The following is a 115,343-nucleotide window of genomic DNA, read 5'->3' on the forward strand; positions in this document are numbered from 1 at the left end:
ATGCTCCAGCACGCTGGCTGTCTGATCAGTAAAGTCAAAACCATGTTTTACGGTATAAGGTACTTCCTCATTCAGAATCGAATAATCCTTGGTGGCAATCAGATAATCACTTAGCACTTTGAGAGGCCAAACAATAATGTCACCATGGCTTTCTTCCTGCTGAACTTTGAAATAACGATCGAACATAAACCATTGCGGCCAGTTACCGTCATCCTCATACTGATGCGAATATACCGTCTTCAGAATGTCGCGAACCTGCTCATACTTTTGTGTAGCCATAAAGTATTCGACCGGACCCTGGCAGACATCCCGTGTACCCCAAGCTGCACCGCCATATTGCTCCAGTCCGTGAGGAACAGAGTAATGCACCAGCATATTGTGGGTATACCACCATGCAAGAGCATTCACTTTGAACAACTCATCTGCTCCTTGCTTCTGAGGTTGGGACAAATGGAACCCATTCATCACTTCTGCATAGAACGTACGATAAGCTGCCACTTCCTCTTCGAAGCTGCGTGTCGAGGATGCGATCTGTCCTCCTTCCAACAGCCCTTGAATGGTCAATGTCCATTCAGCGCTGCTGTCCAGCCGTAAAGTCGTCAGTGAGTCGTCGCCTGCGTTTACTCCACTAGCCAGTTCAGTCTCATCCCCAACATTCACTCCTGCTCCGCTTACCCGCATGCGGTACTCCAGATTAGGATATACTTCGGCACTGAGGGAGCTGTGATCTGCCTTGAAGATCAATTCACCATTCTGCTCCGAAACATGAACAGGAAGTTCATATTCATTCACATTCATCGTAATCTGATTGGTAATCAGGTATCGATAAGCTATTCCTTTTTCCGACTTCACATGAAGATGTACTTCAGGAGTATCCAAAGTTGTATAATTCGTGATAATCAGCGTATCCTCAGCTGTTTTGTAATACCAGCGAACATAGTTGAAGCCCATTTCAAACAGGGAAGGCATCGTGAGTAGGTGGAAGATTCCTTCAACCTCGACGTAGATCCGCTGACCGGATGATTTGGGTATGTTGAGTGCGCTACGTGCATTGCTCATCATTTTATTGAAGTTCGTATTTCCCACAACCACATGGGAATTGAAGATACCATACATATAGGAAGACGTTGTGATTACGTTCTGACCCAGCTTCACATTGTTACCACTCATCAGAATGTGTCCATGCGGACGTTCCACACGCATTTCCTTTTCCTTGAGCACAATATGCTCATACGTATCTGTAAAGAACGCCAGCAATTTACCATCCGCGCGCTCTTCTTGATGTCTCTTCGAAGCCGGGAAACGGGAATTCACTTCTTCTTCGGTCATCGATAAAGTAGGCAAGGGTTCACCCACTACCGGATGGAGAGATACTTTTGGGAATACGTTGGATACTGCTCGTACCGTGCTTGCATTCTCTTGACGCTTCGCTTCATACTCGTCCCAAGCCTGTTGGAGAACATCCTGGTATTCGAGTTCCTTCACCGCTTCAGCGTGGTTAGACTGAAAGAGTCCATAGAACACAAAGCGAGCTTCGCCACTCAACACCACTTTTTCGGACTGCAGGGCTGTATATGCAAATTCATACTGGTACACTTCATTCGCAAGTGTTGGCTTACCCAGACTTTCAGGGACATTCGTCTCCTTGTAACTCAAGCCAAAGAACTGAAATCCATCTGTGGAGTAACCTGCTGCACGGGTTAATGAACCCTGTTGAAGATAAGGAAAAGCCCCGCCCTGCGGTTGATTCTGCCGTGAAGCTACGATATATCCAAGTTTCGCATCCTCAAATACGGCATGGTCAATATATTGCGACAAGTAAGCCTCATTGCTGCGTACCGCACCTGGATCGGCATTGCCGACATCCTGGCCATAGACCACGTCGACCTCTTCTCCATTACCGTTTACGGTTACATCCCAGAACCATACACCTTGTGCTGTTGGAGCAAATACAACCTGATAACCTACGCCCTCAGCGGTACCTGTCCATACCATACGACTGCCGTCGGTGCTCACCTGGCTGTCGGAGTGAATGCCAAGCATTGGCACAAAACGAATGCCGGATTCACTGTGAAAACGCAAGTATAGATTGTTCATGGAGCCGTCCACCGGACTAGCCATCCACTGATTAATCATCGTTGTTCCACTTACAGCCTTGAACAAATCACCGCTTTCCCAGAACGTAAAGCACAGGTCGCCGGATTGTACGTTGATTTGAGATTTATTCATGGTCTTCATATATCTATTCATATCCTCCTATCCTGCCTTGCTCCCCACTGCTGAACAGAAGAGAAGAAGGCAGTGCAGTTTTGCTGCTTTTGTATGATGAGTTCAATCATTCATCGATATGAGGTGTATACCATTACACCAGCTTGAACGTGCTCTCCAATGTATCGCGGCTATTCGGCCCTACGAAAATGTGGAATGTTCCCTTATCACTGCGATGACTCAAATCGGAATGATGATAACGGAGCTGTTCTTCGTTTAATGTAAATGTAGCCGTACCACTTTCACCCGGTGCGAGTGACAGCTTGACATACCCTTTCAGCTCACGCATTGGACGTACAACTTCACCAGTGACATCACGTACGTACAACTGAACCGTCTCTACGCCAGCACGTTCGCCAGCGTTGGTTACACGCACTTGGATTGTCAGAGGTTGATCAGCAGTCATTTCATTGCTTGAAACTTCCAGGTCCCCATACTCAAACGAGGTGTATGACAAGCCGTAGCCAAACGGAAGCAGCGGATCATTCGGACTATCAATGTATTTGGAAACATAACGTTCTTCCGTCTTTTGCGGATTGAGTGGACGTCCTGTATTAAAATGATTGTAATATACCGGTATCTGACCTACAGATTGCGGGAAGGACATCGTCAGACGCGCAGATGGATTCACTACACCTGTCAATACATCGGCTATGGCCGCTCCACCCTCACTGCCCGGGAACCACGCTTCAAGCACTGCATCGGATTCTTCAAATACACCATGTAAGTCCAGAGGGCGACCGTTGAAAATAACGCTGGCGATTGGTTTGCCGGCTGCTTTGAGCTGTTTAACCAATTCCAGTTGAGCTGCTGGCAAACGAATATCCGTACGCGATCCACCTTCACCACTCATTTCGGAATCTTCACCAAGTGCAAGCACGATCAGATCGGCTTTGCTTGCTACTTCAAGCGCTTCAGCAATCTGTTCAGCGGTGATCGTGTGAACGTTGCTGCCTTGAGCCATATGAACTTTCCCGGCAGTAAGACGTTCCTGCAAAGCAGTTCCGAGTTTAACGGCATCTTCTTTGACACCTTCACAGGACCACCATCCGAGAATGTCTTCACTTTGGGCAAAAGGTCCAATTAACGCTACATTGGCTTCTGGCTTCAGCGGAAGCACGTGATTATCATTTTTCAACAATACAGCGGATTTGGTTGCAAGCTCATACGATACCTGACGATGTTCTTTCGAGAACACAATCTCGCGCTCACGCTCCGGATCCGCTGCACGCAGAGGGTTGTCGAACAATCCCAGCTTTTCTTTCAGTTGCAGAATACGTAGCACCGCTTCATCAATGAGCTTTTCTTCCACTTCTCCGTTCTTGATCAACTCTGGCAGATGATGGACATAACAAGGTGTCATCATCTCGATGTCCACTCCTGCACGAATGGCGCGGTATGCAGCTTCACGATCATCTTCAGCTGCGCCATGAGCAATCATCTCGCGAATGGAAGCCCAATCCGAGATCAATACACCATCAAAGCCCCACTCGTCACGCAAGATATCACGCATGAGCTTCTCATTTCCGCTCGCTGGAATACCCTCTACAGTATTGAATGAAGCCATAACCATTTCGACGCCTGCATCCAGTGCTGCCTTGTAAGCCGGTAAATAGTACTCACGCAAGTTGCGTTCAGACATGTCGACCGTGTTGTAATCACGACCACCTTCTGCTGCCCCATATGCTGCAAAGTGTTTTACACAAGCCGCCAGACGATCCGGCTCATCCTTCAAACTGTCGCCCTGATATCCACGTACAAATGCCGCAGAGAACAGACTGTTCAAATAAGGATCTTCGCCTGTCGTCTCCATTACTCGACCCCAGCGCGGATCACGAACAAGATCGACCATCGGTGCAAAAGTGACATGGAGGCCAGATACGGCGGATTCACGTGCTGAAATCTCAGCACTTTTCTCAGCCAGTTCGGTGTCCCATGAACAGCCAATGGCTAGCGGGATGGGGAAAATGGTTTTAAAACCATGCACGACGTCCGCCATGAACAAGAGCGGAATGCCGAGACGGCTTTTTTTCAGGTAAGCTTGCTGTACATCTATAATGGCCTGTGCACCAGACAATCCCAGAATGGAGCCACTGGCATCCACGGACTGCTCCGTGATTCCCATCTCTTCCATTGGACCTGTGATCTGACCTTCAACATTGGTTCCTTCATAAAAGTTAGCGGTCAGCTGAAGCAGCTGGGCCGTTTTTTCTTCCAGGGTCATTTGGTTTACAAGGTCTAGCAACTGCTCGTTATTCATAGACATTATCCTCCACTACATGTTGTTGAAATAAAGAACCCGGCTGCGTTCGGGGAGAGACCGCGCACCGGGTTCGATTGGATGGGACAGACAGAACACACCTGTCATATCCCATCTTGCTAATTACTGAATGATTACTTGAATTCTTTGTTCAGTTCATCCAGATAAGGTTGAACCAGGGACATTTTACTGTTTACCCATTCTTTCCAGTTCGCTTCAAGATCTCCATTTTTGAGGATCAAGTTGGCATATTCATTCTGGTAGTCGAATGAAGCCTGACTTTTAGCTTTGGAATCGTACAGGTTGATATCCCAGTCGTATGTTGCGAGTGACTGACCTTCTGTACCGAGTTTTGCTTTTTCCTCGAACAGCTTCACAGCTCTATCACGGTAATCCTTTTTAATTGCAGGGTTTACAACACTAAAGTCGTCACCCAGCAGGTACAGACCTTCGAAACGTGCTGGGTATTTGTCTTCCAGAACAGTTCCTTCTGGCAGCAAGCTAACCAGTTCTTTGTTTTCATCATATTTCCAATCTTTACCTTCGAAGCCCATGTTGATGAGCAGTTGTCCTTCTTTGGTAGTCGAGTAGTCGATCAGATCCATGATCCGTTCGAATTTCTCGTCACTGATGTTCGGATTGAAGATCAATGCAGACCAGAAGTTCGCTTGCTCCATGTTGCGGTATTTCCCATCATCGCCCAATACGATTGCTGTGTGTACCAGGTCATCACTATCTACACCCAGATTCTTTCTCATATCAGAATCCAGACCTTGTCTGTACGAAGCCAGTCCGCCCAGACTTGTTACTGCAGCTGTACCTGTTACTTTGAAGTTGTTTTGACCTTCATTGTTTTTCCATGTGTAGAACTCAGGATTGAGCAAGCCATCTTTGTAGGCTTTTTGCATCAATTTAAGTCCTGTCAGAGTTTCAGGATCTGATGGTCCCCAGTGGAACTGGCCATCTTCTCCTTTATAGAACGGAGAGTCAGTCATGGCATGCACACTGTTCGGCATAATGATATTCGTCATGGCATCTGCCGCATTGTAGGACAAAGGTACAAGTTTGTTGCCCACTTTGCCTGGATCTTTTTCTTTCACAAGCTCAGCGTATTCATTCAATTCAGTAGTTGTATATGCATCTTTCAGTTCGAAACCAACCGCTTCAGCCCAGTCTTTACGAAGCGCAATGACACCAATTTGGTTCGTCAATGGGTCAGCAGGTTTGTTCTCGAAATAGATTGGTCTTGGCAGGACGTATGTTCCACCCGTCAGTTCTTCCAGCTTGTCTCCAAGACCGGTCAACTTGTAGGCTGCTGCCACGTTAGGCCAGCGTTCTTTCCAGTCATCCGGGAATTTGTAGAACAGGCCTTGATCAATACTGTTCATGGCATCGCCATGCACGTAGTTCCATACTGCTACATCCGGCAAATCGCCAGAGTTGATCCACAGACGAAGCTTCTCGCCCCATGAATCCCAATCGATATAGTTGTAATCCCATGTTACATTGAACTTGTCTGTCCAGAACTTGTGGAACTCATTATCCAAGTTCCCGTTTTTAATTTCTGTCAGGTTAGCTACTGAGATGGTCAGGTTGTCTTTGTAATTTCCCTCTGCATCTTTTTCGTTACCACCTGAAGCTCCTTGGCTGGAACAAGCGGTCACCATCAGCATAACTACACTAAGCGTGATGGCAAAGAGAGCTCTTACTGACAACTTTTTGTTCGTTTTCATGTTTTACCCCCATGTTTTTTAGTAGAATTTTAATGCAAAATCCTATACGTATAATCAGGTCTTGATAGCCCCTGTTAATACCCCTTTGGCAAAGTGTTTTTGCAGCATTGGGAAGAAACACATAATTGGTACCATGGTGACAAATACTGCCGCCATCTTCATACCCATTGAGAAATTGCTTGCTTGGGCAGCATCCACACTGGATGCATTGGATGCGTTCGTCTGGGATGTGACGATAATGTTTCTGAGTACATTCTGGAGCGGTAACTGATCCGCTTTTCGAAGGAATATCATCGCATCGTACCAACTGTTCCAGTACGCCACACCATAGAACAATGTGATTGTAGCCATAATTGGTGTAGCCAGCGGAAGAACAACTGAGAACAGAATTCTCCACTCTCCTGCTCCATCCAATCTCGCCGATTCCATCAGCGATTCAGGCAAGGTATAGAAGTAGTTCATCATCAGAATCATGTTGAAAGCACTGAAGCTTCCCGCCAGGATAACGGACCACAGCGTACCTGTAAGGTGAAGTGATTTCATGATCAGGTACAGCGGTACAATACCACCATTAAAGATCATGGTGAACAGTACTAGGAAAAAGAGAAATTTCTTGAACGGAAATTTGTTGCGACTAAGGCCATATGCCATGCTTGTTGTCAGGAACAAGCTGAGTGGCAAACCGATGACTAGCAAAATAATTGTATTTTTGTACCCCGACAGAATCGTTCCGTCAGCGAACAACGCCTTATAGGAATCCAATGTCCATTCTTTAGGGAACATCAAAAATGGATTGTCAGCATATTCTTTTTGTGTTGCGAACGAGATCATAATGACATTCCAGAACGGAATCAGAATCATCAGAGCAAGCACAAGTAAAATGGCGAAAATAATGTAATCGAGAAATGTCATTTTTTCTGTACCAATTCTCGGTTTTTTGTTAGACTTCTTACTCATTTCATTTTTCCTCCTCTCTTATCGGAACAAACCGTCTCCGCCAAGCCACTTGGCAAATCTGTCTGCGAGAAGCAGCAAGACCATATTCACGAGGGAACGGAACAAGCTGACCGCTGTCGAGAATGAGAAGTCCGTTGAGGACTGGAACGTAATCCGATAGATATATACATCCAATACTTCCGATACATTTTTAGTTGCGGCATTTGCCAAGTTGAAGATCTGGTCGAAACCGGAAGACATCAATCCACCAACCGACAGAATGAACATGACGGTGATTGTTGGAAGAATGTTTGGCAATGTAATCTTGAACATCTGCTGCATACGGGAAGCGCCGTCAATCTGCGCCGATTCATACTGATCCTGATCAATACCGGAAATGGCTGCCAGGAAGATAATCGCACCCCATCCGCTTGATTTCCAAATATCCGTCAACAGCAGCATCGGTACAAAGTTAGACTCGGAACCAAGGAAGTTAATGGTTGGCAATCCAAGCAAACCAAGTGCGCTGTTTACCAGTCCGTCATAAGCCAGGACGTTGATGACTACCCCGGATACGATGATCCATGAAAGGAAGTGAGGGAACGTAAGAACCGTCTGGAACCACTTTTTCCCTCTGCGCATCCGCAATTCATTCAACAACAGGGCAAGAATAATCGGGAACGGGAACTGAATAATCAGTTTTAGAATGTTGATGTACAGCGTCCGCCATACCGCGTCAATAAAGGTTGGATCCCGGAAAACGTATTTGAAATTCTCAAATCCGCTCCATGGGCTTCCCCAAATCCCCAGGTTTGCCTTGTAGTCTTTAAACGCAAGAGACAGGCCACCCATTGGCATGTAGGCAAACAGGATCAGCCAGACGAGCCCTGGAATAAGCAGGGTGTACGTCATTCTGTGCTTCCAGATTTCACTCCAGAGCGAATTGCCTTTCAAGTTTCCCTTCAGCTTTTTGCTAGGTCCTTCGGCTGCAGGTTTCAAATTGCATCTCCTCACTCTACTTTGGTCTTGTCGTTATACAGAAAATCAAACATTGTTCTCAGGTGTTGCTCCCAGAATCTCCATTCATGGGTACCCGGTGTCTCCACATACCGAAACTCAAAATCCGTTTCCTGCATGTATTCCGCGAATTTGCGATTCATATCCACAAACGGATCAATGTCACCACAACAACTCAGAATATCCGGTAAATCTCCACCTTGCTTCAACAGCTTGGCAGACAGTGCGTACAGGTCCTGATCAGGTTTTACCTGTAACCGTTCTCCAAAAACCGCTTTCATTTCCTTGATCATGCCTGATGGCATCTCCGGATCGTGAAGCCGGGTCTGAATATCAGTTACACCTGATAAGGACACCGCTTTGCGGTACCTCTCGGGATATGTCAGTGCACATTTCAATGCACCGTACCCACCCATGGATAGACCGGCTACGAAAGTCTTTGCCGGGTCTGTATTGAGATTGAGCTGACGCCTGCAGAATTCAGGCAGCTCCTGAGTGATGTAATGGAAGTAATTCAGGCCGTATTCCATATCGGTGTAATAGCTTCGGTTCGCTTCCGGCATAATGATGGTACAGCCATATTGTTGCGCATACATTTCAATTGTAGTCAAACGTTGCCATGTACTTGCGTTATCGCCTGCCCCATGCAGCAAATATAGCGTACCGCCTGAAGTGTCTCCGGAGTCACTGGACACTACATGTATGCTTGTATTCATGCATAACGTAGGCGATCCGGTTTCGATCGTTATATGCGCCATATGTAACCCCTTTCATCGTCGGCTGCTGTCTGTAAACTTCTGTTTCTCTGCCTTTTTGTTGCAACTTCCAGTGATTCCCCCGTATTTCGCTCGGTTATCGAAACGATTTTCTCGAATCGTTTCAAAACATAGCCAACGTTGATTTACTTGGACTTGAATACAACACATTTTACGTGGAAGCGATTTCTTCGAATCGTTTCGAATAAATCATAATCCCGAAGTACAAACCCTGTCAATAACCTTTTTACAAATTTCGCGCTTTTTTCTTAAAAAACTGATTTTCCGTGATAAAATTTGCGTCAAAAGGCACTTTTAATTTGAAACAATTTCCTTTAAGTAACCGTTTGCACCTATTCATTGACATTGAACTTCGTTTGTACTAACATAAGTTCTAATTTTTGATCCAGATTGCGGAAACGTTTCACCAACAGTTAAAATTCTTCTTTTTTAGAAAGGATGTTAAGATGTCTAGTATTATTAATTCTTTTGTTCATCATATAGATGAGCAGCAGTTAAACGTTCATTCTGTTCGGGTATTGCAGAAAGGGGTTACAATCGGAGCGTGGGATCGCACCAGCGATATGCGCCGCTTACAGCATTCTGTCAGCAAATCGTTCACCTGCATGGCGATTGGACTGGCTTTGGATGCGGGCACACTTACACTTGAATCCAGACTAGGAGACTATTTCACATCACCAACACCTGCTTCTCATTTAACATCCTTCCCTCCTGCGGACCTCACCCTGTACGATTTGCTGCGAATGTCATCAGGGCATGACGTACCTGTGTTATGGGCAGAAGAGCGAGCCACCCTTCCTGAGAAAGATTGGGCGAAATATTACATGTCCCTTCCTTTGAACAGAGTTCCTGGTGAAACGTTTACATACAGCAGTGCAGATACGTTTATGATCTCCGCCATGTTCCAGGCTGCCTCTGGTCAAACTGTTAAGGACTATCTGATTCCCCGGCTATTCGAGCCACTGGGCATTACGAATGTAGAGTGGGAGACTTCTCCCTTGGGCATTACATTGGGCTGTGCGGGCCTGCAGCTCACCAATGAGGAATTAGGCAGGTTCGGTCAACTGTTGCTTCAGGAGGGCCACTGGAACGGCGAGCAGCTCATTCCTGCGGAATGGATCCGATTAGCGACAACACAACAGATCCCTACACCAGGAGACGGCGACTGGGGACAAGGTTATGGATATCAATTCTGGAGATGTTCCCATAACGCTTACCGTGCTGATGGCGCCAATGGTCAACTATGTGTTGTCCTACCGGAGCTGGAGTCCGTCGTTGCCATCAATAGTGATGAACAAAATATGCAAGCCATTCTTGATCATGTATGGTCAGATATATTGCCTATTCTGGAGGGGAACATTTGATTATACGAGCAGCCACTCAGGCAGATTATGCGGAGTTGAGAATCATCTATCTCGAGTCGCGACGTGCCCGGTTCCACTGGGCTAAGCCGGAAGAGCTGTCCCTACAGAATTTTGATACAGACACCGTTGAAGAATATATCCTCGTGGCTGAAAATGAAGAAGGACAGCTTCTCGGCTTCGCTTCGCTATATCTTCCCGAGAACTTTATTCACCTTCTGTTTATCCATCCCGGTTTTATCGGCGGGGGTACAGGTTCACGCTTACTTGATGCGTCAATTTCACTTATGCAGCAGCCTGTTCGATTGAAATGTGTATCTGATAATCATAAAGCAATTGGCTTTTACGAACGACAGGGTTGGAAAAAAGTCATTGAAGAAGGTATACCCGGGGAGAAATATTGGGTGATGGAGTACGACTCTAATAGCTGATTCCATTCGTTTGATCCCGATAAACAACAAGAAGTGGAAATCTTTTTTCCACACAAAAAAAGTATCATGACCTTCAGAGGCCATGATACTTTTTATTTTACCCGTGCTGTGGAAGCTGGGTCATTTCATCTAAACATTGTGCGCATATGTAACGCTCTTTGAACTCATTGACTTCTTCCATCGATCCACAAAAAATACATTTTGGACGGTATCTCTCTAGAATGATATGGTCCCCTTGTACTAAGATCTCTACAGGATCTCCCTCATTCATTTGATACCTTTTACGCAAAGATTTAGGCAATACGATCCTACCCAATTGGTCAACTTTGCGAACGACTCCAGCTGGCTTCATAGCTACGGCACACCTCTCCTATCTTACTCTAAATTTCTAGGTACATTTGTACTATGTTTATTAATTCGCCAAGATTTTGTCGAATCCTGCTGGAAATAAACATTTTTTGTCCTTTTTTTTGAAAAATGTTTTTTTAGCGAATTCTAACCGTCACTTATACGCGAATTGGATTAATCAAGACCCGGGAAATTAAGTTGACGCAATGCCTCATACACAATGATTGCTGCTGAGTTTGACAAGTTCAATGATCTGACATCACCTGTCATTGGCATCTTCATACAAGTATCTGGATTAGCAGCAATTAACTCTGGAGGAAGGCCTTTGGTCTCTTTACCGAACACCAGAAAATCTCCATCCTGAAACTTAAAATCGCTATAACGGTTCTTTGCCTTCGTGGTTGCGTAGAAAAAACGCCCATCTGGATACTGTTCCTGAACCTCGGCAAACGAATCATGATATTCAATATGAACGGCATGCCAGTAATCCAGACCCGCGCGTTTCAGTGTGGCATCATCCGTACGGAATCCGAGTGGACGCACGAGATGCAAATGTGTGCCGGTAGCCGCGCATGTACGAGAAATATTGCCCGTATTTGCTGGAATCTCCGGTTCAACCAGAACGATATGTAAAGCCATATGTGTTCAATCTCCTTTTCATTTCATGTAAACGACAATTCTCTAATCTTAAAGAAAAGCCCTCCACACGTCAATGTGGAAGGCTCTGGTGAAGCACAAGTGTGAATGCTTGAATTCACAACTCGCTGCCAGGTTATTTATCCATTTGTCTTCTGGAAGTGGCTCATGAAGTCCGTAAGTGCTTTAACACTTTCATATGGAGCAGCATTGTAAATGGAAGCACGCAGGCCGCCAACACTCCGATGCCCTTTCAGACCAACAAATCCTTCTTTCTCCGAAGCCTTGATAAACTGTTTCTCCAAGTCCTCGTTAGCTAAGCGGAAGGTCACATTCATCAGGGAACGATCTGCCGGATTTACACAGCCACGGTAGAAGTCTCCGGAGGAATCGATCGCATTATAGAGCAAATCCGCTTTCTTCACGTTCTTCTGTTCAATTCCAGCCAATCCGCCTTGTTCCTCGATCCATTTCAGAACCTCATTCACCATGTATACGGAGAAGGACGGTGGTGTATTATAGAGAGAATTGTTGTCCACATGTGTACTATAACGAAGCATCGTCGGAATCGTTTTAGGAGATTCACTAACCAGTTCTTCGCGAGCAATAACAACCGTAATCCCTGATGGGCCCAGGTTCTTCTGTGCACCCGCATAGATCATGCCGAATTGATTAAGGTCAAACGGTTTGCAGAAAATGTCACTCGACATGTCGGCAATAAGCGGAACTGAACCGGTATCCGGGAATGACTTGAATTGAGTTCCCTCAATTGTTTCGTTAGACGTCAAATGAACATAAGCTGTGCGATCCGGGAAGCTAAGATTCGACACATCCGGCAATTTCATATATTTATCCGCTTCGGAAGATGCAGCGACCTGCGTCTCCCCAATCAGTTTCGCCTCAGACAGTGCCTTCTTGGCCCAGCTGCCTGTCATGACGTAACTGGCTGTCTGCCCTTCCCTGAGCAGGTTCATCGGCAGCATGGCGAACTGAGTGCTGGCTCCGCCCTGAAGAAAGAGGACCTTGTATCCCTTGGGGTTGCCTAGCAGAGACAACAAACGCTCCTGAGCTTCATTATGTACAGATTCGTACACCGCTCCACGGTGAGACATCTCCATAATCGACATCCCTGTATTCCGAAAATCAACAAATTCTGCCTGAGCACGCTCCAGAACCTCAAGTGGCAACGCCGCAGGTCCTGCATTAAAATTATACGCTCTCTTTGTCACAAAATCCCCCGCCCTTTCCATCCGTAGCTGACATATGAAGTGAATATTATCGCTATGATATCAGTATTCCCTATCTGCTTCAAGGGCAATAAGCACCGAAGCTGCGAATCAGGGTTATCAAATTCCTTTATCACCCTGCAAAGTTAATGCACTACATCGTTCAATTCAAGGAAAAGCCTCCGAGAGCGAGTCCCGGAGGCTTTACATTGGGAACAGTTTCTGTTCCGACTGGATTAGCAGTCGAAGTAGAGGCTGTACTCATGCGGATGAATGCGAATTGCCACTGCTTTTGCTTCGTCACGTTTGAGGTTGATATAGTTTTCGATGAATTCTTTCGTGAAGACGCCACCTTCAGTCAAGAATTCGTTGTCCGCTGCCAGAGCGTCAAGCGCTTCTTCCAGGGAAGCTGGCACACTGCGGATATTTTCTTTGTCTGCATCAGACAAATCATAGATGTTTTTGTCGAGTGGACCATATCCAAGCTCAGTTGGGTTGATTTTGCGTTTGATTCCATCCAGACCCGCCATCAGCATTGCAGCGAACGCCAGATAAGGGTTAGCTGTGGAGTCCGGTGTACGGAACTCGATACGACAACCTTTTGGTGTCACAGCTGCAACAGGAATACGTACTGCTGCCGAACGGTTACCTTTGGAGTAAACCAGGTTAACCGGTGCTTCATAACCAGGTACGAGACGTTTGAATGAGTTCGTACTAGGGTTAGTCAAAGCAATCAGAGCTGGTGCGTGGTACAAAATTCCTCCGATGTAGTGCAGAGCCATTTCGCTCAGGTTTGCATATCCCGCTTTGTCATAGAACAATGGGGAATCGCCATCGAAGATGGATTGGTGAACGTGCATTCCGCTACCATTGTCACCAAACAGTGGTTTTGGCATGAATGTTGCTACTTTACCATATTGACGTGCAGTGTTATGCACGATGTATTTGTATACAAGCAGGTTATCTGCTGTTTTCTTCAACGTATCAAAACGGAAGTTGATTTCGGCTTGACCAGCTGTCGCCACTTCGTGGTGATGACGCTCGATCGACAGGCCCGCTTCTTCCAAAATGCGACACATTTCACTACGAATATCTTGTTGTGTATCCACTGGAGCTACAGGAACGTATCCGCCTTTAGTGCGAACTTTGAAGCCCAGGTTACCGCCATCTTCCTTACGGTTGGTGTTCCAAGAAGCTTCTTCGGAATCTACGAAATAGGAAGAGCTGTTCGTGCCGCTCTCATAACGTACATCGTCGAAGATGAAGAATTCGGATTCAGGTGCGAAAAATGCTGCTGTACCTACTCCACTTTCTTTCAGGAACTCTTCGGCTTTGACTGCGATACCGCGTGGGTCACGCTCATAACGCTCCCCATCCGGAGTGAAGATATCACACATAACATTCAATGTAGGGTGTGCTGTGAACGGATCGACAAAAGTCGCTTCAGGATCTGGAATCATAACCATATCGGACTCTTCAATTCCGCGGAAACCTTGAATAGAAGAACCATCAAAGGCTACTCCATTTACAAAAGTGTCTGCGTCAACTGCCGAAGCTGGTAACGAGATGTGGTGCGCACGACCAGATAAATCTACAAAACGAAAATCTACCCACTCGATGTTGTTCTCTTGAATTGATTTCAATACGTTTTCAACCGACATGTATTCGTCCTCCCAAATATTCCGAACATTAAACAACCCCGCTAAGAAAATGTCCATATTCGAATTTTTTTCTGTCGTCATTATAAAATCTCAAATGTGACATCGTCAATACTTATGTAAGGTATTTTTTGCAACTATGTGAGCTATGCTAACATTTTATAAATCTATTGATTTCACTTAACAACGTAAATACACTATAATTAACTGGTTTAATGCGGTAAAGCAGGGGTATATTTATCCTAAATTATGGAAATAACATTACATCATAAATGTTTCTTATCACCTATGATTAATAAATGCGTTCAAGGCTCCAAATAACATAAAAACCGGACATTTTGTCCTAGCCTCATTCTCATCGAACGGAGCCAGGGCAGATGCCCGGATGATATATATTACCTATACTAAGAAGATCAGTTATACGCCAACTCGTGCCGGAAAGAACTCCGCCGGTTGTTTGGCTGTGTTGAATGTTTTACCCACGATTGGTGCCAATTTCTCCAGATCCTGAAGCAGGTTGGCAAATTGATCAGGGAACAAAGATTGTACACCGTCACCCGTCATGGAGTTATCCGGGTCCGTATGCATTTCGATAATTAGGCCGTTAGCACCAGCAGCAACAGAAGCCTTCGTCATCGGTTCAACCAGCTCACGGCGACCCGTACCATGACTTGGGTCCGAAATGACTGGCAGATGACTGAGAGACTGCAGAACAGGGATGGCCGACAAGTCGAGCGTATTGCGTGTGTAGGATTCGAATGTACGAATACCACGCTCACACAACATTACATTCGGGTTGCCACCCGCAAGAATGTATTCAGCCGCATTCAACAGCTCATCATAAGTTGCACTGAAACCACGTTTCAACAGTACCGGTTTGCCACACTCACCCAATTTGCGCAGCAAATCGAAGTTCTGCATGTTCCGTGTACCTACTTGCAGAATGTCAGCGTACTCGGCACAAATATCCACATATTCAGGCGTCATGACTTCTGTAATGGTCAACAGGTCATGTTTCTTGCCTGCTTCAGCCATCATGATCAGACCTTCAACACCCGTTCCCTGGAAGCTGTACGGACCTGTACGTGGCTTAAATGCACCACCGCGCAGCACCTGTCCACCAGCAGCCTTAACCAGTCCGGCAATCTCATCAATCTGTGCAGCTGATTCAACCGCACAAGGCCCGCCCATAACGACGAGTTCTTTGCCGCCAATATCTACACCTTTGATGGAGATTACGGTATCTTGAGGATGGAAGTCACGGCTTGCCAATTTGTAGGACTTCGAAATCTTGACGACATTCTCCACACCTTTCATTTGACGGAGATGCTCAGCCATTTTCGGCTCCACTTTACCAATCAAACCAATGATGGTGCGGTCCTCTCCACGCGAGATATGAACCTGAAGCCCTTCCTTTTCAATTGTAGCGACGATATCCTGAATATGTTCCTCCGGAGTAGCTTTACCTGCAATAACGATCATTATAAATCCCATCCTTCCTTGTATGAGAGCGCCTAAGCGCGTCTGATTTAATCTCCAAAACTCTTCTTCACTTAAACGCTTGTTCGCTTTTAAGCTTTTATCCACTAAAGTAAATATAACATATTCACCCTTTTCAGTCAAGCCGACTCTTATCCCCTTCAAAAAAAAGAATCCTGCAGTCAGTCACCGGATTTCGGCTCTGTACTGCAGGATTCTTATAATAATGTTTGTTTACGTTGTACGAGTCTTTTCCCTTACAGGAGGTAATAGCTTGCTCATATTCACCGTACGCTTGATTTCCCATGTTTCCGGCTTGTCATGTTCATATTGCTCCAGATACAGGATGACTTCCTTCGTGATCGGTGTTGGTGTAGATGCGCCCGAAGTAACCGCCACCTTATTCACACCTTTCAGCCATTCCTGCTGAATCTCAGCCACATCTGATACACGATATGCCGTTACACCCGCAATTTCCTCCGATACTTGTGCAAGTCGGTTGGAGTTATTACTGCGAGGATCACCGACAACAATGACCAGATCGGCTTGCCCTGCCTGTTCAGCAACAGCTTCCTGACGAACTTGGGTAGCCAAGCATATCTCATTATGAATTTCTGCGCCTGGATACTTCTCCAGAAGACGGCTCATAATGTGTTTAATGTCCCATTGGCTCATCGTTGTCTGATTCGTAATAAGGATTTTGCCGGGAGGTACGTTCAGTCCGTCAATCTCCTCTTCCTTCTCGATCAGATGAACATGATTGGGTGCAACACCAACCGCACCTTCAGGCTCTGGATGGCTCTTTTTCCCAATATAGATAATGTCATATCCTTCAGCCGTCTTCTCTCGAATAAGGTCATGGGTTTTGGTTACATCCGGACAAGTTGCATCCACTGTAGTCAAACCTTTATCCCGTGCCATCTTGCGCACTTCCGGAGATACACCATGGGCCGTAAAGATCACTGTTCCGCTCTCTACTTGGCTCAAAATATCAATCCGGTTCGGTCCGTCCAGTGTAATAATGCCCTCATCTTCAAAAGAGTCCGTCACATGTTGGTTATGCACAATCATACCCAATATATAAATAGGCCGTGGTAGGTCCAGATTGCGTGCCGCCTGGCGCGCGAGCACCATCGCATCCACAACTCCGTAACAATATCCCCGCGGCGAAATTCGCAGTACTTCCACTTGGTTGCCACCCGCTTTCTTTCTCGGCAAAGATAGCCGATGTAATTGCAGTCCTGTCTATTATAACCTTATTCGATAGGCGGAGCAAAGACAACCGGCAACCAAATGATAAAGGTCGTTCCTTCTCCACGTCTGGTTACAACCTCGACAGACCCTTGGTGTTCCTCAATGATCCACTTGGCGATCGACAGTCCCAGACCTATACCTGGTGTGGCACCGCGAGACTCATCCGCCCGATAGAACCGGTCAAAGATAAATGGAACTTCATCCCGATCCATTCCGATGCCCGTATCACTGATGCGCAGTCCTACCTGACCTTTATAAAGTATTGCATCAAGCGTAACCGAGCCATCTGGAGTGTACTTGAAAGCATTCTCGATAAAAATAAACAACATTTGCTGCAAATAGTCCTTGCTGCCGTTCACATAAATGCCATTCAAAATCGATAGATCTCCTGGACGCCAGTCAGCCTGGTGATCAAGGAATTGCGATCTGCGAGCCACTTCCTGCACCAGAATCTGCAACGGGATCGGATTCAGTTCGATTTTCTGTCCTGTATCGGCTCTGGCCAAAGACAACATGTCACTGATCAGTCTGCTCATGCGTTTGCCTTCATCCGCCATGTCCTCTATCGCTTCAAGCGACATTTGTTTAACCGTTTCTTCGTCCAGATTCGGTCGGTCCGTGCTCTCCTGATCCCATAGCTTCTTAAGGAAGTCCACATTGCCACGGATCGTGGTCAGCGGTGTACGCAGCTCATGTGAAGCATCAGATACAAATCTGCGCTGAGCTTTATTCGTCTCCTCGAGCCCGCGGAATGACAGCTCTGTTCGTTCAAGCATATTATTAACTGTTTCAATCAGACGTCCAATCTCATCCTTTGGACCCGTGTATTGAATACGCACACTAAGGTCATCCCCGGATTGAATCTGATTGGCGGCATCAATCACATTGACGAGCGGACGCATGGATTTACGAGCCAGAATCAGACCCGAAGTAATGGCAAGTGCCATCGCTACAAGCCAGCCAAAAACCAGAATATTTCGCAGAGCTTCCAGCAATCGTTCCTGGGAACTAACATTGGCACCGACTTGCAGGAGCCCCCTTATTTCATTGGTCCCCTGAAGAGACAAGGGCTGTTGATTCACCAAGAAAGGGGTCCCATTGACATAGATCTTGGATATGCCACGCTTTTTCTGAATCTCATTGGATTTCACAACGGGAAATTGAATCTGAAGCTTCTCCATATTGCCTGAGATTTTACCAGATCTGCTCTGATAGTCCCACAACTGGATGTATATCTGCGCTTCCTGAAGCTGACTTTCTGTAAAAGGGTCCAGGTCCAGCGACTGTGAGAGCGGATTGACACCAATCTGATTCGTAATTCGTTCACTTTTATCTTTCAGTTGCTGTTCCACTTCTTGATACGTATTAAAATAAACAAAAGCGTAGATCACAACTCCCCAAAAAATGAGCACGGCTGCCAAGATGCCTGAATACCACGCGGTTAATCTTAACCGAATGGACATGTCAGGAGTCACCCCTCAAAATATAGCCGGCTCCCCGGATCGTCTGGATCAAACGTTTGCCGCCGTATTCTTCGGTTTTCTGTCTGAGCATGGCAATATACACTTCGAGCACATTGGATTCACCACTGTAATCATAACCCCAGATTTTATCCATAATCAGATCACGGGACAGCACACGTTTCGGATTTTGCATGAACAGATTCAGCAATTCGAACTCCTTGGCAGTCAGTTCCAGACGCTGACCGTCACGCAACACCTCACGAGAATCATTATCCAGAATAATATCCTCATACATAAGTCGATTATCAGGCGTGTCTGCTATATCCGCTTTACGACGCAATAAGGCACGGACACGAGCCAACAGTTCTTCAAGCGCAAACGGCTTCACGAGATAATCATCTGCACCTGTATCGAGCCCAATTACCCGGCTCTGTACTTCATCTTTGGCAGTGAGCATTAGCACGGGCACTTTGCTCCCCGCTTCTCTGAGTCTGCGGCATACTTCAAACCCGTCAATTTGCGGCATCATGACATCAAGAACCACGATATCCGGCTCTTTATCCATTAGCTTACTGAGGCCCTCCGCCCCATTCGAAGCTGTCTGTACCTCATATCCTTCAAAAGCAAGTCCCCGCCGAAGCATGGAAACGATTTTTTCATCATCATCAACAATCAGAATAGTTGAGCGCATGGTCTTTCTCCTTTATCCCTTAACGTTTTAATCTTATTGTAACAGCCAAAAGCGCAATCTGCATCTTTCCAAACACCTTGTTGCTTTGCGAGTCAGACCTTGATGGAGTACAAACGAATATAGTGCAAAAAAAGCGAAAGGGCCCTCGAACCCTTCCGCTCTTCTAAACCTTATTCTATAACCCATGTTTCGTCATTATGGTTGTTGTTGCTGTTGTTGATCCGTTGTTTGTGTAGTATCGTAATCATTTTTGTTGCCGATTTTGAGTTTCACATCCATTTTTTTGCCGTCCCGAACAACATTCAGTGTCACTTCACTGCCGATTTCCTGTTTCTTGATGAAATCAATCAAATCCTGACTTGTGCTGTATGCTGTGCCATTGGCACCTGTGATGATGTCATAAGCACGCAGGTCTGCTTGGTAAGCAGGGGATTGATAAATCGTGCTGGCTACAACAGAACCTTCAGTGATATCCGTTCCCATCTGCTTCGCCACTTCAGGCGTAAGAGCCATCAGAGATGCACCAATGAACGGTACGGGCTCTTTGGGAACTTCTTTGTTTTCTTTCAGATATTTAACCGCATCCGAGATTACACTCGAAGGAATGGCAAACCCAATACCCTGTGCATCCGCGCTAACCGCAACGTTCATACCAATGACTTCACCATTCAGGTTAAGCAACGGTCCACCGGAGTTACCAGGATTGATGGAAGCATCCGTTTGTAACAAGTGGCTGTACTCACGGGTTTTGCCTGTTTCTTCGTCCGGAATGCTGATCGTACGTTCTTTTGCACTCAATACACCTGCAGTAACTGTGTGTTCAAATCCTTCCGGGTTACCAATAGCTACAAGCCACTCACCCACTTGTGTGTTGTTGGAATCACCCAGTGGAGCGACAGGGAAAGCATCATCGCCGCTGTTTTTCTCGATTTTCAATACGGCAAGATCAAGATCAAAGCTGCTCCCCAGCAATTTCGCTTCATATGGTTTGCTGTTGTTCTCCAGCGTTACCTGAATCACATCTGCGCCCTGAACCACGTGTTGGTTCGTCAGGATGTAGCCTTCTTTGTCAAAAATAAATCCGGATCCAATGCCGAGTGGAACCAACTGATTGCTGCTTTGTTGCTGTTGCTGCTGATTTTGGCCTTGGTAGCTGTCTGTTCCGCCATTGCTTCCATTACCAAAGAAGTATTGGTACAATGGATCACTCATCGTAGACCCGCCCTGGCTGCTGCTGCGTGAAGACTGCTTCGCTAGTGTTTCGATTTTGACGACAGCCGGACTTGTACTCGTTACGACTGAGGATACATCCTCTTTGCCCGTTGGCAGGAGTGACGCTGTCACGTTATTGCTGCTGCCTGAGTTAGTAGGAGAAGATGACTGACTGGAGCTTTCATTGTCTGCACTTGTCAGCGCTTCCTGTGGTGTAAACATGTTTGTTCTGTCCGCTGTATACATCAGCACTGTAATGACCAGCATCCCGGCGATAAAAGAGAACAGGAGCGATCTTACGGAAGAACGTGGCCGACGGTTATTATAATTCCAATTCCCATTGTTCTTGCCGCCGTTCCCCTGATCTCCTCCGTTGCCTGAACCATTGCCGCCGCCCCCTCTGGAGGACGTATTAGCTTGATCAGATGATTCGTTATTGTAATTACTGTAGTAAGTAGGTACGGGCTTCACGGGTTCAGGTCTTGTAATCTCTACATTTCCTTCTTCACGTTGATTATGTTCCCCATTATGACTTGCTGTATCTTCCTGATTCACGGACTGAAAAGGTCCGTAAGAATAATAATAGGAGGAATCGTCCGTCCCTGATGAATTGCGATTCTCCGCTTGTTTAGTTTCATTTTCCTCGTCTTGACGGTTCGCTCTGTAATTACGTTCGTCCATGCCTCTCTACCTCCCAATCTCTTCTTCGCAAGAGATATTCTTTAACTGTCCTTATTTTGTACTTTAAACCTTAACCGTACCTTAAAAACAATTAAAAAGGAGATAAAAGCACACTGTTATAGAACATTTTTTCCGCCAAATCTGCATTCTAACCCTTATTCTTCACCCAGCCCTGACGATGAGCGTAGATTGCCAGCTGTGTCCGATCGTCCATTTCACATTTCATCAGCAAATTGCTCACATGAGTTTTGACGGTTTTGATACTAATATGTAGTTCTTCCCCGATGTCCTTATTGGTCTTGCCCTCTGCAATCAGCAAAAGCACTTCCTTTTCCCGTTCCGTCAGGCCGGATTCGTTCTCTCTTGCTGTGCGCTGTCTGATGCCACGGGTCAATGCCTGTGATACGTCGCCTGTCATTACAGGCATACCTCGGTATGCTCCTTGCAGAGCGTAGATCAACTCTTCAGCAGATACTGTCTTCAGCACATAACTGACCGCACCGGCTTCAATCGCTTGTACCACAAGGTCATCCTCCAGAAAACTGGTCAGCATCACAATTTTCATCCCCGGAAATTCGGTCATAATCGCTTGTGTCGCTTCCGCGCCATTCATTACCGGCATCATCAGGTCCATCAGGATCAGGTCAGGCAGTTCGTTTTCTCCCAGCTTGCGCAGCTGATTCAATGCATCCTGTCCGTTACCCGCTTCCCCCATCACATGAAATGTAGGCTCCAGCGTAAGATACGTTTTTAACCCCATCCGCACCATATCATGATCATCCACAATCATTACATTTACTATTCCGCTCATTCCGTTTCCCCCTCTGGTTCTTTCGGGAATTTCGGGATGAATACCCGCACCGTCGTCCCCGCTCCCGGCTTCGATATAATCTGAACCTGACCCCCAAGCTTCTCTGCCCGTTCACGCATCGTTGATAATCCGTATGAACCAGGCCGTTCCGCTTGCTGCAAAAACCCCTGACCGTCATCGCTAATGCTCATGCTGATCTGATGTTCACTCTCTCGTATGGACAGACTGACTAGACCCGCTTCTGCATGTTTTACTACATTAGCGACCGCTTCCTGAATAACAAGAAACAGCTGGTGCTCGATGGCATCGGAAATTCCGCCATCCAGTTCCAGCTCTTTCACTCCTTTTAAACCATTCTGCCTGCAATAATCCGGGAACCAGCTATCCAGCGCTTCGCCAAGGTTCCTTCCCTCCAACTCCACTGGGCGAAGCTGAGCGATAAGCCCACGCATCTGCCGCTGTGCGATATGCGACATCTGAATAAGTTGCTCCAACACTTTGCTACCATGCTCGGGATTCATCTCCAGCAAACGTGGTAAGGAAGAAGCCGACATATGCATGGCAAAAAGCTGCTGGCTGACCGTATCATGCAAATCTCTTGCCATCCGTTTGCGTTCTTCAATCACAGCGCGTTCGGATGCCTGTTCCTTTTCAATGACTTCCTGCTCACCAAGCCGCTGAAGCAATCTCATTTTTTTCTCAATCGAATCCATCATGACATTGAATTCCTGATATACCCGTCCGAAGGAGGCATCATCTGCCTCAGGCATACGAACAGCGAGATTGCCCTTGGACACTTTCAGCATGTTGAGATCCAGAAGATCAATCTTGCGTTGAAGCCGTAAGGCTGCAATATAGCCCGTGATTATGGTAGCCAGGAGTACAACAGCAACATAGGTCCACGCACGCTGACGCCCTGTTCCCATCAACACTTCCCCGTACAGCAAGTAAAACCCGCCCAAAGTAATGAGTCCGGTCAGCGCAAAATACATCATCAGTTCCCACTTATTTGCTTTGAGAATCGTTCGAATCATGCGTTAACCCACCTTGTTCACTTTGACATCTCCAATAAACACGCTAACGACAATCCGTACTTTTTTTCCTGCTTCCCGATAATGCGCCGTTTCAGCCTGAGCACTGCTTAGGAATCCGCCCCGTTTTTGATTTAACAGCGACATGTCTCCAATAAACGAATTCGTCGTTACAGTCACACCCAGATCCATATCTTCCGGTACAAATACCTTCACATCCCCGATAAAAGAGGAAATGTTAATTTTCGTCTCACCGTAAGGTATTTGCGCCTTCGTCAAATCAATCACCGTATCGCCAATAAATGCCGAAATATTCATCGGTTTCAGGGAGAACACTTCCTGTCCCATATACATATCGCCGATAAATGCCGATTTGTTAATCGTATTCCCATGGCCATCATAATAATTCGAATCATCATCATAGTGGTCATCATCATCAAATGTTCCATATGCCTTTTTATTTGAACCGTAACCTTTATGCTTGTGTTGATGATGTTGATGTTTATGATGGTGTTGATGTGCATGTGATTTATGGTCTTCCTTATCTGTATAAAATGAGCCATGCGAATCATTTTTTTGTTCCTGTTTCGGTTTGCCAAATGTTTTCTCAAACTGTTCGTCAAACGAAGACGGCATTTCCAGGTCCTCAGGGGACAATGGCTTATAAGGTGGCTCCGGTGGTGGAGGCGGTTGTACTTGGTCATGATGTTTCCGGTCACGACGACGAGGTCCGATCAGAACGAACAATCCCCCACCAATCAGCATTACCGGAATTAAGTAGCGAATGAACTCACCCATGGAGTAATCAATCCACCCCAGATTGCGTGCCAAGAAGTATCCACCAATCGCAAGTACAATGGCCGGTCCAATCAATGCATGACTCCCATTGCGCCGAATTTCGGTTATACCTTTTACACCCCACCAAATCAAAAATAACGGCCAATATGTTCTGAACATGTATCCGATATCTATGTCATATCCCAATTGCCTGAACAATATTATTGCGCCAATCGCAATAAGAGGAATGCCAACCCACCAGCGGTCCCGCGTAGATCGTTTCATCGCTCATGTCTCCTTTGTCTGTATTCTGTATCCAGTTTACATCAGACAAGGATTGGTTAACAGCGGCGGCAGATGGAATTGATCTCAGTCTCCAGACCGAGACGGAAGGGTATTTATGTAAAATATTAAAAACACCCTGGAGAAATTCTCCAAGGTGTCTGTGCATTGATTTACTTTTGTGATTTGCCTGTGTTCTCAGTACCGAACTCAGCATTGTATTTTTCATCAGGTGTTTGGAAGTTATCCTTCACTTTGTTTTGGTGCGATTGTTTCACTTTGCTTGCTGCATTCTCTTCTCCAAACTCTGCATTGTACTTCTCGTTTGGCGTTTGTGAACCTTGAGATTTCTTAGCCACGACGATCACCTCTCTCTTCATATTTACATTGCATGTCTGCAACGCGGGGTTCGTCCCCAGAGAGTATTATGTGAAGAGTGCGCGTGCGTTATTCATGTATTAAAATTCATCATCATTATACGGCCTTGTCCAGCCATGAATCGGGTACGGATTTGTACACATCGATGGCTTCCGATAATTCTTCCAGCATTTTTTCAGTGCATTTTCCAGCACCTTGTTTGATCACCTGTACTTCGACGTCCTTTTTGCCCCATTCTTTATACACTTGCTTTGTTGTAGGGAAATAAAGATCAATTTTATTGCCCTTGATCGCCGAGCCCGTGTCTGCAACGATGCCGTAACCGTAACCGGGAATATATAAAATGGAACCCAGTGGGAACAGCTTCGGATCAGCTGCAATCGTTGAGACCGTTTCTTTATCACGGCGCACCTTTACACCTGAATACGTGATTCCGTATTGAGGATGTTTTGGACCTTTTCCGGTTGATTCCACACCTGCAGTGTATCCGGTAGCCGTCACTTTATGCGTGTCCAACACCTGTTCTGTACGTGGAGCGAGCACCGGCATGGATGGGTCAACTCCGGTCTGCTTCTCCGGAACTTCCGGCCGTGGAATAACAATAGGCTGTGGAGACCATAAAAACCCCATATAGACCAAGGTTGTGAGTTGAGCCTGATCGCTATATTCATAAACTGCCGTTTCAGAATGTACGCCTTCAAGCTCTCCAGAAGTTTCGCTGTGCCGATTCTCCACATACATGACTTCATTTTCCTCTTCGAAGGTATATGCTTCTACCTGATTCCAGCCCAAGACTACTCCGGTGATCACCACACAGCAAGAGATGATGAACCTTATGTTTTTCTTTTGAATTAAGAATTGCTTTTTCATTATAGAACCTCCCCCTTACTGCAAAGGTTTTCCAAAATGAAAAAATTCTATACTTTTCTTGGTTAAGGCTTCTAAACCGGATGTCCAGAAAACCTGAAAACAACAAAAAAAACCGTCTGAACCATCGGATTACTCCAATATGATTCAAACGGTTTTCTATTATAGAACCACAATTCTGGATTACACCAGTCTTGTTGCAATCTCTTCTTTGAGCTGGGCTACAATTTCGTCCACAGGTTTCATGCCGAGATCGCCTTCTCCACGTTTCCGCACAGATACGCCTTCTGCATTACGTTCATTTTCACCAACGACAAACATGTAAGGCATTTTCTCAAGCTGTGCTTCACGAATTTTATAACCAAGCTTCTCGTTACGCAGATCCGCTTCAGCAGAGATGCCTGCACGTTTCAGCTTCGCTTCCACTTCACGTGCGTAGTCGTCGAAGTTGCCGGATACCGGAATAACCTTTGCCTGTACAGGAGACAACCACAGTGGCAGAGCCCCTGCAAAGTTCTCCAGCAAGAATGCAGTGAAACGCTCCATCGTACTGATTACACCGCGGTGGATAACGACCGGACGATGTTTCTGCCCATCATCTCCCACATATTCAAGCTCAAACCGCTCTGGCAAGAGGAAGTCCAATTGAACGGTAGACAATGTCTCTTCTTTGCCCAGTGCTGTCTTGATCTGAACATCCAGTTTTGGACCATAGAATGCCGCTTCGCCTTCTGCTTCATAGAATGGAAGGTTGAGTTCTTCCACAACTTCACGCAACATGCGTTGGGACATCTCCCACATCTCGTCATTCTGGAAGTATTTCTCGGTATCCTGAGGATCGCGATAGGACAAACGGAAACGATATTCGTGAATGCCGAAATCTTTATAAACTGTTTGAATCAGCTCAATAACACGAGCGAACTCTTCCTTGATCTGATCCGGGCGTGCGAATATGTGAGAGTCGTTCAGCGTCATCGCACGTACACGGTGCAGACCTGTCAACGCGCCCGACATTTCGTAACGATGCATCATGCCAAGCTCGGCAATCCGGATCGGCAGATCACGGTAGCTGTGCATGCTGGACTTGTACACCATCATGTGGTGAGGACAGTTCATCGGACGAAGAACGAGTTCTTCATTGTCCATAACCATTTTCGGGAACATGTCTTCCTGATAGTGCTCCCAGTGACCGGATGTTTTGTACAATTCAACATTACCCAGCACCGGTGTGTACACATGCTGATATCCGAGGCTCTCTTCCAAATCCACGATATAACGCTCCAACGTCCGGCGCAGCTTGGCACCATTAGGCAACCAGATTGGCAGACCTTGTCCAACCAGTTGGGAGAATGTGAAGATTTCGAGTTCCTTACCCAGTTTACGGTGATCCCGTTTACGAGCTTCTTCCAGGAAGTGCAAATGCTCATCAAGCTGTGCTTTTTTCACAAAAGCTGTACCGTAAATACGTTGCAGCATTTTGTTTTTGCTGTCTCCACGCCAGTAAGCACCGGCAACATTCATCAGTTTGAATACTTTGATTTTGCTGGTGGATGGTACGTGTGGTCCACGACACAAGTCGAAGAATTCACCTTGCTCATAAATAGTGATAACACTGTCTTCTGGTAAGTCACGAATCAATTCGAGCTTGTAAGGATCGCCCACTTCTTCGAAGATTTTGATTGCTTCCTCGCGGCTAACTTCCTTACGTACAATCGGCAAGTTCTCATTAACAATACGTTCCATTTCCTTCTCGATCTTTTGCAGATCTTCGGGATTAAGCGGTTGCTCCAGATCCATATCATAGTAGAAACCATCTTCAATGACAGGACCAACGCCGAGATGTACCTCTTTGTTTCCATATAAACGCTTCACAGCTTGAGCGAGCAAGTGAGCTGTACTGTGACGCATCACTTCCAGACCTTCTGGTGAATCCAGTGTTACGATCTCCACCAATGCTCCCTCATGAAGTGTTGTGGACAAGTCCACTACGATTCCATCCAGTTTGCCGGCTACGGCATTTTTGCGAAGTCCGCTGCTGATCGAAGCGGCCACATCTTCAATGCTGCTTCCGTCGGCATACTCACGAACAGAACCATCGGGTAGTTTAATGTTAACTGCCATTTGTCTCATTCCTCCTGTAAATTCAACCTCTGTCCATACATGATCATGGATGGATAATCTATTGCTGTTCCTGCAATTTTTTTGCAAAGGAACGCAAAAAACACCCGTCCCGGCAAAGGGACGAGTGTTGTATACTCTCGTGGTTCCACCCTAATTCAGCTGCTTCATCCGTATTGGAAGTACAGCCCTCATTGGCATGACGGTAACGGGCATGACCCGGCATATCCTTACTCATGGATGACTACCTGTATTATAGAGGCAACATTTATATCCATTTTCAAAACTGCAGCTACAAAGGGGTAAACCAAACGTGGCATCCGGAGGAAATTTCAGCCTAGTTCCCTCTCTCTGCACTCACCGTGCGTATGGTTCTTGTCTTTGTCAACGCTTTTGTTTATTGTTCCATAACAACCTCAAATAAATATCATGGATCAACAGTTATTATAATTGCCGATATCACTTGCGTCAAGACCTGTCAACAATCCGGAGCGCAGCACTTCACACTCAGGGCAATGATGGCATAATTGCACCTTGTCTTCAAAGATCTGACGGATCGTAGAGATGATAGGCAGATCTGGAGTGCGTGTATGCAGCATGACCTTTTCAGGCGAGATGGAGATCAGCGTACTCACGATCATGTCTTCGATATCCATTTCCAATTCAAGTCCAGGCATCTCTACAACGACCTGTTCATCCTTTTGTACGGGCAGCACATTAAGCGCAGCATCCAATACTTGAAATTCATGCAAACCTTTGTGTATCAAATGTACAAGAGGTACTTTCGCCTCCTGAAAAAACACAAAATATTTGAGCAGCCCCATAAACTCTTCATATTGACGATCCATCCAGAATTCATCCAGCGCATATTCTACGAGCTCATGAAGTTCCTGCTTATATGGCCGAATCCGGAAATTAAGAATGCCTTCAAGATGAAAAAAATGCACCTCTTCCAAATCTTGCTTCAAACCATTGGCCAAAGTGGTACGGCGACGCTCGCGCAGGCCTGGCTGATCCAAGTCTCCATTGAATAATAAAGGCATGCATATCCGATTTACCTTCTCCACCTCATGTTCATCCATGACTGAGCAGGCCTTTGAGATCATCTCTTCCACCATAATACGTTCACGTGTATCCATGATGTAATCTGCAAGTCCAGTGGCAAGCAAATCACTGATCTGAGGCAGCCACTGCTGGAAGTCAGCGTGATTCTCATTGCCTCTGCATACCCAGGCCGCTCTTCCGTCATTATGTTTGAAGGTGAGCCGAAATCCTCTTTTGCTTATATGTAAACCTTTGGTTTTTTCCTTCACACAACGATAAAATTGATCCGCTTCCTCCTGCCCTGATACATCGGTCCATACGGCGAACAGTTCCATAAGAATCACTCCTTTCCTTCCTGTTCAAAGTATATGGCAAGGCTGATAGGGATATACGAAGCGGATTGATGGAAAGCGTGTCATGATTTCTCAGTATATTATCAATCTGTTTGGAGTTAAGACAAAAATGTGTTATTATTTTTATAACAGTATGTTTCACGGAAAAGGGGGGAAGCCAAAATGAGACAACAACCAAGAATACTCCGTTACGCTTTTATTATCATTTTGTGCGTATTCCAAGCGTTGTCCTTCCCTATTCCGATGCAGTCGGAATCCGCTGTCGAGGTAACCGTTGAGACGACTTCCAACAAGGAAGTGCTTGTCCACACATTGGAGTCTCAGCAGAAACCTGCCATTCGCAAATACCCACAAGTCATGTCGAAGTTGATTGCGGTCACGCATAACAAACCTGTCTTTCTTGTGCTCGCTTTGTTGCTAATGCTGCGAATTCCTACACCGCGTCTACCCTTTAAACCGTTGATTTGTCTGTTTAAACGCAGATTATTTCTGCTACCCATCAAATTCACCAGTATGTATGTATCTCCCACCCCTATAGCACCAAAATACGTGAACGCTCTTAACTAGCCTTTACACCGTATTTTAGGTTGCTTTGCATGGAGACACCTCTGTCTGAAAGACGGTGTGCTTGTGCATAACTTTTAACCCTTTTAGCAAATGTTAGATATCGATCAGCCTTATTGGCAACACCTATTTGTTAGCATCTATTTTGTTATCCCCATTTTCATTAAAAATTCACAACACAAGGCTGTGTGTCAGGAGTCCCTGGCTCTGTTTACCCGCATCATTTAATGTTCCTAAGTGCAGCTGTTCATTCTATTTTCGGGAAATAAGCCTGTCTTCTGTGGCCAGCCCTCAATTTAAGGAGGCATACTATCCATGGATGTACGCGAAACAGATTTGCCGGGAATCGGCAAGAAATTTCAGATTGAAACGAGCAGTGGAGATAAAATTATTGTCATTATTCACGATGACGGTCGCCGGGAAATGTACCATTTTGAGTACGATGATCCAGACCAAAGCATCTCCATGATTACACTTGATGACTATGAAGCAAGACAGATTGCTGCCATCGTTGGTGGATTGACCTATAAACCAAAGCAGCTTGAAAATATTGAAGTAACGTTTGACGATCTGATTATTGAATGGTACAAAATCGAGCCATCCTACGGATGTATCGGTAAATCTATTGGTGAACTGGACGTACGTCAAAACTCAGGGGCAACGGTTATTGCCGTTGTAGAGAAGAATCACAAAAAACATATCAGCCCCGGTCCGGAGGTCGTGATTAGTGCAGAGTCCACGGTAGTAGCCGTTGGCGAACGCAATCAGCAGAAACTGTTTAAATCCCTCCTCCTGACTGGAAGGGGGTAAATAGATGGATCATTTGATATTCGAAGTAGGTCTGGCCCTTGTGCTCATTGCGGCAGCCGGCCTTTTATCGGCAAAACTAAGATTTTCGGTCGTTCCGTTTTATATTCTGATCGGGATGGCTGTTGGGCCACATGCTATGAAAATCTGGCATCTGGACTTCCGTTTCATTGAAAGTCAGCCGTTTATTGAGTTTATGGGCCGCATTGGTATTCTCTTCCTGCTCTTCTATCTAGGGCTGGAATTCTCGGTTGGTCGTTTGATCAAATCGGGTAAATCCATTGCAGTCGGCGGGTCTATCTATATTGGGATTAACTTCACGCTGGGATTAATATTCGGTTTTATGTCCGGTTTCCCAGTTGCAGAAGCACTTATTATCGCAGGTATAACTACCATCTCTTCCAGTGCCATCGTGGCCAAGGTACTCGTGGATTTGAAACGAACGGCCAATCCTGAAACAGAGATGATATTGGGTATTATTATGTTCGAAGATGTATTCCTCGCTGTATATATCTCGATCTTGTCCGGACTTGTGCTTAGTGATTCATCCTCCATCGGAGGCGTCATCATGTCCGCACTTATTGCTCTCGGATTCATGCTTATCGTGATTATCCTTGGACGCAAAGCAACACCGCTACTAAACAAATTGCTTAAGATTCGATCGAATGAGCTATTCTCTCTCGTTGTATTCGGAGCCTTGTTCCTAGTAGCCGGCTTCTCTGAAACCATTCATGTTGCCGAAGCGATTGGTGCATTACTGGTTGGTCTGGTGCTTGCTGAAACAGAACACGCGAAACGGATTGAGCACTTGATTCTACCGTTCCGTGACTTCTTCGGAGCAATCTTCTTCTTCAGCTTTGGATTGTCCATTGATCCGTTGTCCTTGGGTGGCGAAGCCGTATGGTTAGCTCTGATCGCAGTTGTTATTACATTGTTCGGTAACTTCCTGGCAGGTATGATGGCCGGACGCAGTGCAGGACTATCGCCCAAAGCATCGGCGAATATTGGATTAACCATTGTGTCACGGGGTGAATTTTCCATCATCTTGGCCAACATGGGTAAAGCCGGGGGACTGTTGCCAATGATTCAACCGTTTGCCGCGCTCTATGTCCTAATTCTGGCCATTCTGGGTCCTTTATTAACCAAAGAGTCCAAACATGTATTCCGTTTATTGGATAAAATATTCAAGTTCAAGGATCCTCGGAAAAAGAAAGAAGAACCAAAGGTTCTGCAGAAAGAAGGATAATTCCTTATGTCTGTACAGAACAGACACACTAACGTACTTCGCGGCTCTTATGCCGATCTTTCTGTGACTAACCCAGGGAGAATGGCTCGAAAGCCGCACTAAGGAGGGTGACCTATGAAAGCACCTCTGATATCGGCTAATCCGGTGCCACAAACCGCCAAGACCAGATTATCATCTGCCCGTCGCATGTTGAATTTATTGTTTGTAATAGCGGGTGGAATTCTGGCCTCCGTGGGACTTGAATTGTTTCTACATCCCAATAAGATCATTATTGGAGGCATTACAGGTATCTCTTCGTTGTTCGCCCACTGGACCGAAATGAGGATTGGTTTATTCCTGTTTTTGTTCAACGTTCCGTTTATCTTTCTGTCCTATAGACTCGTGCAAAAGAAATTCGTACTGGTCACTGTTCTGGGTTTGGTTGTCTTTTCGATTGGTGCCATTGTGCTTCATCCCATGCCGCCGCTTGTCGAGCACCCGCTGGCTGCCGCCATGTTTGGCGGATTATGTCTCGGTCTAGGAATCGGTCTAGTCGTGCGGTATGGTGGGACACTGGATACGCTGGAAATCGGTGATCCGTCCTCCCGTCCACCTGAACGTGTATTTAGCGGGAAACGGATGCTTATCGAAAAAATAATCATGCTGCTCAACTTGTTGATTCTAACCGCGGCTGGTGTTGTCTTCGGTTGGGATCAAGCGATGTACTCGGTAATTGCTTATCTCATTGCATATGAAATGGTATATATTGCATTCCGCGGATTCACAGCTAAGCGCAAAATATGTATTTTAACCACACAAAGCGCTCAAGTTGAAAAAGCCATCCGTAAACGGCTGCGCCGTGAACCTGGAACATTGGCTGCTTCAACGGATCCAGGGCATCCAGCTGTCGCTGAAGGTTGGATCCAACACGTTCCGGGAGCGCTCTACTATGAGATTCATTTCCTCGAAATGATCTGGCTCAAATCCATTGTGCGTCATATTGATCCACATGCAGGTATTGTGACGAACCCGGAAAAATAATCAAGATTCCTATAGGCTAGGCAAACAAAAACTCTCACTGGTCCCTATGGATGTTAACCATTCATTCAGGATCAGAGAGAGTTTTTTTCAGTTATTCTTTTTATAACTCTACTATTGCTTTCACTACATGCGAATCCGGTTGTAACCATGTGTCGATCGAATCAGGCAATTGATCAAAACTCGTCCGGTGTGTAATGTAGCCATCCATGTTCAACTTCTTTTCCCGCAAGATCGACATGACCTGTTCAAAATCTTCCCGTGTGGCGTTTCGGCTGCCCAGGATACTCATCTCCCGCTTGTGAAAGTCTGGATCATGAAAGGAAATATCAGCTTTGACCAGTCCAACAAAGATTAATTGTCCACCATGAGCCACATACTGGATCGCATCATTCATCGATTTCATATTTCCTGTTGCATCAAAGACAGCCGTCGCATAGTCCCCATTCGTGATTTTAGCAACTTGCTGTGCCGCTTGTTCATTGGCCTGAACCAAAGCATCCACTCCCGCCCACGTGCGGCTAAGTTCCAGCCTGTCCAGATTCCGGTCAATAGCAATGACCCGAGCACCCGCCTGTTTGGCAAATGCCATCACACCCAGACCAATCGGTCCAGCTCCAATGACAACAACCTGTTCACCAGGCCTTAGAGCTGCTCTTCTGACAGCATGAGCACCAATACTGAGCGGTTCTACCATCGCTGTTTCATCCAATGTAAGTCCTTCAGCTTGGATCAGATGGGAGACAGGCACAACGATTCTCTCTCGCATGCCGCCGTCCACATGTACACCCATCACCTGCATGGACACACAACAATTCGTTTTCCCTGATCGACAGGCGATACAATGCCCACAATGCAAATAGGGAATAATACTAACCTGATCTCCCTTCTTCAGACCCGCTTCATTCTCCCCGATTTCTTCAATAATCCCTGCAAGCTCATGACCCAATACACGAGGATAGGTGAAAAAAGGCTGATTGCCTCTGTAGGCATGCAAATCTGTGCCGCAAATTCCAATTCGTCGGATAGTAACCAGCGCCTGATTCTCGGTTCTTTCGGGTTCAGGTATGTCTCGTAACGCCAAACGATTTATTTCTTCACATATAACTGCTCTCATTCCTGTTCCCCCTTCGATGATGCTTGTGACTTCATGTTATGTTCAATGTTATATTCAGGACGGCCGCTGGCCCAGCTCTCATTATGAACCGGAGCCAGGATTCGGAGCACCTCCGATAACAGTTCCTGGTCTAATGGTTCCTCAATCCAGGCTGCATTGTTGCGGATATTATGTTCACTTGCACTGCTGACCAGTGTTGTTGGAATCCGTTCATTGGCTGTTGCAAACTGCACGGCAAGCTTCGCAATATCACGGCCCTGTTCCGCGCAGAACCGCGCCGCTTGCAGGCAGACCTGCTTCACGCGATCATCTGCCGGGTGCCAGGCAGGAGCTCCTCTTGTGCTTAATAAGCCCATAGAAAGAGGCGAAGCATTCACAAGGCCAACTTCTTTCTTTTCCAAAAGGGGCAGCAAGGACAGCAGTGAAGTATCATTTAATGCATAATGGCAGTAGGAAATGATGGCGTCGGCATCAATCTGTGACAATACCGTTTCGAATAACCGCAGCGGTAATCCACAAATTCCTGCATGGCGAATGACTCCCTGCTCTTTCAGGCGAAGCAAGGTTGGGAAAGCTTCTTCAATAATAATATCGGCCGGGACAAACTCGATGTCATGCAAGAACAGGATGTCGATATAATCGGTATGCAGTCGATCCAGACTCTCTTGTACACTATCATGTATCCGCTTACGCGAAAAATCAAATGCATTCTCCCCATAACGTCCAGCCTTGGTCGACAACGTCAACGAGCTACGTGGCAAACTACGGATGGCTTCTCCAAGCACCGATTCAGCCTTCGTTAATCCATAATAGGGCGAAACATCTATATAGTTCATCCCTGCATCTACAGCGGCGTGAACCGTACGAACACCCTCTCCTCGGTCAATATCACGAAATACCGAACCTAGAGAGGATGCTCCAAAGCTCAGTACAGGTACTTCCAATTCCGTCTTCCCAAGTCTTCTTGTTTTCATCGGCCTGCCCCTTCCCAGCATGTCTGCTTACTCACGTGTCCTTTCATTGTAACAGTTGAATTTCAAACTAAAATATCGCCAAATGCGTAATATGTACTGTTTGATGATCTGTGAATAATCGCTTGGTGTGAAGTGAAATTAAAAAGTCCGCCGATTCCCCCTTAAAGAGTAATCAACGGACTTCATATCCAAACTGACTGAATGATTCATATCCAAACTGACTGAATGATTCTTATCCATTCAATTCATCAGCGTGATGTACTATAAAAATAAATATTAGTTCTGCATTACAAAATCTTGTTGAATGGCATTATTCTCATCAAACGTCCGCAGGATGTCATATCTTGTGTTACGCTGTGCTGGAATATAACCGGACTCCCGAATCAGTTGCGTAATGGAACCAATGTTGACTTTGTACGTTGCGCCTGCAGCAGATACCACGTTCTCTTCAATCATGGTGCTACCAAAGTCATTGCAGCCAAATTCGAGTGATTTTTTGCCGACTTCAGGTCCCATCGTTACCCATGAGGATTGAATGTTTTTGATGTTGTCCAACACCAGTCGACTGATCGCTACCGTCTTCAGGTACTCTTCTGGCGTCTGACGCTCCAGCTTCAGATTCGTATTATCCGGTTGGAATGTCCAAGGAATGAACGCCAGGAATCCTTCGGAATCATACTTGTTCGCAATGCACTCATCCTGAGCTTCACGTACACGAAGCAGATGCAGTGCGCGCTCTTCCATCGTTTCACCAAGGCCGATAACCATCGTTGCCGTTGTGTTCATACCGATACGGTGAGCTGTCTGCATAACGTCCATCCAATCGCGCCATGAACCTTTCAAACGGCTGATTTTGCGGCGTGTACGGTCATCCAGGATTTCCGCACCACCACCAGGCAGAGAATCGAGTCCCGCTTCGTGAATTGCACGTACAACCTCTTCCAAAGTAAGACCGTCGGACACTTCAACCATTTTCATAATTTCGGCCGGCGAGAAGGAGTGCATTGTAATATTAGGGAAACGCTCCTTGATCGCTTTGAGCAGGTCAGTGTAATAGCTAAACGGCAGATTCGGATTCGTTCCGCCTTGCATCAGAATCTCAGTACCATTCACGTCTTCGGTTTCTTGGATCTTCTGGAAGATGACTTCATCGGGAAGTACATATCCTTCGTCAGAGCCAGGTCTGCGGTAGAAAGCACAAAAACGGCAGTACACATCACACACGTTCGTGTAGTTGACGTTACGCCCAATTACAAATGTTCTGTATGGTTCGGGGTGCATGCGTTTTACAATCACATTGGCGGCGGCCCCGATTTTGTCTACTTCATTTGATTCAAACAGCTGAATCGTGTCTTCCAAGTCCAAACGTTCGCCCCGAAGGGCTTTATCTAAGATACGGTCTACCGTACTCATCGTAAAAAAGCCTCCCTCATGAAGAGAAAATATAATCACGATCCGTCCCAACTTGCTCATATAGATGAAAGTTTTGGTGGCAACATCGCATTTCTGTACTCCACATATCGTAACACAGGTTACATGTGAAAAAAAGCACCTTATGAGAAGGTGCTTTAAAAATCAATAAAAATGTTTACATATGCCATCTATTTCATTTCTTTTTCAGCGGGCTCTAACACCCGAGTTTCAATACTATCGACTCTACGAGTCCTGAAGTGCCTGATCCAGATCTGCAATCAGGTCATCGATGTCTTCCAGACCAACCGAGAAGCGCAGTAATCCGTCAGTTATACCCCGATCACGGCGAACCTCAGCCGGCATAGCCGCATGAGACATCATCGCAGGATAAGACAAGATACTTTCAACCGCACCCAAACTCACGGCAACAATTGGCAATTTCACACGATTAAGTACAGCCTTGGCCCGATCGCCTGAGCCTACGTCAAACGACACGACAGCGCCGTATCCGCTTGACTGACGTTCATGAGCTTCACGGCCGGGATGATCCAGCAGTCCCGGATAAAATACAGCCGTAATATCACTGCGTCCACTAAGCCATGCAGCCAGCTTCGCTGTGCTCTGTTCACTGTGTGCCATACGCGCACCCAAGGTTTTCATACCACGCATCAGCAGCCAGGATTCCTGAGCCCCGAGCACGGTTCCAAGTCCATTCTGCAATTGTTTTAGCTGTGTACCCAATGAATCCGTACGAGCAACGGCTAAACCTGCCAGCACATCACTGTGTCCGCCAAGGAACTTGGTCGCACTATGTACGACAATATCTACCCCGAGCTCGATCGGCCGTTGGTAATAAGGCGTCATGAAGGTGTTATCGAGAATGGAGATTAACTCATGTTCCTGTGCCCAGGAGGTGACTGCAGCAATATCCGTGATCCGAAGTGTCGGGTTGGATGGTGTTTCCATATAGACTGCCTTCGTATTCGGTTTGAGCGCTGCCTTCACTTCATCAATATTGGTCATATCCACAAAGGTAGTCTCAATCTGCATCCGGCTCAGAATGGAAGTAAGCAGTCGATACGTTCCTCCATATACATCTTCCGTCACAATCATGTGATCGCCTGCCGAGAACATCATGAACACACTGGAGATGGCAGCCATGCCTGAGGAATAGGCAAATCCGCGTGCCCCACCCTCCAATAATGTAATGTAATCCTCCAATGCCTGACGAGTCGGGTTACCGGAACGACTATAATCATGTTGAGGTGGATTAAAAATATCAAAATGATGGAATGTGGAGGCCTGGTAAATTGGCACACTGGAAGCCCCGGTGGTTTTATCGATTTCATCACCGAAATGCAGCAGCTTGGTATCGAACTTCAGGTCGGAATGAACATTCCGTTCATGATTGTTGGCATTATTGTTTTGCTCACTCATGATGCGTTCCCCCTTCTATCTCCTGCTGTGCAGCTGTGAGTGCATTGCCCAGATCGGCAATCAGATCTTCGGCGTGCTCGATCCCTACAGAGAAGCGCAACAGACGGTCATCTACACCTACAGCGTCACGAATTTCAATCGGAATATCCGCATGGGTCTGTACCGCAGGATAAGTCATCAATGACTCTACACCCCCGAGGCTTTCCGCAAAAGCAATCAGTTTGATGTGACGAAGCAACGGTTCAACATAACGAGCATCCTTTACTTTGAAAGAGAAAATGCCTGTATTTCCACTGGATTGTTTATTTTGTATTTCAAATCCGGGATGATCCGACAAACCAGGATGATACACTTCATTAACGGCTGGGTGCTCCAAAAGGTACTTGGCAATCGTCAAAGCATTATACTCATGCCGCTCCATGCGAAGAGCGAGTGTCTTCATGCCTTTCATCAGCTGATAGGAGTCGCTTGGAGACAACACTGCTCCAATAGAATTGTGCAGGAATGCCATTTCGGCCGACAATTCTTCCCCTTTGGTAATAATTAATCCGGCAAGTACATCATTATGACCACCCAGATACTTCGTGGCACTATGGATAATGATATCAGCACCGAGTTCAATTGGACGCTGGAAGAACGGAGTCAGTAGTGTATTATCCACAATGGTCAGCAAGTTATGGCTCTTGGCCCAGGAGCATACCGCTTCCACATCCGTAATCATCATTAGTGGATTGGTTGGTGTCTCAATAAATACCGCTTTTGTATTCGGCTGACGAATACTTTCCAGAGCTGCTAGGTCATTGGTATCTACGTAACTTGCCGTCACACCAAATCGAGACAGGATGCGTTCAAGCAACCGATACGTTCCGCCGTACAGATCCAGCGATACAATCAGATGATCCCCTTGTCCAAATAAAGCGAAAATCGTTTGCAAAGCAGCCATGCCGGAGCTACAGGCAAAACCTGCATCACCGGATTCCAACGCTGCCGCTGCTTCTTCCAACACTTTACGGGTTGGATTGGTCGTACGAATATAATCAAATCCCGTGCTTTGTCCAAGCTTTGGGTGGCGAAACGCAGTGGATTGATAGATCGGAAAATTAATGGCGCCCGTTACCGGTTCATTGATAGACCCAATTTGGGCCAATCGACTTTCGATTTTCAACTTATTGTCTTCCATTGCAGCATCCTCCTGTAATGTCGATTAGATTTGCGGACCAATATCGTAAGGTGTCTCTTGATACACATAGTAATTGAGCCAATTAGAGAATAATAAGTTTGCATGTGCCCGCCAAGTGGCCGGGGGAACACGGGAAGGATCGTCATTCGGGAAATAATGTCTAGGCAGCGCAATGTCCATGCCTTTAGCTGCATCACGGTCATATTCCCATTTCAATGAAAGAGGGTCATACTCAGCATGTCCGGTTGCAAAAATCTGTTTGCCGTCTTTGGTAGCAACCAGGAAAATACCCGCTTCCTCAGATTCAGCCAATATTTCAAGGTTTTCATTTTTTTCAATATCTTCACGCCGCACTTCCGTATGGCGGGAATGCGGGACGTTGAATACTTCATCAAATCCGCGCAGCAACTGCACATTGGATCTGTTGATCGTATGTGAGAATACGCCAAAACATTTTTCATCCAATGGAACTTTGGGAACTCCAAAATGATGGTATAAACCCGCTTGGGAAGCCCAACATATATGCATGGTCGAAGTTACATTGGTTTTGGTCCATTCGAAGATCTCCTGGATTTCTTTCCAATAATTCACGTCTTCAAAGTCCATTTGCTCTACAGGAGCGCCTGTAATGATCATGCCGTCAAAACGGCGGTGTTCAATCTCATCAAAGGTTTTGTAGAACAAGTCCAAATATTCCTGGGAAGTATTCTTGGACGTATGAGACTTCGGATGAACCAGAACGATATCTACCTGAATTGGTGTGTTACCCACCAGACGAAGCAATTGAGTTTCTGTCGTTTCCTTTGTGGGCATCAGGTTTAATATAGCGATACGTAGTGGACGAATGTCCTGCTGGTAAGCAGATGTCTCGTCCATGACAAAGATGTTCTCTCCTGCAAGTACTTCCTTGGCAGGCAGTGTGTCTGGAATTTTGATTGGCATGGTGTTTCTAACTCCTCCTTGTGCATAAATAGATGCAGCCACTGCGGATTCGATACGATTCGCATCCGTACAGTTATAGGCTGCCATGAGCTTGCCTGCAGGCGCTGAATTGCAACCACATTGCTGGCGGCAAGCTCAAGTTCCTTAGCGAAAATCACTGCTGAGAAGTCGGTGCATATAACAAAGACCTTCCTCGGATTCCGAGAAAGGTCATATGTAAATAGATATGCGCCTCTCTCATCTCTCAGTTACAACAGTGTCACTTGGACACTTGGTCGCTGCAAGAATTAGCACCGTGCGGTATACCGCCGGTTGCCGGGTTTCATCGGGCCAGTCCCTCCACCTACTCTTGATAAGATTTCGCTTTATTCAATTGTAAAAACTAGTGTGGTTCACCTTTTACTTTAAGACATTAATCCCCTCACGTCAAGGTGTAGTTCAATGTCTGTTCCTCAGGATCGGAACCGTTCATCATCCGTTGTCATACACTGCTCCAGGGCGCGAAATCGACACATTTTTGCGCTTGAAAGGACCCTGTACCAGCGGTATACTAGACAAGTGTTATAAACCCTTATGTGAGAGGTGACATATTCAATGGATGGCGACCCGAGGCCTGACTGGCAGCCGAATTCCGACAAACTGCATAGAGAATTGATATCAGCATGCCGGCAGCGGGACGTTACTTCCGTTTGATTATAGAGCGAACGCAGTCCTGACTTCCAGGCTCCGCTGCCGACCGGCTGATCTGTTCTTTTTGCGCCCATATTGATGAAATCCGCCCATTTGGCGGGTGCAGAAGGAGTAGATGAATAATGAAAATCCGGTTGGTAAATAACGGTGTATTTATTCCGGTGGACGACATTCAGCAAGCGCTGACTCCACCAGCGGAGGGGTTTTACTGGATTGATGCGGACGTAGACGATTTGGCGGTACTTCAACCGCTGTTCATGATGCATGATCTGGCCGTGGAAGACTGTTTGAGTGACGAAGAACAACGTCCGAAGATTGAAATTTATGAGAGCCATTATTTTATTGTTATTAATAGCATTCGTTTTGATGATGAAGAGATTTTTTTACGTGCCGTCAACTTGTTCCTTGGCAGACACTTTATTATCAGTGTGACCAAACAGAAAGTCAGCGAATTGCGGACATTGAAACCGATCCTATGGGAACAGGAAATCAGTACGCCTGATAAGCTGCTTTATCTGCTGGTTGACTTGATTGTTGATAATTATTTCACTGTCGGTGACCGAATCGAAGCGCGCATCGAGAAGCTTGAAGAGGACATTCTGATGCATACCAAGAAATCTCATCTGAATGAGATTATCGGGTTGCGCAGTGAGATTTTGTGGCTGAAGAAAGTGCTTGGACCTCAGAAAGAGGTCATTAACACACTCAATAAAAAAGATCTGCGTCTTATTGATGATCAACTGCAGAAGTATTTCAGTGACATTTATGAGAATGCTGTGAAAATATCCGAAACCTTTGAGACCTATCGCGACTTGATGGGGAACTTACGAGAAGCTTACCAATCCAGTATCGCCAACCGTGCGAATGAAATCATGCGTGTGTTCACCGCCATTACCACGGTGTTCATGCCGCTGACCGTTATCACTGGCATCTATGGGATGAACTTCACGAACATGCCTGAGTTGGACTGGAAGTATGGTTATTTTGTGGTCATTGGCCTGATGGTTACACTGGGCCTGAGCATGTTCTTTATTTTCCGCAAAAAAGATTGGGTTTGAAATAGCAAAAGACGAAGCGCTCCACATTTGGAGAAACGCCTCGTCTTTTTTTTTATTATTCGCTTAATGTATGACAACCTGTATGACAACTAACGTCCTATTTCCAATCTAGCCTGCATTTTGCTCCGTCTCTGTATGTCGACGAAACCGGATTCGAATCATGCGCAGTCTTTCGTAGACCTGTTCCAGGTTGCTCCCCCCAGGCTTTTCTTCTCCATACACCTTATGTAACACGGGCTTCAGGAACGTATCTCCCAGCTCCTCGTAGGCACTCCATACCGCCTCTTGCTCCTCTTCGGGCATGACAGCAAGCTCCGCATCAAGTAGACAATCTGTGTCATACCCCTCCAAATCCAGTGCCTCTAACAGTTCAATTAGCTCCCGACGGGACAATCCGGAACGATTCACGATCTCCTCTAACGTATATCCTTCTTTCATCCCTTCAAGTACCTGCTTCCGTGTGGTAAATCTGTCTAGCTCCTGCTTGTATTTCTGCTCTCTCTGTTTGTACAGCCAGCTCTCATATTCTTGTTCCTTCAGAACTGAGTACACCCAATCTAGCGGAAAAGATGTGGAACGTTCCAGTCTATTCGTAAGCTCCAACCATTCAGCTCCGTACTCAGAAGCCTTGCTCTCTCCTACGCCAGGCAGTTGCATCAATTCATCGATGGTTTGTGGAACAAATGCACTGATCATTCGTAACAACCGGTTCGTTGCAATAAAATAGGGGGCCTTCCGGTCAGACGCTGCTCTCTTCCTGCGCCATATGCACAGGTCCATATACAGCCCCTCATTGCCATATAATTCACTGTAACAATGAAGACGCTGACCGCCATAACTGCGCGACTTCAAATCATCATTTTCGTTAAACAAACCTTGCAGCAACGGACGATATCCTTCGCCCATCTGTATGGCTAACTGATGACGATACACATGTAACAGCTCGTCCCACGAACTGCCAGCATACCAGATGGCATCCGTACGATCTCCTTCCTCATATCGGCTCCATCCCAGATGCCACGCTCCTTCTTCTTCACCGATCCATAGCTGGGCATGTTCTTCATTCTGATCTGACATTCTGGATAATCTGTTCATGAAAATGACTTCCATATCTTGTCCCTCCTTCAATAGTTCAGCTCGACACAGTCTGTATTGTGCTAAATTAAGCAGCACAAAAAAACACCTCTCCTGCAAAATCCATGCAAGAGAGGTGCTTCCTCATTAACCGTGCTATGCTGTTGCTCATATATTACCACAATGGAAAAATTCGTCAACTGCTTGTTTGTAAAGCTATTACTTGTTCAAAGCCAATTTGGCCAACGCAAGCGAACCACACAGTCCTGCGTTATCGCCAAGTCCCGGTGAAACGACATACTGGTCAATTTCGGACTGCAGTGCAGGATGCTGAACGTATCCAGCGAGCAATTCCTGCAGTTTGCTGCGAACCATTGGGAACAGATGCTCCTGCTTCATCACACCGCCACCCATTACAATTTTCTGAGGTGTGAGGATCAATACATAATTCATCAGAGCATGCGCCAGGTAATGTGCTTCAATCTCCCAGGCCTTGTGATCGGCTGGCAGTTCGTAAGCTGGTTGCTCCCAACGTTTATTGATGGCAGGACCTGCGGCAAGCCCTTCCAGACAGTCCCCATGATACGGACAGAACCCTTCATACGTATCTTCAGGATGTCTGCGTACAATGATGTGTCCCATCTCTGGATGTGACAATCCATGGACCATTTTGCCACCTACAACTGCGCCTGCACCAATACCCGTTCCAACAGTAATATACAGACAGCTATCCAGGCCTTGAGCAGCCCCCCAGGTTGCTTCCCCAAGCGCAGCACCGTTTACATCCGTGTCGAACGTCATCGGTACATCAAAGTGCTCCTTGAGCTTACCAATCAGGTTATACTGACCCCAATGCGGTTTGGGTGTTGTTGTGATGTAACCATAGGTCGGGCTTCCTTCAATCGGATCAATTGGACCAAATGAACCTACACCCAAAGCTTCAATACCTTTACCTTCAAAAAAAGCGATTACTTGAGCCATCGTCTCTTCCGGTGTCGTCGTTGGAAAGCTTACGCGCTCAATAACTTCTCCTTCTTCCGTACCGATACCACATACAAATTTGGTTCCTCCAGCTTCAATTGCGCCTAAAATCGTCATGTTAGTCACTCTCCCAAGTAGTTTAAAATTAAAATGGATCTTCGAATCTGTTCTCTAAACGAGAGCATGAATTAATCCTGTTCAGCAGTTTCGAGCTTGGCCAATCGCTTCAATAAGGTCTGCTTCCAGCTGTCGGCTAACGTTGGAATGGCCAGCAAAGCACGCATAGCAACGGCATCCTGCTTCCCCTGATGCATAATTCGATTGGCTTCCAGTATGGTCATTGATTCAGGGTTCGTGCTTATTCGTCTGAATATTGCAGAAGGAGTTACCTCGCCCTCTTGCAACACCCGAAAATAAAATCCGGTATGCCCGCTATCCTGAAAATAAACAGGCAGCTCTTTGTAATCATACAGTGCACCAAGCTTGAAGCAAGGCTGTCTTGGCTGGCTGACCTGTACCGTGGCTTCCCCCAATTCATACACATCACCAATCCGGACTTCTTCCTCCATACAGCCTTCAACTGTCAGATTTTCTCCACAAGCTCCCCAGTCCAGCTTGCGATCCATCAGTTGTTCAAGCGCCGGATAACGACTGTAATCGTATACACAAACTGCCTTATCAGGCCCACCATGATGCTCGAGATCCGCCTGGGCATCCCCTGTCATTCCGGTGAATGACAGGAAGACCGGGCTGGATATGGGATGTTTCACAATGCCACTCATCACTTCTCGCTTCTGGCCAGGCAAGGCCTGAAGTTGCCCTACGTTTACAGCTAATACCGCCGTTTTGCTTTCATCTGGCTTCCGGTTATGTGTGAGTGTCATCTGATCCTACCTCCCATATTAGCTTTCTTTTAACGAACAGAGCCACCAAAAACAAGTGTATTACTTAACAAGCGGCCCGGGGAAGTAAGCATTTTCCCGCCAGCATACATGCCAGAAGATGCACCACCATCCAGGTTCATTGCCTCCTTGGCACCAAGCTTCTGCATGACAGCAGCCCATTCTTTGATCGTCGCTCCTGAAACGGTAGCCAACATAACCGAACCGTCGGCCATAATGGCTATACCGCTTCTTGCGCCGGAGGCATTGAGAATTTTGGTATCCTTGAAGCCCTCACTCGTTGGATTTACGGCAACTTTGCCGTCTTTCACCAGACGCGGACCTGCACCCACAGCGGTGACTACATCTTGCCAAGGGATCTCTTTGCCTGCTGCATTGGTGTATTTATAATTCATCTCTACAGTTGATCCAACAGTGAAGCGGTCCGACGAAGATTTCTGATTCCCCGTGAAGACCAGCACCGAGCCATTCTTCGGAATGGCTACATTGTTGTTCGGTACTTTCTTGGTGACAATCCCTTTCTCCATCACAACCGCCGTACCTCCTTTGAACCCGACTGTAGATCCCCGCTCTGGCGTGTATAACATCGTAATACTCGCATTCGCGGAAGGTGTTCGGTTAATGAAGGTCGCATACCAACTGCGTGATTTCCCTTCTTTATCTGTTACTTTACCCGTCAGACTCACTTGAAGCGAATCCATGATGGCTGAACCGTCTTCCTTAAACCCGATCGTTGTTCCGTATCTTCCAATATGTATAACTTTGCCGTTTGCTATTAACATGCCGTATGGATCTGGAGCTCCGTTATAAGCTTCAAAAAACGCTCCGTTAATGGCCGCTTGCGCACCATATGCCTTAACAATCGAAGGTAATGTTGCGGTCTGACCGACCTGCTTCTTCGCCAATCCTACGGTAACTGGTGTACCCTTGGGAATACTAACCGTCTGCACGGTAAAACTGCGTCCTGCTGCTTTTACTTTCTGTACCTTGGTGCTAATTGCCGCTTTGGCATCCGCTGTCTGTGGAGCACTCACCGCTCCTGAAAGGATTACCGGCAAAGCAAGGACGAGGGCCATAGCCCCTGTCCACCACTTTTTGCCCGTCCTTTTTGTCTGCATACTACTCACCCTATTGCCACTCCCATCCAAGAGCCCAGGCTCTTCATCTCAAGTTGTTCGAACTTGTCCATCACCATATCCGGATCAAGACGCAATTCACATACATCCAGTGCACAAGCTACCGGAACAGCACAGTGAATCTCTGCCAGTTTACGAGACAGATGAAGCATATCGAGATCATTCTCAATCTTGTTACGTACCGAAGGGGTAAGTTTATCCATATTGTCCAAAATGCCTTCTATGGAGCCAAACTCCTGCACAAGTTTCAAAGCCGTCTTCTCCCCAATGCCCCGTACCCCAGGATAATTGTCACTGGCATCGCCCATCAGACCTTTCATGTCAATCACTTGACGAGGCGTCAGTTGTTTCTCCGTCATTAGAGATTCAGGCGTATACACCATGTAATTGCCATGACCTTTTTTCATAATAATAATGCTTGTGCGGTCATCAATCAGTTGCAGCATATCATGGTCACCCGTAAGTACCATCACGTTCATATCCGTCTGCTCGGTGTAGTACTTGGCAAGTGTACCGATGCAATCATCAGCCTCATATCCTTGAGCGCCAATATTCGGAATGTTCAAACTATCCATCACTTCACGAATCAGAGCAAATTGAGGAATCAGATCATCCGGAGCTTCCGGACGGTTCCCCTTGTACGCTGCATACTCTTCACCGCGAAACGTCTTGCCCCCCATATCCCAACAGCATACGACATGACTTGGCCCAAAGGTCTGAACCGCATCCCAAAAATAACGGATAAATCCGTATACTGCGTTGGTTGGCACGCCTGCCTTTGTACGTCTGATATATCCGCTTGCAGATGTTGCATAGAATGCACGGAACAACACCGCCATACCATCTACCAGCAACAAAGTAGGTTCATTACGTTGATTCACTTGAATTTGTTCTCTCCTGTCCTGTATCTAGCAAATAAAATATCGAACTAATTCTATCATTATAGCATAGTTCCGCCAAGGATCGACCAGCCAAAAAAGCCCTGAAATTTGAACATTCAGAGCCTTTTTCACCTTGGTTCATTTAACAATCAATGAAATCATTCATCTATAAATTACGCGTTGTTCCATTCCTGCTCATACGTGTCTTCTTTGAATCCTACGGTCACTTTGTGACCATCCGTAACGATTGGACGTTTAATCAGACGACCATTTGAAGCCAGCAAACGAATCTGCTCTTCTGTGGACAGCCCTGGCAGCTTGTCCTTCAATTGCTGCTCCTTGTACACTTCCCCGCTCGTATTAAAAAACTTCTTCACTTCAAGTCCGCTCTTCTGAATCAACTCCGTTAATTCTGCTTCGGATGGAGGTGTCTCGAAAATAGGGATTAATTCCAGCTCATGCCCCTGAGCTTCCAGCCATTTTACGGCTTTGCGGCACGTACCACATTTGGCGTATTGATATACTTTTAGATTACTCATCGTTACTTGTCCTCCTATGTGTGCTCCGGTGGTGCTCCGGTTTCGACTTCTCGCTTCCCTTGGTTTGCTTTGCAAATCCAAAAGTCGCTCCAAACCGATACCATCGCACTGTAATTTTAAACCTCTTTTCGAATGAGAAAAATATACATTCGGTTATATCATTTTAGGATCAAGACACTATGACCTAAGAACTCTAGAACCAAAGAGCTTATAATCGCAAGACCTTAGCCTACGGCATATTGTTAGGATACATCGCATCCCTCACATGGGTTATCTTACATCCAGTTGATATGCGGACGCACCATGCACTGAAGTCCGCACACAGCGCGAATTGCAGACTGTTTGATAGATTCCTACAATACTTCTCTCGGTGATGCCCCAGCATCCAAACGGGCCTCCAGGGCAGCCATATCAGCGGGCAACGGGGCTTGGAACGTCATCCGATTGTGCAAAATGGGATGGTCAAACGCCAGCTCACATGCATGCAATGCCTGACGTGCAATCCAAGTGTCTCGTTCCTCCCGGACAGCCATGGTCTGCTCATCAATCTCATGCACAGGAAGGGTCTTGTACATCCGATCCCCAATTAACGGGCAGCCAATCGATGTCATATGTACCCTTATCTGATGGGTTCTGCCGCTCTCCAGCTTCAGGTTCACCGCACTGGCACTTCCGCCCGCCCATTGGACAACTGTCATGTATAACGTTCTTGCCGCATACCCGTCAGGTGTAACGATTCGACGATGCGGCTCTTCGGGATCACGATCAATCGGGCCATCGATGGCCCCCTCTTCTTGGGCAGGACTACCGTGCACTAAGGCAATATATTGTTTATCCACCGTTCCTGCGATCATCTGTTCAGACACATGCTGGTGCACATATGGATTTTTTGCGATTGCCAGCACACCCGATGTTTCCTGATCCAGTCGATGAATCGGCCTGAAGCGGAAACGCTCGCCTTTGGACTTCCAATAATGGACAACCCCGTTTGCCAAAGTACCTGTGTAATGCCCATGTGTTGGATGCACGATGACACCGGAATCTTTGTTCACGATAAGCAAGTGCTCGTCTTCATACAGTATCGTAAAGGGAATCGGCTCAGGTAAAATATCATCCGACTCTTCCTGTTCCATTCGGACTTCCAGGACGTCACCTGCGCTAACTTTGACGCTGATGTATACCCGCTCGCCATTCAACATAATTCCCTGCTCTGTAAGTTTGATTCTCGACAGGAGCTTGCGCGAAACCTGCAGGCGCCGCTGAAGCACGGTCTTCAGCAGCCAGCCATCTTCATTTTCGGGAACCGTGTAAGTAAGTGGTGAATAATAATCGCTCATTCTTTGTCTTTGCGGCGGAATACTTTTTTGCTCCGCACATACTCAATGTCAGCTACCTGTTGTCTCGCATTGGCAGTCCGTGCTACAACGAAGAAATAATCAGACAGACGATTCAAATATCGTCGCACAGAAGGGTTGATATCCGTATGTTGTCCAAGGGTTACAGCGCGACGCTCAGCACGGCGACATACTGTACGGCAGACATGTAATGTGGAAGAGAGCAGACTGCCCCCAGGCAAAATAAAACGCTCCACCTTCGGATTCTCCGCATCATACTGATCAATCCATTGCTCAAGCCGGGTGACCATCTCATCCCGCACTTTATATTTGGTTTCGCTGATTTTTACAAAGGCGAGATCGGACCCGCAATCAAACAATTCTTGCTGAATTTCGAGCAAGTGTTCACGCAAATCCTCAAATTCCCCATTTGCTTGATCAATAAAACTGATGGCCTGCCCGACAAAACAATTCAGCTCATCAATTGTCCCGTAAGCTTCAACCCGGTCATCGTCCTTGATGACCCGTCCACCAATGACTGAGGTCTGCCCCTCGTCACCTGTTCGTGTATATATGCCCATTGTAATCCCTCCTATTGTTAATATCATTCGCATGGTAGAACGCTGGGGTTAAATATAAATGCATTGCCCTTCTAGAGTTTAACTTAATCAGTATACTTGACCTGCTATGAATACGGGAATGCTATTATTTTCAGAAACCAGTGAGATCCTTCACACGTATATATGAGTTGGTGTACTCTGCCGAGTATACGCCAAATCCTTGCAAACCAAAAGTAGAGGAGACGATTATGCAAAACTGGATAACCGATTTCATGGAACAATACGGCTACATAGGCATTGCACTTATTATTGCGCTCGAAAACGTATTCCCCCCCATCCCCTCCGAAATCATATTACCTTTTGGCGGCTTCATGACCACCTACACCAGCCTGACTCTTCCCGGTGTTATTATTGCTGCTACCATTGGTTCTGTGCTTGGGGCTGTCATTCTCTATGGAATCGGACTGCTGATTGATGTCAATCGGCTGGAGAAGATTGTAGAACGTTGGGGTCATATTCTGCGGATCAAAAAAGAAGATATCCACCGTGTCGATGCATGGTTTGACAAATATGGAATGTGGACCGTACTATTCTGTCGCATGGTTCCCCTTGTTCGAAGCCTGATCTCAATTCCTGCCGGCATGTCCAACATGAAATTTGGTTTATTCCTACTCTTCACAACCATTGGAACACTGGCCTGGAATATTATTCTCGTCTCGGTTGGTGCGGCTCTCGGTGCGTCATGGGAGAGTATTCTGCACTTTATGGACGTGTACTCCCTGGTCGTATATGTACTTCTGGCGATTATTGTTGTTGGCTGTATAATCTGGTGGATCAGACGCAATAAAACTCGGAAATAAAGAAATTTACACGCATAGCTTTTGTCATAAAATAAAGCCTCCGCACCACAATTTGTGGTAACGGAGGCTTCTTTAGGCTCGTCCATCGTTTAACACTATGAAATACTAATCTTCATATCACAGCCCTCGATCTTTGAGATCAACAGACAAGCCAGATATCAACAGATACATCTGTTCCGAATGCGCCTGCAACGCCCGGTTAACTGACGCCATTCTTGCTGCAAAAATTCGTTCTTCCTCTGAAGGATATAAAGAACCGTGCATTTCATTGGTAATCACGAGCAGCTTTCCCTGGTAAGACAGAAGGGCGTCCAGCAACAGCTGTGTCTCTGAACGCTGCTGATCCAGATCATCACTTGCCCTGAACCCGGCTGCCATCCATGCGGTCAGACTATCCACAATGACAATCCGCTGATCTGCCAGAAAGAGATTGGATTCTCGATTAATCTGGTGAAGCACCTCCGTCAGGTGCTGGCCGTTCCCAGCCTGGATGGCACGATAATGAGCGGATGGCAATTCGGGAATCACGGGATCATGATCACCAGTGGATAAATAGATGCCCTCCCGGCTAATCCGGGCTGCGTATCCAAGCGCAAATCGGGTTTTACCACTGCCTATGCCGCCTGTGACCGTAATTAGCAATCCGCTCCCCTCCTTCAGTAGCCATACTAGATTGCATTTACTCTGTCAGCGCCTTCAGCACTTTCTTGGACTCTTCGACATTAGACGCCGACACCGGAATGGTAGCAAACAGATTTTGCGCAGCATAATCTACATCTTTGAACATTTGCATGTCTTCCAAGGGAATGCCATAGAGATGTGATTCTGTCTTGATATCTGAACCGTCATCTCCTTTACCCTTTTCAACCAGGACCCCGCCTTCAAATACACCGCGCTTATACTTCTCCGCATCAAATGTATCATCCAGCGGAATATTGGAGCCGTTACTTCCGTACTGCTTCATATCAGCCTCAGGCAAAATGAAAATATCATGACCACCAGCCGCATATTCTACCATAATTTTCTGAACATCATACATTGCACTGGTGATAACCTCCACCTTGGGCTCCTCGCCCAGCTTCTGCTGCAAATTAGCTTGCAACTGCTCCGAGATCACGGATGGATTTCCTTGGTTGTCAATGATAAAAATTGTAAAACCGTCCTTACCGCCACAGCCAGCAAGCAGAAAAATCATAGAAATGATTGCGGTAAGCCCCCAAAATCTCTTCATTCCAGTTCCCCCTTTAGTCTCCTATGTACAATATATCACAATTGTTCCAAGCAAAAAAATAACCCTACCTATCCAAAGCAATCTGTTCATAGATCAAAAAAAAAGACCCTTTCCGGGTCTTCTTCCAATCGAATATGCGTAACGTTTCGATACAACGAAAAATTACTTTCCTTTAATCGGATTAGCCTTCATGTATTCATTAATCTTCAAATCTAGCAAACTACTAATTTCAATTACAATATCGGATGTGAATGATTTCTCTTCAAGGAATATCTGTTCCATCTTGCGGCGTAGCATATGGATCTCATCTTCCAAGGAAACGTTATGCAAAGATGCGTGATCCGGTTTCACCGACCATCGGTCGCCATGATCGCCTTCTGCCAAATAATGCCCACGATTAGTCGGTAAATCATATTCAACACAAAACAAAGCCAACCCCTCCTTGGAAAAATTAGTTTCCAAATACAAGAAAAACATATTTCAAATTGAAATTATATCACAATATTTTGTAAAAGAAAGTTATTTTTTTCTAGTTTGAAGAAAGTTTATGTCGATCAGAAGCTTCTAATCCCTATTAACCCTCTTTTTGCAGTTTGTAAACAAAGTTTCCGATTCGTTCCAAGGCTTCATTCAATTGGGTCACAGATGTTGCATAGGAACAACGAAGAAATCCTTCACCTTGTGGACCAAATACATTCCCCGGTACAGCCGCCACTTTATTTTCCGTTAGCAAACGCTCAGCAAAAAGATCCGAACTCAGCCCCGTCTTCTGGATACTAGGAAATGCATAAAATGCTCCCTGGGGTTCATGGCAGTCCAGTCCAATATCTCTAAAACCCTGCACGATAAGGCGTCTGCGCTGATTATAGGATTCAACCATTCTATCCTTCTCACCCAAACCGTTCGTCAATGCCTCAAGCGCGGCCACCTGTCCCATAGCAGGTGCACACATCACCGTGTACTGATGAATTTTGAGCATGGCTGCAATCAGTTCGGGATGTCCGCACATATACCCAATTCGCCAGCCGGTCATCGCAAAAGCCTTGGAAAACCCACTAACCAAAATGGTACGTTCCTTCATATCCGGAATCGTAGCGAAACTAACATGTTTTTGAGTATACGTCAGCTCAGCATAAATCTCATCCGCAATGACGATCAGATCATGCTTTTTGATCACTTCAGCAATAGGCAGCCATTCTTCATAGGTCATGATGGCACCTGTCGGATTGCTCGGATAACAGAGGATAAGAACCTTCGACTTCGGCGTAATTCCCGCTTCCAGCGCCTCGGCAGTCAGTTTAAATTGATCCTTCGCATACGTTTCTACACCAACCGGTATACCTCCACCAATCGAAGCGATTGGTGAATATGCCACATACGAAGGTTCTGGAATCAGAATTTCGTCTCCGGGTACAATCAATGCACGCAATGCCAGATCAATGGCTTCACTGCCACCAACGGTAACGATAATTTCGTCCTTTGGATCATACTTGGTATCAAATTGAGTATCCAGATACTCGCTGATGGCTTCCCTCAGTTTCGGCATACCCGCATTGGAAGTGTAACTGGTCATGCCTCTTTCGAGTGAATATACACAAGCTTCACGCATATGCCACGGTGTTACAAAGTCCGGTTCACCTACACCCAGTGTGATGATATCCTTGTTATCACCAACCAGATCAAAAAATTTGCGTATGCCGGATGGCGGAATCTGTTGAACCAAAGGTGCCAAATACGAAGTCATTTTCTTGTTGTTTCCTGTTGTCTGTTCATTCACTATCATGACGCATCTTCCTTTACGGCGAGATCATGAGACGGTTGTCTTCCTGATGGTCTTCAAAAATAATCCCGTCCTGCTTATATTTTTTAAGAATAAAATTCGTTTTGGTTGAAAGTACAGAGTCAATCGGAGACAATTTCTCCGATACAAAATTAGCGACTTCACGCAGGTTGCCACCTTCTACTTCTACGAGCAGATCATATGCACCTGACATGAGATATACCGATTTCACTTGCGGATACAAATAAATGCGTTCAGCGATCCCTTCGAAGCCACGACCACGCTCAGGCGTAATCTGTACTTCAATCAAGGCTGTCACTTTCTCATCATCAATCTTGCTCCAATTCACAACGGTTGCGTATTTCACAATCACGTGGTCCTGTTCAAGCTGGGCCACGGCGTTCTTGATCTTATCTTCCGACTCCCCCAGCAGCGTCGACAGCAGTGCGGGAGTCCTTCTCGCGTCTTCCTTCAACAAATCCAGAACTTTTAATTGCAGATCGTTCAGATCCTTCATGTCTTTCCCTCCAGCGTCATCCAGCTTCCTGAAAATGAATTAATACTTATATTACATGAATTCAACGATCATGCAAAGACAAAAACCGCCCGCCCTGAATTCGGGCAAGCGGTGGTATGGTCTGCAACAGTACCTGCTTCAAACCATAATTACAAAGGTTACATGTAATAAGGGTTACCGTAATTCGGTTGATGCTGGGGTACATTAGGCGCCTGATTGTAAGCACTGGCCTGCGTATTCTTTTCCTGAATGAACTGCTGGCATTTCTGTTGGGTCTGGTGAGCCGATTGAATCTGCTTGTCCACATCCTGGCGCAATGCCTTCGAGCCTACCGAATACATGTTGTTCTGCTGCATCACATTGAACAACTCACCTTGCAAACGGAGTGTATCATTCGTCAAGTCTGTGAACATCCGACGTGTAATGGGACAGGAAGCTTCGGTTGTTGCTGTCGTATATTCGCGCGCGGTTCGTCTTAAATCCGCAAGAATCGACTTCAACAAATCCTGTTCCTGCATAAAAGATCCACTAGATGATAAAGATTGAGAATACACACGATTTCCTCCTATACGGTTAGATTCGGCTTCTATTACTGTGCTTGTGTTGGAGCAATAGATTGATGTTGTTGCAAAGCATTAACGAGTGTGTTCAGATGCTGTTCATGGGAACGAACATAGTGATTCAGTGCCTGCTGAATTTGCGGATTATGTGAGATGGAAGCTGTGGCCGCGCACTGCTTGATCAGCAGTTCTTCATTGGTTATTGAATCCGCAATATAATTCAATTCTTTCGGACTCAGCGCTTGCATGGATTGATTCTGCATGTTTCGTTGACCTCCTCGGCATAAAGTTTATGCGCAATTATTGTTAACCCGGTCACTCAAAAGTATACAAACGTAATCATGAAGGAGATGTTTCTAATGGATCTGGTCTATGGTACACCGTTCTGGCCTTCCACTTTTAAACCAAATTCCAACTATCCCTCACTACAAACTGATATCTCCTGTGACTGCTTGATCATAGGTGGTGGTATGGGGGGCGCACTAACTTCCGAATTGCTTACGGAGCGTGGAGTTAACACGGTTGTTATTGATAAGAGAAAGATTGCGCATGGCAGTAGTTCAGCCAATACAGGACTTTTGCAGTACACAAACGACAAAACACTGACCTCCTGTATCCATACCTTTGGTGAAAAGACAGGCGTGCGCTTCTATGAACTATGTCGTGAAGCCATGCAGAAACTCACACAAATTGCGGACAGGTTGGATACCGATCCCTGGTTTATTCCACGGACCAGTCTCTGTTTTGCCAGCAGCATTGATGATGTAGCCATGCTGGAGGAAGAATATCATACGTTGAAGCATTATGGCTTTGAAGCTGAATTGTGGAATTCCGACAAAATCAGCAGTCATTTCCCCTTCAGCAAACCTGCCGCACTATATACGTTGGGGGATGCTGAAGTGAACCCGTATCGTTTTGTTCATGCCTTGTTTGAATCGGCAAGCAAACGAGGAGCACGAATCTATGGACAGACTGAGATGATTCATTGTGAATTCGATGATGATGGTGTGCTGTGTCATACTTCAGGTGGGAAAATCCGCGCCAGCAAGGTTATTTTTGCTGCCGGTTATGAGACGCAGGCCATCAAAAAGGATCAAGGTGCCTATCTGCAAACCACCTATGCTATTGCTACTAAACCGTTGCCAGACCTGAAAGAATGGTATGAGCACAGTCTGATCTGGGAGACGGCACGCCCATACCTGTATATGAGAACCACACCAGACGGACGGATCATTGCTGGCGGTCTGGATGAAGAGACACCGAGGGAAGATCAGCGTGAGATTCGGGCAAAACACCGGGGAGATACACTCCTGGAAGAAGTTCGCTCTTATTTCCCACTGGAGGGTCTTGAAGTTGATTATGCCTGGGGTGCCGTATTTGGCAATACGAATGACGGACTTCCGTTTATCGGCCCACATCCTGAATACCCGCATTCTTATTTTCTTGAGGGTTATGGCGGTAACGGTACAGTGTACAGCATGTTCGCTGCTTCTCTTTTGGCCGATGCTGTTACAGGAGTTGAGAATGGCGATATGGAACTTTTCTCATTAACGAGAACGAGTAAACCTTCTCCTGTGTAAGCAACGCCTCAAATAAATAAGGGTACAGCTCAGGATTAATCCCTGGACTGTACCCTTTTCCCTATGCTGAGGGTTCTTGCTGATCCGGAAACTGATCCGGATGTACTAACATGTTGCGCATGAATATCCAGCCAATAAGTGGGAAAGCCCCAAGCGCCACAATAAGCCAGGTTAATGTTTGTAAAGAAGGGCCATTCATGACCGTCAGAATAAATACAGCAAGGCCAAATAAACGCCCAACCATCAAACAAAGCTCCCTTAATACGACAAGTTCAACCCTTTTCTCTACATTTTCGCCGCTCGCTCCCATCAGGTCGAATCCTGCCGAAATCATCGGCAAAATATACAACGGCATCGACAAGGCAGATCCAATTCCCATAATTAAAAGCGTACCATAGCTGACCTTCCATAATAGCGGAATCAACACGATGAATAACAATATCGCGCCGGCTAACATCCCCCTGGACCTATATTGCGGCTTAAACCATTTTCCTGCGGCCCAGTAACTCACTAGTGCTACGGCTGAAGTAATTAGCGAGAACTGCCCTAGTTTATATTCCTGCTTAGTTGCCACATAGACGAGCAATGCAATCAGAAAGGCAAATACGCCTTCCCGCACGCCTTGTGCAAACAGTCCCATCCCAAGCGGTCTCCATGCGCTATCTTTGGCAGACAACTGTCGCCACGGTTCAGACCAGCGGTATGTGCCGCTGACCTCCCTTTTTTTCAGAAAAAAACTGAACACAACGGCAATCACATATATGACCAATGACACCGTAAAAATAAGGCGATAACCCGAATTATCAACCATTCGTGAAATAATAAGACCTGAGAACCACGGGCCGATGATGCCTGTCATGGAACCCAGCAGACCCACCCAGCCATTGAACAAGTCCCTATTCTCTCGGTCAGTCACCTCAAAATAAACCACATTGAACGCAATCCAGAACAATCCAAGTGCACATCCAAACAAAATCCCCAGAGGCCATATCCAGTCAACCGCTTTTGGTCCCGCCCATAACACAAGCATGTAAAAAACACCTGACAAGGCTGTTCCCAATCGCAACGCACTCATTTTGTTATGTTCCTTGACCCACTTTCCCGCAAGCCAAAACGTGAGTCCAAGTGCAATTTGCTGGCTGATCGTAAACCATCCCAGCATGGCGTAGTCGGGACGACTTTTCCACAGATACACATTCAGAAACGTTCCCGACAAAGCTCCGGCTAACACAAACAATCCATTCACGCCTAGTAGCAGAATGGATTGTCGGCCCAGAGAAATCTTCATCTGCTCCCTCCTTATTCCACCTGAAGTCAGCACTTCACAGGCAAGGTCTAAGGGTTAACGTACCCCAAGCAGAAGGAAAACATGATGAATTTCCCGGATTATTATATTTTCAGAAACGTCTTACTCCCTTATTTCCGAGCACTCAAATTCTGGATCAGACGCAGACGGTCATCTTCGGACAGGTTATATTGAACCTGGAAGCAACCTGAGCATACATACATTTGTACAGAGAACGGCGCATCCAGCAACGAATCCGTACCAGAGACAGCATTGGCAACAGGATTGAACGTATCCTTGGTTGCCTTCTGTGTACCCGTGAGGATCATGAATTCACGGCAGTGTGGGCATTCCGGAACCTCTTCTTGCAAATCAAGCTGCTTCTCCACACCTTCTTCGTATTGAATCAGATCATTGCCCTCATCCGCATATTTCGTCAATGTACGAAGCTCCGGCAATTTCAGCTCTACTTCATCTCCCCACAGATTGGCGAGATCCGTAGTTTGTTCATCGTCCTCAACATCATCCATATCATAGATGTCTTCCTCGGCTTCATTGTTCTCTTCATCACCGATATTGATGTTTAGTGTACGATATCCCTTTAATTCATTGTGACAGTAAGGGCATTCTTCTTCAGGACCTAGCTCCTCATCCCATACAATCTCGGTGTGGCACCATGGACATACTGTTGGTTCCATATTAAATCAACCTTTCTCTTTCAGATAATCATGTGTTTAACACATATATGATGCCTATGGCAAAAAATACAATCGATGCAGCAAACAGAATCCGTATCAATATCTTCATGAACGGTCCCCCTACATGATGCTCGCGCCAATAACAAATGACAACGAGACGGAAATAATCATGGATATCAATCCAACGGCCCGGTTATCCGCTTCAATCTCCTTGTCAATGGAGAACACCGGTGTCAGAAACTCGAATAGAAAATAGGCAATGAGCAGAAGGACAAATCCTACAAATGACCACGTCATCGCTTCATACACCGATGATTTGGCCTGAATGCAGAAATGAAGCACGTTGCAGATTCCAAAGATCTTGCCTCCTGTAGCCATCGCAACCGCCACATTGCCCTTCTTGATTTCATGCCAGCATTTGTACTTGGTCACCAGTTCAAAGCAAGCAAGAAATACAAGCAGCTCCATAATCGCTACGGAGAAAAATCCGAGCACCATCCCCAAGGGATGAGACAGCAATTCGTCAATCGTCCCTTTCACTCATCGTTCCCCTTCCCCATTCTGCCGCCTGAACTCACTCAGGCGGCAGAACTTCTTTGATTCCTGGTCGGGCTATTCCAATTCTGCGACGGTTACACCGTTTCCGCCTTCTCCGTAATTGCCCAGCCGGTAACTTTTTATATGTCTATGCTTACGCAGGTAATCCTGAATACCGGAACGCAAAATTCCTGTTCCTTTACCGTGAATAATATAAACCTGACCCAGATTAGCAAGGAAGGCTTCATCAATAAAACGATCTGTCTCCATCAAGGCTTCTTCCAGATTCGTCCCCCGCAAATCCAGTTCACTTTTCACATTGTCATCGCGAGTTCGTTTCACGCCGGTTACCGGTTTCTGCTTCGGTTTGGCTTCTGCTGGTGCAGACTGCTGTAATTCAAGGTCGTTCAGGGATACTTTCATTTTCATGATCCCCAATTGAACCATGGCATCCTTGGTGCCTGACATCTCCACCACATGACCTTTTTGATTCAAACTGTAGACAAGAACTTCATCGCCCGGTCCGATGGCCCGAGACTTCGTTGCCGTTGAAGTGCGCTTAGCCGTCTTCTTGCGTTTCTCAGGTTCAGCTTCATCCAGTTGTTTGCGAGCAGCAATAAGTTTGTGCTCCTTCACGGATGCGCCTTCTTCCATAGCGAGCTGACGAAGATCAGTTATAATCTTCTCAGCTTCCGCTCTGGCCTTGTCCACAATGTTGCGGGCATCTTCTTCCGCTTTTTCAATGCGTCGGTCACGCTGCTGTTCCAGCTTCTCCAGTTCGGCTTGATGACGGCTGCGCAATTTCTCCATGTCCTGGCGCAGACGTTCCGCACTCTCACGTTCTTGCTCCGCAGTAAGCCGGTTCTCTTCCAGGGAAGCGATCATATGCTCTACACGCTGGTCTTCCTCTTTCACTTCGCCACGCGCGTAATCCAGAATGTATCCTGGCAGACCTAGCCGCTCCGCAATTGCAAACGCGTTACTCCGTCCCGGCACACCGACGAGTAGTCGGTAGGTAGGGCTCAGTGTATTAACGTCGAATTCCATGCTGGCATTAATAACACCTTTTCGCTCATAAGCGTAAGCTTTCAGCTCACTGTAATGCGTTGTTGCTACCATGCGGCATCCAGTCTGATGCATATGCTCCAGAATGGAGATCGCCAGTGCAGAACCTTCTGCCGGGTCGGTACCTGCCCCAAGTTCGTCAAGCAGCACCAGACTTTTGGTTGTCATGTTCTTCAATATCCGAATGATGTTCGTCATATGACTGGAGAATGTACTCAGGTTCTGTTCAATGCTCTGTTCGTCACCAATGTCTGCGTAAATCGCATCAAAAACACATAACTGGCTACCATCTTCCGCTGGAACGAACAAACCTGACATCGCCATGAGGCTCAGTAATCCAATCGTTTTGAGTGTTACTGTCTTACCACCCGTATTTGGACCCGTTACGATAATGGACGTATAATCGTTGCCGAGTTCAATGTCGGTTGGCACTACATTTTCAATCGAGATCAGCGGATGGCGTCCCTTTTTGAGCTTGATGAATCCGCGATCGTTCATGCGTGGCAATGTGGCTTTCAATTCTCGGGCAAGACGTGCTTTGGCAAATATGAAATCCAGCGATCCCAGCAGGTCAACATCAACCAATAACCACTCTGCCTGTTCACTGACAAGTGCCGTTAATTTCTGCAAAATCACTTCAATTTCGCGTTCTTCCCGGATTCGGGTCTCGCGCAATTTGTTATTCATCGCAACGATGGATTCTGGCTCAATAAACAGTGTTGCTCCTGAACCGGATTGATCATGTACAATTCCGCCAAAGTAAGAGCGATATTCCGATTTCACGGGAATCACGAAACGGTCTCCCCGAATGGTAATCAGCTGGTCCTGAAGCATTTTGGATACTGTAGAAGAACGGATCATCGAATCCAGTTTCTCACGGATGCGAGCTTCACCGCCGCGCAGCTCACGACGAATCTGCGCCAGTGTTACACTCGCGCTATCTGAGACTTCGGCATTGTCGTCAATACAGATACGAATTGCATCTTCAAGCGTTTTTTGCTCAGATAACTGATCACTGATGTAGAAAATCGATTCCACCTTTTCATCATCGTGGAGTGCAGCGATCTGACGTTTCAATCGACGTGCTGCAAAAGTGGTGTTGGAAATTCCCAGTAACTCATGCGGGTTCAACGTGCCCCCTATTTCGGCGCGTTTAATCGAAGCGGTAATATCCACAATTCCTCCAAAAGATGGAGAGCCTTTCAGACGATCAAAGGTAAAAGCTTCATCGGTTTGCTGGAGCAGTCTCTTCACTTCTTCCAGTTCACTGATCGGCTCCAATTGTTCCGCTTTCTTTTTTCCCATCGTAGTCTGGGCAAAGCTTTGCAATGTATTTAAAATTTTGCGATATTCCAATGTTTTTAAAATTTTCGTGTCCAAGTGTACAACTCCTTCCAAACTATAACTGTATTATAACGAAAGAAACTTTCTAGCGCTATTTAACGAATCCTTCCACACATAACTTGGGACATAGCGCCGCAAACTACAGGTGTCAGGATTGTGCAACCTCACCATTGAACAGGATGTACAATGCTCAATCCGATTTGAATAAAGGAGGTATAACACCATGAATTTTCTGGGACATGTCGTGCGATTTATCATCGCCGCAATTGTATTGATGGTCGTCAGCTGGATCGTACCCGGATTCGCCGTCGGTGGTTTCTGGAGCGCACTGATGCTTGCTCTGGTTATCGCTCTGCTTGGCTGGGTTGTTGAAGGCATCTTCGGTAAAAGGGTTAATCCTTTTGGCCGCGGTATAGTCGGCTTCATCGTCAGCGCACTGGTGATCTGGATTGGTCAATATGTCGTAGATCATGTGCATGTCAGTCTGCTTGGTGCTGTTCTGGCTGCATTGGTCATTGGGATCATCGATCTGTTCATCCCGGTTTCCACCCCTTTTGATGCCGGAAGAAGATCCAAAGATCACGCATAGGCTCCAACGTACCCTGCTCCCCATACGCTGTTGCTCACTTCCCCTAAACCTCTGATGGCTTAAACGCCTGATGAGGTTTATTTTTTTAGGTTGTGTGCATGCTTATGTTCAAAAAAACGACATAGGCAGCATGTACAGGCATCGTCAATTTGCGGTATGATGACTGGAGAAATCATTCAATTTTATCCATATCACGCTTTTTGAGGAGGCATATGATGAAGAAAGGCATGGCATGGCTTGCGGCCTGTATGTTGATTCTGGTCCTTACTGCATGTGGTGGAACTGGACAATCCGCAGAATCAAACGGCGAGTCCGACTCGGGTGCAACTGCAAGCGAAGAACTGGTAATCAAAGCAAGCAACTATGAATTTGACCAACCTGAATACCATTTAAAAAAAGGTGTCCCGGTTAAGATTGTTTATGAAAATACAAACGGAAACCATGGTGTTCTCGTGCCTGAGCTGAACCTTCGGCTGGATACCAGGAACAATTCCAAAGTGATTACTCCCGACAAAGCAGGGGAATTTGAAATGTCCTGTTCCGTCTATTGCGGAAGCGGTCACGGCAGTATGATCTCCAAAATTATTGTTGAAGAATAGTGTTCAAGACAAGGAGCCCCCGTAGCGACGGGAGCTCTTTCTTCATTATAACAAATTGTACAAGAGTGCGCTGTCCAGGATTCCAGTTATGACATAATCATCAGCTAGGTCTGATCCTGCTCAATCAATTCAATCCATTCGTTATATTCCGTCTGCAATTTCGTATATTCATCCCGCAATTGGCGGTAATCTGTATTCAGTTGCTCCGCCTTCTCCTGCTCCATCTCACGTTCAACCTGCAGCAAACGTAACTGATTGGCCGCAAGTTCATACCGCTCACCGATATCCAGCAGTTCATTTTCCATCGTCTGCTTTTCTTCGATTGCTTCCGCACGCTGCTGGGCAAGCTGCTGCCGCTCGTGTTCCAGCTCTTCTACCTTCTCCACACTGGCAGCACTTTCTTTCTGCCAGAGATTCAATTCATTCTCCAGTGTAGTCCATCGATCTTGCCAGGACTGTTCCTGAGCCGCCCATTCATCTGCACGACGTTGCCAAACCTGATTTTGTTGTTCCGCTTGTTGTTCTGCTTGTGCTACTCTTGAGCTTAGCTCAACTTCCCGATCAGTCAGCTCTTTCAGGCGAGAGGAGAGCTCTGCCCGTTTGGCAGACAATTCTTCATGCTTAATCTGCCACTCAAGTGCTTCTTCTTCTGTCTGAGTCAGTAAGCTACCTTGTTCATCGATACGCCCAGATAGCTGATTAGCATTCTGTCTTGATTCTTCAAGCGCACGCACGATTTCTTTCTTTTCTTCGCTCATCTCATTCAGCTTGCGAGTATAGTCTTCTTCACGCTGCAGTGCATCACCATAATCCTTACGGATTTGTTTATAATTTTCCTGCAGCTTGTTCAGTTCTTCACGAGCTTCATTCAATTCACCATCAAGCTCTTTATGTTGTAGCTCCAGACGACCAGCTTGCGCAAGATAACGTTCTGCTTCTTCGCTGGCGTGACGAGCTTCTTCTTTAACAACGGATAATTCATCATGAAGGGACTGTACACCAGACTCTAACGTTTCATTCTGTTCGGCAGCTTCAAGTACCTGAGTCTCCAATTCGCCGATCTCGATCAGACGTTGTTCAGCCTGCTCTTTCCAAGACTGCTCGCTCTGCGTCAGTGCACCAAGTTCATGTTGCAATGTGCGTACTGCCGCATGGGCCTGCTCAAGCACTTTTTGCAACCTGCGCTGCTCATCCTCGGACTTCACTTCGGCTTCACGGAGTTTTTTGATTTCCTGTTCAAGCTGACCGTGCTGATCCTGTACTTTTCGCAGTTGTGCTGTCAGAGAAGATTCACGTTCAACGGTCTCGTTGTACTGCTGTTTCCATTGCTGTTCCGCTTCCCGGAAATGTTCGGCCTCAGCTTCTGTGTTGCGGAGTTGTTCAGTCAGCAGAGCACTATCCGCTTTTAGTTGTTCCAGCTGCTGCTCCAATTCCGTAATTCGACGAAGCTGAACATCTTGCTCCTGTTTGTATACGGCTTGTTCACTGCGCAACATTTCAGTTTGATTACGCTCGTGTTGGAGCTGTTGCTCCTGATCCACAACAACCTCTTGAGCATTCTTGAGCTGCTTGCGTACCTCGGCTAATTGGCCTTCAACATCGATTAAGCGCGATTTGGCCTGTTTACGTTCTTCTTCCAACTGCTGCTTCAGCTTGCCTTGCTCTTCTTGCAGCAAAGCTTCAGCAGTTGCCGCAGCTTCGTTCGCCTGAGTCTGGGCTGCTTCATGGATTTGCTGAAGCTGTTCTTCATAAGCCGCTTCTTTTTCCATCCATTCCAATTCCGCCAGTTCGGATGACTCCTTGAACGTTGCATTCAGCTGTTCAATCTCAGCCAGTCGCTTCTGCTCTGCTTGTTGCTTCAGTGCGGTTTGTTCTTCTTTTGCCTTCTCAGTCAGTTCTCGAGCTTGATTGACGGCAGCTTGCTCTGCCTGCTGTATACGCTGCTCCATCTCGGACTGAAGTTCACGGTATTGAAGCTGGGCTTCTTCCTGAACCTTTTGCAATTGAGACTCGGCTTGTTCCAATTCAGACAAAATCGCCGCTTCTGCTTGCTCCTTCGCCGTTTGTACTTGATGTGCAGCCTGCACCTCAATTTTTTGACGTTCTGCCACGGCCCGAGCTTCGGTTTCTTTCAGTTGAGCTGCCGTCTTATCCTGCAACTCCTTGTATTGTGCAGCCGCTTTGGCTTGGGCTTGCTGCAACTCATTTGCTGAACGTGTCTGTGCTTCCTTCAGCTGCGCTGCCGCCTGAGTCTGTGCATTCTTGATTTGATTCGCTGCTTTTTCTTCCGCTTCTTTGAGACGCGCCTGTGCCCTCTCCTCAGCCGTTTTCAGTTGCTCCGCAGTTTGGGCCTGAAGCTTTTGCTCGCGACCTGCTGCCTGAGCGCGTTCCTGCTCCAGTAATGTATTCAGCTTGGCTACTTCTGCCTGCTGATCCTTCTGGAGCTTCGCGATGGCCTGTTCCGCCTCAGATTTAAGCTTCATTGCTTCAGCGAGTTCTTGGTCCCTGCGTTCCAGTTCCTGCTGATGTTCATTTTGTATGGCATTCAGCCGATTGAGTTCATTTCTCATTTCAGTACGTTCACCGGTCAGCATTTTCAGCTCATTCCGAATTTCCTGAGTCTGAAGAGACTGCTCAGCCATATGTACAGCTGCCAGAACTGCAATACGCGGGGTATCCAGTCGGGAATTATGTTTGGAGATGGCGCTCATTCGCTCATCCACCAGGTTAGCTACTTGTTTCATATAGTCGGCACTGCTGCCAACCAGTTTATAGGAAGTCCCGTAGATCTCTACGGTGACGCGTGTACGATCAGGTATAGTCACAGTTGTGCCCTCCTTAAAGTCTGTATGTTGATTCTAAGCTGTAAAACAAAAAAAGTCACATCGATCCTCTAATGCTAAGGATTCGATGTGACTTCAAGCAATTCCTGCTAATCTTTGTTCAAAAAATTGACTTATGTTCTATTTACGCAATTCGGCTCCAAATTGCTCCTCCAGACGAGCAACAACACGAGCATGAACCTCGGTAATTTCCTCATCTGTCAATGTGCGTTCACGGTTGCGATAAACGAGAGCCATCGCTACGCTCTTCTTGTCTTCACCCAACTTGCTGCCTGTAAACACGTCGAATACCTGTACGGTTTGCAACAGTTCGCCAGCAGATTCACGAATTGAGCGCAGCATATCCCCAGCTTCGATTTCTTTACTCACAACAACTGCGATATCCCGCTCAACTGCCGGGAATCGTGGAAGCTCACGATAACGGATATCCGCATCCGCTTCACTATAGATAGCTTCAAGCCCGATCTCTGCGAGATATACATCGTTCAAATCATATTGCTGTTGCAGTTCAGGATGCAATTGACCCATCGTACCAATCAGTTTGCCCTCTCCGCCATCTGTTGCTTCAAGGTATACCGATGCGGAACGACCAGGGTGGAAGCCTTCTGGACTGTTTGCTACCAGGCGAATGCGCTGCTCCAGGCCCACATAGGCGAACAGGTTCTCAAGTGCACCTTTCAGATCGAAGAAGTCCACTTTCTCTACTCCCACATTCCACTGCTGGGATGCACGATTTCCAGTGAGCAACAAGCTCAGGACCGGAATTTCATGCGGTTGCTTCGTCAGCTTTTCTTCTTCAGTGAAGAACACACTACCTACTTCGAATACAGCCAGTGAATCATGTTTGCGGTTCATGTTATACACCGTGGCATCCAGCATTTGCGGCAAGATGCTCTTACGAAGCACGCTGCGGTCCTCACTCATTGGCATAGCCAGCTTCACGGCTTTACTGCCTTCTGTTAGAGAAGGGAACAAGGATACTTTATCCGGGTGTACGAATGAATAGCTGATCATTTCCTGCCAGCCACTACCTGCAAACAAACCACGAATGGTACGGCGCATTGCTTGTGAACGCGTGTAAGCACCCGGTGTTGTTGGTCCTTCGATCAACGTGGTTGGAATATTGTCGTATCCGTACAGACGGGCAATCTCTTCAAACAGATCCACATCAAGTGTAATATCCCCTCTGCGGCTAGGCACTTCAACATCAAGCAGACCCTGCTGCGCATCACCACATGCAAAGTGCAAACGAGCGAAGATGGTTTTCACTTCAAGCAGGGACAACTCGGTTCCCAGATAGCGATTCAGTTTATCCAGCGACAGCTGCACAACATGTTTATCCGCTGCGGCTGTTCCAGCTTCCACAATCCCCTGATGAACTTCGCCTTCCGCATAACGCTGAATCAATTCAGCCGCACGGTTCAATGCCGTAATGACAGCAGCCGGATCGACTTCTTTCTCAAAACGCATGCTTGCTTCGGAACGCAGCCCCAGTTGGCGCGACGTTTTCCGAACGGTTCCGCCGTCGAACTTGGCGGATTCCAGCAACAGATTCACTGTGGTTTCCGTTACCTCGGAATTCTCGCCACCCATAACACCCGCAATGGCTACCGGTTTCACGCCATCGGTAATGAGCAGCATATGGGGCTCCAGCTTGCGCTCCTGGCTATCCAACGTCACGATCGTTTCGCCTTCTTTGGCCATCCGTACTTCAATGTGGCCCTTCTCCAGCTTATCTGCATCAAAAGCATGCAGCGGCTGTCCGTATTCCAGCATGACATAGTTCGTGATGTCAACGATATTATTGATCGGACGGATGCCAGCGGCCATCAAACGGTTTTGCATCCACTGTGGGGAAGCTCCCAGCTTGATTCCAGTTACATAGCGGGCTGCATAATGACTGCATTGTTCGCCAGCCGTAATCTCAACCGAGATATGATTCGCAGCCGAATCACCGATTTCCACCAACTTTTGAGTTGGATCAGGTAGTTTCACTTCACGACCGAGAATTGCACCTACTTCATAAGCTGCACCCAGCATGCTCAAACAGTCGGAGCGGTTCGGTGTCAGGTCCAGTTCAAGAACATGATCGTCGAGACCAAGCACTTGGCTGATTGGTGTGCCAATTTCCGTTTGTGCCGGCAATACGAGAATGCCTTCCTGTTGGTCCTTCGGCAGCAACTTATCGTTCATGCCCAGTTCTTTCGCAGAGCAGATCATGCCAAGGGAAACAACGCCGCGCAGCTTGGCTTTTTTGATATCGAGTCCACCAGGGAGCTTCGCTCCTACCAGGGCAACGACTACCTTTTGACCGGCATCCACATTTTTCGCACCACATACGATCTGCAGATCTTCTTCCTGTCCGGCATCAATCACACATACATTCAGCTTATCAGCGTCAGGGTGTTTCTCCTTACTCTTCACGTAACCAACAACCACTTTGTTCACGCCCTGGTTCCGGTTCTCCACTACATCAATCTCAATCCCCGCACGGGTGAATTTCTCTGCCAACTCCTGCGGTTCCACGCCTTCCAGCGCGATATAATCAGACAGCCAATCTGTCGATACTCTCATGGACGTTCACTTCCTAATCTATGAATTGGTGTTGCAAATGAAGGGCGTTCGCCCTGTATGCTACTTCGGTAATTACAGTCGTCCGAATTGTTTCAGGAACGCCATATCACTGTTGTAGAAATGACGAATATCATCAATGCCGTATTTCAGCATGGCGATACGCTCTACGCCCATTCCGAATGCAAACCCACTGTATTTCTCCGGATCATAACCGCCCATCTCGAGCACTTTCGGGTGAACCATACCGCCGCCCAAAATCTCAAGCCAACCGGTCTGTTTACATACCCGGCAGCCACTGCCACCACATTGCACACAAGTCACATCCACTTCAGCACTTGGCTCTGTGAACGGGAAGAAGCTTGGACGGAGACGAATTTCGGTGTGTGAACCGAACATTTCGCGTACGAATTGCAGCAAGGTACCTTTCAGGTCACTCATGCGAATGTTCTCGCTAATAACCAAACCTTCTACCTGATTGAACTGGAACGAATGCGTCGCATCGTCATCGTCACGACGGTATACTTTACCCGGACAGATGACTTTAACAGGAACTTCACCTTTCATGCTTTGCATCGTACGAACCTGAACCGGAGACGTATGCGTACGCATCAGCAGATCTTCTGTTACATAGAAAGAATCCTGCATATCACGCGCCGGGTGGTTCTTCGGCAGGTTCAGTGCTTCGAAGTTGTAATAATCCATTTCAACCTCAGGACCTTCCGCTACGCGGTATCCCATACCGATGAAAATATCTTCGATTTCCTGTACCACTTTGGTCAGTGGATGCAATCCACCTTGACGTCCGCGACGTCCTGGCAGGGTCACATCAATTTTCTCGGATTGCAGGCGTTTCGCCGTCTCTTCCTTCTGGAACTGCTCCTGCTTGCTGTCAATGACTTCTTCAATCGCGCCGCGAACATCATTGGCAACCTGACCAATCACCGGACGTTCCTCTGCACTAAGCGCACCCATACCGCGCAAAATCTCGGTCAATGCACCCTTTTTCCCCAAATACTTTACACGCAGATCACTCAGCGTCTGTGGATCGTTCACGCCAGACAGTTGCTCCAGCGCTTCGATCTTTAATGCCTCCAAACGTTCTTTCATGTGTAAATGCCCCCTTTATGTGGTTTAATGCAACAAAAAAAGGCCTTCTCTCCCCTGAAGGGACGAAAAGACCGTGGTACCACCCTTGTTAGACATTCAGTGCTGCCCGGCCCTTCCGGCCTGCAACATGTTTGCCTCACTCTATACGGAATAACGACCGTTAACCGTTATCCCCTACTGACTCCTGCGATGAATCGCAAGATATGGTTCAGGGAACCGCTCCGGAGTGAATTTCAGCAGCCTTGTTCTACAGAAACGCTCTCAATCTACGGCGCTTCCTCCCTGTCCAGAGGCACTGCTTACTTGTCTCCATCATCACGTTTGCATGTCAGATAAACCTTCAAATTTACTGATGATCGTCCATTATTATATGCAAAATCGCTCGAAATAGCAAGCCGTAAAGCCGCATGTTCAAACGTTAAGCCAAAAAGTAAAACGGCATAAGCTTCGTCAATCGATTACTTCTGTTTTCGCAGCTCGTGCAACTGTTTTAAACGACGCTGAATTTCGCGAACCTCGGCAACTTCAGCCGCCCGTTCAATTACATCATCAGGCTTAGTCAACACATCATTGCCCCCACTGTTCATGGGAGATAACAATTCGGATAAACGCATTTCAAGCCGCAGCCGTTCATCATCTGACTCCCGAACCTCAAGGGCGGACTCTCGCAGTTTGATAGATTGCTCCCAATCCTCCACTCCACCTTCATACAGTGTAGCCTTCCCACCGGGTTTTAAATCAAGCAAGCGGCTGGCGAGTACTTTGGTCAACATGCGGTCATGGGATACGAGCACCAGTGCTCCGGATGCCTGCTTCAATATATTCTCCATCACTTCCTGGGTGTCAATATCCAAATAGTTCGTCGGTTCATCCAGCACCAGCACGTTAGATCCCCCGAAATACAACCGCAGGAATGCAACTCTGCACTTCTCTCCCATACTCAAATCCCCAATACGCTTGAACACATCATCTCTTGAGAATAAAAAACATCCGAGAATGGTACGTGCAGCACTTTGTGTCATGGATGGAAGACTGAGCAAACTGTCCAGAAGTGTCTCACTTTCCGGTAACCCCTCAAGCTCTTGCGAAAAATAACCGATCTTCAGTTGTGGATGACGTGTCACTTTGCCCTGGGATGGTTCCAGATCTCCAATCATCAGTTTGAGCAGTGTCGTCTTGCCTGTGCCATTCGGACCACGTACGGCAAGACGATCTCCACGTTCGACTGCAATCCGGAGATTGTGAAGCAATGTCGGGCTCCCCGGATAAGCAAAGCTAACGTCTTCCAGTGCAAGGAGTTGGCGGGCAGCCAGCGTGTTCACCTGCAGCTCCATGTTCAATTTTGCAGCTTCGCGGGGTTTATCCACGCGTTCCTTCTCCAGGCGCTCCAGTTGCTTTTGCTTGGCATGGTAGCGGGAAATGTTCTTGTTGGCTTTCGCTTTGTAAAAGCTCTGAGTTATTTTCACTTCCACATCGCTTGCTGAATTATGAGCCTGATGAAACCACTGCTGATAATTGCGGATCGTCTCTTCTAGCGCTTTCCGTTCCAGCTCCTGCTTGCGATAGATTGCTTCCTGCTCACGTAATTCCCGTTCCTTATGGCCTTTATAATCAGTGTAGCCGCCCTTATATTTGGTTAGTGCATCCGGGCTAAACTCGATGACACCCGTTGCGACCTGATCAATAAAGGTCCGGTCATGAGAAACAAACAACAATGTTCCAGCATAGGCCGAAAGCCATTCTTCAAGCCAGCGCATGCTCTCTTCATCCAGATGATTCGTCGGTTCATCCAAAATCAGAAATTTGGGTTTACTGACCAATAGTCCTGCGAGACGGGCCTTCGTTTTTTGCCCACCACTCAAAGAATGATACGGCCGATTCCAATGTTCCGACGATAACCCCAGACGAGTCAGTACCTTCTCTACCTCAGTCTCCCACATATACCCGTTCAATTGCTCATATTGCTCCATCGCTATCGTATAAGCTTCGAGCAGCCGCTGCTCATCTGCCGCTCCACTGTTGCTCATCCGTTGTTCCAGTATTTCCAGGTCACGCTTTACTTCGTAAATCCGTCCACTTTCCTGCCGGACAGCATCAAGCACATTCATCTCAGGCTTGATCAATGAGCGCTGGCGCATGAAACCCCACTCCTGCTGCGGAATGTGACGTTCGATGCGTCCACCACCCTCTTCTTCTCCAAGTATGATGCTTAATAAGGTGGTCTTGCCACAGCCGTTGCGACCTAGAATGGCGAGCCGCTCACCTTCATTTATTTCGAGATTCAATCCTGCAAACAACTCATTCCCGTTCCACTCTTTCGATACTTCATGTAGGCGTACCAATGTCATCATGAGGCCTCATCCTTCCTGCAATTCAAAATAAAAAAACCGCTGGCATCAGCCGGCGGTAGGCAATTCAGGATTGGATAAAGCGTCAAAAAACAAGCATAAGATACCCCACGGTATGAACAAAGAACCCTTTAAAAGGGTACACACAAGCAAAGCCAGAACAGTCTGCCTGTTTCCATACCTGATCCCATAGCTGAATTTGGACACACGAATCCCCTCATTGCTCAGCCGCTTTTTGGCTGACTGCGTCATAAACTCTCTGCAGTTACTGGGGTTCAATTCATGTGTTTTACTTCATGGGACGTATGGTTACCTCTCATTCATGTGTAGTATCGATTTCTCCGTTATTGTACCAGATGATGGGGAAAAAGCAAAGGTTTTGAATTTGGAGTCAGTGATATTCTCCATTCAAACATGACTTAAAATACACTAACTAACTTCTAGAAAAAGAAAAAACCCTTGTTTTCACAAGGATTTCAGGTGTTGCATTAGTTAAGCGGGTGATGGGAATCGAACCCACGCTATTAGCTTGGAAGGCTAAAGTTCTACCATTGAACTACACCCGCGCGAATGACGATCGGGACGACACGATTTGAACATGCGACCCCCTGGTCCCAAACCAGGTGCTCTACCAAGCTGAGCTACGTCCCGTCAAGTTCCGAGGAACATTAACATGAATTTTACAAAATTAATATACCATGATCATCCAATGCTTGCAACTTATTTTTACCATTTCGCCTCTAACCTTTCGAAACAAAACAAGACAGAAGCGTGTCCACGCCCCTGTCTATCCTTACCCCGTGGGTTTATCCACATCTCTCAAAAACTTTTTTTCAAAATCGGCTGCCACAATGGGTTTGCTGAAAAAGTACCCTTGGGCCTCATGACAATGCTGATCACGAAGAAATGAAAGCTGGTCCTCATTTTCAACCCCCTCAGCCGTCACTTTCAACTGCAGGTGATGAGCCATCGAGGTAATGGTCGACACAATTGCCGCGTTATTGCTGTCCTCCATCACTTCATTGACAAAGGAACGGTCAATCTTAAGGCGGTCAATCGGCAGATCTTTCAAATAATGCAGCGAACTGTACCCTGTACCAAAATCATCAATACTGATGTGCACACCAATTTCCTTAATTTTGCGCAACTGCTCAAACGCACGATCCTTGTCAAACGTCATGCTCTCCGTAATCTCGAGCTCAAGCCACACAGGTTCCAAACCTGTCTCCTTGAGAATGCCGCTGATGTTGTCCAGCAGATGGGAATGTCTGAATTGTCTCATGGACAGGTTAACCGATACACACAGCTTGCGGTAACCTGCTTCTTGCCACCGCTTGTTCTGTGCACAGGCCTCACGCAATACCCATTCTCCAAGCGGCACAATCAGCCCACTCTCCTCCGCAAGAGGAATAAATTCCCCAGGGGATACTGAACCTCTCAGCGGATGCTGCCAACGCACCAAAGCCTCCATACCCACAATTAAACCACTAGCCAGATTAACCTGCGGCTGATACACAAGATAGAACTGCCCACGATCCAACGCTTTGCGCAAATCATTCTCAAGCTGCAAACGTTCTTGGGCTTTCATCTGCATCGCATGGGCATATCGGTTTAGCTCTATTCCCTGCTCTTTGGCATTATGCAGCGCCGTATCCGCATTCTGGATGATCTCTTCCGGTGAGTCTCCGTCATGCGGAAATATCGCCATACCAATACCCAACGTGAGATGGTACTCGTTCCCATCCACCGTTACAGGTTTTTCGAACAGTTGCAAGATCGATCTTGTCCGTCGCAACGCCGTATCTGTTGTGCAGAAGTCTGTCATTGTCAGTACGAATTCATCTCTTCCCAGTCCGAACACTTCCTCTCCCGGGAGCGAAGAATGATTCAAACGCTGTCCAACCTGACGAAGTACACGGTTTGCCGCTTGTTGGCCCAACGAATCATTAATCGTTTTGAACCGATTAATATTCAATACCAAGACTCCAACAAGCTGCTCCTCTACCATAGCTGCATTTATCATCACTTTCAGTCGCTGAGAAAGACGACGGCGATTCGGCAGCCCTGTCACATCATCATGGTGAGCAATAAAGTTCATTTTAGCTTCAGCCACCTGTTGTTTGAGGAAAGGCGTATCCACCACAGACGAATACAGTCCCTTCTGGATGAAGAAATAACCCAAACAATCGCTTAACAGACCTAGCAACAGATTGAGATCATTAATCTTCGTAGCAGAGACAAAGTAACATTCTCCAAAGAAGAAACAGAGGATTGCACAAAGGATGGTAGGCAGATCACCATCTTTGCCTTTTTTCCATTGAACAAATAACACAACAGCAGTCACGCCATACAGGATTCCGATCAGAAAATGAATTCGGGTAAACATGCCGCCAAGTACATTGCCCTCCAGCAAGTTCGGCAGTACAGCCCATTCCTGAATAGCCACTGTATACAAAACAACAAAAATGCCGAGTGTTCCGCTGAAGAGTAAAAATTTGCGTGGTAACGCAATTTCCCTCTCGCTGACTGCATATATGAACAGCAAACCTGCCGCACAAACAAGAGATCCCAGCGACATCATCTTCAGCGAGAATTCTGACTCCACCATCGCGCCATTTGGCATTTCTTCGGCAAAAGAAACGATGTGAACCAGTTCAAATAAACCAATTAATAAAAACAGTGTAGTCATAAGGACCCTTCGGAGGGTCAGTCTTTGAGTCTGAAATAACCAGCTTTGATTATAAATGCCGATACAGGCCGCTGCTGCAGCGAAGCCACCCAAGAGTGTCAAAACCGGGTAACCCGATATGATCAGATCAGAGCTTGCAGAGGAACGAAACCATTGACTTGCGAGGAAACACAATAAGCCGCCTATCGCGACCCAACCTATTTTTCTCTGATCTTGCTGATTAGCCTTCATGCCGTGTTTTCCTTCCCGGGATCACCTATCCTGAAATAACTTTAACGATATAAATCTACATTGTTACAATATTCGACATTTTTATATCTACCAACGTTCAATTCACATGCGAATACATGCTATCTGGTACATAATAACATTTATTTCCGCAGACGTGAACAAAAAAATAAGCACTCCTAGGAATAATTATTCATAGATATGTAGAAAAACAAGGCAATAAGAACTAAAAAAACATGAACTCCTCATTGGAGTCCATGTTTTTTTGATTTGCAACTGTATTTTAGACTAATTTCCGCCACATGTGCATCATTCGACTTAAAACGCTAATGCGCTAAAGTTATAGACGTATTAGATCCATCTCTTGTTGACTTGAAGTCAATTTCAAGATTTATGCAACAAGCTTATTTGTCAAAATTCACTTCTGGTGTTGTCAATTTATCATAGAAATCAACAACCTTATCTTTGTCTTCCGACGAACGCAGTGCCATCGCCGAGCGAGGATGCTCGTCCAATGTACCTGTAATCATATAAGGCAAAATGTAACCCCACTCTTCTTTTTCACGGAGAGGGACCATCAATTGCTCCAATACACCAAGTACTGGACGCAGGTTGTATTTTGTGCCTTTCAAATGAGCAACGAGCAGTTCTGTAGGGCAGTTCCCTGCAGCACGTCCCATACCGTATACGGAAGCATCCAGCAGTTCAACACCAAGCTCAGCTGCTACCAACGAGTTCGAGAACGCCAGTTGCATGTTATTGTGTGTGTGAACGCCAAGACGTTTGTTCGGTAGATGAGCCTTGAACTTCTCCACCAGATATTTCACATCGTTATGATCCAGGCTTCCATAGGAGTCTACTATGTATACAACATCCACAGCACTTTCCTTGATCAGTTCAAATGCTTCCAACAGTTCATTTTCCATAACATTAGACAATGCCATAATGTTCAGCGTTGTTTCATATCCACGATCGTGGAATGTTTGAACCAGAGCAAGTGCCTTGTCTACATCTTTGCTGTAGCAAGCTACACGGATCAGATCCAGCATGCTTTCGCTGCGCGGCAGAATGTCATTCTCGTCCACACGTCCAACGTCAACGAGTGCAGACAATTTGGTATTGCCTTTTTGCGGAATTACTTTGCGCAGGAAATCATCATTCAGAAAACGCCATGGTCCAGCTTCTTCTGCACCTTTCAAGAGCTTAGGTGAGTTTTTGTATCCAATTTCCATATAATCAACGCCGGCTTCATTCAATCCAGCATAGAGCTGTTGAACAAAGTCCACGCTAAAGTCCCAGTTATTTACCAATCCGCCATCACGGATTGTACAATCTACTATTTTGCAATGATTTGTCTTCATTAATGTCTGCTCCTTTTCTGACCAACTTGTGTATTCCTCTCATGATACTTGAACGTAACAAGAAAAGTAAAGGGATTCCCGACTTATTTACTTCGATAAGATTTCCATATCCGATCAATCTCACTCATCTCGGAATCATCTGGAGATTTCTTCCCATAGCGTACAGCGTTATAGGTATCTGGTAGCATTGCAGAGAGCTTTTGATCATCTTCTCTGGCCCCATGCTGAACAATCGTCTCCGCAGCCTCCAGTGGCGTATGTGCACCCTGTATATGCACGCCCCGGTGTGCAGCTCTGTCAATCCACTTTCGATAATAATATCGAACACGCTCAGCTTCCTGTGAGGGCAATGATTCCTTCTTGCGGAACCAGGATTTGCGCGTTTTTGCAGGCGCTTCTAATGTTTCGCTAATGTCCACATACTCTGTCCGGGGCTCTACCTTCTTCTGACCGGGCTGCAGCAGCCCTTTGAAACGCTCCATAAGTTTGTTTATCGCCTTCTGCCCCAATCGCAGGATAAGCCACAGGATCACAACTGCGACAGCCCCCATGACCACCCAGCCGAGGATATCCCAGAAAACAGAGGGTTCCCCTGTCGGTTCCATCCCTTCAGGTATCATTGGCGGTTCATTTGGAGCTGTAGGCGTAATAGGAGGTTCCTGATTGGAACTCGAACCTATTAAACCTCTGATCCAAGCAAGCAGACGGTCACGCAGTGGTCCTAGCCAGGCAACAAGACTGGGAAAAGCACCAATTCCTGCGATCACAATCAGCATCCATAACAGACGCTGATGATTCGCCCGGGCAAACTCACGTAACACGATCCTTTTTGAGCCATCATTTAATATCGCACGATCCAGCTGCACACTGTATTGGCCTACTAGCCAGCCAACAAAACTGATTACTCCCGCTGCATATATGGTTCCGGTATAAGCCCGAAGAGGTTGCATGAATTCAATTCCATTGGCCGCCCCACTAAGCACAATTGCACTGACTACACCCCAAATCTGCAAGCGCCAAATCAAAATCGAACGGAAGACAGGTTGAAAATTCAACCCAATATAGGCTGAAATAACACCCCATACCACTGCCGTCAGCAAATCAGGTAAAGGAAAAGCCCACACTAGTGCGATAACCAATGAGACCAACAGCCCCATAAGCAACGCTGCACCCCATCGAATAAACATGTTCTTTTCACTGATAGTTGGTAACCTGTGCTGTACCCACTGACCTAACCAGCCAGCAATAACAAAGATAACCATTAATGTGTATGGCAAATGTCCCGTTGCATAAAGGGAAGTCAACGTTAAAAGCGGATAGAAATATACCCCAATCAACAGAACGGCCGACATGGATAAAAGTACTTTTTCCTTGGTATTGTTGCTGTTGGACTCATTCATGCACTCACCGCCTTGGAATCGCTTTTCCCGTCCTCTACCGGGAGTATGGTCACACGGTGGCCTTGCTCATGCAAACGCGCAATTTCATGTTCCATAGCTGGAGATACATAGGACGTAATTAAGAGATAACTGCGAACCTGCTGAGCCTCTTCATTCCGTTCGACTTCATCACTCAGGAACTGCTCCATGGGAACCGTGCATTTCAGCTCCGTCTCTGCCATAGCTTCCAGTAACATTTCCAGATGAGGACTGCCGTAATCTGGCTCAATACGTAATGGATCACGCCCTCCACTTACACGGTAGCCATTATGAGCAAATCCTGCGGGTAACCCTCTTCCAATCGCATCTACTGCGGCTGTTGCCGCATAACGGAGTGCCCGTTCGATCATCTCCGGGCGGGTAACGACACTCCACATGTCCGCCGACTCCTGAATGTTGACCACAATCCAGGATTGAGGGTCCGCAGTCCATCCCTGCTTATAAACCTGCAATTCTCCTGTGCGTGCACTCGCTTTCCAATGAATACGGTTCATCGGATCACCCGCACCATACGGTCGTACCCCGAGAATCAGAAAGGGATCTTCAACAATCCATCGGGATACCTCAACCTCACCCTGCCATACCTGATAGATCGCAGGCAGATCCTCCGCATGAACAAGTGAAGGATATACGACCATCGACAGATGAACGGGGATAGGCTTCGAGGTACGCCAAAGGCCGAACAAGTCCCCTCCGGTCATGGTTACGGTGTTTAACATGTAGATCCCACGTCTGCTGCATACAAAAGGATGCTTGCGCGTAATACGGGTAAACGGTTTCAAAGTAAAGATACTTTTATGATTCTGATAAATATCTCCCTGACTGATATCCATGCCTGAGCCGGAACGGAATACAAATGAAACTGGCATCATAGCTTCAAGTCTGAGCCATGGAACCGATATTCGTTTTTCATTCGCAATCGTCTCAACCATCTCCAGCTCATCCCCGGCGTAACAACGCATTTTGCTGAATTGTCTGGTGTACTTCAGCTTACTTAAAGCCGGACGACCGAACCATATGCCGTGTACTCCAATAACAATGCCTCCGACAATGACTAGCCATAGTAATGCCATATGTTATCGCCCGCTGCCTGTAGCAAGATTCTCCGTCGGCACTTCAGTCTGGCTCAGAAGTTCCTGAATAATACGCTCCGCCAAGCCCTCTTGTTGTCTCACCCGGTTGCGGAATACAAGCCGATGGGCTAACACGGGCTCCGCCAATAATTTAATATCATCAGGGAGAACGAAGTCTCTGCCATGTAAAGCAGCCCAGGCCTGACTTGCCTTGAGCAACGCCTGAGCTCCTCGTGGGCTTACGCCCAGTGAAAGCTCGGGATGCTGCCTAGTCGCTTCTGTCAGACGGATAATATATCGTAATAGATCTTCGTCGATTTGGACCGAAGTATAAGTGCTCTGTGCCTCAAGCAGCTGCTCGCGACTAATGATAGCGGACAGATCGGCAACAGAAAGGCTCGCTACCGTACGTCTCAGAATTTCTACACTTTCTTCACTGCTTGGATAGCCCATTCGGATCTTCATCATGAAACGATCCATCTGTGCCTCGGGTAATGGAAAAGTTCCCTGGTTATCTACCGGGTTTTGTGTGGCAATGACGATAAATGGTCGTTCCAGCTGTCTGGTTGAACCATCAATACTGATCTGCCGTTCCTCCATACACTCCAGCAAACTGGATTGGGTACGCGGTGTAGCCCGGTTAATCTCATCTGCCAGCACCAAGTTGGCAAACAGGGGGCCAGGTCTGAATTCAAAGTCCCCTTCTTTTTGGTTAAAAAAATGAATACCTGTCAAATCGGATGGCAAAAGATCCGGTGTGAACTGAATACGCTGGAAGGTACAATCCAGTGAAGAGGCTACTGATTTGGCTAACATGGTTTTCCCCGTACCAGGTACGTCCTCCAGCAGGACATGCCCTGAGGCAATAATGGCTGTCATCACAAGCTCAATCGTATGGTCTTTGCCCACAATGATCTTCCCTACATGGTCCATTAGCTGTTTGTTCATTTGTTCCATTCCCTGGATATTCATAATTGGTTCTTCCTCCCGTAAATTGAGCTATGTATTCGCATTCATTCTAACTATAACCCTAATCGTCGCAACAAAAAACAACAGGAATCGGCGGGTTAGCCAATTCCTGTTCGCATAACTCTTGTCTTTACACCAAAGGAAGCATAATGATGAACCGAGTGCCTTCACCTTTTTTGCTATCCACAGAAATATTGCCTCCGTGATTTTTGATAATGCGGTAACTCACGGAAAGTCCCAGCCCTGTTCCGCTCTCCTTGGTAGTGAAAAACGGGTCAAACAGGCGCACAAGGGTGTTGTGGTCCATTCCCTGTCCATTATCAGCAATGGAGATCTGCACATACTTGTTCTCGGTTCCCGTAGAGATCTGAATCAAGCCAGTATGCTCTTCGCCCACATCCTCGATGGCATCCATTGCGTTTTTAACCATATTCAAAATTACCTGCTTAATCTGTTTGACATCAATGGACACATTTAACGGCACTTCTGCTTCATCCAGGGTGATCTCGCACCCCTTCATCAATCCTTCGCTTTCTGTCAGCAAGACCACCTCTTTGAGCAAAGAGTTAACAGAAATAATGGTCTTCTGAGGAGCTGACGGTTTCGAGGAATTCAGAAATTCGTAGATAATGTCGTTCGCCCTGTCAATCTCCGTTAGAATGATTCGAGCGTACTCGTCTTTCCCCAATTGCAACAAATGAGGACGAAGCAACTGGATAAATCCGCGTATAGCCGTCAAAGGATTGCGAATCTCATGGGCAATCGATGCCGAAATCCGCCCCAACATTGCAAGTTTGTCATTCTGATAAGCGGTCTGCTCAATCTGTTTATAATCGGAAACATCCTTCACACTGAAGAGGAAGTCCCCATCCATCTGATCCCCGTACGTTACTGTAACCAGCCAATGCCTGCCATACTCATCAATCAATTCATGATAGCGCTTACGATGAAAGATAGTTTCCCGATAGATTCGTAAAATTTTCTTTTTCTTGAATCGGCTCATCTGTGGATGATGCAGCATTTGCATCAGGGTGCATCCGCTCAATAGACTCCTAGGAAGCTCCAACAATTTTGCCATTTGAACGTTAATAAACGTCAATACACCGTTACTGTCAAACAACATTATACCGCTATCCAGATGCTCCAGGACATTCTCATACTTGTTGTTATCCAGATGTACAGGCGGGAATCCATTCGTTGGTCGAGGCACTGTATCCTGAAATTCACTAATCATGTCAGGTTCCTCCTTTTCACGTAAATGATAAACTTGCCATTCGGACATCATATCATCACAGAAACAGGAAGGGCCGATTTTATTTTTCATTACCGGTGCCCTTTCATTAGGGGGCTGAGCCGAAAATATGGATGGCATGTCCGGAACCCAAGCTGGTCTATTCCGGGTAACCAAGAGTCGATCCGGAAAACATTATACGTCTGTTCCATTCTAACCTTCTCCTATTCCCAAACACGAACATTTTTTGCTCCGCCTCTTTGCAAGTCTGTTTTTATCATAGACAAGTTTATAGAAGGGAGTCAATCGGAGAAAGTGTCGAATGGAAATTATTTTAAGAAAAACCGTGAATTAGTTTCTATATACAACAAAAACGAAGCTTTTTCGCTCGATTAGCGAATAAGCTCCGTTTGTACAGTTTAAATTTTAAATAATTAAATTCAATCTATAGTCCACTCTTGTTATGCTGAATTTTGAGTCTGCGCTGACTCATGACGGCTAAGCGACGCTTGAGTTCACTTTCCCACTTCTCATCCTTCATTTCCTTGGCAAGACGAAGTAGATCCAGAGACATGTCGATCTGACGCTGCACAATGACCATAGCATCCTCGCTTTCACGATTCACGCAATTTTCAAAAATCGCATCTTCGTCTTCCGTCACGTAATCTTGAAAATCAATCTCCGACGCACCATCTCCATGCGCATATTCAGCCAAAATTTCATATTCATTTTCCACTTTATAATGCACTTCTACCCGGTGACACACCGGACAAAACAGCAGGGGAACATTATGAACCTGGGTGCGGTAATGCTTCAGCGTGCCCTTTGTTCCCACCATACTTGCCCCACAACAGTAACTCATTTTTGTTCACCCTCCTTATAACGTGCCGAGACTTTTTAATGGATAGCAGTCCCGTACACTTCAAGCACTTCCGAAAAAGGAATAGTTCCATCAGTGTATCACATTCATGTACAAATTATAAATGCAGAGCACCGGAATATTTACCGGGTTTCCATACCCTATTCGCCTTAAGGCCCTTCGATTCCTCTTTCCAGAGATAAAATGAAGGCTTTCTTCTATTACATCATTACCACGTTTACGTCCCTGTTTAAACACTTTTCTTCCTTTAGGCCTTATATTCTCGCAAAAGGGTGCAAAAAGCCCTCAATCCCATGAGGGATGAGGGCTTGAACAATAAACGTTCAAGTTCAATCAGGCTTACAGGTTGTTGTCGCCTGGTTTCCAGTTCATTGCACACAATCCACCGGATTGCAGAGCTTGCAGTACACGAAGTGTTTCTTCAACACTACGGCCTACATCATTGTGGTTAACGACTTGGTATTTCAATTCGCCTTCTGGATCGATGATAAACAAGCCGCGCAGTGCAACGCCTTCTTCTTCGATCAGAATGCCATAATCTTTAGCAACTTGTTTCGTGATGTCGGAAGCTAGTGGGAAGTTCAATTGACCAAGACCATTGCTGTCTTTAGGTGTGTTGATCCAAGCTTTGTGGCTGTGTACGGAGTCAACGCTCACGCCAAGAACTTCAGTATCCAAAGCTTTGAATTGCTCAGCAGCATCACTCAAAGCTGTAATTTCAGTTGGGCACACAAAAGTGAAATCCAAAGGATAAAAGAAAAATACGAGCCATTTGCCACGATAATCGGACAGTTTTACGGAACCAAAGTCTTGTCCATCTCCCGATACTGTTTCCATTGCAAAATCCGGTGCGGGTCTACCAACCAAACGTTCTGCCATAACTAACAATTCCTCCTTTGGGATTATGTAAGCACTCAAGTTGAATGCTCATCATCAAGAAAAACGAGAACGCTTTTCCTGTAATTAAAATGGGTTTGTTACTTGATAACAAGTACAAGTAAAATGTTATCATCCGGACTTCTCAAAGTCAAGATTATAATCGTTGTTTTATTATAATAATTATAAATAAGGATTTTTCGTGGCAAAATTCATAAAGGAACAGCCCTCTGCAATTCCGGATCGGAGCAAAGGGCTGTACTGTTCTTACTATTATTAAGCCTGTTTCTGAATTGCCGCGACGATCAGATCGCCCATTTCCGTCGTGCTGATCGCTTTGCTCTTGTCTACAGCGATATCGCTTGTACGATGTCCCGCATTCAGCACATCAGACACAGCTGCTTCAATTGCATCAGCACCTTCTGCATAACCAAAGGTTGTACGGAACATCAATGCCAGCGAAAGGATCGTTGCGATCGGGTTCGCCAGTCCTTGACCTGCGATATCCGGTGCTGAACCGTGTACTGGCTCATACAGACCAAAGCTGCCTTCACCCAGCGATGCAGATGCCAGCATGCCGATCGAACCTGTCAGCATCGCTGCTTCATCACTAAGGATATCTCCGAACATATTTTCAGTCACAATAACGTCAAAGCTGGATGGACGACGCAGCAACTGCATTGCACAGTTGTCTACAAGCACATGTTCCACTTCAACATCCGGATATTCCGGTGCTACACGGTTAACGACTTCTCTCCAAAGACGGGAAGTTTCCAGCACGTTAGCTTTATCTACCGAAGCCAATCTTTTGCTACGTCCTTGGGCAATTACAAAAGCCTGACGAACGATGCGCTCCACTTCAGTTACATTATATACGCATGTATCCACTGCTTCTTCGCCTTGTGCACCTTCACGTCTGAACTTTTCACCAAAGTAGATTCCCCCGGTCAACTCACGCACGACCATCAGATCCGTACCTTCCAGCACTTCCGGTTTCAAGGTGGAAGCATCCTTCAAGCAATCAAATACCACTGCCGGACGCAGATTTGAGAACAATCCAAGTGCTTTGCGGATGCCGAGCAAGCCTGTTTCCGGACGTAATTCCTTGCTGTTGTTGTCCCATTTTGGACCACCAACGGCTCCGAGCAGCACAGCATCTGCACTCTTACATACTGTCAGTGTTTCTTCAGGAAGCGGTGTACCTTTCTCATCAATAGCGATTCCACCAAACAGCGCATGCTCTGTCTCAAAACGGTATCCGAACACTTCCTCCGTACGTTTCAGAACTTTCTCTGCCTCTGCTACGACTTCAGGACCAATTCCGTCACCTGCGATAACTGCAATTTTTTTCACGTTTGCCATGGGTTGTCCACTCCTTATATCCATTCATTCGGTTATTCACTTCAATGATTTACGTGTCATTTTTAACTCTCTCCTTTGTATCATATTCAGAGGTCATTTGACCAAGATATACAATCTATGACTTTAATAGTTTTTACCTATAAGCGATTTAAGATTGGTTGTTCTGTACCTCTGACTGAGTTAAAATAAAGCCTGAAGACAAATTCAGGTAACTCAGGAGGGATTGCAATCATGCAATACACGTACTTGGGAAAATCAGGTCTTAAAGTCAGCCGGATCTGTCTCGGCACGATGAACTTTGGTCCTGCTACAGACGAAAAAGAGGCATTCCGTATCATGGATGCGGCACTCGATGCTGGTGTGAACTTTTTTGATACCGCTAACATTTACGGCTGGGGCGAAAATTCAGGTCTCACCGAGGAGATCATTGGACGCTGGTTTAAACAGGGCGGCGGCAGACGTGAAAAAGTCGTTCTTGCAACCAAAGTTTATGGCTCCATGCATGATGATACAGACGGTCCAAACAATGATGCAGGTCTCTCCGCCTACAAAATCAGAAGGCATCTGGAGGGTTCCCTCCGCCGCCTGCAAACTGATCATGTTGAACTGTACCAGATGCACCATGTTGATCCCGCCATCTCGTGGGACGAGCTGTGGGGCGCGTTTGAGAACGCTGTTCATCAAGGCAAAATTGGTTATGTAGGTTCGAGTAACTTTGCTGGTTGGCAGATTGCCGTTGCCCAAAGCGAAGCCAAAAATCGCCATTTCCTCGGTCTTGTGTCCGAGCAGCATAAATACAGTCTTAACTGCCGTTTGCCTGAGCTCGAAGTGCTGCCCGCAGCAAAAGAACTGGGCCTTGGCGTTATTCCATGGAGTCCGCTTGATGGTGGGTTACTTGGACGAAATGCGCTCCAGAAGCTGGAAGGTACACGCAGTGGTGGCATTGCTGAACGAATTGAGTCCCATCAAACTCAGTTGGAACAATTCGCAGCACTTTGCCGCGAACTCGGCGAACCGCAGGATACCATTGCTTTGGCTTGGGTTGCCGCCAATCCGGCAGTTACCGCACCCATTATTGGGCCGCGTACGCTGGAGCAGTTTGAAACTGCACTCAAATGTTTGGATGTACCTTTGGATGAAGCGGTCCTCAAACGTTTGGATGAAATCTTCCCAGGTCCGGGAGGACAAGCTCCGAACGCATACGCTTGGTAAAAGCTTATCGGCTTAACTGAGTACGTCATTTCAATGAAAATGCTCTAAATAATAATGCAATTATCCTATACGTAACAACAAAAAAGTCTGACCTTCAAATTTTGAGGGTCAGACTTTTTATGTACCTCACTGAACTACAATACATAGGGCCAAGAACTCCACCCCAGCTTCTCCAGCCAGACGAATTCCAGTCCAATGAAGAGCTTTGCTTGCTGCAAATGATGTGTTACAGGTTCACATTAACGCGATTTGTATAAGTCTTGCGTTTCTCAATCAATTTGTTTAATCCATCGACATAAGCACGTGCGCTGGCACCCAGAATATCAGTACTTACACCACGTCCTTGTACAGATATTTGGTTTTGAGTAAGTACGACGTGTACCTCACCCAATGCGTCCTTACCATGCGTAACGGATTTGATTGAGTAGTCGGATAACGTTACTTCTTCTCCGCTCACTTGGTCAATCGCATTATAGATGGCATCTACCGATCCATTTCCTTCTGCCTGTTGTTCCACCGTATCACCATCAAGTGTAGCAATACGAACTTTAGCCGTTGGAGTGGATTCATCACCATACGTCACAAAGATGGATTCCAGCTTAAACACCTCAGGTGCATCCTGCAATTTCTCTTCGATGACCGCCAGTAAATCCTCATCAGTCACTTCTTTTTTCTTATCAGCCAGATCTTTGAATTGGGCAAAAGCACGGTTCAATGCTTCATCTTCCAGTTCATAACCGAGCTCAATCAAGCGCTCACGGAAGGCATGACGCCCCGAGTGTTTACCCAGTACGAGCTTACTTTCCTTCAAACCGATGGTCTCAGGCGTCATAATTTCGTACGTTGTTTTCTCCTTCAGCATGCCATCCTGGTGAATTCCGGATTCGTGTGCAAACGCATTCGCACCAACAATCGCTTTATTGCCAGGCACAACCATCCCCGTCAAACGACTCACAAGACGACTGGTCCGAGCAATTTCAGAAAGTTGCAGCGAAGTTTTCGCCTGGAAAAATTCCTGACGTGTCTCCAGTGCCATGGCAATCTCTTCAATCGCGGTATTACCTGCACGTTCACCAATGCCGTTAATGGTGCCCTCAATTTGATCGGCTCCATTTAGAATGGCTGCAAGTGTGTTGGCAGTTGCCATCCCCAGGTCGTTATGACAGTGTGCACTCAGCTGCACCTTATCAATGTTGTGTACGTTTTCCTTAAGATGTTTGAAAATATTACCGTACTCATATGGGCTCAGATAGCCCACCGTATCCGGGATATTTACAACAGCTGCGCCTTCTTCCACTGCCATATTTACCATCTCAACGAGGAAATCATACTCGGTCCGACCTGCATCCTCCAACGAGAATTCGAGCTTCGAAAAAGTTTTCTTCGCATAACGAATTGCGGAACGAGCTGTATCGAGAACCTGGGCTCTGTCCATGCGCAATTTATGCTGACGGTGAATAGGTGAAGTTGCCAAAAAGATATGGATACACGGGTCTTGAGCGCCCTTCAATGCTTCTTTCACCGCATCGATATCCTGCTCTCTGGAGCGGGACAAGCCAATGACGGTAACGTTTTTGACCGCTTTGGCTACTGCATTAACTGCCGCCAAATCGCCTGGAGAGGCCGCGGGGAAACCGGCTTCCATCCGGTCAATACCCAGCCGCTCGAGCTGGTGCGCAATTTCCACCTTTTCACGAGTATTCAGATTGACCCCCGGGGATTGTTCTCCATCACGCAGCGTTGTGTCAAATACATAGATTTTACGCACGCCTCGCACCTCCTAGACTTTTATTTTATGTTCCTCTAAACCAGTAATAGCGGCACACGCATATGCACGGCCGCTATTCCCGGTTAAGCTGTAAGTTTGCTAGATTACCTTAAAAATGCATGTTCAAAAAGTCAACGATTCAGCACCGAGAAGGTTGCGAGAACCTGAAGGAGGAGGAGCAGAGTGTAGGCAATCCTACATGAGCACCGAACTCCGAAGGTGAACGCAAGATTCGACGTCGAATTCGCTTCGTGGGCTGCTTCGTGATCAATTGGGGACTTTTTGAACAACCTCTAAAAATGAATGCTTATTTCTTGATCCAGTGCATCATCTCACGCAATTGTCCGCCAACCACTTCGATTGGGTGTTCAGCTTCATTGCGACGAGTTGCTGTCAGGAATGCACGACCAGATTGGTTTTCCAGGATGAAGTCACGTGCAAATTTACCTTGTTGGATATCTGTCAGAACTTCTTTCATTGCTTTCTTCGTATCTTCAGTTACTACGCGAGGTCCAGTTACATAATCACCGTACTCAGCTGTGTTACTGATGGAATCACGCATGCTTGCAAGTCCACCTTCATACATCAGGTCAACGATCAATTTCAATTCGTGCAGACACTCGAAGTATGCCATTTCAGGAGCGTAACCCGCTTCTGTCAATGTTTCAAATCCAGCTTTTACCAGGGCGCTTACACCACCACACAGAACAGCTTGCTCACCGAACAGGTCTGTTTCTGTTTCTTCACGGAAGGAAGTTTCGATAACCCCTGCACGCGTGCAACCGATACCTTTAGCATAAGCCAAACCGATATCTTTTGCTTTACCTGTTGCATCTTGCTCAATTGCGATCAGGCCCGGTACACCGAATCCTTCCACGTAGGTACGACGTACCATGTGACCAGGGGACTTAGGAGCTACCAGCAATACATCGCTGTCTTTTGGAGCAACGATTTGACCGAAATGAACATTGAAACCGTGGGAGAAGAGCAATGCAGCGCCTTTTTTCAGGTTTGGTTCGATTTCGTTTTTGTATACAGAAGCTTGTGTTTCGTCAGGCAGCAAAATTTGAACTACGTCTGCACGGCTAGTAGCTTCAGCCGGGGACAGAACTTCAAATCCGTCATTTTTTGCAGTGTCAAAAGATTTACCTTCACGAAGTCCGATGACTACGTTCAATCCACTGTCACGCAGGTTTTGAGCTTGGGCATGGCCCTGGCTACCGTAACCGATGACCGCAATCGTTTTTCCTTTCAATACGTTAAGCTCTGCATCCTGTTCATAATAAGTAGTTACTGGCATGTTTATAAGTCCTCCTTTGTATTGTAAAGAACCCTTCATTAATGAGCGGGTGTCTCAAGGGACCGGCACGCTTTTCCTGCTTTAGCGTCTCTGGTCTGATCCGATCCGTTCAGACACCCGCCCATTAATGCGGGTGTGTGGCTATATAGTCAAGCGTTACATCACTAAAATGTTAAATTGCAACTTGTACGGGACTGGCACCTCATCTAAGATGAACGGTATTTCTCAGCTTAATGCTGCTAACACATCATTGTCGTTCCGTCGAATAAGCATCAGACCATGCTTTTTTTCTCAATATAATTGCTTAAACGTTGCCTCGTACCAATGCAGTTATGCCTGTACGTGACAGTTCGCGAATGCCGTATGGCTTAAGCAGTTCAATCATCGCATCAATTTTATCTGTATCCCCGACCACCTGTACAATCAGGCTGCCTGGACCAACATCTACAACAGATGCGCGGAATGTCTCCACCACACCCAGAATTTCTGGACGTTCGGATGGCTCTGCCTTGACCTTGATCAATGCAAGTTCACGGGCCACCATCGGTTTCAGACTGAAATCAACCACTTTGATGACATCGATGATTTTGTAGAGTTGCTTTTCAATCTGTTCCAACGTTTTGTCATCACCAATTGTTACAATGACCATCCGGGACAAACCCGGTTCCTCGGATTGACCTACCGTGATACTCTCAATGTTGAATCCCCGTCGACCGAACAACCCTGATACCCGCTGCAGGACGCCAGGCTGATCGTTGACCAATATCGAAATCGTATGTCTTATCATTCCTCAGCATCCCCCATCAGCATTTGATCGATTGTCGCTCCTTGCGGAACCATTGGATATACATTTTCTTCCTTGCGTACTACGAACTCAACAACGACCGGCCCCGGTGTATCAAGAGCTTCTTGCCAAGCACGCTCGGCTTCTTCCTTGTTGGTTGCACGCAATCCTTTTACACCATAAGCTTCAGCAAGTTTTACAAAATCAGGGCTGCCTGCCAGATCGATATGACTGTAACGGTTCTCATAGATAATCTCTTGCCACTGACGCACCATTCCAAGGACCTGATTGTTGATAATAACAATTTTCACCGGGATGTTGTTAATGGCACAGATCGCGAGTTCTTGAGAACACATCTGCATGCCGCCGTCACCGTTGATGGAAATAACGAGTCTGTCCGGGTTGGCCATTTGAGCACCAATTGCAGAAGGGAATCCAAAACCCATCGTCCCCAGTCCACCAGAGGTTACCCATGAACGTGGTTGGTTGAATTTGTAATACTGAGCAGCCCACATTTGATGCTGTCCAACGTCCGTAGTCACGATTGCTTCGCCTTTGGTTGTATCATTGAGCATTTCCACAACCCATTGCGGTTTTAATACTTCATCTGAATCTGTGTAGCTGTATGGTTTCTCTTGTTTCCATTGTTTGATCTGATCTCTCCAAGCATCCGCACGTTCAGCACGTTGAACCTCTTTGTTCGCTATTTCGAGAACCGTTTTCACATCACCAACGATTGGAATGTCCGTTGCGATGTTTTTGCCAATTTCAGCCGGATCAATATCAATGTGCACAATTTTGGCATGTGGAGCGAATCCGTCCAGCTTGCCTGTTACCCTATCATCGAAGCGTGCGCCGATGTTGATGAGCAAATCCGATTTTTGAATCGCCTGATTGGAAGTGTATGTTCCGTGCATACCCGGCATCCCGGTCCACAATTCGTGACCACTCGGGAATGCTCCAAGTCCGAGAAGTGTTGTCGTGATTGGAATGCCTGTCTTCTCCACAAATTCGAACAGTGCTTCGTGTCCACCGGAGTAAACTACACCGCCTCCTGCCAGAATCATCGGACGTTCCGCTTCCTGAATCGCCTGAGCCAGACGATCAACCTGAAGTTTGTTCGGTACTGTCCGTGGGTTGTACCCTCTCAATGTAACAGGTTCAGTCACCGGTTCAAACAACGTTTTGTTTGCCGATACATCCTTCGGAATGTCGATCAATACGGGACCTTTACGACCTGTATTCGCAATATGGAATGCCTCATGAATGACACGTGGCAGATCTTCTACGTCTTTTACCAGGTAACTGTGTTTGGTGATTGGCATTGTGATTCCGGTGATGTCCGCTTCCTGGAAAGCATCTGAGCCGATCAGGCTGGAAATTACATTCCCCGTAATGACTACGAGTGGTACGGAATCCATATACGCTGTTGCAATACCCGTAACTAGATTCGTTGCTCCAGGTCCGGAGGTAGCGATACAGACACCCACTTTTCCGCTCGCCCGTGCATATCCGTCAGCTGCATGAATGGCGCCTTGTTCGTGACGGGTTAACACGTGCTTGAAATCCTCGAAACCATACATCGCATCGTAAATGTACAACACTGCGCCGCCCGGGTAACCAAAAACGCACTCTACACCTTCCAGCAACAAGCTTCTCAGCAGAATTTCGGAACCGCTAATGACCTCCGGCTTCATCCATTTTTCACGTAATTCATCTGTCGATCGTACTTCTGGAATTTGAGCTCCCATCAGTCATCCTCCTCTCGGAATTTACATCATTCTGACATTTAAAGTTACAAAAAAAACCTTCCATCCCTGCAAACAAGTTTATGCTTGCGAGGGACGAAAGGTTGTTGCTTCCGTGGTACCACCCAACTTTGTCCGAAATTTCGCAATAACGGACCTTACCAGGTACAAAAAACGATAGATCAAACGGATATACCCGTTCTCCATACCTGTTGTCTGTAACGCAGACATACGATTTTCCCTAATACGCGAGTGGAGTGACATCCAATGCTTTTCAGGAAAACAGCTCCGAGGTGAGCTCGTATATAAGGGGTAATGGTGGTGGTTTCAGCAATTCCAGCCACTCTCTGAGCAAAAGAGCCCTTAAAACTTCGTCCTCTTCATAGCCGATGAAATATTCTCGTTAAATGTTAGGAACATTATATGATTCCTCTAACCGATAAGTCAATACCCCTTTTGTATAAAAATTCAGAACGTCCCTAATCCTTCATTCTCCATCTTTAACGTTACCCCAATCCCAATGCTTCATTCAGTCACCTTTCAACTTGCCTCAGGCATAGGATATACGAGCAGCACGACTGGTCCTGAAAGGAGGCTTCCGATGGTGATTCGGCAACGTAAATCCAAGCTGGATGATGCCGCCATAATGAGGCTGATTGACTCTCAACTTGTTCCTCTATCTCATATGAGTGAAATTGAAATTAATAAAATACGCAAAGAAATACCCCTGCGAATGAACAGGGGCATGACCTTTGTTGTCTCATCGAATCCTGACAACGAAGCTGTCGCATTCATCCATTTTCTCATGCACGGCGAACTGCTGTATGTGGATATGATGGCTGTTGCTACAAAAGAACAGCGAAAGAAATACGGTCAGACCTTGCTGCTCAAAGCCGAGAATTTTGCAGCATCTCGTGGTTGCAAAAGATCCAAAGTGATGGTTGACGAAGGCAACACAAAAGGTCTTCGATTTTACCAGAAAAATGGATATATCACCATTCGATACATTATGTTAAGCCGCTGTTACGAGTTGGAAAAAACATTATAAATCGGTCTAGAAAAAGCCTGGTGGCCGTGGTCCATAGGGTCCATATCCCGGTCCTGGCCCTGGTCCATATCCACCACCAAATCCCGGTCCATACCCCGGGCCTGGTTTTGGTCCCGGGCCAAATCCAGGGCCACCACCTGGACCAAAACCAAATCCAGGGCCAGGGCCGTAAGCATAAGGCAGCGTTGCGACAGCGAGTAAATCAAATAATACCAATGGCAAAATAGCTTTGGTGTGTACTTTTTTGCCAACTGCACGTTTCAGCACCAATTTATTGCCCGATACTTTCAACAGTCTTCCGGTCACCCGAGTACCGTCTTTTTTAATCGCGACAATATTTTTGCCTATTAATTTCATCGCTTCATCACGCGTAACATGTTGTTTCATACTTTCCCCTCCTCCTCGGATCGTTCAAAACAGTGTATTCGTCCAGGGTCGGCTTCGCCTGTTTCTTTGTCCCTAAATGAAAATATGGGTGTCTTTCTCCATAACAGTTAAGAAAGCTGGGGATCTGTTATTTATCTTTGTGAAACAAAAAAGGTTCGCACGAGGCGAACCTTTTCTAGTAGAGCATTATTTGGAAAAACATAATTTCGGTTGTTACCTTTTCCCCGGATCATACGGTTCCCCGAGAGCGGACGGAGCAGAAGAGCGTCCAACAGCCGCAACGAGCACGATAATGGTGAGTAGGTAAGGAAGCATATAAATAATTTCCTGGGGAATACTTTGAGACCATTCGAACAACTGTACATAGTTCCGGATAGCTTGCGAGAAACCAAAGAACACAGCCGCCCCAAAGGCACCAATCGGATTCCACTTACCAAAGATCATCGCTGCAATCGCAATGTAACCTTGGCCGGAAACGGTATTATGAGAGAATGTGCCTGTCGTAGTCAGCGTGATTGCAGCTCCACCAATAGCAGCCAGCGCACCACTGATCATTACCGCAACATAACGGTAACGACGCACTTTAACACCTACGGTATCCGCAGCACTTGGATGTTCACCAACCGAGCGAAGACGTAGACCGAATGGGGTTTTGTACATAATGTAATACGTCAGAAAGACGAACAGAATAGCCAAATATGTTGTCGGGTACACATTCTTGAAGAAAGCTTCCCCAAGCAAAGGAATATCTTTTAACAGTGGCACATCAAACTTGCTGAATCCTTGTACCAATGGTGAATCGCCTGATCCTTCAAACAACAGCTTTACCAGATAAAGTGTGCTTCCTGCTGCCAGAAAGTTAATGACGATACCGCTGATAATTTGGTCCGCCTTAAACGTAATGGAAGCAACCGCGTGGATCAGTGAAACCACTATGCCCAGCACAACCGCGAACAAAATCCCCATCCAAGCAGACGTCGTTCCACCCATGCCAGCTTCTTGTGCATAATGCGCAGCAATCCCTGCAGCAAACGCACCAAATACCATGAAACCTTCGAGACCAAGGTTGGTCACACCGGATTTTTCCGAGAAAATCCCGCCCAGGGATGCAAAAATCAATGCCGTGGCAAAGACAAGCGTCGTATTGATAATTTGCCCAATTGTCAACAAGTCCATCTACAACACCTTCTCTTTCTTGCGCTTGGAATAGAACGGTTTAAGTACCCAGCGCACGATGCCTTGTGCCGCAATGAAGAAGATAATCGAACCGATAACAATCCGAATAATCTCGGGCGGTACATCCGCAGCAAAGCTCATTCCCGCAGATCCATAAGTGAGCGTACCGAATAACAACGCACCCAGCAACACACCAAACGGATGATTCAAACCAATCAGCGCAACCGCGATGCCGTCAAAACCTGTTCCTGGCGAGCCCGACATAACGGTCTGATATTGGAACACCCCAAGTACCTGGAATGCACCGCCAAGACCTGCAAGCATACCACTGATAAACATAGCTTTAACGATATTACGATTGACATGCATACCCGCATACTCTGCCGCATTCGGGTTATATCCTACGGCACGAATCTCGTACCCTTGTTTGGTTTTCCACATGTAAATATAAAAGAGCACAGCCATGACAAGAGCAATCAATGTTCCCATGTGAACACGGGAGTTGCCCATCAGCTCAGAAAGCCATGTCAGACTAATCGATGCGCTATCACTGATATCCACCGAACGATTTTCACCTTTTAACAGCAGGAATTGGCGCACGATCAGGTTGGCCAGATACAGACCAATCCAGTTCAGCATGATACTACTGATTACTTCGTTAACCCCACGAGCTGCTTTTAGGTAACCGGCAATAGCTGCCCACAGACCACCAAATACTGCACCAGCAATCAAAGCCAGTGGAGCATGAATGTAGATTGGCAGACCTGCAAACTTCACACCTACAAAAGTCGCCGCAGTCATACCGACGAGAAATTGTCCTTCTCCCCCGATATTAAACAGTCCTGCACGTGCTGCAAATGCAAATGCAAGTCCTGTCATAATCAGTGGTGTCATTTCCCGAACTGCTTCACCAAAGTTATACATGTCTCCGAAAACTTTCGTAAACAAAGCACTGTACGCTTCAATCGGGTTGTATCCACCGATTAGCATGACAATACCACCCAGGATCAGACCCATAATGATGGCTACAATAGGTAATATAAATGAATCACGGGTAAACCATTTTAATACGTTATTCATGCACAGTACCTCTCTTTTGGGTGCTGCCCGCCATCATCAAGCCGAGCTCCCTGTCATTGGTTTCTTCCGGCAGCACCTCGCCCACGATCTGTCCTTCATAGATGACAGCAATTCGGTCGGATACGTTGATAATTTCATCCAGCTCGAATGAGATCAGCAATACTGCTTTGCCCTGATCACGTTGTGCAATCAATTGTTTTTGAACAAACTCAATAGCACCTACGTCCAGACCACGAGTTGGCTGGGCAGCAATAAGCAGTTCAGGGTTCTTATCAACCTCACGTGCGATAATGGCTTTCTGTTGGTTCCCCCCTGATAAAGAGCGGGCTTTTGTTTCAATGCTTGGTGTACGCACATCAAATGCCTCGACAAGACGCTTCGCTTGCTTCTTGATCGCATCGAAGTTAAGGAATCCTTTACGCGTATATGGAGCTTTATAATATGATTCCAGGACGATATTTTCACTCACAGAAAAATCTAGAACAAGTCCGTGTTTGTGCCGGTCTTCTGGAATATGGGCTACACCCGACTCCGAGATATGACGCGGAGAATGATTAGACAGTTCTTTACCCTCGAGGCGAATCGAACCGCTATCTACTTTACGCAGTCCGGTAAGAGCCTCAATCAGTTCGCTCTGTCCATTACCATCAACACCAGCGATTCCTACAATCTCTCCTGCACGTACATTCAAGTTGAGTTCGTTCAGTACTGAGATGCCTTCTTTATTCTTGGCAGTCAATTTGCTAACTTCAAGCACATTGTTTCCTGGTGTAGCCGGTTTTTTGTCCACTTTGAATGTGACATTGCGACCAACCATTTTTTCTGCCAACTCATTCGGATTCGTTTCTGATGTTATAACTGAATCAATCACTTTACCACGACGAATAATCGTCACCGTATCGGAGATTTCCATGATTTCTTTCAGTTTGTGTGTAATCAGAATAATGGACTTGCCTTCGGCCACCAATTTTTTCATGATTACCATCAGTTCTTTGATTTCCTGAGGTGTTAATACAGCAGTAGGCTCGTCAAAGATAAGAATGTCTGCACCACGATACAACGTTTTTACAATTTCAACACGTTGCTGCATTCCTACGGAAATGTCATGAATTTTGGCATGCGGATTCACTTTGAGTCCATACTGTTCAGACAGACGCTGCACCTCAGCAGCAGCTTTTTTATAATTAATGTTGAGACCCTTCCTTGGTTCAGATCCCAAAATAATGTTCTCTGTTACCGTGAACGGCTGTACAAGCTTAAAGTGCTGATGCACCATGCCGATGCCAAGATCGATTGCTTTGTTAGGGCTGTCGATGATGACAGGCTTGCCATTCACTTCAATGGAACCTTCATCCGGCTGATAGAGACCAAAGACAATATTCATCAACGTTGATTTACCAGCGCCGTTTTCGCCCAGTAGAGCATGGATCTCGCCTTTACGAAGCTGAAGGCTGATGGCGTCGTTGGCAACAATGCCTGGGAAACGCTTCGTGATTTGTTTCAACTCAACGACGGGGGTTGCTGCACCCATGTAATCACCCTTATACCTGATATAGTGTGGTTCCGCAAACGTAAGAAAAACGTCTAACGACGTTTATTCAAGGAAGATGACCGCATTTTAGCGGTACTTTTTCTTAGGATCATCGAATCCTTCAGTTTCAACGAAACTTCTGCATTCCATAATCTTAAGAAAAGCTCCTACCGGAGCGTTGATACGAAGTCTTTTTGCTTTTGCCGTGGGCTAATCCCCTAGCACATACTACATAGCTTGTACAATTGTTATGATGACCTGAGCAAATTTTCCTACTCTGACAATCATAAGGCCGGTCAAGACCGGCCTCGATGATTATTCATTTTTACAGCAGAATCAGATTACTCTGCAGGAACCTTGATTTCGCCGTTGATGATTTTTTCTTTGTACTCGTCCACTTTGGCAAGTACATCAGCAGAAACATTTTTCGTAGAAGTATCAGCGACACCTACACCGTTTTCTTTCAAAGTCAGGTTCTCAGCTCCGCCTTTGAATGTACCATCGATGATTTCTTGGTTTACACGCTTAACAGCTTCGTCAACTTTTTTGATCATAGAAGTCAGTGTTACATCATCACCAAACTCCAGGGATTGGTCTTTATCTACACCGATAACCCAAACGTCTTGACCTTGTTTCTTACGAGCGATTGCTTCGTTGAACACACCATTACCAGTAGCACCGGAAGCGTGGAAAATGATATCTACGCCTTTGTTGTAAAGTGTTGCTGCTGCTGCTTTACCAAGGTCAGGCTTATCAAATGCACCTGTGTAGTTGGAAATGAACTCAGCATTAGGATTAACAGCTTTAACGCCTTCTCTGAAACCAACTTCAAACTTTTTGATCAGTGGGCTTTCCATACCGCCAACAAAACCAATTTTGTTCGATTTAGTTGTCAGACCAGCTACAACACCTACCAAGTAAGAACCTTCTTCTTCAGCAAATGTTACAGATTTAACGTTAGGAGCATCAACAACACTGTCGATGATCGCGAGTTTGGAATCAGGATTTTGTTCAGCTACAGTCTTGATCGCATCAGCCAATTGGAAACCGATACCCCAAGTCAGATCATATCCACCTTTAACGAACTCGTTCAGGTTTGGAATGTACTCTTCATCGGATTTACTTTGCAGGTATTTAACAGCTACACCTGTTTCAGTTTCAGTTGCTTGCAGAGCTTCCCAAGCGGATTGGTTAAACGATTTGTCGTTAACTCCACCTACGTCAGTAACCATACCGATTTTCAAATCGGATTTAGCTTCAGTGTTTTCGCCACCTGTAGTTCCTCCGGCATTTGTTTCCTCTTTCGGTTTGCTACCGCAACCTGCGAGCATAACCGATACTGCCAGCAACATGACCAAAGACAAGCTGAGCATCTTTTTCATTTCTCTGTTCCCCCTTAATGATATATACCTAATTCCTGTCCAGGCCAAAATGGAACGGATCAACAGATCGATAATATGGCTTTTATGCAGAATGTATGGTTTCTTCGACATTAAAAGCGCATTCTTACCCCTTAAAGATTGTGTCACCTGTCGAAAAACCGAACATTATGACTTGAAGAGAAAATTTTAGGACTAGCCTACTAGAGGTGATTATACATTCAACCCGTGGTAAAATCCAGATGTTTCATCACCAAATCTCACTTATTTTTGCTCTTTTTTTATTGAAAGCGCTTAATAATTTAACGATTTAACACACTAACGTTACAACGATGTGATGTTATATAACAAAAACTTATCACACTCCCTAGAAGAATGTGGAATTCACCTGTTTTTGTTTGCATTATTTCACCGTTCGTATTTTATGTATTATCACAGCCTGTTATTCACCCGTTATATGCTTTCATTGTGCCCTTACAGATTGCAGCATATTCGTCGCGCACAACCAGACTCTTTGGAGTAGATCAATCTTTAAGCCGTAAAAAAAGCCGCCATAGGTACGGCGGCTTGCATAAACAATTTTAAGCGTTGATTTTGCCTTTAGCTACAGTAGCCAAAGAGTTGAACGCATTGATGTCGTTAACGGCCAGATCAGCCAACATTTTGCGGTTCATGTCTACACCAGCAAGTTTCAATCCATGGATCAGTTTGTTGTAAGACAAACCATTCATACGTGCTGCAGCATTGATACGAACGATCCACAGTCTGCGGAAGTTACGTTTTGTGTTGCGACGGTCACGGTATGCGTATACCAGGGATTTCATTACTTGCTCGTTAGCTGTTTTAAAAATACGGTGTTTGGAACCGAAATAACCTCTTGCCAGTTTCAAAACCTTTTTATGACGACGACGTACTACAAAACCGCCTTTTACTCTTGCCATATTAAAAGAACCTCCCAATAAATATTAAATGTATCCGTGGTATGTGTACGGCCTAAGCCGATCCCCCATACGGATTTACTATTTCAAGTTAGCCAGACCTTGTTTCAAACGTCTTACGTCCCCGGCAGCCATTACTGGGTTGCCGTTCAGAACGCGCTTAGCACGTTTTGATTTGTGGGAAAGCAAGTGGTTTTTGTGAGCTTTGTAACGCAGGACTTTACCGGAACCGGTAATTTTGAAGCGTCCTTTCAAACTGCTGTGTGTTTTCATTTTAGGCATTTTGTGTTTCCTCCTCCAATGTTATCAGGCTTTAGGAGCCAGAATCATGATCATACTGCGGCCTTCCAATTTTGGTTGACGTTCGATGGTGCAAAGTTCTGCAACCTCCACCTTAACGCGTTCCAAAATCCGTTGACCAATGGCGGCATGCGCAATTTCACGTCCGCGGTAACGAACGGAACATTTTACCTTGTCGCCTTCTTTCAAGAACTTAACTACATTACGAAGCTTCGTTTGATAATCATGCTCCTCAATATTGGAACGGAACCATACTTCTTTAATGTCAACAATTTTCTGGTTCTTACGGGCTTCTTTGTCTTTCTTTTGTTGCTCATAGCGGAATTTGCCATAGTCCATGATGCGGCATACCGGCGGTTTAGCCTGTGGTGCCACATTGACCAGGTCCAAGTTCAGGTCAATCGCCATTTGCAGTGCTTCCCGAATCGGCGTGATCCCAATTTGTTCTCCTTCAGCTCCAACAAGGCGTACTTCCTTCGCCCGAATCTCATCATTAATCATGTGATCTTTACTAATAACCGTCCACCTCCAGGTCATTTTGAATATCCTGTTACACAAAAATAAAAGGGATGCCGGTTAAGCTACCGACATCCCTGTAATCAACACAATTCTTCATGAGTAAACACTTCATAAATTATTGGGATCGTTGACCAGCCAACATGTTTGTTGATCAGGTGAGAAGTCGGACTTCTACTTATGATTCCATAGCTATTCATTTAACGCACTTGAATAGTGTAACATCCTGCAAAAATATTGTCAACGTCTCTACAATATTTTTTTTTACAGACATGCTTTCATCCAAGTCAATCATTCATTATCCCTGCTTACTCTGTACCTCATCCAAACGTACAACACGTGTATGTTGGGTATGGCTCCATTGTTTGTTGTTCTGCGTAAAGAACGCGTAGAACGTAATTGGATACCATGAAAGAAGGTAAATCGGGAACAAGATCAGGTACAGATACACTTTGGCAAAAGTAACCTTTTCCAGCGCCATGGACAACAAGAATGTCAGGACATTCAGACCAATCGCTACGAACCCTACCCAAAGCGGGAAGTATCCGTATATGTTTGCGATATGTGGACCACTGAATATCGCTGTATCCACCCACAGGACAGCAGTCATCAGGAACGTAAGCAAAACAACGTACACGTTTGCGCCATACACAGCAAGGTCAAATTTCACCAAGCTTCTTTCCTTGATACTCTGCCACAGCAGCGGGAAGAAATATCTACGCGCAACCGTAAAGTGACCTTGCATCCAGCGAAGACGTTGCCTTGCTGAAGCTTTAAAGGTTAACGGCTTTTCATCAAATACTTTGGCATCATAGTTAAAGACAGGATATACATTACGCTGAACACTGCGCATCGTAAACTCCAAATCCTCAACCAGACTTGTAGCGCCCCAGCCAATTTCCTTGAGCAGGTTGGTCTCGAAGCACATTCCAGTACCTCCGAGGAAATTCGCCATATTCAAATTATGACGGGACAACTGCCACAGACGGTTGATGTACCAGTAAGATACACCATATGCTGCAGTGATCCAGGAATCCTCCGGATTCTTGGTATCAATGTATCCTTGAATTACACGCGAACCATTGCACAAGTCGTCATTCATCTCAAGCAAAAAGTTACGGTCAACCAGGTTATCCGCGTCAAACATGACAACTGCGTCATACTGACGTGGCAATTTCCACAAGTATTTAAGCATCCATTCAATGGCATACCCTTTACCTCTGAGATCAGCATTCGTACGTACACAAGCATTTAATCCATGCTGTCTTACAATTTGAGCCGTTCCATCCGTACAGTTGTCACAAATGACAAACACATCGTACAGATCTTCCGGGTAATCCAGTTGTTTCAAGTTCTCCATCAAAGCACCAATAACTTGTTCCTCATTGTGTGCTGCGACGAGTACAGCGAATGATTTTGTCGCCGGATAATGTTTCTTTTTCTTTTTCTTAATCAGACCGAACAGCGAAAACGTGAATTGGTACACGGCTAGCAGTGCCAGAAGGACCTGCATCGTGACGAATATAGCGTCCAACATCGTTCTCTGTTACCCCCTTTTTTTCAAAACCAGATTACTTTAAATGTTTCTCTTCCTGGATTCTGCACTTTTATTTTTTTGTGATGCGCAGAATATGACCCTGTTCTTTTGTTTACTACGCAAATATTTCAGACAATGTTTCAAGCATGGTTGATGCCAGTTGGCTGCTTTATCGATTTTGTATTCTTTTCAGCCATTTGTCAAAACCGCAATTCCACTTCCTGAAGCAGAAATGTGAACTTTAAACGCTGAATAGGCACCTCGTGATACTCCAACCTCGCATTCATGCCTGTTATATCTTATTTTCAGCCGTTTACTTGATTTTTATTTCTAAAGTCCCTGCTTTTTTCATCAGGCTGATACATATCGACAGAGGCTCTATATCAAATAACGTAAACAGACCTCAAAAAGTTCAGTCTTAAACTTACATTTTTTTAACCGCATTTCAGCCATGTTGAATCATTGTATCTTTTTTAGATAGTCCGAGTCAAAAAGTTAAGTTGGGTGTATATCCACTCTTTAACATGAATTTTACCTTCTTCACATGTGTTCTTCTTGAAAAGGACAACATTTAAAAATATGATAAACATATACCTGAAATAACCTCAAGTTCACGAAAAAAACGGTTATATACTATTCAGGACGAAACCGGACACAGCAATTTACCGGAAATACTGCCGCCAACATGGGGCCTGACTGGCAGGAGGCCAATATGAGCCGTTTATTCGTAAAGTTTCAAGAGTATGATCGAAATGTATTTATGTGGATTAATGGTCGACTTCATAATCGATTTATGAACTTTTGGCTGTATTATTTCACCCATCTGGGCGGAGCAACTTCTTCTATTGCAGTATCCTTACTAATCTGGCTGCTGGCTCCCGCTCCTTGGAGTACAGCAGGACTTCAGGCATGCATCGCTCTAGCGGTTAGCCACATTCCCGTAGCAATCGCCAAAAAACTGTATCCGCGCATTCGGCCTTACCTGGCCTTACCGGATACCATTACGTTCCGCAATCCCCTGACGGACCATTCGTTCCCTTCAGGGCATACTACTGCCGTATTCTCGGTTACGGTCCCTTTTATGACGATGGAGCCATTCCTGTTGCTGTTGTTACTCCCAGTTGCATTAATTGTCGGATTTTCACGAATTTACCTGGGATTACACTATCCCTCAGATGTTCTCGCAGGTGCTACGATCGGTACTTTAGTCGCACTTGCAACTGTTGCTTTATGGACATAATGTGAATATGTTAGACTAAGGAAAACCTAGCAGGAACAGGTGAAGCAAGCGTGGAGAAAAAAAGAGTATTACTATTATCTGAAGGCTTTGGCGCTGGTCATACTCAAGCCGCTTATGCGCTGTCCAGCAGTTTGCGAAAACTTTCGCCGAATGTGCAAACCAAAGTGCTTGAGTTGGGGAGTTTTCTGAACCCCAGAGTTGCGCCACTCATCATTACAGCGTACAAAAAAACGGTCATTAACCAGCCCAAGCTCATCGGGTATGTATACAGGCACCAATATAAAAAATCCTTGAACCGGCTGACTACACTCGCGTTGCATAAACTGTTTTATACCCATACACGCAGTATTGTCCGTCAGCTTCGTCCGAATGTTATTGTATGCACCCACCCTATTCCCAGTGCTGTCATATCCAGACTGAAACGTCTGGGTGTGCAGGTTCCACTTTGTACAGTCATCACCGATTATGACGCGCACGGGACATGGATTAGCCCAGAAGTGGATCTGTATCTTGTTTCTACAGATGAGGTAAAGTCCAAATTAATGTTGCGGGGTGTATCTTTAGACAAAATTCGCGTTACCGGCATTCCGATCCACCCCAACTTCTGGGAACATCCCGGGCGGGACGAGATCCGAGGGAAATTCAATTTGAAGAACATGCCTACTGTGCTTGTGATGGGCGGTGGTTGGGGAATGCTTAGTGATGAAGTGGTTAACCAATTATTGACACGCTGGCATGAGGATGTTCAGATTATTTTCTGCCTTGGCCGCAATGACAAAAGCCGAATCAGCATGGAACAAAATCCGTTGTATAAAAAAGATAATATCCATATCATCGGGTACACCAATGAAGTGGACAAATTAATGGAAGTATCTGATCTCCTGATCACCAAGCCGGGTGGAATGACATGCAGTGAAGGGTTGGCAAAGGGAATCCCCATGCTGTTCCATAATCCCATACCGGGTCAGGAAGAAGAAAATGTTCAGTATTTCACCGCACGAGGTTTGGGGGAGCCCATTACTTCCCTTGATGTTGTTGTGAAATGGATGAATAAACTGCTTCATAACTACCCTGACATTGTTCGCAAACGCAAACGCCACATGGCGCAGATTGCCAAGTATCACCCAATGCAAAGCGCACAAAGTATTATCGACCTTCTGGATCTGCGTCCCTACTCGGCAGACCAAGCCAGACTGTAACGGCTTCAAACAAGCCTGCATGTACACAGTTAAAGGTGCCTTCGAATCGAAGGCACCTTTTTTCAATATGAAGAAAAGTACAAACTATTGAATACCAGCAGACTTCAAGTAATCCTGCCACTGCTTGGTATACTCCGTCTGAATCTTCTCAAGGCCCGCCTGTTTGGCTTTTTCCATAAATGTATTCAGACCCGCTTCTACATCCTCCACCAATCCTACATTCAACGGATAGAGATACTGCTTCTCTACCTGCTCCAATGCAGCTTTCTCAGCTTGGTATGGTGTCCAATCCTCAGCAAATCCGGTGTAGATGTCCGGCTTTTTCATTTTGTCCAGCTCTTTGAAAATAGCCAGCACATCATCAAAGCTCTTATCGTAGAGCATGAATTCCGGGTTACGCCAAGCCCAGCCATTCATGCCTTCGCGCGGGAATCCGTTGGTCTGGGCATCGCCCACCATTTTATAATAACCGTCTTGAACTTCAAAGTTCTTGCCTTCCACACCATATTCGGTAAGCCAGTTGTAACGTTTGTCGGTAACCAGTTTCTCATAGAATGCGAGTGCTTTCTCCGGGTTTTTGCTGCTCCGTGGAATTGCAAAACCATTGTGGATCGGGTGAACTGGTTGTGCAAACCCTTTGGCATTCGGGTAAGGGAAATAACCGAGCTTCCAATCCGGGTGAGTGGACTGGACCTTGATCACATCCGCATTAAATTTGTTCGGGTTCTCACCCGACAGTACAACAGCCGATTTTCCATTTTGCAGCAATGAGTTGGACGTATCCTTTACATTCAGCACGTTTTTCGGGAAAAAGCCTTTGTCCATCCAGCGTTTGTACGTTTTCAGGTCCTCCAGATGCTGTGCAGACCCCCAGTAGGAAGTGATATTGGATGGTGTGTCATACATGATGTCCAGACCATAAGGGAGCTGACCTGCCGTATTCACCAGCTTGGATGTCAATTGTCGAATACCATGGGTATGGTTCGCATTGCTATCCGCGATTGGAATCATATTCGGTTCATTGGCTTTGATACCCTCCAGATAGGCTTCGAGTGTCTCCAGAGATTCCGGTTTGGGCAGATTGTACTTCTCACGCAAATCCTCACGGTACGCAATACCCTCAGTAACATATTCAGTCCATGTCGATGGTACAGTATAGATCTTGTCGTTGACTTTTACCGCGTTCCACATGTCATCAGGTACATAAGCTTTGAGCGTTGGTGCTGCCTTAGGCAGTAGTTCATCCAGAGGCAGGAATGCTCCTTTTTTCGCATAGGACTGATAGAACGTCCAATCCGCGGTAAAGATCAGATCAATCGGTTGACCGGAAGACAGCAGCAATTTGTATTTTTGGTCCCAGTCTGTCCAGGAAGTATAGTTGAATTTTACATTGACGTTCAGATCAGCCTCAGCCAGCTTGTTGATTTCCGACTCAATCACAGGCAGATCCTTGGGGGCATCACCAAGCATGTAGAATTGCAGTGTTACCTTCTCTCCTTTGTTCTCAGAAGAACCTCCCTGCTCACTTCCTTGCGCAGATCCCCCCGAACCGTTATTACATGCGGCAAGCACCCCGGCAAACAACATCAGGGCAAGTACCATAGACAGGTGCCGAATTGTTTTGTTACGCATACGCATCCTCCCTTTTTGTGGTCAACCTTATATGTTAGCGCAGACTCGCCATGATTCAGACGCAGACGGACAGACAGCTATCCCGCAATTTCCACCCACAGCGCGTGCACGTTCTAACCTTTCACCGCACCAATGGTAAGACCCTTGACAAAGTACCGCTGCACAAATGGATACAGGAACAAGATGGGGCCAGTAACCACAATAGCCATCGCCATTTTGGTCGATTCGGTAGGTACATCCTGGCTAAGAGTTATGCCGGTACCAATCGCCATCTGGTCAATGAAGGTAATCGTGTTCATGGTGTTATACAAATAGAATTGCAGCTGGTACATATCCGGGTTGTTAATGAACAAGGATGATGTGAACCAGTCATTCCAGTATCCCAGTGCCAGAAATAACCCTACAGTGGCAATGCCGGGCATCGCCAGTTTCAGTACTACGCTAAAGTAAATGCGGAAATCATTCGCACCATCGATTTTGGCTGACTCAATCAGCTCATCCGGAACGGCTGAACGAATGAAGTTTTTCATCAGGATAATGAGAAAAGGCGTCATCAATCCCGGAAAAATCAACACCGTATACGTGTCCGTAAGATTGAAATAATTTGCAAGCATGATGTACCAAGGAACCAATCCCCCACCAAAGAGGGTTGTAAAGTAGATGAAAAATGAGAAGGCGTTACGGTACTTGAAATCTTTGCGTTGCAGTACAAATCCCGCCATCGTAATGAGAAATAGTCCAAGGGCCGTACCCACAACGGTTGTAAATACCGTCACGCCATAAGCTTTAAGCACCTGGGTCGGAAATTTGAACACCATCTTATAACCTTCCAGGGAGAAATCGGTGGGAAAGAGGTGATACCCATCTCTTACAATGGATTCGTTGCTGCTGAATGAGCCGGATAAAATCAAAAGAAATGGAATGATACAGATTAAGGAAAGAATCAGGATCATGCTATAAGCGATGATTTGAAACAACAAGGTGAATTCTGTATCTCGGGTACGCGTGTGCATAGTAGGTCTCCCTTCTGCCTATAGGCGTTTTAGAACAAGGCGTAGTCCTCATTCACTTTACGGATGATATAGTTGACGGTCATGATCAGGATAAAACCGAACAGCGATTGGTACAGACCAGCCGCAGTAGCCATTCCGATATCAAACGTCACTTTCAGGGAACGATACACATACGTATCGATGATATCTGTAGCGTTATATAAGACACCGTTGTTTCCAATGAGTTGGTAAAAGAGATCAAACTGTCCCTTCATAATGCTCCCGAGCGAGAATAACAACAGGATGACAAAGGTCGGTTTTAGCATCGGTACAGTGATGTACCAAATGCGCTGAAAGATATTGGCCCCGTCAATCCGGGCTGCCTCGTAATACTCATCGCTGATACCTGTAATGGCTGCAAGGTAAATGACCATGCTGTACCCGAGATTTTTCCACAGATAAAAAATGATGATCAGAAACACCCAGATCCAGGGTGTGTTGTAAATATCAACAGGCCCCGCCTCAAAACGTTTGAGTACCGTATTCACAAAACCGGATTCATAATTGAACATGTTGTAAGCGATTACACTTAATAGAACAAACGAGATGAAATACGGTAAAAACATGACCGACTGCGTAATTTTCTTAAACACTTTTCCCCGAATTTCACTGAGCAAAATCGCACAGAAGATCGCTAGCCCGTTTCCTAATATAATGAAGGCCAGATTGTACCCCACCGTGTTGGTTGTCAGCTTCAGCAGCATTCCGGATTGCCATAGAAACTTGAAGTTCTCCAGGCCCACAAATGGGCTACCGAACAATCCACCTTCAAAATCATAGCGGGTAAACGCATAATAGATGCCGACCATCGGAAAATACGAGTTAATCAGAAAAAAGATCAGTGTAGGCAGCAGCATGAGAAACATGATTTTGTTTTTGTTCAATTCTTTGAGCATGGCTCGATCCCTCCCGAATTTCTTACGGCGCGGCGCGCAGTGGAGCTCTGTTTTTATTGTAGTTGCCCTAAGTGCTACCGGATACTGAATCATTCGGCCGGATCATGAACGATTCTGCGAAACGGAATATGAACAATATGAACGAACACTGAAATGATGCTTGAGCGTTCACAAAAGTTGATATCGTGCATAGGTTTAACCTAGTGAACAATAAAGCGAAAGTTGAACTTTAGCTACGGAAATCGGCCATAGCATGCTGTCCACCGTTGATGTAAACGCATACATACTATATAATTCGAGATACATCCGTGATTCACCACGCCCATATATGAATTCTCATCCTTCGCTATGAAGTCTAACTTTGTTCATCCAAAACAGGAGGTCCACGGGAGGAAAGGTCATGCGCAAACGTTCAGAGGACAGTCAGAAGGTGTTTGCACGGATTCTCATCGGCATTATTGTTAGCACCGTTGCTACCTTGCTTGTGGCTTCTACCATTTTGTACGTCAACTATAATCGTATTGCCCTTCGTCAGGTCTACCGAACCGATATGAACGGTCTTACCCAGACCAGTCGTGAAGTCTCCAAGATGACCGAGACCGCCAAATCACTGTCTTATCAGATTTATCAGGATTACACCATCTCTGCCCTGCTACTCTATTCAAATCCGAGTATCTATGAAATTACGTCAGCGATGGAACAACTCGACAACTATCGCATGTCCCTCCCTTTTATCGAATCCATCTATGTATATAACTCCAAAAATGATGAGTTCTTTATCAGCTCCAATGAGGTTCGCAATGGACAACAATCCATCTCTGAAATTGACGATCAAGGGATTACAAGTATCCTCGACCGTTTCCATGATTACAAACCTTTTGTCCCCATTCCGCGTACATACCAAGTTGGCTCCACCGAGGAAACCCAAGTCAGCAGTTATACGTACCTCTGTTACGACACGATCAATGACAATGCTACACTGAATTATGCTGTTGTCGTAAATATTAAGGACGACTGGCTCAGTCCCAATATGAACTCAGCTGATCAGCCAGGGAAAACGTTTATTATCAATGAACAGGGACAGTTATTGTCCGACTTCAGCAATCGTGCGCTAATGAAAGATTTGTCCAATGAAACGTTTATGCAGCCAATCCTAGAAAACAAGGAGCAGTCCGCCTACTTTACTGCAGAGGTTGATGGAATAAAGTCACTCATTACCTACACTGCTCCTGATAACCTCGGGTGGCGCTATGTAAGAATCACGCCTTATGACCTAATCACCTCAGATATTCGTAATATGCGGACACACACCGTTCTGTTTTGTATTGGGCTATTAATTGCGGGAGTGTTCTTGTCCTACCTCGTGTCCCGGAAGCTATATCATCCCATTGATAAAGTGCTTGTCCGAATGCGTGTGATGGAAGCGGAGCGTCGTGGCAGTCTGCATCTATTACGACAGGATTTTCTGCGTGGGGCTTTGCAAGGACGTGAAACGGTAACGGGAGGCATGCTGGAGGACAGAATGAAGTTTTACGGCTCTTCTGTTGATGTTCATCGTCTAACCAGACTGGTACTGCTTCGTATTGATCATTTTACCGATTTCAGCGATACCTACCGGGATGAAGTCCAACTTATAAAATACGCGATGATGAACATTTGCACGGAAACGGCTGACCTTTACTACCACACCGAAGCTGTGGATATGGGCAGCGATCTGATCACACTTATCTTTAATGATAAAGTCCAGGATGAAGCTGATGAGCATTGCGCCATTGAGGACCTGCTGCGCATGATGCAGGCTGCCGTGATGACACATCTAAGATGTTCCATTTCATTTACCATCGGACCAGTGGAAGATTCACTGGAAAACAGTATTGCTTCTTATACTCGATCAGCAGAAGCTTCTCTTCATCGTTTGTTCATGGGTCCTGGATGCCTGATTTATACCTCGGACATCATGGCGTACCATGCCAAAGAATATGCTTTCCCTGTTGGAAAAGAGAGACAGCTGATTGATTGCCTGATGACAGGCAAGACAGGCGAAGCCAAACAGGTCTATGCAGACATCGTGAGCGAAACGGCAACATATCCATTTACCGTATTTCAACTGGCTCTGTCCCATCTGACCATGACTCTGAATCATGTGAGAAACACACTCAAAAAGAACAACCAGCTTACACTTGAATCCATCTCCGATCGTTCAATGCTTCCGATTCATGATGCCGAGGATCTTAGTGAAGTTCACGCCCACTTCTATCGCATGTTCGACGAGCTTGGATCCAAAGTTGAGGAGAAAAGAACGCTTAAGCATGAGGAACTCATTCGCAAAATTAACTGCATTATTGAACGAGATTACGCAGACACCAATCTTTGTCTGACCTCGATTGCAGATGAACTAGCCATGTCACCCATCTATGTCAGCAGACTCTATAAACAACTAACGTTAAAAGGTCTAACCGATGTTATTAACGAGACCCGCATAGCCAAAGCGCAATTCCTGCTCATTGAGACGGAAAACTCTGTAGCTGATATTGCTGAGCAAACCGGGTTCACCAACAGTTCTTATTTCTATCGGATGTTTAAGAAATTCAACGGGGTTACTCCCAACGATTATCGACGTAAGGAGCTTCATTCGGAGCTTTAGCAGAAGTAAAACGAACTTCCACAAGTGACGTCATGAGATTAAGTTCCATCAGAACAGCAAAAAAAGCGTGATATGAGGATCTGGTAGCCAGATGCATATCACGCTTTTTTTATAATATTACTCTTGATCTTCGCCAGACTCGTCCGCAGCTTCCCGAACTTTATACTTGTCCAAGCGGATTTGTTGATACTCGCGCAAGGCCTCTTCACCAACGATAACTTCAACCCGGTGAATGTTCATACCTTTGCCCATGAATTTCTGCTCATACTCTGTCATGACATGCTCTTCATTCAATCCATCACGGTGCAGGTTCAGAGACAAATTGGTCATTTGCAGACCAAAGTCGGCAATTGCATTGAGAGAGAAATCAAACAATGTCTCCGAATCTGTTTTGAAATGAATCTGTCCTTTGGTGTTAAGCAGTTCCGTATATTTCTTCAGGAAACGTGGATGTGTCAAACGACGACGTGCATGCTTGGCTTTCGGCCAAGGATCGCTGAAGTTCAGATAAATCCGTTCCAGTTCTTCCTGTTCAAATACTTCCTCAATCTGTTCGATATTAGCCAGCGCCAGCTTCAGGTTGGGTGGTGTCTCCACTTCTGCCTGACTCCATGCTTTCCGAGCCTTCTCGCTGGCACGACGCACCAATTCATCATACATATCAATACCGATAAAATTGAATTCCGGATATTTATAACTCATTTGGCTGATAAATTGACCTTTACCCATGCCAAATTCCACAAAGATTGGATGGTCATTGCCAAACAGTTCAGACCATTTTCCTTTGTACTGTTTGGGATCAAGAACAACGAGGTCAACTTGTTGCTCCAAATTTTCACGAATCCCTTTTCTGCCACGTAAACGCATCTTATTCCTCCGTTTATCCATACTTGTCTCAGAATCATTTTGCCGAAGAACTGGCTAATTGTAAAGAGCAATGAAAAAGGAATCTTCGGATCTGCCACTTTGGGGCAAATCTCAAAGATTCCCTCTTCGATTTATTTGGAATTGGGGTCCAACTACTTTAATAGTTCATAGTCTACCTTATCTTGGTGTGAAAAATCAAATGTCTTTTCGAAAGCATCGCGAACTTTTTGTCTTGCAGCCGCTTTCACTTTCGGATTGCCATTGAAACGAACACCTGTCAAAGCCAGAGCTTCTTCTGCCGTCAGTTCTACAGAAACATGATGAAGATCATTATTTTTAACTTGGGAATTCATTCATATCACCTCACGGTTTAGTATGGTCCATGACGTCAACATTGATTCAAATGCTATGATGAATAATACCCATTAGATGGTGTCTGACGCTGGTTTAAATATAACATAATGTGTAAACTATAGCAAGGATAAAACCTCGTTTCTACGGCCTATTTTTGCGACTAGATTCCCCTTTTTTTGAGTTTTTTGATACAATGGTAAAAGTTCAAAAAGAGTCGAATTCGGTAATAGAATAAGCAAGCCATTAGGTAAGCCAAAGGAGTACCCTGAAGATGAATGCACCTTCAATACAACCTCCTCTTCTGTGGGGAGATAAACGATTCCATACCTGGAATTACGAAATGAGAGACGAATTTAACAATAAGGTTTTCAAAGTGATGCTGGATGCGGGTTTCACCTGCCCGAACCGAGATGGATCTATCGCCAAAGGAGGCTGTACATTTTGCAGCGCTCGTGGATCGGGTGATTTCGCCGGTAGCAGACGCGATGATCTGGTCACCCAATTTAATACCATTCGGGATAAACAGCATCTGAAATGGCCGACAGCTCACTACATTGGCTATTTCCAAGCCTATACCAACACATACGCACCCGTTGAAGAACTGCGTGAATACTTTGAAGAAATTTTGAAGCAGCCCGGTGTCGTGGGGCTGTCCATCGCCACTCGCCCTGACTGTTTACCGGATGACGTCGTTGATTACTTGGCTGAATTGAATGAACGCACCTACCTATGGGTTGAGATGGGTCTGCAAACCATTCACGAGTCCACGTCAACCCTAATTAACCGTGCGCATGATACGCAGTGTTATGAGGAAGCCGTTGCGAAGTTACGCAAACGGAATATTCGGGTGTGTACACATATTATTTACGGACTGCCTCAGGAAACCCATGAAATGATGCTGGATACCGGACGGGCTGTTGCCAACATGGATGTGCAGGGAATCAAAATTCATCTACTTCATCTGATGCGCAAAACGCCAATGGTGAAACAGTATGAAGCCGGGCTCCTTCGTTTCCTGGAACAAGACGAGTACATTAAACTCATCGTCGATACGCTGGAGATGCTTCCACCGGAAATGATTGTACACCGTCTTACAGGTGATGCACCGCGTGATTTGCTGATTGGGCCAATGTGGTCCATGAACAAATGGGAAGTTTTGAATTCGATTGATCGTGAGCTGCGTGAGCGGGATTCCTGGCAGGGAAAATACTGGAGGGGTGCATAAGATGGGCTTTCTTTCGGTTTTAAGTTGTGCCCATCAATGGATTTCTTCCCGTTTACAGCCTGGGGATTTAGCTATTGATGCAACGGTTGGCACGGGGGCGGATACGCTGTTTCTGGCACAAAAAGTTGGTAAACGTGGTCAAGTCATTGGTTTCGATATACAGAGCGAGGCACTTACCTTGGCGCAAGCCCGTATTCGCAAACAAGAGGATAGCGCCAGATTGGGCTCCATCTCCATGCTTCAATTAAGCCATGATCGAATGGCTGAGGCCGTTCCTGAAACATGGCAGGGTAATGTCTGTGCTGTAATGTTCAACCTGGGGTACCTGCCTTCGGAAGGTGCGGACTCCACCATAATTACGGAAACAGACAGTACTATTGCTGCTCTCCAGGCTGCACTAGCATTGCTCAAGCCGCGTGGCATTATTACGGTTGTGCTGTATCCAGGTCATGATGGAGGTTCACAGGAAGCCGATGCGGTACTGGAGTGGTCCACTGCTCTACCTGTAGAGCTGGCACAAGTGGTGATTTATCGCCAATTGCAGCGTGATGCCTCTCCTTTTCTGATTGGCATTGAGAAAAAATAATTTCCTTTGTTCCACAAATGAAATAAACTAGACACAATCGCAACAAAGCACTCTTTGGGTTCAATTTATGCGATTTGTGTACTACATAAAGACGTGCAACCGTATTCACTGTTACATTCATGCCAACTACGCGGTCATGATTGATTAAAGCGATCCACCATTTCATATACTAGAGGAGAGATTAGGAATGCCTACGCCATACCCACTGCAATTTCAACCAGAGTTCAAAGAACGTGTATGGGGAGGCCGCGCGCTGGAGCAATTCGGCCTAACGCCACCTGAAGGACATATAGGAGAAGGCTGGATGATTGCGGATCATCCCAATGGTACAACCCAGGTATTAAATGGAGTTCTTGCTGGAAAAGGCCTGGACGAAGTTCGTGAACAGCTGGGCACAGCATGGCTTGGAAACAAAGGAGTTTCGGAAAAGGGCGGACGATTCCCGCTTCTGATCAAACTGCTTGACTGTAACGATGATCTGTCCGTACAAGTTCATCCAACAGATGATTACGAAGCGCTCCCTCCTGGCGAGCTTGGCAAAACGGAAATGTGGTATGTGCTGGATGCCAAACCAGGAGCTCATATCATCTACGGCTTGAATGAAGGCGTTGACCGTGAAGTACTGAAGGAAGCGCTGGAGAATGGTACGGTCATGGATACCCTTCGTCAAGTACCTGTTGAGGCTGGAGATACGTTCTTTATCCCTGCGGGAACGGTACACGCTCTATGCGCAGGTGTCGTTGTTGCTGAGATTCAGCAAAACTCGGATACAACATACCGGATTTACGATTATAATCGTCCAGGCCTGGATGGCAAACCACGTGAGCTGCATGTTGAGGATTCATTGAATGTAACGGCTTATGAGGGTGCTGGCGCCACGACGATGAAAACCAACAACGCAACTCCAGGTGAGTGGCTGAAGCTTGCGGAATGCCCATACTTTGTAGTGGAAAAAGGGATTGTTGCAGAACGCTGGGAGCTCTCTACAAGTGCTGAAAGCTTCACTATTCTTGTGGTCTGTGAAGGTAGCGGAACGCTGGAGTGGGATAATGCAGAATCGGATAAAATTGAATTGAAAGCTGGACAATGTTACTTACTGCCTGCCAACCTGGGCTCCTATACGCTGGATGGCAACACTACTGTTCTTCGCTCTTATTTGCCTTAATTGAATAATAAAATATCTATTCAAGGGTGAATTCCCTGAATTGAACTGGCTTTAATGTGACCTGTGAAGGAGGATTTACACGAGATGCAGGAATCTACCTTTAGCCTGCTTGGCAATGAAGGTACCCGTATTCATGTGTACCGCTGGCTTCCCGATCCGGAGTGCAACATCAAAGGTGTGGTCCAGATTGCACATGGCATGAGCGAGACTGCTGCCCGATATGCTGAATTTGCCCAACATCTCACCACGCACGGCTACGCGGTCTACGCGAATGATCATCGTGGTCATGGTAAAACGGTCGAAAACTCGAATTTGTTGGGCAATGCCGGCGTCGATGCTTTCCGATGGATGGCGAGTGACATGATGAATCTGGGCGGAGTTGCCGCCAAAGAAAACCCAGATGTGCCCCTCTTTCTGATGGGGCATAGCATGGGGTCGTTTTTGGTACAGCATCTAATGTATGCTGGCCACGAGCGTTACCATGCATTTATTTTGTCCGGCACCAATGGCAAGCGCGGTCTTCTTCGGATTGGAGAGAAACTGGCTTTCTTGCAGTGTGGCATTCAGGGGACGGGTCATCCAAGTATGCTGCTCAATGCGCTTGTATTTGGTGGATTCAACCGTTCTTTCCGTCCGGCAACAACGCCGTTTGATTGGCTGTCTCGGGACCCCAAAGAGGTCAAGCAGTATATTGATGACCCTTTGTGTGGAGCCGTCTGCTCCGCAGGTTTTTTCCGTGACTTTTTCAAACTGCTGTTGGACATTCAGTTGCCACGTAACATGAAACGTATACCTAAAGATAAATCTGTATATCTGTTCTCAGGTGAACAAGATCCGGTCGGACTTCATGGCAAAGGAGTGCTTAACCTGGTCTCCCAATATCGGGAGCTTCAGCTTGAGGATATCGAATACCGTCTCTATCCGGGGGGACGCCACGAAATGCTGCATGAGACAAATCGGACTGAGGTTGCAGGGCATGTCGTGGAGTGGCTGGAGAGGCATACGCCCGACTACAGTGCCCATCATTCCACAGTACATTCAGAAACAGCCGATTCCATATAATGCGACATAAATTACCTATTCAATGACGAAAGCCCTTGAACGGGTGCACAGCATACTGTGCTCCGCGTTCAGGGGCTTTTTTTATTTATAAGATGGCAATTTAATGTTAATCGTTATGGATTACCCTTCGATCAGCAAAGACTCTGGATCTTCAAGCAATTCTTTCACCGTCACGAGGAAACGTACGGCTTCGCTACCATCAATGATACGGTGATCGTACGACAGGGCGATATACATCATCGGACGGTTCTCCATCCGCTCTGCATCAATGGCTACTGGACGAAGCTGAATTTTGTGCATTCCCAGAATCCCCACCTGAGGTGTATTCAAAATTGGTGTGGACAACAGGGAGCCAAATGTTCCGCCATTGGTAATGGTGAAGGTTCCACCTTGCAGATCAGACAATGCCAGTGTGTTGGAACGCGCTTTGGACGCCAGGTCAGCAATGCTTTTCTCGATCTCAGCGAAGCCAAGACGATCTGCATCACGTACAACCGGTACGACAAGACCTTCTTTGGCAGATACCGCAATTCCGATATCATAGTACTTTTTGAGAACTACATCTTCGCCATCAATTTCCGCGTTAATGGTTGGGAACTTTTTCAGTGCGCCTACAACTGCTTTGGTGAAGAAGGACATGAAGCCGAGATTGATTTCATGTTTCTCTTTGAACTTGTCCTTACGACGTTTACGAACATCCATGATTGCCGTCATATCCACTTCGTTAAACGTAGTCAACATCGCTGCAGTCTGCTGTGCTTCTACCAAGCGTTTCGCAATGGTAGCACGACGGCGGGACATACGTTGACGCTCCACTGGTTTGGTGTACGTGGAACCACCTGCTGCCGGAGCACTAGGTGCTGCAGCGGGAGCTTTAGCAGGAGGCGCTGTAGGAGCGGCAGCCTGAGTGCTGTGAGTTTTCACATCATCCTGATAAACACGGCCAATCGGATCCTTGCTCTGTACCTGATCGAGCTCAATACCACGCTCACGTGCAAGTTTGCGAGCAGATGGTGAAGCTGTCTTCGAGCTGCTATCCGAAGACTCCGGTGCTGCAGCAACGGGTGCTGGTGGCGGAGTAGGAGCTTCCGGTGCAGGAGCAGCTGCTTGTTTCTGCTCCGTCGCTGCTGGTTGGGAAGCGGGCGCGCCGCTTCCTCCTCCAGTTCCAGCTGAAAGTGTTCCAATCGTTTCACCAATTTCTACAGTCTCGCCTTCCTGGCGAACAATTTTCTCAAGAACACCGCTCTCTTCAGCACTGATCTCAATATTTACTTTATCCGTTTCCAGTTCCAGAAGAACATCACCCTGATTAACGGTTTCGCCTTCTTTGACCAGCCATCTGGATACAGTTCCTTCCGTTATCGACTCACCCATTGCAGGTACTTTAATTTCACTCACAGCTGTTACCTCCCCAGTGGAATATTATTCTTCGTCGTTTGCTTCAATGCGGATGTAATGATCTGTTGCTGTTCCATGCCATGCACAAGTTGATAACCGCTGGAAGGACTCGCATGTTCCGGGCGACCTTCGTATTTAACGGTTGTTCCTTCTGGCGCGATTTCACGAAGACGAGGCTCCATGTATGTCCAGGCACCCATGTTTTTGTTTTCTTCCTGTACCCACACCAGCTCTTTCAGCTTGCTGAAACGTGCAAGTACACGCTTGATTTCTTCCGCCGGGAACGGATACAGCTGTTCGACACGAATAATGTGAAGCCAAGACCAATCTGCTTTATCTTTCTCAAAAGCATCTTCCAGATCGATGGCGATTTTACCACTGCACAAAACAATGCGCTCTACGCGATCCGGTTTTGTGCCCAATCCTGCTTGCTCAAGCACAGGCTCAAACTTGCCTTCGCTGAACTCTGTTGCAGGTGAAGCGACACGAGGATTACGAATGAGACTTTTCGGCGACATCATAACGAGCGGCCGAGCATCTTCCGTTTCAGTCAACGAAGCCTGACGACGCAACAGATGGAAATATTGCGATGCACTTGTCAAATTCGCAACGGTCATATTGTCTTCTGCACAAAGCTGCAGGAAACGCTCCAGACGAGCACTTGTATGCTCAGGTCCCTGCCCTTCGTTCGCATGCGGGAGCAGCATGACCAGACTGGATTTTTGTGACCATTTGGCACGGCCGGCAGATA

101 protein-coding genes, 2 tRNA genes and 1 riboswitch (2 of these 104 running past the window's edge) are annotated in these 115,343 nt (G+C 46.2%); of the genes, 20 read left to right on the plus strand and 83 right to left on the minus strand.

All coding sequences use genetic code 11. The features are described from left to right. The 6 genes from gpAD87_RS17295 to gpAD87_RS17320 form a co-directional block, all read right to left on the minus strand. Positions 1 to 2,238, minus strand: partial view of a GH36-type glycosyl hydrolase domain-containing protein gene (locus gpAD87_RS17295; RefSeq protein WP_064639410.1) — the 5' portion only. Its footprint begins 1,134 nt before the window's first position; 2,238 of the gene's 3,372 nt are visible here — the first part of the coding sequence; it begins with the start codon at positions 2,236 to 2,238; the stop codon falls past the left edge of the window. A gap of 124 nt (positions 2,239 to 2,362) precedes the next feature. Then, positions 2,363 to 4,528, minus strand: coding sequence for a beta-glucosidase BglX (gene bglX, locus gpAD87_RS17300; protein ID WP_064639412.1), 2,166 nt, complete (start codon positions 4,526 to 4,528; stop codon positions 2,363 to 2,365). 134 nt (positions 4,529 to 4,662) lie between these two features. Beyond that, on the minus strand, positions 4,663 to 6,261 hold the full coding sequence (locus tag gpAD87_RS17305; RefSeq protein WP_064639414.1) for an extracellular solute-binding protein: 1,599 nt from the start codon (positions 6,259 to 6,261) through the stop codon (positions 4,663 to 4,665). Between the two features lie 54 nt (positions 6,262 to 6,315). Beyond that, a complete protein-coding gene (locus tag gpAD87_RS17310; protein ID WP_063564250.1) occupies positions 6,316 to 7,218 on the minus strand; it encodes a carbohydrate ABC transporter permease in 903 nt (300 codons plus the stop codon). Between the two features lie 18 nt (positions 7,219 to 7,236). Further along, entirely contained in the window at positions 7,237 to 8,196 is a 960-nt protein-coding gene (locus gpAD87_RS17315; RefSeq protein WP_063564249.1) for an ABC transporter permease, read from the minus strand. A gap of 11 nt (positions 8,197 to 8,207) precedes the next feature. After that, the gene (locus gpAD87_RS17320; protein ID WP_231952606.1) at positions 8,208 to 8,930 is read right to left on the minus strand and encodes an alpha/beta hydrolase; all 723 of its coding nucleotides are present in this window, start codon (positions 8,928 to 8,930) and stop codon (positions 8,208 to 8,210) included. A gap of 506 nt (positions 8,931 to 9,436) precedes the next feature. Here gpAD87_RS17320 and gpAD87_RS17325 point away from each other — a divergent pair. After that, positions 9,437 to 10,354, plus strand: coding sequence for a serine hydrolase domain-containing protein (locus gpAD87_RS17325; RefSeq protein ID WP_064639418.1), 918 nt, complete (start codon positions 9,437 to 9,439; stop codon positions 10,352 to 10,354). Then, the gene (locus tag gpAD87_RS17330) at positions 10,351 to 10,782 is read left to right on the plus strand and encodes a GNAT family N-acetyltransferase (RefSeq protein WP_064639420.1); all 432 of its coding nucleotides are present in this window, start codon (positions 10,351 to 10,353) and stop codon (positions 10,780 to 10,782) included. The genes gpAD87_RS17325 and gpAD87_RS17330 overlap by 4 nt, the downstream gene beginning before the upstream one ends. A gap of 97 nt (positions 10,783 to 10,879) precedes the next feature. Here the strand turns inward: gpAD87_RS17330 and gpAD87_RS17335 are convergent, their stop codons facing one another. From gpAD87_RS17335 to gpAD87_RS17410, 17 genes are all read right to left on the minus strand, one after another. Beyond that, positions 10,880 to 11,134, minus strand: coding sequence for an AbrB/MazE/SpoVT family DNA-binding domain-containing protein (locus gpAD87_RS17335; RefSeq protein ID WP_024629045.1), 255 nt, complete (start codon positions 11,132 to 11,134; stop codon positions 10,880 to 10,882). 170 nt (positions 11,135 to 11,304) lie between these two features. Continuing rightward, entirely contained in the window at positions 11,305 to 11,769 is a 465-nt protein-coding gene (gene trmL, locus gpAD87_RS17340) for a tRNA (uridine(34)/cytosine(34)/5-carboxymethylaminomethyluridine(34)-2'-O)-methyltransferase TrmL (RefSeq protein WP_064639422.1), read from the minus strand. A 137-nt stretch (positions 11,770 to 11,906) separates the two neighbouring features. Beyond that, positions 11,907 to 13,016, minus strand: a complete 1,110-nt coding sequence (serC, locus tag gpAD87_RS17345) for a 3-phosphoserine/phosphohydroxythreonine transaminase (RefSeq protein ID WP_197521433.1) — start codon at positions 13,014 to 13,016, stop codon at positions 11,907 to 11,909. Between the two features lie 212 nt (positions 13,017 to 13,228). Continuing rightward, complete coding sequence (gene glnA / locus gpAD87_RS17350) at positions 13,229 to 14,653, minus strand: type I glutamate--ammonia ligase (protein WP_063564243.1); 1,425 nt, start codon at positions 14,651 to 14,653, stop codon at positions 13,229 to 13,231. Between the two features lie 414 nt (positions 14,654 to 15,067). Next, positions 15,068 to 16,132 (minus strand): 3-deoxy-7-phosphoheptulonate synthase, encoded by a 1,065-nt coding sequence (gene aroF, locus gpAD87_RS17355; RefSeq protein ID WP_063564242.1) that lies wholly within the window; start codon positions 16,130 to 16,132, stop codon positions 15,068 to 15,070. Between the two features lie 231 nt (positions 16,133 to 16,363). Beyond that, positions 16,364 to 17,317, minus strand: a complete 954-nt coding sequence (locus gpAD87_RS17360) for a 4-hydroxy-3-methylbut-2-enyl diphosphate reductase (protein ID WP_063564241.1) — start codon at positions 17,315 to 17,317, stop codon at positions 16,364 to 16,366. 68 nt (positions 17,318 to 17,385) lie between these two features. Then, entirely contained in the window at positions 17,386 to 18,846 is a 1,461-nt protein-coding gene (locus tag gpAD87_RS17365; protein ID WP_063564240.1) for a sensor histidine kinase, read from the minus strand. A 1-nt stretch (position 18,847) separates the two neighbouring features. After that, positions 18,848 to 19,537: a response regulator transcription factor gene (locus gpAD87_RS17370; protein WP_063564239.1), complete on the minus strand. Its 690-nt coding sequence runs from the start codon at positions 19,535 to 19,537 to the stop codon at positions 18,848 to 18,850. Between the two features lie 195 nt (positions 19,538 to 19,732). Then, positions 19,733 to 21,430 (minus strand): S1C family serine protease, encoded by a 1,698-nt coding sequence (locus gpAD87_RS17375; protein ID WP_064639426.1) that lies wholly within the window; start codon positions 21,428 to 21,430, stop codon positions 19,733 to 19,735. Between the two features lie 148 nt (positions 21,431 to 21,578). Next, complete coding sequence (locus gpAD87_RS17380; protein ID WP_064639428.1) at positions 21,579 to 22,241, minus strand: response regulator; 663 nt, start codon at positions 22,239 to 22,241, stop codon at positions 21,579 to 21,581. Next, complete coding sequence (locus gpAD87_RS17385) at positions 22,238 to 23,275, minus strand: HAMP domain-containing sensor histidine kinase (protein ID WP_063564236.1); 1,038 nt, start codon at positions 23,273 to 23,275, stop codon at positions 22,238 to 22,240. The genes gpAD87_RS17380 and gpAD87_RS17385 overlap by 4 nt, the downstream gene beginning before the upstream one ends. 3 nt (positions 23,276 to 23,278) lie before the next feature. After that, positions 23,279 to 24,334: a cell wall-active antibiotics response protein LiaF gene (liaF, locus tag gpAD87_RS17390; RefSeq protein ID WP_064639431.1), complete on the minus strand. Its 1,056-nt coding sequence runs from the start codon at positions 24,332 to 24,334 to the stop codon at positions 23,279 to 23,281. Between the two features lie 170 nt (positions 24,335 to 24,504). Next, on the minus strand, positions 24,505 to 24,711 hold the full coding sequence (locus gpAD87_RS17395; protein ID WP_079696589.1) for a hypothetical protein: 207 nt from the start codon (positions 24,709 to 24,711) through the stop codon (positions 24,505 to 24,507). Positions 24,712 to 24,805: 94 nt separating this feature from the next. After that, complete coding sequence (locus gpAD87_RS32810) at positions 24,806 to 25,579, minus strand: 3D domain-containing protein (protein ID WP_269453514.1); 774 nt, start codon at positions 25,577 to 25,579, stop codon at positions 24,806 to 24,808. A 180-nt stretch (positions 25,580 to 25,759) separates the two neighbouring features. Then, positions 25,760 to 27,697: a threonine--tRNA ligase gene (gene thrS / locus gpAD87_RS17405; protein ID WP_064639432.1), complete on the minus strand. Its 1,938-nt coding sequence runs from the start codon at positions 27,695 to 27,697 to the stop codon at positions 25,760 to 25,762. 58 nt (positions 27,698 to 27,755) lie between these two features. After that, positions 27,756 to 27,932, minus strand: a complete 177-nt coding sequence (locus gpAD87_RS31875; protein ID WP_157258484.1) for a hypothetical protein — start codon at positions 27,930 to 27,932, stop codon at positions 27,756 to 27,758. Positions 27,933 to 28,128: 196 nt separating this feature from the next. Further along, entirely contained in the window at positions 28,129 to 29,073 is a 945-nt protein-coding gene (locus tag gpAD87_RS17410) for a putative sporulation protein YtxC (RefSeq protein WP_064639434.1), read from the minus strand. Between the two features lie 180 nt (positions 29,074 to 29,253). Here gpAD87_RS17410 and gpAD87_RS17415 point away from each other — a divergent pair, with 180 nt between their 5' ends. The 4 genes from gpAD87_RS17415 to gpAD87_RS17430 all read left to right on the plus strand — a co-directional run bounded on the left by gpAD87_RS17415 (position 29,254) and on the right by gpAD87_RS17430 (position 32,728). Continuing rightward, entirely contained in the window at positions 29,254 to 29,658 is a 405-nt protein-coding gene (locus tag gpAD87_RS17415; protein ID WP_063564231.1) for a hypothetical protein, read from the plus strand. A gap of 312 nt (positions 29,659 to 29,970) precedes the next feature. Then, positions 29,971 to 30,465, plus strand: a complete 495-nt coding sequence (locus gpAD87_RS17420) for a cation:proton antiporter regulatory subunit (protein ID WP_053780467.1) — start codon at positions 29,971 to 29,973, stop codon at positions 30,463 to 30,465. A 4-nt stretch (positions 30,466 to 30,469) separates the two neighbouring features. Continuing rightward, positions 30,470 to 31,708: a cation:proton antiporter gene (locus gpAD87_RS17425; RefSeq protein ID WP_063564230.1), complete on the plus strand. Its 1,239-nt coding sequence runs from the start codon at positions 30,470 to 30,472 to the stop codon at positions 31,706 to 31,708. Positions 31,709 to 31,822: 114 nt separating this feature from the next. Beyond that, the gene (locus tag gpAD87_RS17430) at positions 31,823 to 32,728 is read left to right on the plus strand and encodes a YitT family protein (RefSeq protein WP_063564229.1); all 906 of its coding nucleotides are present in this window, start codon (positions 31,823 to 31,825) and stop codon (positions 32,726 to 32,728) included. A 100-nt stretch (positions 32,729 to 32,828) separates the two neighbouring features. On the opposite strand, the gene gpAD87_RS17435 is transcribed toward gpAD87_RS17430, so the two are convergent. The 6 genes from gpAD87_RS17435 to metA all read right to left on the minus strand — a co-directional run bounded on the left by gpAD87_RS17435 (position 32,829) and on the right by metA (position 39,788). Continuing rightward, positions 32,829 to 33,842 carry a zinc-binding alcohol dehydrogenase family protein gene (locus gpAD87_RS17435; RefSeq protein WP_064639437.1) on the minus strand — a complete coding sequence of 338 codons (1,014 nt, stop codon included), beginning with the start codon at positions 33,840 to 33,842 and terminating at the stop codon, positions 32,829 to 32,831. Next, entirely contained in the window at positions 33,839 to 34,816 is a 978-nt protein-coding gene (locus tag gpAD87_RS17440) for an aldo/keto reductase (RefSeq protein WP_064639439.1), read from the minus strand. Before gpAD87_RS17440 ends, gpAD87_RS17435 begins: the two co-directional genes overlap by 4 nt. Before the next feature lie 276 nt (positions 34,817 to 35,092). Beyond that, a complete protein-coding gene (gene mqnC, locus gpAD87_RS17445) occupies positions 35,093 to 36,229 on the minus strand; it encodes a cyclic dehypoxanthinyl futalosine synthase (protein WP_063564227.1) in 1,137 nt (378 codons plus the stop codon). Between the two features lie 243 nt (positions 36,230 to 36,472). Continuing rightward, positions 36,473 to 37,666 (minus strand): trans-sulfuration enzyme family protein, encoded by a 1,194-nt coding sequence (locus gpAD87_RS17450; protein WP_063564226.1) that lies wholly within the window; start codon positions 37,664 to 37,666, stop codon positions 36,473 to 36,475. Continuing rightward, complete coding sequence (locus gpAD87_RS17455) at positions 37,659 to 38,846, minus strand: aminotransferase class I/II-fold pyridoxal phosphate-dependent enzyme (RefSeq protein WP_053780460.1); 1,188 nt, start codon at positions 38,844 to 38,846, stop codon at positions 37,659 to 37,661. Before gpAD87_RS17455 ends, gpAD87_RS17450 begins: the two co-directional genes overlap by 8 nt. Before the next feature lie 24 nt (positions 38,847 to 38,870). Next, complete coding sequence (gene metA, locus gpAD87_RS17460) at positions 38,871 to 39,788, minus strand: homoserine O-acetyltransferase MetA (protein WP_063564335.1); 918 nt, start codon at positions 39,786 to 39,788, stop codon at positions 38,871 to 38,873. A 234-nt stretch (positions 39,789 to 40,022) separates the two neighbouring features. Next, a riboswitch (SAM riboswitch) is annotated at positions 40,023 to 40,147 on the minus strand. A gap of 453 nt (positions 40,148 to 40,600) precedes the next feature. Between metA and corA the strand changes: the two genes are divergently transcribed. After that, complete coding sequence (gene corA / locus gpAD87_RS17465; protein ID WP_053780458.1) at positions 40,601 to 41,536, plus strand: magnesium/cobalt transporter CorA; 936 nt, start codon at positions 40,601 to 40,603, stop codon at positions 41,534 to 41,536. A 108-nt stretch (positions 41,537 to 41,644) separates the two neighbouring features. Here the strand turns inward: corA and gpAD87_RS17470 are convergent, their stop codons facing one another. The 8 genes from gpAD87_RS17470 to gpAD87_RS17505 all read right to left on the minus strand — a co-directional run bounded on the left by gpAD87_RS17470 (position 41,645) and on the right by gpAD87_RS17505 (position 48,964). Then, a complete protein-coding gene (locus gpAD87_RS17470; RefSeq protein ID WP_064639441.1) occupies positions 41,645 to 42,646 on the minus strand; it encodes an HRDC domain-containing protein in 1,002 nt (333 codons plus the stop codon). Positions 42,647 to 42,829: 183 nt separating this feature from the next. Beyond that, complete coding sequence (locus gpAD87_RS17475; RefSeq protein ID WP_064639442.1) at positions 42,830 to 43,708, minus strand: ROK family protein; 879 nt, start codon at positions 43,706 to 43,708, stop codon at positions 42,830 to 42,832. A 71-nt stretch (positions 43,709 to 43,779) separates the two neighbouring features. Further along, on the minus strand, positions 43,780 to 44,475 hold the full coding sequence (locus gpAD87_RS17480; protein WP_064639444.1) for an MOSC domain-containing protein: 696 nt from the start codon (positions 44,473 to 44,475) through the stop codon (positions 43,780 to 43,782). 29 nt (positions 44,476 to 44,504) lie between these two features. Next, a complete protein-coding gene (locus gpAD87_RS17485) occupies positions 44,505 to 45,611 on the minus strand; it encodes a phosphodiester glycosidase family protein (RefSeq protein WP_064639446.1) in 1,107 nt (368 codons plus the stop codon). 5 nt (positions 45,612 to 45,616) lie between these two features. Further along, positions 45,617 to 46,510 carry a 5'-3' exonuclease gene (locus gpAD87_RS17490; RefSeq protein WP_072734037.1) on the minus strand — a complete coding sequence of 298 codons (894 nt, stop codon included), beginning with the start codon at positions 46,508 to 46,510 and terminating at the stop codon, positions 45,617 to 45,619. Between the two features lie 173 nt (positions 46,511 to 46,683). After that, the gene (locus gpAD87_RS17495; protein WP_064639448.1) at positions 46,684 to 47,049 is read right to left on the minus strand and encodes an arsenate reductase family protein; all 366 of its coding nucleotides are present in this window, start codon (positions 47,047 to 47,049) and stop codon (positions 46,684 to 46,686) included. Between the two features lie 353 nt (positions 47,050 to 47,402). Further along, positions 47,403 to 48,386, minus strand: a complete 984-nt coding sequence (locus tag gpAD87_RS17500) for an RluA family pseudouridine synthase (RefSeq protein ID WP_064639450.1) — start codon at positions 48,384 to 48,386, stop codon at positions 47,403 to 47,405. Next, positions 48,383 to 48,964 carry a cob(I)yrinic acid a,c-diamide adenosyltransferase gene (locus gpAD87_RS17505; RefSeq protein WP_064639452.1) on the minus strand — a complete coding sequence of 194 codons (582 nt, stop codon included), beginning with the start codon at positions 48,962 to 48,964 and terminating at the stop codon, positions 48,383 to 48,385. The genes gpAD87_RS17500 and gpAD87_RS17505 overlap by 4 nt, the downstream gene beginning before the upstream one ends. Before the next feature lie 227 nt (positions 48,965 to 49,191). On the opposite strand from gpAD87_RS17505, the gene gpAD87_RS17510 reads away from it, so the two are divergent. After that, positions 49,192 to 49,803 (plus strand): DedA family protein, encoded by a 612-nt coding sequence (locus gpAD87_RS17510; RefSeq protein WP_024628348.1) that lies wholly within the window; start codon positions 49,192 to 49,194, stop codon positions 49,801 to 49,803. A 117-nt stretch (positions 49,804 to 49,920) separates the two neighbouring features. Here gpAD87_RS17510 and gpAD87_RS17515 read toward each other — a convergent pair whose 3' ends face one another. From gpAD87_RS17515 to gpAD87_RS17545, 7 genes are all read right to left on the minus strand, one after another. Then, complete coding sequence (locus tag gpAD87_RS17515; RefSeq protein WP_064639454.1) at positions 49,921 to 50,445, minus strand: bifunctional adenosylcobinamide kinase/adenosylcobinamide-phosphate guanylyltransferase; 525 nt, start codon at positions 50,443 to 50,445, stop codon at positions 49,921 to 49,923. A 37-nt stretch (positions 50,446 to 50,482) separates the two neighbouring features. Continuing rightward, a complete protein-coding gene (locus tag gpAD87_RS17520; RefSeq protein WP_064639456.1) occupies positions 50,483 to 51,034 on the minus strand; it encodes a hypothetical protein in 552 nt (183 codons plus the stop codon). 162 nt (positions 51,035 to 51,196) lie between these two features. Further along, positions 51,197 to 51,463 (minus strand): aspartyl-phosphate phosphatase Spo0E family protein, encoded by a 267-nt coding sequence (locus gpAD87_RS17525; RefSeq protein ID WP_053780449.1) that lies wholly within the window; start codon positions 51,461 to 51,463, stop codon positions 51,197 to 51,199. Positions 51,464 to 51,608: 145 nt separating this feature from the next. Next, positions 51,609 to 52,817 carry an aminotransferase class I/II-fold pyridoxal phosphate-dependent enzyme gene (locus gpAD87_RS17530; RefSeq protein WP_063564217.1) on the minus strand — a complete coding sequence of 403 codons (1,209 nt, stop codon included), beginning with the start codon at positions 52,815 to 52,817 and terminating at the stop codon, positions 51,609 to 51,611. A 13-nt stretch (positions 52,818 to 52,830) separates the two neighbouring features. Then, positions 52,831 to 53,331: an Lrp/AsnC family transcriptional regulator gene (locus gpAD87_RS17535; protein WP_024628343.1), complete on the minus strand. Its 501-nt coding sequence runs from the start codon at positions 53,329 to 53,331 to the stop codon at positions 52,831 to 52,833. 158 nt (positions 53,332 to 53,489) lie between these two features. Then, positions 53,490 to 53,885, minus strand: a complete 396-nt coding sequence (locus gpAD87_RS17540) for a spore coat protein (RefSeq protein WP_063564216.1) — start codon at positions 53,883 to 53,885, stop codon at positions 53,490 to 53,492. A gap of 35 nt (positions 53,886 to 53,920) precedes the next feature. Further along, complete coding sequence (locus gpAD87_RS17545) at positions 53,921 to 54,154, minus strand: hypothetical protein (protein ID WP_063564215.1); 234 nt, start codon at positions 54,152 to 54,154, stop codon at positions 53,921 to 53,923. Positions 54,155 to 54,250: 96 nt separating this feature from the next. Here gpAD87_RS17545 and gpAD87_RS17550 point away from each other — a divergent pair, with 96 nt between their 5' ends. Further along, positions 54,251 to 55,471 (plus strand): NAD(P)/FAD-dependent oxidoreductase, encoded by a 1,221-nt coding sequence (locus tag gpAD87_RS17550; protein WP_064639458.1) that lies wholly within the window; start codon positions 54,251 to 54,253, stop codon positions 55,469 to 55,471. Between the two features lie 61 nt (positions 55,472 to 55,532). Here the strand turns inward: gpAD87_RS17550 and gpAD87_RS17555 are convergent, their stop codons facing one another. The 4 genes from gpAD87_RS17555 to gpAD87_RS17570 all read right to left on the minus strand — a co-directional run bounded on the left by gpAD87_RS17555 (position 55,533) and on the right by gpAD87_RS17570 (position 60,436). After that, a complete protein-coding gene (locus gpAD87_RS17555) occupies positions 55,533 to 56,759 on the minus strand; it encodes an MFS transporter (protein WP_064639460.1) in 1,227 nt (408 codons plus the stop codon). Between the two features lie 128 nt (positions 56,760 to 56,887). Continuing rightward, a complete protein-coding gene (locus gpAD87_RS17560; RefSeq protein WP_063564212.1) occupies positions 56,888 to 57,454 on the minus strand; it encodes a hypothetical protein in 567 nt (188 codons plus the stop codon). Positions 57,455 to 57,574: 120 nt separating this feature from the next. Then, complete coding sequence (locus gpAD87_RS17565; protein WP_053780553.1) at positions 57,575 to 57,952, minus strand: DUF350 domain-containing protein; 378 nt, start codon at positions 57,950 to 57,952, stop codon at positions 57,575 to 57,577. A 114-nt stretch (positions 57,953 to 58,066) separates the two neighbouring features. Continuing rightward, complete coding sequence (locus tag gpAD87_RS17570) at positions 58,067 to 60,436, minus strand: endonuclease MutS2 (RefSeq protein ID WP_064639463.1); 2,370 nt, start codon at positions 60,434 to 60,436, stop codon at positions 58,067 to 58,069. Positions 60,437 to 60,623: 187 nt separating this feature from the next. Between gpAD87_RS17570 and gpAD87_RS17575 the strand changes: the two genes are divergently transcribed. Beyond that, positions 60,624 to 60,989 (plus strand): phage holin family protein, encoded by a 366-nt coding sequence (locus tag gpAD87_RS17575; RefSeq protein ID WP_053780442.1) that lies wholly within the window; start codon positions 60,624 to 60,626, stop codon positions 60,987 to 60,989. A gap of 215 nt (positions 60,990 to 61,204) precedes the next feature. Next, positions 61,205 to 61,588, plus strand: a complete 384-nt coding sequence (locus tag gpAD87_RS17580; protein WP_064639465.1) for a hypothetical protein — start codon at positions 61,205 to 61,207, stop codon at positions 61,586 to 61,588. 104 nt (positions 61,589 to 61,692) lie between these two features. Here the strand turns inward: gpAD87_RS17580 and zapA are convergent, their stop codons facing one another. The 15 genes from zapA to leuB form a co-directional block, all read right to left on the minus strand. Then, a complete protein-coding gene (gene zapA, locus gpAD87_RS17585) occupies positions 61,693 to 64,413 on the minus strand; it encodes a cell division protein ZapA (protein ID WP_064639467.1) in 2,721 nt (906 codons plus the stop codon). A 138-nt stretch (positions 64,414 to 64,551) separates the two neighbouring features. Further along, positions 64,552 to 67,005 (minus strand): phenylalanine--tRNA ligase subunit beta, encoded by a 2,454-nt coding sequence (gene pheT / locus gpAD87_RS17590; RefSeq protein ID WP_064639469.1) that lies wholly within the window; start codon positions 67,003 to 67,005, stop codon positions 64,552 to 64,554. 72 nt (positions 67,006 to 67,077) lie between these two features. Beyond that, the gene (pheS, locus tag gpAD87_RS17595; RefSeq protein WP_024628331.1) at positions 67,078 to 68,112 is read right to left on the minus strand and encodes a phenylalanine--tRNA ligase subunit alpha; all 1,035 of its coding nucleotides are present in this window, start codon (positions 68,110 to 68,112) and stop codon (positions 67,078 to 67,080) included. Positions 68,113 to 68,570: 458 nt separating this feature from the next. Then, positions 68,571 to 70,463, minus strand: coding sequence for a ribosomal protection-like ABC-F family protein (abc-f, locus tag gpAD87_RS17600; RefSeq protein ID WP_064639471.1), 1,893 nt, complete (start codon positions 70,461 to 70,463; stop codon positions 68,571 to 68,573). Positions 70,464 to 70,955: 492 nt separating this feature from the next. After that, positions 70,956 to 71,026, minus strand: a tRNA-Gly gene (locus gpAD87_RS17605). An 11-nt stretch (positions 71,027 to 71,037) separates the two neighbouring features. After that, positions 71,038 to 71,111 (minus strand) — tRNA-Pro (locus gpAD87_RS17610). 142 nt (positions 71,112 to 71,253) lie between these two features. Next, positions 71,254 to 73,380, minus strand: coding sequence for a bifunctional diguanylate cyclase/phosphodiesterase (locus gpAD87_RS17615; RefSeq protein ID WP_064639474.1), 2,127 nt, complete (start codon positions 73,378 to 73,380; stop codon positions 71,254 to 71,256). 401 nt (positions 73,381 to 73,781) lie between these two features. Then, positions 73,782 to 74,738, minus strand: coding sequence for an aldolase catalytic domain-containing protein (locus tag gpAD87_RS17620; RefSeq protein ID WP_064639476.1), 957 nt, complete (start codon positions 74,736 to 74,738; stop codon positions 73,782 to 73,784). 83 nt (positions 74,739 to 74,821) lie between these two features. Further along, positions 74,822 to 76,138: a DUF4129 domain-containing protein gene (locus tag gpAD87_RS17625; protein WP_064639478.1), complete on the minus strand. Its 1,317-nt coding sequence runs from the start codon at positions 76,136 to 76,138 to the stop codon at positions 74,822 to 74,824. After that, positions 76,135 to 77,250, minus strand: coding sequence for a DUF58 domain-containing protein (locus tag gpAD87_RS17630; RefSeq protein ID WP_064639480.1), 1,116 nt, complete (start codon positions 77,248 to 77,250; stop codon positions 76,135 to 76,137). Before gpAD87_RS17630 ends, gpAD87_RS17625 begins: the two co-directional genes overlap by 4 nt. A gap of 3 nt (positions 77,251 to 77,253) precedes the next feature. Next, complete coding sequence (locus gpAD87_RS17635) at positions 77,254 to 78,222, minus strand: AAA family ATPase (RefSeq protein ID WP_064639482.1); 969 nt, start codon at positions 78,220 to 78,222, stop codon at positions 77,254 to 77,256. A gap of 127 nt (positions 78,223 to 78,349) precedes the next feature. Further along, positions 78,350 to 79,453: an ATP-binding protein gene (locus gpAD87_RS17640; protein WP_063564200.1), complete on the minus strand. Its 1,104-nt coding sequence runs from the start codon at positions 79,451 to 79,453 to the stop codon at positions 78,350 to 78,352. Between the two features lie 442 nt (positions 79,454 to 79,895). After that, entirely contained in the window at positions 79,896 to 80,312 is a 417-nt protein-coding gene (locus tag gpAD87_RS17645; protein WP_024628323.1) for a hypothetical protein, read from the minus strand. A 357-nt stretch (positions 80,313 to 80,669) separates the two neighbouring features. Beyond that, the gene (locus tag gpAD87_RS17650) at positions 80,670 to 81,209 is read right to left on the minus strand and encodes a peroxiredoxin (protein ID WP_024628322.1); all 540 of its coding nucleotides are present in this window, start codon (positions 81,207 to 81,209) and stop codon (positions 80,670 to 80,672) included. 273 nt (positions 81,210 to 81,482) lie between these two features. Continuing rightward, entirely contained in the window at positions 81,483 to 82,568 is a 1,086-nt protein-coding gene (gene leuB, locus gpAD87_RS17655) for a 3-isopropylmalate dehydrogenase (protein WP_064639484.1), read from the minus strand. Positions 82,569 to 82,799: 231 nt separating this feature from the next. On the opposite strand from leuB, the gene gpAD87_RS17660 reads away from it, so the two are divergent. Continuing rightward, positions 82,800 to 83,780, plus strand: a complete 981-nt coding sequence (locus gpAD87_RS17660) for an aldo/keto reductase (protein WP_064639486.1) — start codon at positions 82,800 to 82,802, stop codon at positions 83,778 to 83,780. Positions 83,781 to 84,006: 226 nt separating this feature from the next. Here gpAD87_RS17660 and gpAD87_RS17665 read toward each other — a convergent pair whose 3' ends face one another. The 4 genes from gpAD87_RS17665 to ilvB form a co-directional block, all read right to left on the minus strand. Next, positions 84,007 to 85,548: a 2-isopropylmalate synthase gene (locus gpAD87_RS17665; protein ID WP_064639488.1), complete on the minus strand. Its 1,542-nt coding sequence runs from the start codon at positions 85,546 to 85,548 to the stop codon at positions 84,007 to 84,009. A 307-nt stretch (positions 85,549 to 85,855) separates the two neighbouring features. Then, the gene (gene ilvC, locus gpAD87_RS17670) at positions 85,856 to 86,848 is read right to left on the minus strand and encodes a ketol-acid reductoisomerase (RefSeq protein WP_053780427.1); all 993 of its coding nucleotides are present in this window, start codon (positions 86,846 to 86,848) and stop codon (positions 85,856 to 85,858) included. Between the two features lie 304 nt (positions 86,849 to 87,152). Further along, positions 87,153 to 87,635: an acetolactate synthase small subunit gene (gene ilvN, locus gpAD87_RS17675; protein WP_024628317.1), complete on the minus strand. Its 483-nt coding sequence runs from the start codon at positions 87,633 to 87,635 to the stop codon at positions 87,153 to 87,155. Further along, positions 87,632 to 89,383 (minus strand): biosynthetic-type acetolactate synthase large subunit, encoded by a 1,752-nt coding sequence (ilvB, locus tag gpAD87_RS17680; RefSeq protein ID WP_063564197.1) that lies wholly within the window; start codon positions 89,381 to 89,383, stop codon positions 87,632 to 87,634. The genes ilvN and ilvB overlap by 4 nt, the downstream gene beginning before the upstream one ends. A gap of 601 nt (positions 89,384 to 89,984) precedes the next feature. Between ilvB and gpAD87_RS17685 the strand changes: the two genes are divergently transcribed. After that, a complete protein-coding gene (locus gpAD87_RS17685) occupies positions 89,985 to 90,428 on the plus strand; it encodes a GNAT family N-acetyltransferase (protein WP_063564332.1) in 444 nt (147 codons plus the stop codon). Between the two features lie 6 nt (positions 90,429 to 90,434). Here the strand turns inward: gpAD87_RS17685 and gpAD87_RS17690 are convergent, their stop codons facing one another. The 9 genes from gpAD87_RS17690 to gpAD87_RS17730 all read right to left on the minus strand — a co-directional run bounded on the left by gpAD87_RS17690 (position 90,435) and on the right by gpAD87_RS17730 (position 99,272). Continuing rightward, positions 90,435 to 90,815 (minus strand): hypothetical protein, encoded by a 381-nt coding sequence (locus gpAD87_RS17690; RefSeq protein ID WP_064639490.1) that lies wholly within the window; start codon positions 90,813 to 90,815, stop codon positions 90,435 to 90,437. A 213-nt stretch (positions 90,816 to 91,028) separates the two neighbouring features. Continuing rightward, positions 91,029 to 91,991, minus strand: a complete 963-nt coding sequence (locus tag gpAD87_RS17695; protein WP_064639492.1) for an ABC transporter permease — start codon at positions 91,989 to 91,991, stop codon at positions 91,029 to 91,031. Further along, complete coding sequence (locus gpAD87_RS17700) at positions 91,992 to 93,071, minus strand: ABC transporter permease (RefSeq protein WP_063564194.1); 1,080 nt, start codon at positions 93,069 to 93,071, stop codon at positions 91,992 to 91,994. Continuing rightward, complete coding sequence (locus gpAD87_RS17705; protein WP_064639494.1) at positions 93,064 to 94,602, minus strand: ABC transporter ATP-binding protein; 1,539 nt, start codon at positions 94,600 to 94,602, stop codon at positions 93,064 to 93,066. Before gpAD87_RS17705 ends, gpAD87_RS17700 begins: the two co-directional genes overlap by 8 nt. A gap of 341 nt (positions 94,603 to 94,943) precedes the next feature. Continuing rightward, positions 94,944 to 95,984 (minus strand): BMP family lipoprotein, encoded by a 1,041-nt coding sequence (locus tag gpAD87_RS17710; protein ID WP_064639496.1) that lies wholly within the window; start codon positions 95,982 to 95,984, stop codon positions 94,944 to 94,946. A gap of 578 nt (positions 95,985 to 96,562) precedes the next feature. Then, entirely contained in the window at positions 96,563 to 96,922 is a 360-nt protein-coding gene (rplT, locus tag gpAD87_RS17715; RefSeq protein ID WP_017689664.1) for a 50S ribosomal protein L20, read from the minus strand. Between the two features lie 78 nt (positions 96,923 to 97,000). Then, complete coding sequence (gene rpmI, locus gpAD87_RS17720; RefSeq protein ID WP_062320217.1) at positions 97,001 to 97,201, minus strand: 50S ribosomal protein L35; 201 nt, start codon at positions 97,199 to 97,201, stop codon at positions 97,001 to 97,003. 24 nt (positions 97,202 to 97,225) lie between these two features. Then, a complete protein-coding gene (infC, locus tag gpAD87_RS17725) occupies positions 97,226 to 97,720 on the minus strand; it encodes a translation initiation factor IF-3 (RefSeq protein WP_024628309.1) in 495 nt (164 codons plus the stop codon). Positions 97,721 to 98,033: 313 nt separating this feature from the next. Next, a complete protein-coding gene (locus tag gpAD87_RS17730) occupies positions 98,034 to 99,272 on the minus strand; it encodes a glycosyltransferase family 2 protein (protein ID WP_063564191.1) in 1,239 nt (412 codons plus the stop codon). A gap of 712 nt (positions 99,273 to 99,984) precedes the next feature. Here gpAD87_RS17730 and gpAD87_RS17735 point away from each other — a divergent pair. Together gpAD87_RS17735 and gpAD87_RS17740 are read left to right on the plus strand one after the other, a co-directional pair. Further along, complete coding sequence (locus gpAD87_RS17735) at positions 99,985 to 100,512, plus strand: phosphatase PAP2 family protein (RefSeq protein WP_064639498.1); 528 nt, start codon at positions 99,985 to 99,987, stop codon at positions 100,510 to 100,512. Between the two features lie 50 nt (positions 100,513 to 100,562). Then, complete coding sequence (locus tag gpAD87_RS17740) at positions 100,563 to 101,711, plus strand: MGDG synthase family glycosyltransferase (protein ID WP_063564189.1); 1,149 nt, start codon at positions 100,563 to 100,565, stop codon at positions 101,709 to 101,711. A gap of 84 nt (positions 101,712 to 101,795) precedes the next feature. Here gpAD87_RS17740 and gpAD87_RS17745 read toward each other — a convergent pair whose 3' ends face one another. The 3 genes from gpAD87_RS17745 to gpAD87_RS17755 all read right to left on the minus strand — a co-directional run bounded on the left by gpAD87_RS17745 (position 101,796) and on the right by gpAD87_RS17755 (position 105,291). After that, positions 101,796 to 103,349, minus strand: a complete 1,554-nt coding sequence (locus tag gpAD87_RS17745) for an extracellular solute-binding protein (RefSeq protein ID WP_064639500.1) — start codon at positions 103,347 to 103,349, stop codon at positions 101,796 to 101,798. Positions 103,350 to 103,456: 107 nt separating this feature from the next. After that, positions 103,457 to 104,296 carry a carbohydrate ABC transporter permease gene (locus tag gpAD87_RS17750; RefSeq protein ID WP_371121667.1) on the minus strand — a complete coding sequence of 280 codons (840 nt, stop codon included), beginning with the start codon at positions 104,294 to 104,296 and terminating at the stop codon, positions 103,457 to 103,459. A gap of 89 nt (positions 104,297 to 104,385) precedes the next feature. Continuing rightward, positions 104,386 to 105,291 carry an ABC transporter permease gene (locus gpAD87_RS17755; protein WP_063564186.1) on the minus strand — a complete coding sequence of 302 codons (906 nt, stop codon included), beginning with the start codon at positions 105,289 to 105,291 and terminating at the stop codon, positions 104,386 to 104,388. Between the two features lie 400 nt (positions 105,292 to 105,691). Here gpAD87_RS17755 and gpAD87_RS17760 point away from each other — a divergent pair, with 400 nt between their 5' ends. Beyond that, positions 105,692 to 107,935, plus strand: coding sequence for an AraC family transcriptional regulator (locus gpAD87_RS17760; protein ID WP_064639504.1), 2,244 nt, complete (start codon positions 105,692 to 105,694; stop codon positions 107,933 to 107,935). A gap of 117 nt (positions 107,936 to 108,052) precedes the next feature. On the opposite strand, the gene trmB is transcribed toward gpAD87_RS17760, so the two are convergent. Then, positions 108,053 to 108,802: a tRNA (guanosine(46)-N7)-methyltransferase TrmB gene (gene trmB, locus gpAD87_RS17765; protein ID WP_064639506.1), complete on the minus strand. Its 750-nt coding sequence runs from the start codon at positions 108,800 to 108,802 to the stop codon at positions 108,053 to 108,055. A 152-nt stretch (positions 108,803 to 108,954) separates the two neighbouring features. After that, on the minus strand, positions 108,955 to 109,155 hold the full coding sequence (locus gpAD87_RS17770; protein ID WP_062320234.1) for a hypothetical protein: 201 nt from the start codon (positions 109,153 to 109,155) through the stop codon (positions 108,955 to 108,957). Positions 109,156 to 109,427: 272 nt separating this feature from the next. Between gpAD87_RS17770 and gpAD87_RS17775 the strand changes: the two genes are divergently transcribed. From gpAD87_RS17775 to gpAD87_RS17790, 4 genes are all read left to right on the plus strand, one after another. Further along, positions 109,428 to 110,381 carry a TIGR01212 family radical SAM protein gene (locus gpAD87_RS17775; protein WP_064639508.1) on the plus strand — a complete coding sequence of 318 codons (954 nt, stop codon included), beginning with the start codon at positions 109,428 to 109,430 and terminating at the stop codon, positions 110,379 to 110,381. A 1-nt stretch (position 110,382) separates the two neighbouring features. Next, a complete protein-coding gene (locus gpAD87_RS17780; RefSeq protein WP_064639510.1) occupies positions 110,383 to 110,967 on the plus strand; it encodes a class I SAM-dependent methyltransferase in 585 nt (194 codons plus the stop codon). 187 nt (positions 110,968 to 111,154) lie between these two features. Next, positions 111,155 to 112,132 carry a type I phosphomannose isomerase catalytic subunit gene (locus gpAD87_RS17785; protein WP_064639512.1) on the plus strand — a complete coding sequence of 326 codons (978 nt, stop codon included), beginning with the start codon at positions 111,155 to 111,157 and terminating at the stop codon, positions 112,130 to 112,132. Between the two features lie 84 nt (positions 112,133 to 112,216). Then, positions 112,217 to 113,194, plus strand: coding sequence for an alpha/beta fold hydrolase (locus gpAD87_RS17790; RefSeq protein WP_064639514.1), 978 nt, complete (start codon positions 112,217 to 112,219; stop codon positions 113,192 to 113,194). 120 nt (positions 113,195 to 113,314) lie between these two features. Here gpAD87_RS17790 and odhB read toward each other — a convergent pair whose 3' ends face one another. Together odhB and gpAD87_RS17800 are read right to left on the minus strand one after the other, a co-directional pair. Continuing rightward, positions 113,315 to 114,592 (minus strand): 2-oxoglutarate dehydrogenase complex dihydrolipoyllysine-residue succinyltransferase, encoded by a 1,278-nt coding sequence (gene odhB / locus gpAD87_RS17795; protein ID WP_064639516.1) that lies wholly within the window; start codon positions 114,590 to 114,592, stop codon positions 113,315 to 113,317. Between the two features lie 5 nt (positions 114,593 to 114,597). After that, a protein-coding gene (locus gpAD87_RS17800) for a 2-oxoglutarate dehydrogenase E1 component (protein ID WP_064639518.1) crosses the window boundary here: on the minus strand, positions 114,598 to 115,343 show its final stretch. 2,128 nt of this gene lie beyond the right edge of the window; only the last 746 of its 2,874 coding nucleotides appear in the window; the start codon falls outside the window, past its right edge; it ends in the stop codon at positions 114,598 to 114,600.

This window comes from Paenibacillus sp. AD87, assembly GCF_001659845.1.
Lineage (GTDB): Bacteria > Bacillota > Bacilli > Paenibacillales > Paenibacillaceae > Paenibacillus > Paenibacillus marchantiae.

Excerpts from the sequence above, each read along its gene's own strand:
- gpAD87_RS17480 (WP_064639444.1), bottom strand. The coding sequence starts at position 44,475 with ATGACACTCACACATAACCGGAAGCCAGATGAAAGCAAAACGGCGGTA.
- gpAD87_RS17695 (WP_064639492.1), bottom strand. The coding sequence starts at position 91,991 with ATGGACTTGTTGACAATTGGGCAAATTATCAATACGACGCTTGTCTTT.
- gpAD87_RS17630 (WP_064639480.1), bottom strand. The coding sequence starts at position 77,250 with ATGGCATTACTATGGCTAGTCATTGTCGGAGGCATTGTTATTGGAGTA.
- trmB (WP_064639506.1), bottom strand. The coding sequence starts at position 108,802 with ATGCGTTTACGTGGCAGAAAAGGGATTCGTGAAAATTTGGAGCAACAA.
- gpAD87_RS17320 (WP_231952606.1), bottom strand. The coding sequence starts at position 8,930 with ATGAATACAAGCATACATGTAGTGTCCAGTGACTCCGGAGACACTTCA.
- infC (WP_024628309.1), bottom strand. The coding sequence starts at position 97,720 with ATGATTAATGATGAGATTCGGGCGAAGGAAGTACGCCTTGTTGGAGCT.
- gpAD87_RS17565 (WP_053780553.1), bottom strand. The coding sequence starts at position 57,952 with ATGGTGCTCGGATTTTTCTCCGTAGCGATTATGGAGCTGCTTGTATTT.
- gpAD87_RS17520 (WP_064639456.1), bottom strand. The coding sequence starts at position 51,034 with ATGAAGAGATTTTGGGGGCTTACCGCAATCATTTCTATGATTTTTCTG.
- gpAD87_RS17690 (WP_064639490.1), bottom strand. The coding sequence starts at position 90,815 with ATGAAACAACATGTTACGCGTGATGAAGCGATGAAATTAATAGGCAAA.
- gpAD87_RS17730 (WP_063564191.1), bottom strand. The coding sequence starts at position 99,272 with ATGTTGGACGCTATATTCGTCACGATGCAGGTCCTTCTGGCACTGCTA.
- abc-f (WP_064639471.1), bottom strand. The coding sequence starts at position 70,463 with ATGATGACATTGGTACGCCTACATGAAGTATCGAAAGAGTGGAACGGG.
- ilvC (WP_053780427.1), bottom strand. The coding sequence starts at position 86,848 with ATGCCAGTAACTACTTATTATGAACAGGATGCAGAGCTTAACGTATTG.
- ilvN (WP_024628317.1), bottom strand. The coding sequence starts at position 87,635 with ATGATAAGACATACGATTTCGATATTGGTCAACGATCAGCCTGGCGTC.
- gpAD87_RS31875 (WP_157258484.1), bottom strand. The coding sequence starts at position 27,932 with ATGAGTAAGGATATGCCGGGTCATGCCCGTTACCGTCATGCCAATGAG.
- gpAD87_RS17745 (WP_064639500.1), bottom strand. The coding sequence starts at position 103,349 with ATGCGTATGCGTAACAAAACAATTCGGCACCTGTCTATGGTACTTGCC.
- gpAD87_RS17470 (WP_064639441.1), bottom strand. The coding sequence starts at position 42,646 with ATGGAAGTCATTTTCATGAACAGATTATCCAGAATGTCAGATCAGAAT.
- gpAD87_RS17790 (WP_064639514.1), top strand. The coding sequence starts at position 112,217 with ATGCAGGAATCTACCTTTAGCCTGCTTGGCAATGAAGGTACCCGTATT.
- gpAD87_RS17760 (WP_064639504.1), top strand. The coding sequence starts at position 105,692 with ATGCGCAAACGTTCAGAGGACAGTCAGAAGGTGTTTGCACGGATTCTC.
- gpAD87_RS17710 (WP_064639496.1), bottom strand. The coding sequence starts at position 95,984 with ATGAAAAAGATGCTCAGCTTGTCTTTGGTCATGTTGCTGGCAGTATCG.
- gpAD87_RS17495 (WP_064639448.1), bottom strand. The coding sequence starts at position 47,049 with ATGAGTAATCTAAAAGTATATCAATACGCCAAATGTGGTACGTGCCGC.
- leuB (WP_064639484.1), bottom strand. The coding sequence starts at position 82,568 with ATGGCAAACGTGAAAAAAATTGCAGTTATCGCAGGTGACGGAATTGGT.
- gpAD87_RS17435 (WP_064639437.1), bottom strand. The coding sequence starts at position 33,842 with ATGAGAGCAGTTATATGTGAAGAAATAAATCGTTTGGCGTTACGAGAC.
- gpAD87_RS17780 (WP_064639510.1), top strand. The coding sequence starts at position 110,383 with ATGGGCTTTCTTTCGGTTTTAAGTTGTGCCCATCAATGGATTTCTTCC.
- gpAD87_RS17640 (WP_063564200.1), bottom strand. The coding sequence starts at position 79,453 with ATGATTAGTGAATTTCAGGATACAGTGCCTCGACCAACGAATGGATTC.
- gpAD87_RS17455 (WP_053780460.1), bottom strand. The coding sequence starts at position 38,846 with ATGGAAGACAATAAGTTGAAAATCGAAAGTCGATTGGCCCAAATTGGG.
- gpAD87_RS17380 (WP_064639428.1), bottom strand. The coding sequence starts at position 22,241 with ATGAGCGGAATAGTAAATGTAATGATTGTGGATGATCATGATATGGTG.
- gpAD87_RS17735 (WP_064639498.1), top strand. The coding sequence starts at position 99,985 with ATGAGCCGTTTATTCGTAAAGTTTCAAGAGTATGATCGAAATGTATTT.
- gpAD87_RS17500 (WP_064639450.1), bottom strand. The coding sequence starts at position 48,386 with ATGAGCGATTATTATTCACCACTTACTTACACGGTTCCCGAAAATGAA.
- gpAD87_RS17555 (WP_064639460.1), bottom strand. The coding sequence starts at position 56,759 with ATGAAGATTTCTCTGGGCCGACAATCCATTCTGCTACTAGGCGTGAAT.
- gpAD87_RS17365 (WP_063564240.1), bottom strand. The coding sequence starts at position 18,846 with ATGTCCATTCGGTTAAGATTAACCGCGTGGTATTCAGGCATCTTGGCA.
- glnA (WP_063564243.1), bottom strand. The coding sequence starts at position 14,653 with ATGTCGGTTGAAAACGTATTGAAATCAATTCAAGAGAACAACATCGAG.
- metA (WP_063564335.1), bottom strand. The coding sequence starts at position 39,788 with ATGCCAATCAAAATTCCAGACACACTGCCTGCCAAGGAAGTACTTGCA.
- gpAD87_RS17755 (WP_063564186.1), bottom strand. The coding sequence starts at position 105,291 with ATGCTCAAAGAATTGAACAAAAACAAAATCATGTTTCTCATGCTGCTG.
- gpAD87_RS17305 (WP_064639414.1), bottom strand. The coding sequence starts at position 6,261 with ATGAAAACGAACAAAAAGTTGTCAGTAAGAGCTCTCTTTGCCATCACG.
- gpAD87_RS17385 (WP_063564236.1), bottom strand. The coding sequence starts at position 23,275 with ATGATTCGAACGATTCTCAAAGCAAATAAGTGGGAACTGATGATGTAT.
- rpmI (WP_062320217.1), bottom strand. The coding sequence starts at position 97,201 with ATGCCTAAAATGAAAACACACAGCAGTTTGAAAGGACGCTTCAAAATT.
- thrS (WP_064639432.1), bottom strand. The coding sequence starts at position 27,697 with ATGGCAGTTAACATTAAACTACCCGATGGTTCTGTTCGTGAGTATGCC.
- mqnC (WP_063564227.1), bottom strand. The coding sequence starts at position 36,229 with ATGAGTACGGTAGACCGTATCTTAGATAAAGCCCTTCGGGGCGAACGT.
- gpAD87_RS17750 (WP_371121667.1), bottom strand. The coding sequence starts at position 104,296 with ATGATCCTGATTCTTTCCTTAATCTGTATCATTCCATTTCTTTTGATT.
- gpAD87_RS17775 (WP_064639508.1), top strand. The coding sequence starts at position 109,428 with ATGAATGCACCTTCAATACAACCTCCTCTTCTGTGGGGAGATAAACGA.
- bglX (WP_064639412.1), bottom strand. The coding sequence starts at position 4,528 with ATGAATAACGAGCAGTTGCTAGACCTTGTAAACCAAATGACCCTGGAA.
- gpAD87_RS17770 (WP_062320234.1), bottom strand. The coding sequence starts at position 109,155 with ATGAATTCCCAAGTTAAAAATAATGATCTTCATCATGTTTCTGTAGAA.
- pheS (WP_024628331.1), bottom strand. The coding sequence starts at position 68,112 with ATGAAAGAACGTTTGGAGGCATTAAAGATCGAAGCGCTGGAGCAACTG.
- gpAD87_RS17785 (WP_064639512.1), top strand. The coding sequence starts at position 111,155 with ATGCCTACGCCATACCCACTGCAATTTCAACCAGAGTTCAAAGAACGT.
- gpAD87_RS17620 (WP_064639476.1), bottom strand. The coding sequence starts at position 74,738 with ATGAAGACAAATCATTGCAAAATAGTAGATTGTACAATCCGTGATGGC.
- gpAD87_RS17545 (WP_063564215.1), bottom strand. The coding sequence starts at position 54,154 with ATGCAGAATCAATCCATGCAAGCGCTGAGTCCGAAAGAATTGAATTAT.
- ilvB (WP_063564197.1), bottom strand. The coding sequence starts at position 89,383 with ATGGGAGCTCAAATTCCAGAAGTACGATCGACAGATGAATTACGTGAA.
- gpAD87_RS17510 (WP_024628348.1), top strand. The coding sequence starts at position 49,192 with ATGCAAAACTGGATAACCGATTTCATGGAACAATACGGCTACATAGGC.
- gpAD87_RS32810 (WP_269453514.1), bottom strand. The coding sequence starts at position 25,579 with ATGAAAAAGCAATTCTTAATTCAAAAGAAAAACATAAGGTTCATCATC.
- gpAD87_RS17335 (WP_024629045.1), bottom strand. The coding sequence starts at position 11,134 with ATGAAGCCAGCTGGAGTCGTTCGCAAAGTTGACCAATTGGGTAGGATC.
- aroF (WP_063564242.1), bottom strand. The coding sequence starts at position 16,132 with ATGATCGTTATTGCAGGTAAAGCTACTCCGGAGGAACATATTCAGGAT.
- gpAD87_RS17615 (WP_064639474.1), bottom strand. The coding sequence starts at position 73,380 with ATGAAGGCTAATCAGCAAGATCAGAGAAAAATAGGTTGGGTCGCGATA.
- gpAD87_RS17310 (WP_063564250.1), bottom strand. The coding sequence starts at position 7,218 with ATGAGTAAGAAGTCTAACAAAAAACCGAGAATTGGTACAGAAAAAATG.
- gpAD87_RS17580 (WP_064639465.1), top strand. The coding sequence starts at position 61,205 with ATGAAGAAAGGCATGGCATGGCTTGCGGCCTGTATGTTGATTCTGGTC.
- rplT (WP_017689664.1), bottom strand. The coding sequence starts at position 96,922 with ATGGCAAGAGTAAAAGGCGGTTTTGTAGTACGTCGTCGTCATAAAAAG.
- gpAD87_RS17375 (WP_064639426.1), bottom strand. The coding sequence starts at position 21,430 with ATGGACGAACGTAATTACAGAGCGAACCGTCAAGACGAGGAAAATGAA.
- gpAD87_RS17700 (WP_063564194.1), bottom strand. The coding sequence starts at position 93,071 with ATGAATAACGTATTAAAATGGTTTACCCGTGATTCATTTATATTACCT.
- gpAD87_RS17475 (WP_064639442.1), bottom strand. The coding sequence starts at position 43,708 with ATGACGATTTTAGGCGCAATTGAAGCTGGAGGAACCAAATTTGTATGT.
- trmL (WP_064639422.1), bottom strand. The coding sequence starts at position 11,769 with ATGGCTTTACATATCGTTCTGGTTGAACCGGAGATTCCAGCAAATACG.
- gpAD87_RS17450 (WP_063564226.1), bottom strand. The coding sequence starts at position 37,666 with ATGAGTGAGCAAAACAATAATGCCAACAATCATGAACGGAATGTTCAT.
- gpAD87_RS17575 (WP_053780442.1), top strand. The coding sequence starts at position 60,624 with ATGAATTTTCTGGGACATGTCGTGCGATTTATCATCGCCGCAATTGTA.
- pheT (WP_064639469.1), bottom strand. The coding sequence starts at position 67,005 with ATGAGAGTATCGACAGATTGGCTGTCTGATTATATCGCGCTGGAAGGC.
- gpAD87_RS17410 (WP_064639434.1), bottom strand. The coding sequence starts at position 29,073 with ATGGAACTGTTCGCCGTATGGACCGATGTATCAGGGCAGGAGGAAGCG.
- gpAD87_RS17530 (WP_063564217.1), bottom strand. The coding sequence starts at position 52,817 with ATGATAGTGAATGAACAGACAACAGGAAACAACAAGAAAATGACTTCG.
- gpAD87_RS17430 (WP_063564229.1), top strand. The coding sequence starts at position 31,823 with ATGAAAGCACCTCTGATATCGGCTAATCCGGTGCCACAAACCGCCAAG.
- gpAD87_RS17645 (WP_024628323.1), bottom strand. The coding sequence starts at position 80,312 with ATGAGTTACTGTTGTGGGGCAAGTATGGTGGGAACAAAGGGCACGCTG.
- gpAD87_RS17420 (WP_053780467.1), top strand. The coding sequence starts at position 29,971 with ATGGATGTACGCGAAACAGATTTGCCGGGAATCGGCAAGAAATTTCAG.
- serC (WP_197521433.1), bottom strand. The coding sequence starts at position 13,016 with ATGGAAAGGGCGGGGGATTTTGTGACAAAGAGAGCGTATAATTTTAAT.
- gpAD87_RS17660 (WP_064639486.1), top strand. The coding sequence starts at position 82,800 with ATGCAATACACGTACTTGGGAAAATCAGGTCTTAAAGTCAGCCGGATC.
- gpAD87_RS17560 (WP_063564212.1), bottom strand. The coding sequence starts at position 57,454 with ATGGAACCAACAGTATGTCCATGGTGCCACACCGAGATTGTATGGGAT.
- gpAD87_RS17325 (WP_064639418.1), top strand. The coding sequence starts at position 9,437 with ATGTCTAGTATTATTAATTCTTTTGTTCATCATATAGATGAGCAGCAG.
- gpAD87_RS17650 (WP_024628322.1), bottom strand. The coding sequence starts at position 81,209 with ATGGCAGAACGTTTGGTTGGTAGACCCGCACCGGATTTTGCAATGGAA.
- gpAD87_RS17625 (WP_064639478.1), bottom strand. The coding sequence starts at position 76,138 with ATGAATGAGTCCAACAGCAACAATACCAAGGAAAAAGTACTTTTATCC.
- gpAD87_RS17550 (WP_064639458.1), top strand. The coding sequence starts at position 54,251 with ATGGATCTGGTCTATGGTACACCGTTCTGGCCTTCCACTTTTAAACCA.
- corA (WP_053780458.1), top strand. The coding sequence starts at position 40,601 with ATGAAAATCCGGTTGGTAAATAACGGTGTATTTATTCCGGTGGACGAC.
- gpAD87_RS17395 (WP_079696589.1), bottom strand. The coding sequence starts at position 24,711 with ATGAAGAGAGAGGTGATCGTCGTGGCTAAGAAATCTCAAGGTTCACAA.
- gpAD87_RS17505 (WP_064639452.1), bottom strand. The coding sequence starts at position 48,964 with ATGGGCATATATACACGAACAGGTGACGAGGGGCAGACCTCAGTCATT.
- gpAD87_RS17370 (WP_063564239.1), bottom strand. The coding sequence starts at position 19,537 with ATGCGCTCAACTATTCTGATTGTTGATGATGATGAAAAAATCGTTTCC.
- gpAD87_RS17425 (WP_063564230.1), top strand. The coding sequence starts at position 30,470 with ATGGATCATTTGATATTCGAAGTAGGTCTGGCCCTTGTGCTCATTGCG.
- gpAD87_RS17415 (WP_063564231.1), top strand. The coding sequence starts at position 29,254 with ATGAGACAACAACCAAGAATACTCCGTTACGCTTTTATTATCATTTTG.
- gpAD87_RS17635 (WP_064639482.1), bottom strand. The coding sequence starts at position 78,222 with ATGAATATCCAGGGAATGGAACAAATGAACAAACAGCTAATGGACCAT.
- gpAD87_RS17535 (WP_024628343.1), bottom strand. The coding sequence starts at position 53,331 with ATGAAGGATCTGAACGATCTGCAATTAAAAGTTCTGGATTTGTTGAAG.
- liaF (WP_064639431.1), bottom strand. The coding sequence starts at position 24,334 with ATGAAACGATCTACGCGGGACCGCTGGTGGGTTGGCATTCCTCTTATT.
- gpAD87_RS17440 (WP_064639439.1), bottom strand. The coding sequence starts at position 34,816 with ATGAAAACAAGAAGACTTGGGAAGACGGAATTGGAAGTACCTGTACTG.
- gpAD87_RS17485 (WP_064639446.1), bottom strand. The coding sequence starts at position 45,611 with ATGCAGACAAAAAGGACGGGCAAAAAGTGGTGGACAGGGGCTATGGCC.
- gpAD87_RS17705 (WP_064639494.1), bottom strand. The coding sequence starts at position 94,602 with ATGGGTGCAGCAACCCCCGTCGTTGAGTTGAAACAAATCACGAAGCGT.